Source organism: Haloferax sulfurifontis, assembly GCF_014635105.1.
GTDB classification, from domain to species: domain Archaea; phylum Halobacteriota; class Halobacteria; order Halobacteriales; family Haloferacaceae; genus Haloferax; species Haloferax denitrificans.
The window spans coordinates 1-113,600 of record NZ_BMCI01000006.1 but is presented as its reverse complement, the minus strand read 5'-3'; the positions used below and the strand labels follow the sequence as shown (position 1 = coordinate 113,600).

Sequence of the window (113,600 nt, the reverse complement as noted above, 5' to 3'; positions counted from 1 at the left end):
AGTTGGAGGACGATGCTCGCGGTGACGATGGGACCGATACCCAACTGGAGGATGGTACCTTGTCCCCCGCCGAGGATGGAGCGGAACTGCCCGAAGATGTCCTGACTTCCCGTCCCGACGCCGAACAGCGTGACGTTCGTCAGGAAGAAGTACAGGACGAGAATCCCGGCGGTCCAGCCGAGCTTTCGGCGGAACGGGACGTGGCCGTCCGGGCGGGCCACGGCGGGCATCCGACTCAGAACCGGTGCTGCGGTGTCTTTCCAACTCATGGTCGATTGCGAGTGGCTGTTGGCGATTGCATGGTCTGTCGCGCCGACCGGCGTCGTCACTACGCGAGCGGCGTCCGCACGGGATGCCGTCGCTGTGCTCGCGAATCGGCGTTTCAGTCAGTCGTGGCCAGTCGTCGCGTATAACTGTATCGATGCGGTGACTATCCGTCGGCCGGCGTCGGTGCCGACGGGGACGCCGCGGACCCGACCGTCGGAACCGGTTCGTCGAACGATTCGCGCGGCTCGGCGTCGACGACGCGGAGCGGACGCCGCCGGCCCGCCCGGTCGAACGCGGCCACGCAGTCGTCGTCCCACGGCGGGACCGCGACGAGGACGACTTCGCGGAGCGTGTCGCGCTTCGTCGCCGCCAGCGGTCCCCACGGGTGCGAGACGAACTGCCCCGGCGTCCGCCCCGGCGCGGTCGCGAGGTCGACGCCGAAGACGCCCCGGACCGCCGCGCCGGCGCTCGGGTGGACGAAGTGGCTGAACACCCGTCGGGTCTCGTCGAGCGACTCCGCCCCGTCTAACTCGCCCGCGGCGGCCGTGCCGAGCGACAGCGATTCGCGGCTCGGTTCGGCGCGCGCCGCCCGGTCCAACAGCGCGTCGAGTAGTCCGCGCGTGACGTACACCGCCTCGCGCTCCGCCCCGCCGCGTCGCCGAGCGCGACGCGGCCCGACGAGCCGGGTGGCGACGGCGACCCACCAGAGGCCGACGCCCAGCACTTCGGCGTCGCTCGCGGCCCGTAGCTCCCACGGGGGATGCGGCAGTCCGAGTCGAAGCGTCGTGACCTGCACGGCGAGTCCGAGGAGGACGAGGACGGCTCCGAGCGCGGTGACGAGACGAGTGAGGCGGGCGACGGAATCGCGGTTCATCGGTGTGCTGTGGTCGGTCAGTCGCGGTGTCGTTTTCGGTTTGGCAATCACTAAGTGGTTGTCAGATGTTTCAGGTGAACCATCCTTGAAAAAGACTATAAGCGTCCACGCGAAACCCCCGATTGCCGTGTTTCACGGCCACGAAGCGGCCAACCGCTACCCATCGTCTTCGATCTGATAGCCCCTTCGGTGATAGAGCCTGCCCGGTGTCGTCACCGTTGACCGCTTCGACACGCGACACCCCATCCGACGCAGTCCCCTTGTTTCGGCATCGCGTCGGCGGGTGCGCGCTCGACACCCATGACGAGTACACAGCCACGATTGCCGGTCGAACGCTCGCTCGCTCGAACGACGCTCGGCGTCGACCTCGCGTCGGCGGCGGCGCTCGCCGTCGCGGCCGTCGTGTTCCGCGGCCCCCCGGCGGAGGTCGGCGACGACGTCGTCGCCAGCGTCCTCCTGTTGGGCGTCGCCTGTGCCGGCCTGTTACAGCTCGCGGCGCGTGGCGACCTCTCCTACGCCACGAAGTCCGCGGGTACCCTCGTCGGCCTGTGGCTCGTCGGCGTGTCGTTCGACCTCGGCGCGGGTCACCTCCTGATGTGGGTCGGCGTCGTCGCGGGCGGCTGTGTCGTCGCGACGCACGCCGCGCTCGTGCGCGCCGCCCTCTGACCCGCCTCGCGGCCGCTCGCCGGTTCGGCGTTCGAAACGAAACTGACAAACGCCCCATCGAGCAAGAGTGACTCGGATGCCCCAAAACCCGAGTGACGAGTCTACCCTGCGCGCGCGGATTCGCAGGGCGATACGGACGGCGGAGGTCGAGCCGCGGTACGAAGATATCGCGATGAACGTGCTAGCGGTCGCCATCGGCGTCGTCGCCGGGCTCGGGGCCGTCGTCTTCCGGGTCGGCATCTGGGTCGTGCAGGAACTACTCTACGGCACCTCGCTCAATCCGGGCAACGTCTCGTTCGCGCTCGTGCCCGTGACCAACGCCTTCGACCTCCTGTCCCCGCTCGGGCCGCTCCGCTACGCGGCCATCCCCGCGCTGGGCGGCCTCCTCGTCGGCGTCGTCGTCCTGCTCACGACCGACGCGGTCAAGGGCCACGGCGTGCCGAGCGTCCTCGACGCGATGCTGAACCGCGGCGGCCGCATCAGCCCGAAAATCGCCCTCTACAAGACGCTCGCGTCGAGCGTCGCCATCGGGAGCGGGGCGTCGCTCGGCCGCGAGGGTCCCATCATCCAAATCGGGAGCGCCGCCGGGTCCTTTTTCGGCCGGTTCGTCCGCTCGCGGCACACGCGGACGCTCGTCGCGGCCGGGGCGGCCGCGGGCATCGCGGGCACGTTCAACACGCCCATCGGGGGCATCATGTTCGCGCTCGAAATCCTCCTCGCGGAGTACTACCTCGGCCACGTCATCACGGTGGTCCTCGCCGCGCTGACGGCGACGGCGGTCGCCCGCCCGATTCTGGAGTTCTCGCCGACCCCCGGCATCCGCGAGTTCCTCGTGCCGGCGTCCTACCAGCTGGTGACGCCGGCGGTCGAACTTCCCATCTACCTGCTTTTGGGGGCCGTCGTCGGCCTCGTCGGCGCGGGCCTCGTGAAACTGCTCTACGGCGTCGAGCACTTCTTCGAGCGCCTCGACGCGCCGGGCTATCTCAAGCCCGCGCTGGGCGGGCTCCTGCTCGGCGTGAGCGTCCTCGTCGGGACCGTCGTCCTCGGCGTCGCCCCGGGGGAGGCCGCTGGCCTCCTCCTCGGGGTCGGCTACGGCGTCGTCCACCGGAGCATCGACGGCGGCTTCCTCTTCGGCGCGCTCGTCGCCCTGGCGGTCCTCAAGGCGGTCGGATTCTCCCTGTCGGTCGGGAGCGGGAGCTCGGGCGGCGTGTTCTCGCCGTCGCTGTTCGTGGGGGCCACCGTCGGCGGCGCGTTCGGCCTCGCGGTCCACGCGCTCGTCCCCGGGACGGCCCCCTCGGGCGCGTACGCGTTGGTCGGGATGGGCGGCATCTTCGCCGCCACCGCGGGCGCGCCGCTCACCGCCATCATCATCATCTTCGAACTCACCGGCCAGTACACCATCATCCTCCCGCTTTTGATGGTCAGCGTCGTCGGGAGCGAAATCGCGAGCTACCTCCTCAACGGCAGTACCATCTACACCCAGAAGCTCCGAGACCTCGGCTACACGGTCCAAGAGCGCCGCATCGGGAGCATCGAGGACGTGCACGTCGCCGACGTGATGACGACCGCCGTCGACACCGTCAAAGTCGGAACGCCGCTTTCGGAGGCCGTCAACCGGCTCCGAGACACCGACCACGGCGGGCTTCCCATCGTCGAAGCGGACGAGTCGCTCGCCGGTATCGTCGTCCAGAGCGACGCCCAGGGGTACCTGACCGAGAACATCGAGGCCCTCGACGGCGACGACGATCCGGCGGCGGATCCGCCGGTCGAGGAAGTCGGCACGCGGACCGTCGTCACGACGACGCCGAACAGCAACCTCCTCCACGTCGTGGACGCGATGGAAGCCGCCGACGTGGGCCGCGTCCCGGTCGTCGACGGGGCGACGGTCGTCGGCATCGTCACGCGGAGCGACGTGCTCGACGCCTACGACGACATCCCCATCGAGTCGGCGGTCGAGCCGATGCGCTGTCGCCGAGGCGACGAGGGGGCGCAGTCGGAGTCGCGGGCGGCGCCCCCCACCGCGGCGGGAGACCGCTGAGCCGACCGCCGAGCCGGCGGAAAATCAGTTCGCGCCGACCTCGGGACCGATGAGGACCCAGTGGAGTCGGTCCTCGCCGCCGGGGTGGCGCTCCCACCGGACGTGGTAGACGGCGGGCCCGTGCGGGCACGACGCACAGCCCTCGGCGCACGGCGTCCGCTTGTGGATTTCGAGGTAGCCCGCGTGCGGCACGACTCGCGTGAGCACCTCGTCCGGCCCGCGGAACCGGGCGATTGCCGCCTCGCGGTCGAGCCCGTCACCGTCGCGGTCGCCGAACTCGCCGTCGCCGTTTCCATCGTCGCCGTCGGGGTACTCACCCACGCGACGGCGTCCGCTCAGCGCTCCGCGGTCGCGCCCGTTTCCGACGTACTCGACGAGCGCTTCGAGTTCGGCCTCGTCGAGTTCGGTCGTCGTCGCGGGCGAGTCGCTCGGCTCTCGCCGCTCGGGTTCGTCGCGGTCCATGTCGAACTCTCGTCGCGGCGTCGGTTTATACGAACCGGTTTGAAAACCACTAAGGGATTGTCACGGCCCCCCGCGACGCACGCTTCGAGGGGCGGTTTCGCGTCGCTCAGGACGAGGTCGTGGACTCCGAGTCCGAGCGAGCGGTCCCGGAGGGGTCGATTCCGAGGAACTTCTGACAGAGCTGTCTGGCGGCGAACGAACAGAGGAAGTACCAGACGATCCACGCGGGCATGGGGCCGAAGACGGCGTCCTGCCAGCCCACCCGGCCGACGAGCGGGAGGATTACGTGCGCGGAGCCGGCGGCGACGTGGCCGCCGCGGACCTTCCAGCGCATCCAGAGGAACGCCGGGATGGTGACGAGCATTATCCAGACCATCGGCTTGAACTGCGCTTTCATCACGCTCCACTGGTCGCCCATCGCCTCCATCTGCTCCGCCTCGATGCGTTCGAGCGCGTCGTCGTCGCCGCGCTCTTTCGCCGCCTCCCGGCGCGACTTCAGGTCGTCCATCCGGGCCTGGTGGCGTTCGAGGAGTTCCGTGTCCTTCAGCCGGTCCTGCATCACGGTCGTGTAGAGGCCGGTCGCCGCGGCGAGGACGATGACCACGGCGTAGAACGGTATCGAGTGCGCCAGCGCCCCGAGCACGACGTTGTCGATGCCGGCGACCGCGTTTCGGACGCCGGCGTTCCAGTAGCCGGCGAACAGGACGACGACGCCGAGCGCGCCGAGCTTGTCCCACCGAGACCACGACGACTCGGCGTCGTCGCTCTCGTCTCCGGCGCCGGGGTCGCGCGACTGCAGTTTCGAGGCGATTCGGTCCGGGTCGGACAGGACGAAGCCGCCGGCCGCGGCGTCGGTCAGGACGCCCCGCTCGATGAGGCGACCCCACTGACCGCTCGACAGCGCGTCGTTCACGTCGCGCCAGCGGAGCTCTTCGGTCCCCTGTTTCGACCGTTCGACGACGACCGAGAGCGCCTCCCGCATCGCCGGGTTGTCCAGTAACGTCTCTAGGGAGTCTGCGGGCATTCACTCGCCCCTATTCGAGCGGTCGTTATCAACGCTTCCCTCCGCCGGAACCCGGCCGCGGTGACGCTCGGTGGCTCGGTGTCGCCCCGCCGGGCCGTCGCGGTCGCCGCAACCACGTTGTTCTCGAATCTGAGACGCAGTTCGGCCCGAACTCGCCGGAACACCGTGTGATCGCACTCGATGCGTCAGCCTCCCATGGTCGGTTGGATATATACGTCACGGAAAAATAACTTCCTCACATGTCGAACGCTAGCGCACCGACTTCCGAACTCACGGGTCCGACCCGACTCACGCTCAAGGTCTGGCACCCGGACTGCTGGACGCTGGAGGTGACGGAGAGCGTCGACGCCGGCGTCACCGCCCACACCGTGTACAATACACCCGAAGACACCGTGAAGGGGCATTTCACGGTCTACGCCGACCGGGTCGAAGACATCGACGACTTCGTCCGCGCGACAGAGCGGTCGCGGCTGACTGACTCCGTCTCCGAGCTGAGTCCGCGCCACGAGTTCGACAACGGCGCGTCGAACGTCGGGAACACGACGCGGGAGTTGATGGTCGAGTACGACCCCGAAAACAGCATGACTGACTCGCTTCTGTCCCACGGCTTCGTCCACGACGCGCCCGTCCGCGTCGACGACGGCTGGGAGTACTGGCCGGTCATCGACACCGCCGACCGGGACGACCTCCGCGAGCGCCTCGACTCGTTGGAGGCGGCGAATCAGGCCGAAATCATCGTCACCAAGGTCACCTCCGTCGCCGGCGCGAAAAACCACGTCTCGCACCAACTGGACAAGCTCTCGAACCGCCAGCGCGAGGTGTTCGAACTGGCCTGCCGGCGCGACTACTACGCGTGGCCGCGGGAGACGACGACGCGGGAACTGGCCGACGAACTCGACATCTCGAAGACCACACTGCTCGAACATCTCCGAAAGGCCGAGGCGAAACTCCTCAACCAGTACGCGGACCCCGGTCCGTAACGCCGTCGGTGCGATTCGTTATCCGATTCGATAACTGTCTTGCCGGTTTACTCCGGACGCGGTGGTGTCCCCACCGGGTCGCGTCTGTGCTCGCGGCCGCGTCGTCTCGCTCAGTCAGCCCCCTGTGGCGCGCGCCACTCGCAGTCCGTACAGCGTTCGATTCCGTGTCTCACCCGCGTCTCCGAGTCGCACTCCGGGCACCGCCGGGCCGACAGTCGCTCCGTGACTGAGTTCGTCATAGCTGAGTTCTCGGCGGAGGGTGAGTTATACTCATGTCTGTCCATGGGAGGGTGGTCCTCTCGCGGGTCGCTCAACGCGCGCGTCGCCGCTCGCGGTCGTCGCTCGGGCGGTCGTACACGCCGCAACTCCGACTTCGGAGTTCGCCCGCGCGCTGGAGTCGGCTACAGGCGTGTTCTATCTCGATAGGATGGCCGTCCACCTCGGCGAGTATCTCGTCTATCGGCGTCGGGCCCCGGCGGTCGAGAAGCGCGAGTACCGCCCGCTCGACTTCGTCCGTCCGCTCGTCTCTCACGCGCACCGACGCGCTTCCGACTCGCGTTTCGTCCCACGCTCGTCTCCCGGTGTCCGGTCGCCTTCGGCTCGCTCGTCGCTGGTCGTGACCATACCGGTGGTGTCCGCTTTTCGGTTATATACACATCCCCGACTATGATACGGTTCGGTCGGCTGTCCGGGTCGAAATATTATCACTACCTGACACTCGGTGCCGAACTCTTAGACTCTGCTTCAGGTGTCTGAAACGTTCGGATTTGCGGTATCTACCGATAACTACCGAACCGTCCCAACAGCGTTTCCATACATCTTTCGTTGACGACCCCGACCATAGTAGAACATCCGTATAACTACCTTCTGTTCAAGCGTTTGGGTAGGATTATCATGTCAGACTCAGAGGCGAGAACGGCGCGAGAAGAGTGGGGAAGCCGGTTCGGTTTCCTCATGGCGATGCTCGGCGCGATGGTGGGCGCGGGCAACATCTGGCGCATGCCGTTTACGACGGGCGAAAACGGCGGCGGTGCCTTCCTCGTGGCCTACATTCTGTTGTTGTATCTCATCGCGGTCCCCGGGCTGATGGCCGAGACGATGATCGGTCGCTACACGAACCACGGGGTTATCGGAGCGTTCAGGAAGGTTCTCGGGAGCAAGCGGGCCCAGGGCCTCGGACTCGTGGTCCTCGTCGTCAACGTGGCGCTGATGTCGTACTACGCGCCCATCATCGGGTGGGCGCTCTACTACGCCGGCCACTCGGTGCTCATGACGTTCACCCAGCCGGGGTTCCTGCCGCAGGCGTTCTGGGAGGGCTTTATCAACAACTCGGCGCTCGTCGTCGGGATGCACACGGTGACGATGGCCGGTCTGGCCGGCGTTCTCGTGTTCGGTATCCGCCGGGGCATCGAGCGCGTCGTGAAGTGGATGATCCCGTTGCTCGTCGTCGCGCTCGTGGCGGTCTCGATTCGCGGCATCACGCTCCCCGGCGGCATGGAGGGCGTCGCGTTCGTCTTCACGCCCGATTGGGGGTACCTCACCCGCGGGAGCACGTGGGTCGCGGCGCTCAGTCAGGCGCTGTTCTCGACGGGCCTCGGGTGGGGCATCGCGCTGACCTACGGGAGCTATCTCAGTCGGTACGACGACGTGCCGCTCGGCGGCGGCCTGTTCACCGCCATCGGGAACACGAGCATCGGCCTGCTCGCGGTGTTCGCCACGTTCCCCGTCGTCTTCGCGTTCGGACTCGAACCGAGCGCCGGGTCGAACCTGCTTTTCATCTCGATGGCGCAGGTGTTCCCCGAACTCCCCGGCGGGAGTCTGTGGGCCATCGTGTTCTTCGTCTCCTTCTTCTTCGCGACGTTCACCTCCGGCCTCGGCATCACCGAAGTCGCCGTCACCACGGTCTCCGAGGAGACGCGCCTCTCGCGGACGGGGGCCGTGCTCGCGTCCTGCGGCGCGATTTGGCTGTTCGGTCTCCCGAGCGCCTACTCCTCTGCGTTCCTCGGGCAGATGGACTTCATGTTCGGGAGCTTCGGCCTCCCGCTGGCGACGCTGTCTATCATCGCGCTCGTCGCGTGGAAGTTCGGTCCCGAGCGCGCCCGCGTCATCGACCTCAACCGTAACGCCGGCGTCTACGTCGGCTCGTGGTGGAACCCGGTCGTAAAGTACGTCATTCCCGTCGTGATGGTGTTCATCCTCGGCTACGGCGTCTACTCCAGCATCGGCACCCCGAACCAGCGGCTGATGCTACTCGGCGTCGCGTTCATGGCCGCGCTCGTCGCCGCGAGCACGGCCGTGATGAGCGTCGTCGGCGACGAGCCACCGTCCGGTTCCGCGACGGTCCCGGGAGGTGACGACTGAGATGGCGCTTTCGACGCTCACGTGGGTCTCGATGGTCATCTCGCTCCTCCTGTTGCCCGGCGTCGCGGCCGCGGTCCTCGTCAGGTCGCTCCGCACCGAGGAGCGCAAACTCGCGCTCTTGCGGGAGCAGGACGACGTCGATAGCTACTCGCCGCGGGCGCTTTCCGACCTCCGCGAGTGGATTCGCGCGAACCCCGACGACCCCTACGCACCGATTGCCCGTCGGCGCCACAACGAGTGCGTGCGGACGCTCCGGGAGATTGACGAGTCGCACTACGACTGGTCCGACGAGCAAATCGCTCGGCTCGAACTGGTGGACGAATGAACTCGGACTCCGACGCAGGCTCCGAAACCGACGCCGACGCCGAGTTCGTCCGCGCGCGCGACGACCTCGCGTTCGACGAACTCACCACGGACGCGTCGTTCACGACCATCGACACGCACACCGAGGGCGAGCCGACCCGCATCGTCGTCGGCGGCATCGACCGCTCGGCGGTCACGGGCGACTCCGTCCGGGAGCGCCGCGACTCGTTCGCCGAGACTCACGACTGGGTGCGCGACCTGCTGATGCGAGAGCCCCGCGGCCACGACGACATGTTCGGGGCCGTCGTCGTCGATGCCGACCACTCCGAGGCGGACGTGGGCGTCTTCTTCATGGACAGCCGGGGCTACCTCGACATGTGCGGCCACGGGACCATCGGCGTCGTCTCCGCCCTCCTCGAACTGGGTCGACTCGACCGGCGCGAGACCGTCCGCGTCGAGACGCCGGCCGGACTCGTCGAGGCGACGCCCGAGTACGCGCCGGACGGGGGCGTCGAGCGCGTCACGATACAGAACGTTCGGTCCTTCGTCTACGACGAGGTGACTGTCCCGGTCCCGTTTCTCGACTCGCCGCTCCGCGTCGACGTCGTCTACGCGGGCAACTTCTTCGCGCTGGTCGACAGCGACCAACTCGACCGACCCGTCGAACCACAGCACGCGGCGACGTTCGTCGATTGGGGCCTCGAAATCCGCGACGCCGTCAACGAGCGCCTCGATATCGTCCACCCGCTCACCGGCGAGGAGGGGTCGGTCTCGATCACCGAGATATACAGCACGCCCGACGAGGTGGACCGAAGTATCGTCGTCTTCGGCGAGGGACAGGTCGACCGCTCGCCCTGTGGGACCGGGACGTGCGCGAAGATGGCGCTCCTCCACGACGCCGGCGCGCTCGATATCGGCGAGTCGTACCTCCACGAGAGCATCGTCGGTACGCGCTTCGAAGGCAGACTCGTCGCGGCCGACGAGCGTGACGGCGTGACGCTGACGACACCGCTCATCACCGGGTCGGCCCGCATCACGGGGAAACACACGTTCGTCAAAGACGCGAAGGACTCGCTTTCCGGGTTCAGCATCTCGGCGGAGTAGCGGGTTCGGACCGCTCTTTTTCCGGGTCAGTCCATCCCGCTCGATAGCTCCACGTCGTCGTTCTCCAACTCGCCGCCGGCCGGCGACCCGCGGACGTCGCCCTCGCGCCAGGTTCCTTGGCGGAACCAGAGCCACGCGATGGTCGCGCCCACGATGTTCGAGACGAAAAAGGCGATCCAGATGCCCCGAACGTCGGTGGTCCCGAGGAACCAGAAGTCCGTCGGGAGGAGTCCCTGCGACGCGACGAAGGCGACCGGAAGCCGGATGCCGGCGAGGGTGACGACCGATATCACCGCGGCGATGAGGGTCTTGCCCGCGCCCCGGAAGCCGCCGGAAAAGGCCCGCATGATGCCGATGAAGCCGAACGACAGCGAGACGTACCGCAGGAACTCCGCGCCCACTTCGAGCACCTCGGCGTCGGTCGTGAACACCGAGACGATGGGTTCGGGAACGAGGAAGATGGCGACGCCGAGCAGGCCGAGGACGAAGAACAGGCCCTTAGCGGCGACGTAGTTCGCCTGCTCCGCGCGGTCGTACTTCCCCGCGCCGATGTTCTGGCCGGACATCGTCTCGACGCCGCGGGCGACGGCGATAGCGGGGAGGAAGATGACCGAGAACACGCGGGTCCCGATGCCGAACGCCGCGACGACGGAGGTCGAAAACAGCCCGACGACGATGAGAAGCGCGTTGATAGAGAGCGCGCGACCCGTCCCCTCGATGCTGGCGGGGATGCCGATGCGGAGAATCTTCCGCAGGTACTCGAAGTCCGGCCGCATGTCCGCGAGGTGAATCTGGATGCCTCTGCTCCCCGACACCATGATGGCGATGCCGACGACCATCGCGAGGACCCGCGAGATGACGGTGGCGATGGCCGCGCCCTGAATCCCGAGCTGGGGGAACTGCACCGGTCCGAGCGCCCACCCGTTGATGAAAAACGGGTCGAGGACGACGTTGAGGACGACGGTCCCGAACATCACGAGCATCGGCGTGATGGTGTCGCCCGCCCCGCGCATCAGCGAGATGAACACGAAGAAGCCGAACATGAACGGGAGGCCGAGCGCGATGACCTGCATGTAGGCCGTCGCGCCCGGCAACACGTCCGGCGAGGCCCCGAGGAAGTCGAGGAACGGCCGGACGGCGGGGTAGCCGAGCCCGCCGAGTATCGCCGACCCGAGGAACGCGAACGTGACGGTCTGCGAGGCCGCGTACTCGGCTTTGTCCGTCTCCTCGGCCCCGGTGTGCTGGGCGACGAGGACGCTCCCGGCGACGGACAGTCCCATCCCGAGCGAGATGAGCAGGAACACCATCGGGAAGGCGAACGAGATGGCCGCGAGCGCCTCCGTCGAATACTGGCCGAGCCAGAACGTGTCCGCGAGGTTGTACGCCGTCTGGAGGAGGTTCGTGACGACGATGGGAAGCGACAGGTAGAGAAGCGGCCTGACGATGCCGCCCTCGGTGAGGTTGAGTTCCTCTTGTCCCTTGAACAGGCTCATTCGTCCGCCCCCTCACCCGGCGTCCAGCCGAGGTGGAGCTCCAGCGCGTCCTCGACGACCCGGCGGGTCTCCGCGGGGTGTTCGTCGAGTGCGACGGCGCGGGCGTGCGCGCCGTTGCTCATGGTCGTGATTAGCCGCGCAATCTCTTCGGGGTCGGCCTCGTCGAAGTGCCCGGCCGCCACGCCGTCGCGGACGATGTCGGCGACGACGCCGCGCATCACGCCGTCGAAGTCGAGGAAGCGCTCGCGGAACAGTTCGTGGTAGGGCGCTTGCGCCTTCAGCTCCATGATAGCCACGGGAAAGCCGTCCGAGTCGGGGTCCTTCGGACTGAAAACCGCGTCGAGAACCCCGTCGAGACGCGTTCGCGGGTCGGCCGCGCCGCACGGTAGCTTCGACTCGAACCGCTCGATGAGGTCGTCGAGAAACGCGTTCAGGAGCTCCTCTTTCGTGTCGAAGTGGTAGTGAATCGCGGCGCTCGTCATCGACGACTCGTCCGCGATTCGCTGTACCGTCAGGCCGGCGTACCCGTGTTCGCAGAGCGCCCGATTGGTCGCATCGAGTATCTCGGCTCTGGTCTCTCCGTCCATCTTCTGCCCCGACTTACTGACTGGTCAGTTAAGAGGCTTTGGACCGCGAACGGCTCTGTGGGGGCGTCTCACCCCGCCCGACTGCCGGTGTTTCTAAGTACCCGAATCGGGTACCCGAGTACACGTGTCTCTCTTGCCGTCACCGTACGTGGGCGCGCTCGTCCTCGCGACCGTGCTATCCGCCGGCGTCGCGAGCTACGGGTGGCGGTACCGAGACGAGCCGAGCGGACGCTGGTTCATCGCCCTCACCGTGAGTGCCGGCTGTTGGTCGCTTTTCGAGATGCTCTTCCTCCTCGCCGACTCGCCGGACGCCCGGTTCCTGTGGTTCGTTTTGGAGTCGGTTCCCGCGGAGTGGTCGGTGTTTTTCACCCTGCTTTTCGCCCTCGAAACCGCGGGCTACGAGCGGTGGGTCTCGCGGTGGACCGCCGCGCTTCTCGCCGTGTGGCCCGTGCTGGTTATCACGGGAGTGGCGACGAACGCCCTCGGAGTCCACGCGCTCCTGTGGGAGTCGCTGTCGTTTGCGACCGTCGGCGGAATCACCGCGACCGAGGTCGTTCCCGGGCCGCTGTTCTGGGTCGACGTGGCCTACAGCTACGTCGCAATCGGAGCCGCGCTCGTCGTCCTCGGCATCCACTGTCTCCGGAGCCGACAGATATACAGGAAACAGGCGCTCGTCCTGTTCGTCGCAATCCTCACTCCCGCCGTCGTCGGCTCGGCCTATCTCCTGAGCCCGTTTATGCCCGCCAACCCCATCGCCGTCTCGTTCGCCGTCACGTCGTCGCTCTTCGCGGTCGGCCTCTCGCGGTACCGCATCCTCGACATCAGCCCCATCGCGCGCGACCTCGTCATCGAACGGATGGCCGACCCCGTCGTCGTCGTCGACAGAAAGGGCAGACTGGCCGACAGCAACCCGGCGGCGAGGGCGCTTTTCGACGGCTCTCCCTCGTCGCTTGGCTCCCCCGTCGCCGACGTGTTCGGCGCCGAGACCGCGTCGGCGCTCGAAGCCGGCGGGGAACTGCGGGTCGTCGACGACAACGGCGAGGCGCGGCACTTCGAGGTCGACCGGTCGGCCGTGACCGACGGCCGAGACGCGGTGCGCGGACACCTGCACATCCTCCACGACATCACCGAGCGCCGCGTCCGCGAGCGGTGGTTTCGCGCGCTCACGGAGAACGCCTCCGACCTCATCTTCGTCCTCGACGCCGACGGCTCGGTCACCTACCTGAGCGACTCGGCCGCCCAGACGCTCGGGGCCGACGAGGACCCGAGCGAGGTGGGGTCGCTGGCGCGGTTCCTCCACCCGGACGACGAGGACGCCGCAGTCGAGACGTTCCGGGAGTCGATGAAGCGCCCCGACGAGGACGCCACCGCCGAACTCCGGTTCCGCAGTTCGACCCGCGGGTGGCGCGTCTTCAGCGTGCGGTGTCGGAACCTCCTCGACGACCCCGTCGTCGGCGGCGTCGTCGTCAACGCCCAGGACGTGACCGACCGACGGAAGCACGAACAACAGCTCGAAACGTTCGCCAACGTCGTCTCTCACGACCTGCGTAACCCGCTGAACGTGGCGGAGGGCTACCTCGAACTGGTGAAGGAGGCCGACCGACCGGACCCGGACCACGTCGAGCGAATCGAGGCGGCCCACGAGCGCATGGGCGAAATCATCGCCGACGTGCTCGCGCTCGCCCGCGGCGGGACGGTCGACGAGCGCGAGACGGTCTCGCTCGACGCCGTCGCGGCGGAGGCGTGGACGAACGTCGAAACCGGCACCGCCACGCTCGATACCGCGGGGAGCGCGTCGTTCGCCGCGGACCGGACCCGGCTCCTCCAACTGTTCGAGAACCTGTTTCGCAACTCGGTCGAACACGTCGGTGACGGCGTGACGGTCACGGTCGGCGCGACCCGCGACGGCTTTTTCGTCGCGGACGACGGCCCCGGCGTGCCGCCGGCCGACCGCCCGAAGCTCTTCGAGTCCGGCTTCACCACGGCCGACGACGGCACCGGCTTCGGCCTCGCCATCGTCGAGTCCATCGCCGAGGCCCACGGCTGGTCAGTCGGCTACGAGGACGCCCCGGACGCCGGCGCGCGGTTCGTGGTTCGCGGCGTCGGGCGCGCCGAGGATTCGGCACAGGAGGCGGACGCGGCGTCGTCGGACGACGCCTGACGACGGTCGACCACGCCGCGACTGGACCGCCGCCAGCTACCAAAACCGGTTCTCGTCGAGTCGTCGGAGCGCCTCCTCGACGGTCGCCTCGTTGCGGGAGAACGTAAAGCGGACCCAGTCGGCGGAGCCCTCGGTGTAGAAACTGCTCCCGGGGACGACGGCGACGCCGGCCTCGCGGACGAGCCTGTGGGCGAACTCGGTGTCGTCGGCGCCGCCCGGATAGCGCGTCAGCATGTAGTACGCACCGTCCGGTTTCACGGGGTCGAGGCCGACTTCGCGGAGGCCGTCGTACAGCAGTTCCCCGCGGCGCTCGTAGGAGTCCGAGAGGTCGTCGTAGTAGTCCGCCGGGAGCGACAGCGCCTCGACGCCCGCCCGCTGGAACGGCGTCGGCGCACAGATGCTCGTGTAGTCGTGGACCTTCCGCAACTCGGCCGAAAGCGGTTCGGGCGCGAGCGCGAACCCGACGCGCCAGCCCGTCACGGAGTACGTCTTCGACAGCCCCGTGCAGACGACGGTCCGCCCGGCGAGGCCGTCGATTTCGACCGGGCTGACGTAGTCGTCCGCGTAGACGATATGCTCGTATATCTCGTCGGTGACGACGACGAGGTCCTCCTCGGCGGCGACCTCCGCGACGAGTTCGAGTTCGGCGGGCGAAAAGACGGTGCCCGTCGGGTTGTGCGGGTGGTTGAGAATCAGCATGGACGCCTCTTCGGCGGCGTCCCACAGCGCGTCGGCGTCGAGTTCGAGGCCGTCTGTGATGTCGAGCGGCATCGGCTCGCCCCCGGCGAACTGGACGGCCGGGATGTAGCTCTCGTAGGTCGGCTCGAAGTAGATGACGCCGTCGCCGGGGTCGCAGAGCGCGAGGAGCGTCGAGACGACGGCCTCGCTCGTCCCGGTGGTGACGGTGACCTCAGTTTCGGGGTCGTAGCGGACGCCCTTCCACTCAGCGTAGCGCTCCGAGACCGCCTCGCGGAGTTCCGGCAGGCCCCACGTGATGGTGTACTGGCTCGACGTGTCGATGGCGTCTTTCGCCGCGCGCTTCACGCTCGCCGGGGTCTCGTCCTCGTCGGGAATCCCCTGCGAGAGGTTGATGGCGTCGTGTTCGTGCGCCTCGCGGGTCATCTCCCGGATGACGGACTCGCGGGTTCCCGCGACGCGCTCGCTCCCGATGCGTCGGGAAAAGGGGGACGGTGTCGGCATACGTGGGCTGGGACTGGCTGACACAAGAAGCTTGGCGGACGCGCTCGACGCGACGCCCCGGGTCGCCTCTCCCGACGAACGTTTTAATGCGATGAGGCCGACGTACCACCTGTATGTCGAACCGTCGCGGGCCGGACTTCGAAACGAGGATGGCCGGAGACGAGGAGATTCCGCCTCCGCCGCAGTTCGTCGACCAGGCCACCGTCACCGACGACTCGGTCTACGACGAGTTCGAGGCCGACTGGCCCGACTGCTGGGACCGAGCGGCGGCGACGCTCGACTGGTTCGACCCGTACGAGTCGGTCCTCCCGGACGACGAACCCCCGTTCGAGTGGTTCGCCGGCGGGACGCTGAACGCCTGTTACAACTGCGTGGACCGTCACGTCGAAGCCGGGGCGAAAAACCGCGTCGCCATCAAGTGGGAGAGCCACCTCGGCGAGACGCGGACGTACACGTATCAGGACCTCTACCGCGAGGTCAACGAGTTCGCGGCCGCGCTCCGCGCGCAGGGCGTCGAGGAGGACGACGTGGTCACGCTCTACATGCCGATGATTCCGGAGCTTCCCATCGCCATGCTCGCGTGCGCCCGCATCGGCGCGCCCCACAACGTCGTCTTCGCGGGGCTGTCGGCCGACGCGCTGGCGACGCGGCTGGAGAGCGCGGACTCCCGGTTCCTCGTCACCTGCGACGGCTACTACCGTCGAGGGAGCGCCATCTTCCTGAAGAGCAAGGCCGACGACGCCCGCCTCAAGGCCGCTCACGACCTCGAAGAGATGGTCGTCGTCGAGCACCTCGGCGAGACCGGACACCTCGGCGCGGGACAGCACACCTACGACGAACTGGTGGAGGCTCACGCCGGCGCGGAGGTCGCCCCGGTCGAGCGGGCGGCCGACGACGTGCTGTTTCTCATCCACACGTCGGGGACCACGGGCGAACCGAAGCGCGTCGAACACGTCACCGGCGGCTACCTCGCCCACATCACGTGGACGTCGCAGGCGGTGTTGGACCTCAAGCCGGAGGACACGTATCTCTGTACGGCGAACATCGGCTGGATTAGCGGCCACTCCTACGTGGTCTACGGGCCGCTGGCGCTCGGGACGACGGCGGTGATGTACGAGGGGACGCCGAACTACCCGGAGCGCGACCGCATCTGGGACCTCATCGAGGAGAACGCAGTCGACGTGTTCTACACCGCTCCGACGGCGATTCGGTCGTTCATGAAGTGGGACACGTCGCTCCCCGAGTCGCGGGACCTGTCGAGTCTCCGCCTGCTCGGGACGGTCGGCGAGCCCATCGACCCGCGGGCGTGGAAGTGGTACTACGAACACGTCGGCAACGGGGCCTGCCCGGTCGTGGACACGTGGTGGCAGACCGAGACCGGCGGGATGATGATAACGACCCTGCCGGGCGTCAAGAAGATGAAACCCGGTTCCGCCGGCCCGCCGCTCCCCGGCGTCGGCGCTCGGGTCGTCGACGGCCGCGGCGAGGAAGTGCCCGCGAACGAGGCCGGGTATCTCGTCCTCACGCGCCCGTGGCCCGGCATGCCGCTCGCACTGCGACGCGGCCACCGGTGGGGTGAGGACGCGGCGAAGTTCGACGTGGACGGGTGGCACTACTTCACCGGCGACGGCGCGAAAGTAGACGACGACGGCTACGTCACCGTGCTCGGGCGCGTCGACGACGTCATCAACGTCTCGGGCCACCGCCTCGGGACGATGGAAATCGAGTCGGCCATCGTCGGCGTCGAAGGCGTCGTCGAGGCCGCGGTCGTCAGCGTCGACGACGCCGACGCGGGCGGCATCCACGCCTACGTCACGCTGGAGACGGGCGTCTCCGGAGACGACGACCTCCGCGAGCGCATCGCCGCACACGTCCGCGAGCGCATCGGTCCGATTGCCACGCCGGACGCCGTCGTGTTCACGCCCGACCTCCCGAAGACGCGCTCCGGGAAGATAATGCGCCGGTTTCTCGAAAACATCACTAACGGCGAGGAGTTCGGCGACACGTCCGCGCTCCAGAACCCGGAAATCGTCGGCGAACTCGAATCTATCGTCCGAGACGACTGACGACGTTTCGGATATTTCTATCTCGACGAAACGAAGTTGAGGCCGTTGAAAGCGGTTCTCCCGTATTTTGCCATTTCAACCGTGTCGATTCGCTCCGTCTACCGGAAGATTTAGTTCGGTCTTAGACAGTGTTGCGAAACGAATGCGGGGCGAAAACTCCGACCCGACGCCGCTGTCGGCGGGTGGCTACGAGCGACTGCGACGGGCGACCGAGACGTACCGCGAGGACCTCGTGCTTCGCCTCGGCGCGGAAGTCGGCCTCACGCCGGCCGAGATGAGCCAGTTCGAACCCGCACACGTGACCCAGCGGCGACGCGGGGGAACGGAGCTCTACTTCCTCGCCGTCCCGACCGACGGGCGGGAGGCGTACCTGCCGAACGAGGTCGAACACGACCTGCGGAAGTACGTCACGACGACCGGCATCGACGAGACGGAGCGAGTGCTTCCGGTCACGCCCCGACGCCTACAGATGCTCGTGGCATCGGTCGGAACGCGGGCCGCCGAAACGACCGGCCGCGAGGGGTTGGCGGAGGTTTCGACCCGCGGCCTGCGTCGGCACTTCGCCCGAACGATGCTCGCCGACGGCGTCCCGCCGAGCGTCGTCATGCGGATCGGCGGATGGGACCGAATCGAGAGCCTCGCCCCGCTCCTCGACGACCCGAGCGACGGCGAGGTGTTCGATGCGCTCTCGCCGGCCCCCGTCGACGGCGGCGGGCGTGCCGGGGCCGGGAAATCCGACCGACTGCGTCGGGTCGTCGAGACCGCCCGAAGCGTCGGGTCGGCACTCTCGGCGGTGAACACCCGAAACGAGGTCGAACAGGCGGTCTGTGACGGACTCGCCGAGTCTGACCAGTACCGTTTCGCTTGGGTCGAGTCGGGCGAAACCGACGCGCGAGCGTCGCTCACCGCCGCCGGCGTCGACGAGGGGGCGCTCGAAGCGGTCCGTCAGTCACTCGCCGGTCGAGGCACGGATTTCACTCGACGCGCGTGCGACGCCCGTGCGGTCCAGACGGTGCGTCTCGACTCGTCATCGACGCCGGAGCACGGCCCGCTCGCCGTCGTTCCGCTGGTACACGGCGAAACCGCCTACGGCGCGCTCTACGTCGCCCTCGACGCCGAGGAGGTCGCCGACCCCGAGGCGGCCGTCCTGGTGACGCTGGGTCGCCACGTCGGGCAGGCAATCGCCGCCGCCGAGCGCCGGAAGCTACTCTTGGCCGACACGGTCGTTCAACTGGAGTTCGAATCCTCGGACGAGCGGGACGTGCTCGTTCGACTCTCCGCCGACCTCGGCTGTTCGGTTCGGCTCCGCGGCGTCGTCCCCATCGAAGGACGGTCTCTGCTGTGTTTCCTCACCGTCCGGGAGGCGACGACGGACGCGGTGTTCGACGAGTTGCAGACGGCGGCCGACGTCGAGCACATCCGCCTGATTCGGGACCGAGGGACGGAGTCGCTCCTCGAAGTCGCGCTCTCGGCGGGGTCGGCGATTACGTCGCTCACCTCCTACGACGGCACCGTCTCGCGGTTCGTCGCGGAGGACGGCGTCGCCCATTTCGTCGGCGAGTTCTCGAACGAAACGCCGCTCCGAGACGTGATGTCTGATCTGACCGACGCCTATCCCGCTACCGAACTCGTCGCGAAACAGGAGGTCGAACGGCCCACGCGAAACACCGCCGACTTCCGGGCGTCACTCGTTGCGCGGCTCACCGACAAGCAACAGTCCGTCCTGCGAGCGGCCTACCTCGCCGGCTATTTCGAGTGGCCCCGCGGCAGTACCGCCGAGGACCTCGCCGATTCGATAGATATCTCGTCGCCGACGCTCCACCAGCACCTCCGGACCGCACAGCAGAAGCTCATGACCGCGTTCTTCGACGACGACTCCGACGAACGCGCTTCGACCCTAGACCCTTAGGCGTGCGACACCTTAGCACACAATCGTTCATTATTGAATGAATACTTACTAAATAATCTCCACAGAAATTTATGGCGCTTATATCTCGGCCTGAAGGCTACAAACGCCCCTAATGACTATCGTGTATAATCGTTGTGTTATATTTCGATAATTAGTTACCCTACTTATGGCCCTTGTCGAGACTCGTTAGCACGTACTATGGCACAGGGTGACGCTGAACTGGAGGCACGGCTGGCAGAACAAGACGAGTTCGAACCCTCCGAGGAGTTCGTCGCGCAGGCGAACGTCTCGGACGCCGATATCTACGACGAGTTCGAGGAGAACTGGCCCGACTGCTGGGAGCGGGCCGCCGCGATGCTCGATTGGGACGAAGCGTACGACGAGGTGCTGGACGACTCGAACCCGCCGTTCTACGAGTGGTTCACGGGCGGCGAACTGAACGCCTGTTACAACTGCGTAGACCGCCACGTCGAAACCGGGGACAAGAACCGCGTCGCCATCAAGTGGGAGGGCGAACACGGCGAGACGCGGACGTACACGTATCAGGACCTCTACCGCGAAGTCAACGAGTTCGCGGCCGCGCTCCGCGCGCAGGGCGTCGAAGAAGACGACGTGGTCACGCTCTACATGCCGATGATTCCGGAACTGCCCATCGCCATGCTGGCCTGCGCCCGCATCGGCGCACCCCACAACGTCGTCTTCGCGGGCTTCTCGGCCGACGCGCTGGCGACGCGGATGAACGCCGCGGACTCGCGGTTCCTCGTCACCTGCGACGGCTACTACCGCCGCGGCGACCCGCTCGACCACCTCGACAAAGCTAACGAGGGTCTCGACGGCGTCGACCACGGCGTCGACGCGACCGTCGTCGTCGACCGCCTCGGCGACGACGGCTTCGGCCACGACCTGAAGGGCAACCAGCACGACTGGGACGACCTCCTCGAAGCCCAGAGCGGCGAGCGCGTCGCGCCGGTCGAACGCGACGCCGAGGACATGCTGTTCCTCATGTACACCTCGGGCACGACGGGCCAGCCGAAGGGTGTCAAACACACCACCGGCGGCTATCTCTCCTACGCGACGTGGACTTCCCACGCCGTTCTCGACATCGAGAAGGAAGACACCTACTGGTGTTCGGCCGACATCGGCTGGATTACGGGTCATTCGTACATCGTCTACGGGCCGCTCGCGCTCGGCTCGACGACGGTGATGTACGAGGGGACGCCCGACTTCCCCAACCGCGACCGGATGTGGGAACTCGTCGAGAAGTACGCGGTCGACATCTTCTACACCGCGCCGACGGCGATTCGCGCGTTCATGAAGTGGGGAAGCAAGTTCCCCGAATCGCGGGACCTGTCGAGCCTCCGCCTGCTCGGGACGGTCGGCGAGCCCATCAATCCGCGCGCGTGGAAGTGGTACTACGAACACATCGGTAACGAGGACTGCCCGGTCGTGGACACGTGGTGGCAGACCGAGACCGGCGGGATGATGATAACGACCCTACCGGGCGTGAAAAACATGAAGCCCGGCTCCGCCGGCCCGCCGCTCCCGGGCATCGACGCCCAAATCGTCGACACCGACGGCGACGAGGTAGAGCCCGGCCGCGCGGGCTATCTCACGGTGAACAAGCCGTGGCCGGGGATGCTCCGGACGCTCTACGACAACGACGAGCGCTACGTCTCCGAGTACTGGGCGGAGTACTCCGACACCGACAGCGACGACCCCGACGACTGGGTCTACTTCCCCGAGGACGGCGCGAAAGTGGACGACGACGGCTACGTCACCGTGCTCGGGCGCGTCGACGACGTCATCAACGTCTCGGGCCACCGCCTCGGGACGATGGAGATAGAGTCGGCCATCGTCGGCGTCGAGGGCGTCGCCGAGGCCGCCGTCGTCGGCGGGAACCACGAGGTGAAAGGCGAGGCCGTCTACGCCTACGTCATCACCGAAGACGGGTACGAGGAGGGCGAAGACCTCCGGGCGCGAATCATCGAGGGCGTCGAGGACGCCATCGGTCCCATCGCTCGCCCCGAACAGGTCGTGTTCACGCCCGAACTGCCGAAGACGCGGTCTGGCAAAATCATGCGCCGCCTGCTCGAAGACGTGGCGAACGGGGCGGAACTGGGTGACACCTCGACGCTCCGGAACCCGGCGGTCGTCGAGGAAATCGCGGCGAAGGTCCGCGCACAGAGCGACTGAACGGCCCTCACCGGCCGAGCGTATCGAGTGTAATCATCAGCCAGCAAATCTATGTCAAGCCAAACCACCGAGTCAGAAATCGACTCACACGCACCGAACGCCGACCGGAGCACAGCTTCCGACCACGAGGAGATAGACTACCTCTCGCGGGAGGTGAACCTGCTGAAACCGAGCACCCCGTTCATGCGAGACCACCTGAAAGTAATCTGGACCGGTTTCGTCGCGTGGGCGCTTCTCACGTTCGGCCCGCCGGTTCTCACCTACTTCGCACCGGCGACGATGACCGCGGAGCTTCCGGTCATCGGCTTCCCGGCGCACTACTTCCTCGTCGCCGTGTTGTCGCCGACCAGTTCGCTCGTGCTCGCGTTCGTCTACTCGCGCAAGCGCGACCAACTCGACAAGCGGTACGGCATCGACCACGCGGCGTCGACGTCGCGCTCGACGGGCGAGAGTGAGGCCGCCGTCGCCGACGGAGGGCGCGTCGAATGACGCCGAGCGTGTTCCTCCAGTCGGGCGACCTGCTTCCCGAGGCGCTCAACATCTCGTTCAAACTCGTGCCGGCCGTCATGGTCGTCGGGATGTTGGTCCTGTTTCTCGCCATCGGCTACGTGTTCAAAGTCGCCGACACCGAGGGAATGTGGGTCGCCGGCCGGTCGATTGGAAACGTCGAAAACGGGATGGCCATCGGCGCGAACTGGATGTCGGCGGCGTCGTATCTCGGACTGGCGGGGTTGGTCGCCCTCGCGGGCTTCTACGGGCTCGCGTTCATCATCGGCTGGACGGCTGGCTACTTCGTCCTCCTTATCTTCCTTGCCGCGCAGATGCGTCGGTTCGGGAAGTACACCGCACCCGACTTCGTCGGCGACCGGTTCAACTCCGACACGGCGCGGGCGATCGGCGCGCTGACGACCATCCTCATCGGGTTCGTCTACTCGGTCGGACAGGCCCGCGGGATGGGCCTCGTCGGACTGTACGTCTTCGGGACCGACTACGTCACGATGGTCGTCGTCATGATGGCGATTACGGTCGGCTACCTGACCATCTCCGGCATGATGGGCGCGACCAAGAACATGGCCGTCCAGTACGTCATCCTCATCGTCGCGTTCCTGACGGCCGTCTACGTCGTCGGGTTCACCGGCGGCTACTCGACCGTCCTCCCGCAGATCGAGTACGGCCGACTCATCGGCGAACTGTCCGCGGAGTTCTCCGAACCGTTCGCCAACGCGGGGTTCTACCTCTGGATTGCCACGGCGTTCTCGCTCATCTTCGGGACGTGCGGCCTCCCGCACGTGTTGGTGCGGTTCTACACGGTCGAAAACGAGAAGACGGCGCGGCAGTCGACCGTCTGGGGGCTGTTTTTCATCCTGCTCCTGTACTGGAGCGCCCCGGCGCTGGCGGCGTTCGGCGTCGACCTCTACGACGCCTCCCAGTACGGCCCGACGTTCGCGGCCAACGGCGGCATGAGCGGCGGCGAGGGCGACCTCATCGTGGTGCTCGCGGCACAGCTTTCGAACCTGCCGACGTGGTTCGTCGGCCTCGTGGCCGCCGGCGGCATCGCCGCCGCCATCGCGACGACGGCGGGGCTGTTCATCACCGCCTCGTCCGCCGTCTCCCACGACATCTACACGAACATCATCAACCCCGACGCGACCCAGCGCCAGCAGGTGTTCGTCGGTCGGGCGACCATTGTCGCGCTCGGTATCATCGTGACGGTGACCGCGTTCGACCCGCCGGCGCTCGTCGGCGAACTGGTCGCGCTCGCGTTCTCGCTCGCGGCCATCGTGCTGTTCCCGATGTTCTTCCTCGGTCTCTGGTGGGAGAACACCAACCGTCAGGGCGCGCTCGCGGGCATGAGCGTCGGCCTCACGCTCTGGGTCGCCGCGGTGGTCAACGACCTCATCTTCCACTTCAGCGACGCCTTCGCCGAGTTCGTGCCGGCCATCGGCGCGGCGCTCGTCGGCACGCCGCTCGTGTTCGTCGTCACCATCGCCGTCTCGATGGCGACGGACGAACCGCCCGAGCGAATCAAGAAGATGGTCAGGCAGTGTCACAGCCCGGAACCGATGGGCCAGCAACAGTCCGCAGAAGACGTCGTCATGAGCGCCGACGGGGGCCAGTCCCCCGCGGACGACTAACCAATGTACGAACACATCCTCGTTCCGACTGACGGAAGCGACGCGGCGGAGTACGCCGTCGAACAGGCGGTCGACCTCGCCTCGAAGTACGGCGCGACGGTCCACGCGCTGTACGTCGTCGACGTCGACGCCACCAGCTACTCGCTTGGGACAGAGCAGGTCGACCGCATCCGGCAGGGCCGCCTCGACGACATGCCCGAAGTGAAGCAGGCGGCCGACAAGGCCACGGGCTACGTCGCCGACGCCGCGGCCGAACACGGACTGGCCGTCCGCGAACACGTCGTCGCGGGCGAACCGGCGCGCGCCATCAGGAAGTTCGTCGACGACAACGACATCGACCTCGTCGTGATGGGCTCGCACGGTCGCTCCGGTCTCTCCCGGGTCGTCCTCGGGAGCGTGACCGAACGCGTCCTGCGGCGGACGCGGCTCCCGGTGCTCGTCGTCGACGTCCACGAAAAGGACGCGGAAACAGACGCGGAAGCAGAAGCGTAACCCATGTACGACACGACCCACGCGTGGACGAACGCGCCACTCGCGGCTCCCGACGGGGTGGACCGACGATGAGCCTCGCGGAGACGATTCGCACCCACGTGCGCGAACACCGCTCGGGTATGCTGACCGACCTGCTTTTCGCCCTCGTGTGGGTGACGGTCGTTTCGGTCCTGTTCGACGTTCTCGACGGGCCGCAGTGGGCCTTTTACCTCTGTATGGGTGCGGGCGTCGTCGCGTACTTCGGCTTCTTCGCGTCGGTCGAAGCCGCGCGCGAACAGCGCTGACGTCGGGTTCTTCTTTAGGTCGGCACCGCCTGCGCCCTCACTCGCTCGTCGCCGTCGGTGACGGCGGGTCGGACGCCGTCAACGCCGCGCCGACCTTCGCGCCCGCGCCGCCGAGGAGCGCCGACAGACCGAACCCGAGCAGGCCGACCGCGGCGACCCCGCCGAGCACCATCAGCCAGCCCGCGACGACGAACCACGTCGGGCCGGACAGCCCGCTTGCGAACGCGAGCACGTCGAACAGCACCCACAGGATGGGGAGGCCGCCGACGAGCCCCGTCTGGACGCCGACGCCGGTCGCCGTTCCGTGCCGTCGCTTCGCCACCGCGCCGACGACGAGGCCGGCGAAGAACACCGCGGTCAGCGACATCGCCGACCGCCCGTCCAGATAGCTCCACGAGACGAACGCCGCCGCGACGAACCCGCCGGCGAGGCTGTACCGCCGTCGCCACGAGAGGCCGGTCGGCGGGCGAAATCCGGTCATACGTCTGTTCGTGTCTCCCAGCTAATAGCTCTGTTCACGAGCCGCCGAAAAATCGGGACGCTTCGGGGCTACTCGTCGCGCTCTCGCCGCCGGTAGGCGATGCCCAGACCGGCGGCGAGTAGCACGGCGACGACGGCCAGCGTCCATCCGGTGGCGTTGCCGCCGTCGTCGCCGGTCTCGTCGCCGTCGGCCGCACCGCCATCGGTCTCGCCGCCGTCAGCCCCGGCGGTCGAGTCGTCGACCGACGCCGCCGTCTCGGTCTCGCCTGCGTCCTCGACGGTGACACTGCCGACGACCCGGTCGCCGACCGCGAGTTCGTACGTTCCGGCCTCGTCGAAGGCGTAGCTGAGCGTAGCCGTCCCGTTCTCGAACGCGCCGAGCTCCACGGTCTGGCCGGCGACGCGCTCGCCGTCGACCAGTAAGTCGAGTTCGTGGGACCCCCCCGCGCCGCCGCGGTTCGCCACGTCGACCGAGAGTTCGACTTCCTCTCCGACCGACACGGTCGTCTCGGTGATATCGGCGGCGGTCGTCTCGAAGACGGGGACGGTCGAGCCGATACTGAACCGCGACAGGCCGGGCGAGGTCGCCTCGAAGACGTAGCGCATCTCGGACTCATCGACGAGACTGGCGTCGAGTCTGCGCCACTGCGTCTGTTCGTCGCGGTAGAGCGCGACCGACTCCGGTCCGGTGTTCGTCTCCTCGAAGTAGCGCTTCCGCACGTTGAACGTGAACGTCACGTCCTCGATGTCGTCGTCGTGTATGGTGTGGCCGACAACGACGTAGCCCGCCGGCCTCGCTCCCGTCTCGCGCTGGAAGCGCTCGCTCGTGGCTTCGTCCTCGGACGCCTCGTACGTCGTGACGTCCAGCGAGAAGTCGTCCCCGTTTCTCACGTTCATCGAGAGCTGTGCGACCGAGACGGTCTCGTCGGTTGACGACGACGAGTCGCCGGCGGTCCCGGAGTCGTCGGTCTCGGCCCCGCCGGTTTCGGTGTCGCCCGCCGGCGGTTCGAGCGGGATGACGACGGGGCGGCTCGTGTCGATGTTCGTCACCGCCACGTCCGACCGCTTCGTCGTCCCTTCGCTCGCCGTCTCGACGACGACCTCCGCGTCGTCGCCCGTCTCCTCGGTCGTCCCCGACGAAGACGAGGACGAGGATGACGACGACGAGGAGGACGACGATGACGACGATTCTTCGGTCACGGTGACGGTCATCGTGTCCGAATCGACGTTGCCGGCGGCGTCAGTCACGTTCAGGGTGACGGTGTAGGTGCCGGTCGAGTCGTAGCTGTGCGTCTCGGTGGCGTTCGTCGCGTTCGCGCCGTCACCGAAGTCCCACTCGTAGCTGTCGAGGACGCCGTTGTCGGTCGACCCGCTGGCGTTGAACTCGACTGCGGTCCCCTCCGTGACCGACACGTTGTCGCCGGCGTCTGCGGTGGGTGCGGTCGTGTCGTTGACGGTCACGACCAGCGAGTCGGAATCGGCGTTGCCGCCGCCGTCGGTCACCGTCAGCACCACGTCGTACGTGCCGGGGTCGGCGAACGTGTGGTTCGGCGTCGCCCCGGTCGCGTTCGCGCTGTCGCCGAAGTCCCATTCGTAGCTGTCGATGGCACCGTTGTCGGTCGACTCGGAGCCGTCGAAGTCGACGTCGGTGTCCTCGTCGACGGTCTGGTTGATCCCGGCGTCGGCGGTCGGCGCGGTCGTGTCGTTGACCGTCGCGGTGAGCGTGTCGAACGCGCTGTTGCCGACGGTGTCGGTCACGTTCAGCGTGACGGTGTAGGTGCCGGGGTCGGCGAACGCGTGGGTGGCGTTCTCGCCGGTCGCGTTCGCGCTGTCGCCGAAGTCCCACTCGTAGGTCGCGACTCCCGAGGCGTCGGTCGCCGTCGCGTTGAACTCGGCGGTGGCGTCCTCGTCGACGGTCTGGTCCGCGCCCGCGTCTGCGGCCGGTGCGGTCGCGTCGTCGACCGTCACGACGAGCGTGTCGGCGTCGGCGTTACCGCCGCCGTCGGTCACGTTCAGCGTGACGTTGTAGGTACCGGGGTCGGCGAACGTGTGGCTCGGAGTCGCTCCGGTCGCGTTCGCGGAGCCGTCGTCGAAGTCCCACTCGTAGCTGTCGATGACGCCGTTGTCGGTCGAGGCGGAGCCGTCGAAGTCGACGGCGGTGTCCTCGTCGGCGGTTTGATTCGCGCCCGCGTCTGCGGTGGGTGCGGTCGTGTCGTTGACGGTCACGACCAGCGAGTCGGTTTCCTCGTTTCCCGCGGCGTCGGTGGCGGTGAACGTCGCCGTGTAGGTGCCGGGGTCGGCGAACGTGTGCGTGGCGTTTTTGCCGGTCGCGTTCGCGGAGCCGTCGCCGAAGTCCCACGAGGTGCTCGTGACGCCGACGGCGTCGGTCGCCGTCGCGTTGAAGTCGAGCGCGACGTCCTCGTCGACGGTCGCGTTCGCTCCCGCGTCGACGACGGGCGCGACCGTGTCGATAGTGACGCTGTCGGACTCGCTTGCGGCCCCGTCCTGCCCGTCGGCGTTCTTGGCGGTCTCGACCGTGACGGTGTAGGTACCGTCGCTCCCGGTCTCGTACGGCGACGCGAGCGCGTACGTGTACGGCCCGCTCCCCGATTCCGCGAAGTCGGCCTCGGTGAACGTCGTCGAACTCGGGCCGGAGACCGAGACGGAGACGTTCGTCAGGGCCTGCGACGAGTCGAACGACACGGAGAGGTTCTGCCCCGAGGGGCTCGTCGCGTTGACCGCGGAGACGGCGGGTGCCGGTTCCGCGAGCGCGTGGAACTGACTGCCGCTCCCGTAGTAGAGGTAGCCGTTCCACGCGAGCGGCGTGGGGTAGAGGGTGCTCGTCGGCGAGTCGTACGACCACAGCTCCGTCCCGTCGGTCGCGTTGAACGCGTGGACGGTCGAGTCACCGTAATCGGAGACGTAGAGCACGTCGCCCGCGACGACCGGCGCGCCGCGGAAGTCGCTCCCGGACGCGTTCCAGAGTCTGCTTCCGTCGGTGGCGTCGAGCGCGACGAGTTCGCCGCCTCGGCTCCCGGCGTAGACGACGCCGTCGGCGTACACCTGACTCGAATCCACGTCGCCCGCTATCGAGTAGTTCCAGCGCTCGGTGCCGTCGGTCGCGTTGATGGCGTACACGCTTCCGTTCTCGCCTGTTGGCGTGGTGTCGCTTCCGACGAACACCGTGTCGTTCGCGACCGTCGGGTCCGACTGGCTCCCGTCGAGGAGGGTGTAGTTCCAGATTTTCGTCCCGGTGGTGGCGTTCAGCGCGGTCAGGTTGTCGTCGTCGGCCGAGACGTAGACGACGCCGTCGACGACCGCGGGGTTCGACTCCACCAGAATCGGCTGGTACATCGTGTAGTACCAGAGCTCATCGCCGGTGTCGGCGTCGACCGCGGTCAGGTTCCCGTCGTTGCTTCCGAAGTAGACGACGCCGTCGACGACCGCGGGGGCCGACCGGACGTTCGTCTGCGTCGTGTAGTTCCAGAGTTCGGTGCCGTCGGTCGCGTTTATCGCGTGTAACTTGTAGTCGTTGCTTCCGAGGTAGAGGACGCCGTTGGCGTAGGCGGGCGTGGTCCACGTCGACCCGTCGTCATTATTGGGCGTACGAGTCCTCGATGGACCGACCGGTCCGTCGGATTCTCCCGGCTCTGACGGGCGAATTGTCCGTTTCGATGGACTGTGCCGTCGAACACCGGCGGGGTTCTCACTCACGTGTTTCGGGGTCGTGGTGCGCTCGAATTTGGTCCGCCGTGATTCAGTTACGTATCGCGCTATACGATTTATCGACTCCGATATCCTCTGAACGTCGAGACGCCTATCTCGATGAAACGGACCGCTTTCGAGTTTCGGGCCCTCGCGCGTCACCCGCGACTCGCTAAACCCCGCGTCACCATCAGCGGGATTCGGCACTCGTATGCATCGCATTACTTATGGAGACGATTGGCTCACTATCAGCCGATATACGTGATTTCGATGGGTTCATCAGTCTCGTGGGCCGGTTTTCATTCAAATGAGGCTCTGTCGCCGTCGTAGACCGTTCCGGACGCCACACCACCGGAGACCGCGTCGGGTGAGGTGAGCATGGCGTCAGTCCTGCTCGTGCTCTCGATTGCGCTCTTGGCGGCCCTATTCATGTCGTTCACCGTCGGAGCGAACAGTAACTCGGCCCCCGTCGCGCCCGCCGTCGGAGCCAACGCGCTGTCGGTTCTTCGAGCCGCCCTGCTCGTCGGCATCGTCGCCGGGCTCGGGGCGATTCTCCAGGGGGGAAGTATCTCCGAGACCATCGGTAAAGACCTCGTGACCGGCGTGGCAATCACGCCGATAGCGGCGGCGGCGGCCCTGTTGACCGCCGCGACCCTCATCACGATTGGGAACACCTACGGCTATCCGATACCGTCGGCGTTCACCGTCACTGGAGCGATGATCGGGTCCGGTATCGCCCTCGGCGGCGGCTTCGCCGTCGACGAGTACGTCGTCATCCTCGGATTCTGGTTCGCGATTCCCATCGTCGAGGCCGTCCTCGCGTACGGCCTCGCGCGCGGGCTTCGAAGCGACGCCATCCCCGAAACCGTCGGCATCCCCGTCCTCGGCGGCGCAGTCGGCTATGCGCTGGCCAACATCCAACTCACGGTCATCCCGACCGCGAGCGGCGCACAGGGGTCGGTCGCTCGATACCTCGCCACGACGTCCCAGCTTCTTCCGACGGTCGTCGGCGGCTCGTACACCCTCGGCATGGTGGTCGTGAGCGCGCTCTGCGGGCTCGTTGCGCTCGTCGGGACGCGCGGGTTGCTCCGACGCGACGAGACCGCGGGCATCAATCAGTTTCTGGTCGTGCTAGGACTCATCGTCGTGTTCACGAGCGGTGGCTCGCAGGTCGGGCTGGCGACCGGCCCACTGGAAGCGGTGTTCGAGACGGACCTCCAACTCCCGTCTATCTACCTGCTTGCGCTCGGCGGCGGCGGGATTCTCCTCGGCGCGTGGATTCGAGGGCCGCGACTCGTGCAAGCCGTCTCGAACGAGTACGCCTCGCTCGGCCCACGGCGGTCGATAGCCGCCCTGATTCCCGCCTTTCTCATCGCTCAGCTCGCAATCGTACTGGGAATCCCCATCTCGTTCAACAAAGTGATGATCGCGAGCATCGTCGGCAGTGGGCTCGCGGCGAGTTCGTCCGGCGAGAGCGGCGTCTCGCCGCGGAAAGTCGGCATTACCCTCGGTTCGTGGGTCGGCTCGATGCTCGGCGCGGGCCTCATCAGCTACGGCCTGTATCACGTCTTGACCGCGATTCCCACCGTCGGCTAGTCAGGGGACGATCTGGTCGATGAGCTCTTCTTCCGCGGCCCGGGTCTTCATCTGCTCCCACGTCTCGAAGTCGGTCGTCGCGTCGACGTATCCGTTGAGTCGGTCACGAGAGACGCCCTGCACGTCGCTGACGTCGTCGAGGGACCACGGGCTCTGTTCGCAGAACGCGGCAAACGAATCGAACTCGGTGTGGTCGCTCATGAACGGCTGTGAGAAGAACGCGTCCGACTGCACTCGCGTGCCCGCTTGCAGTTCGCCGAGTCGGTTCAACGCGCTCTCGACCCGTTCTTCGAGACCGTTCAGGCCGGTAACCTGAAGATCCATGCCCGACGGTCACTCCTCGACACGGGTAAAAGTCACGACGACCGATGTCGGAGACGCGCTCGCCTCGCGGAGCACGGACCGGGGCGACGCCGGCGGGTACAGTCACTGCGGCATCTGCGTCTCGACGGTCGCGGGCTCGTCGGCGGACTCGAACACCCCAGCCAGCGTCTCGCGCATCGCCTGCCGGCGGAACGACCGGCGGCGCTCCTCGGAGAGGTAGTTCGACATGACGACGCCGGCGCTTTTCGACCCTTGGTCGGCGGCGACGCCCTCCAACTGGGCGAGCATCTCGTCGACCGCTTCCTGATATGCGGTGTACCAGAAGCGCCGACAGAGCTTCGCGGTCGGGACCTCGCCGTCGACGGTCACGCCGGCCTCGTCGGCGAGGCGCTTGAACCGGCGGTTGACCGTCTCGCGGGCGATGTGGCCCGAGGCGGCCCGCGAGGAGGGAAACAGCGCGCCGTTCCAGTCGTCGTCCGCGGCGAGCGCGTCGATGCGCGCGGCGACGGCGTCGACGCCGTAGAGGAGCGCGACGGTCCCCGGCCCGTTTTTGCGCTCCTCGAACTCGATGTGGGGGTCGTCGCCGGTGAGGACGAGCTGGGAGGCGCGGAGCGACGCGAGCTCGTTCGGGCGGAGCCCCCACCCGGCGAGCCCGAGGACGAGAAGCCGGTCTTCGAGGTCGTCGGCGACGGCGTACACGTCTCCGACCTGGTCGGCCGTCATCGTGCGGTTGTCGGGTTGGCCCTGCTCCCAGCGGAACTGCTTTGCGGCGTTCTCGACGGGGTTGTACCGCGCGCGCCGGAAGTCGACGAGGTACTCGTAGAACGACCGGACCGTCTGGAGGTATTTGAGCTTCGTTCCGTCGGTGGCGAGTTCGGCGTCGAACTCGTCGAGGACCGCGAGACAGCGGTCTATCTCGTCGGGCTCGGCGTCGCGGTCGTCCAGCCGAGAGAGCAGGTCCGCCGACCCGTATCGGTCGCGGTAGATTCGGGCGAACCGAGCGAGGTGGGTCCGGCGGGTCGGCAGTGTCGAGTCCGCGAGGCCGCGCCGCGATTCGAGCATGTCGAGGTAGGACTCGAACGCCTCGACGGTGCGGTCGTCGTCGATGCCCCAGTCGTAGCCCCCGTCGGCGTCGTCGTCGCCGAGGCCGACGACCTCGACGAAGAACTGCCGCGGCGTGAGGCCGTGCTTCTCGCGGAGCGCGTAGGCGATGCCCGACCAGCCGCGTTCGGTCAGCCACGCGTAGGTCGGCACGTCCCGCGTCGGGTCCATCCCGTCGCGGTCCATCGCGGGCGCTATCGTCTCCCAGTAGAACGCTTCGAGCTCGTCGAGCGACTTCCGCGACCAGTTCACCGCGGCTCCCCCCGCCTGACCTGCCCGCCGCGTCGCGTTCCGTGCGCCATCGTTCCGTATGCAGGGCGTGCCGCGGACGGATTAACGCTTTCTCTCGTCGCCGGTGGTCGGTGGCGGGCCGCCGGGGGCGCGTCCACCGGCCGCCCCGGCACCCTCTATATGACGGGTGCTAGATATATCTGGGAGACGCGATAACAGGGCAGTACAATGGCAGACGGAAACGACGGCGGTTCGGTGCTCGGGGTCGACCCCCCCGGCGACGGGGCAGTGGTCGGCTCGTCGGATCCGGCGGTCGACGTCGGGGAGGCGGCCGACGAGGTGACGGTCCTCGAAAGCGGGACCGAGTTAGAGCGGACAATCGGCCTCCGCGGTGGGTTGGCAATCGGTATCGGGACGATGGTCGGCGCGGGTATCTTCGTCTTCCCCGGCCTCGCCGCCGGGCAGGCGGGCCCCGCGGCCGCGCTCTCGTTCGCGCTCGGTGCGGTCATCGCGCTGTTGGTCGCGCTCCCGACCTCCGAGTTGGCGACGGCGATGCCGAAAAGCGGCGGCGCGTACTACTTCATCTCCCGCGGGATGGGGTCGGCGTTCGGCGCGGTCGTCGGCATCGGGCTCTGGCTGGGGCTCGTCTTCGCCTCGGCGTTCTACCTCGTCGGCTTCGCGCAGTACGCCATCGCCGTGCTGGCGGAGTTGGGCGCGGCGTCGATGGTCGCCGACCTGCCGCTCGTGGCGACGCTCGGCGTCGGCTTCGGCCTCGCGTTGACGGCGCTCAGCATGTTCGGGACCGAGAACGCGACGAAGCTCCAGAACGGCATCGTGAGCCTTCTCCTCGGCATCCTCCTCGTCTTTCTCGTCTACGGCTCGCTCGACACGCTCGGGCTGTTCGGCCGCCAGACGGTCCCCAAGGAGTTCATGCCCTTCGGGACGCTCAGCATCTTCACCACGGCGGCGCTCGTGTTCACCTCGTATCTCGGGTTCGCGCAGGTGGCGACGGTCGCCGGCGAGATAACGAAACCCGGGCGGAACCTCCCGCTTGCGATGGTCGGCTCCGTGGTCGTCGTCGGCGTGCTGTACGTCGTGACGATTCTCGTCTCGACCGGCGCGTTCGGGAGCGCCCGACTCGCCTCCTTCGGCGAGACGGCAATCGTCGAGGTCGCCCGCTCGTACCTCGGCTTCCCCGGCGCGGTCGCCATCCTCGTCGCCGGGCTCTTCGCGACGGTGTCGAGCGCGAACGCCTCGATTCTCAGCTCGTCGCGCGCGCTCTACGCGCTCAGCCGCGACGCGCTGGTCCCGCCACAACTCGCGCGAATCAATCTCCGGTACGGGACGCCCCACGTCGCGCTCGCGCTCGTCGGCGGGCCGACGGTCGTCCTCGTCGCCGTCGGCCGGACGGAGGTGCTCGCCGAGGTCGCGTCGTTCCTGCACCTCGTCACCTACGGGCTCATCTGCGTGGCGCTCGTCGCGCTCCGCCGGTCGAACCCCGCGTGGTACGACCCGTCGTTCCGCGTCCCCGGTTACCCGGTCGTCCCGGTGCTCGGGGCGGTGGCGAGTTTCAGTCTCGTCGCGTTCATGCAACCGCTCTCGCAGGCTGTCGGCGTCGTCGTCGCGCTCGCGGCGCTGGCGTGGTACTTCGTCTACGCCAGAGACGTGCGCCTGAAGGGGGTGAGCTCTGATGCGTAATCCCGACGACGTTCGCGTGCTCGTCCCCGTCGCGGTGCTCGAAGGACAGGTGATACCCGACCAACTGACCCGCCTGCTCTCGGAGACGACGGTCGTCCTCCTCGCGTACCACGAGATACCCGAGCAGACGGCTCCCGAACAGGCCAGAGAACAGTTCGAACCGAAGGTCCGCGACGAACTCGACGAGCTCGTCTCGGCGTTCGAAGCCGCGGGCGCGGCAGTCGAGACGCGACTCGTGTTCACCCACGACGCCGACCAGACGACAGAGCGCATCGCCACCGAGGCGGACTGCGACGCGGTGTTGCTCTCGAATCCCGCGCCGACCATCGCCCGCGTCATCGTCCCGATAAAGGAGGACATCAACCTCGAAACGATTACCAAGGTCGCCGCGGCCGTCGGGAGACGCGAGGACATCGAACTCACGCTGTTTCACGCCGCCGAGGAGGACGACGCGGTCGCCGAGGGCGAACGACTCCTCGACGAGGTCGCCAACGAACTGGCCGTCCTCGGGGTCTGTCGCGAACACGTCTCGCGCGTCGTCGTCGTCGCCCAGAACCCGCTTCAGGCGCTCATCGAAGGCGCGGCCGACCACGACGTCGTCGTGATGGGGGAGGAGAAACCCACGCTCCGCGGCCGACTGTTCGGCGAGACCTCCGACCGCGTCGCCGAGCAGACGGTCGGCCCGGTGCTCGTGGTCCGGCGACCGCTCGACCCCGAGGCTGACGACGCCGACGCCGACACCGACGACTCCGGGTGAGGCCGCTTCGCCTTCGCCCCGCTCTATTGCGCCCGATATTATTGTGCATTTAGAACAACACAGGGGTGCGAACCTCGGACATAGCGTGACCGGCGACTTTCACACTTGACACACTTTCTACAAATTTTACAAATTGTAAACTGCTCAGCGCTGAAAAACCCGTATCACCACCAGTCTTGTGGATATCAGAGTCATTCGGTCTATTCGAAATTCCCGGATGCTATCGGCAACCAGTTCGAACCGAGACGATATTGCTTTTTAATCGCACTATTGGATAGCCTCGAAACCGCGTTTTCGGAGGGGGACACTCCCGTCTGGACTCGCCCAGTCAATCGGGTGTGTCCGCTCGTCGACGCGGTTTCGGTCCCAAGTCCCGCGTGACTGACGGTCGAACCGTGACAGCCAATTCAATTCGTGACCGCCAACCCAATTACACCAATAGCTGTGTAATGGAATCGACACCCGTCCGGGTCGCTGGCCGCAGTTGGTCAGACGTTCCGTCGACAGATTATGAACTAAATAGACTCGTCAGAATCTGTCGAATAGCTGGACGTTCGGCGGATGAAAATCGGTCAGTGTTCTTATTTAGTCAACCATCTGGGGTCGTCGCTGTCGTCTGTCGGCTCTCTGGTGGTCCGGTCTCACGCCGTCGCTGGGCGCGCGACGCCCCGACGTTCGGCTCGATTGGCGGACAGAATACGACCCGAAGGCGGCTTCGGAACCGCGATAACGACGTTTGGGGGATGTGGGTCGTTCGGTCGCGCGCTCGCGGCGATTGGGGCTCCGACTCGAAGCGGTCCGACCGAGACCGCCGGTTCTCCGTTTGTGAACCGAGTGGGTGCTGTCGACGTGACGACGATTCTGGCGTGATGCCCGGCGACGACGCGGCCGACTAGCTGAACGTCGGAAAGTCGTCGTCGGACTCCTCCATGTTGACGTTCACTTCGATGACGTTGGCGGTGTTGACGACGTTCTCGATGAGCTGTTCGTGGTACTCCGGCTGTTTCATCCGGCGGACGGGCCCGGAGACGCTGATGGAGCCGAGGACGCGGCCGTGCCGGTTCGTCACCGGCGCGCCGATGGCCTGCAGGCCCTTTATCTCCTCTTCGTCGTTGAGCGAGTAGCCCCGGTCGCGAATCGTCTCCAACTCCTCGAAGAGCTCCTCGCGGGTCGTGATGGTCGCCTCGGTCTTGCCCGGCAGGCCGTACTGGTCGATAATCCACTCGACGCGCTCTCTCGGGAGGTGCGCGAGAATCGCCTTCCCCGTCGCCGAGAAGTGGAGGTAGTCGGCGCGCTGGAGTTTGTTCACCTGGTAGTCGCTCCCGACGGCCTTCTCGCCGCTCACCTTGTAGAGGTTGACTCCCAGCCCGTGCTGTTCGGTCGCCAAATGGGCGTACTCGCCGGTCTTCTCCGCGAGTTCCTCGATTTCGGGCTTGCCGATGCGGTAGAGGATGTTCTGGTACCGGACGTACTCGCCCACGAGGAGGAACTGCAGTGACAGCTGGTAGGTGTCTCCTTCCTTCACGACGAACTTCTCGGCCCGAAGCGTGCTCAGGTAGTTGTAGACGACGCTCTTCGAGAGGTCGAGGTGGTTCGCCAGCTCCGTCACCCGCGCGCCGTCTAACTCTTCGAGCGCACGAACGACGTCGAACGCGCGCGACACCGTTTTCAGGGTCCGCGGCGAGCCGGTCGTGGGTTCGTCTGCCATAGTCCAGTTCGAAGCTCCCGCGGCATAGGTGTTTGTATTTGACAAACGCTCGGTTCTGAAACGGACCGGTAATCGCACGAATTGCCGCGACACTCCGTGGTCTGAGGGGTAGTTCTCCCGAATATTGTCTTCTGAAGTGGTGATACCGGTGGAATCTTCTGTGAGTGACTACGTTCTCATTGTACAAACGATTCGGCGTTTCGAGCGAGCGCATACGAACTGGACCGCGATAAACAACAGCTTCAGCGTCTCAAACCGGTGATCCGAGACCGGTGGTAGCGAGCGGTTCGACTACGCGGTCGTCGCGGTCGTCGCGGTCGTCGCGGTCGCCGCAGTGACGCGGGCGCTGGTCGGCTCGACCCACGAGAGAACGGCCCGGGTGCGGACGAAAACGAGAACGGCAGTCGTCAGTGCGACGGTCTGGTCAGTGTGTCGGTCTCGTCACTCGGTCGCGAGGTCGGCGAGCGCGCCGGCGAGCACGCGGGTCGCGTCGGCGCAGTCCGCCCAGTCGGTCCACTCGCGGGGGTTGTGCGAGATGCCGTCGCGGGAGGGGGCAAAGAGGAGCGCGGCGTCGGTGACGGCCGCGACGTGCATGGTGTCGTGGCCCGCCCCGGAGTGGAGGTCGAGGGTTTCGAGGTCGGCGTCGGCCCCGGCGTCGTGGAGCGCGGCGCGGCACCGCTCGCTCATCTCGACGGGTTTGCGGTCCCACGGGTGCGAGAGCGCGGTCTCGACCGGGCGCTCGGCCTCGATGCGGTCGAGGCTCGCTTCCGCCTCGTCGATGACGTACTCGATGGAGTCGTACGCCACGTCGCGGACGTCGACGGTCAGGTCCACTTTCCCTGCGATGACGTTGGGCGCGTTCGGCGAGACTTCGAGTTTGCCGACGGTGCCGACCGCGGTCTCCGAGACCTCGCCGCGCTCGTTCGTCGCTCGCTCCACGTCGAGGACGAACTCGCTGGCGGCGGCGAGCGCGTCCGAGCGGTCGTCCATGAGCGTCGACCCGGCGTGGTCGGCCTCACCCGTGATTTCGACGGCACAGCGCGAGAGACCGACGATGCTCGTGACGACGCCGGCCGGGACCGCCGCGTCTTCGAGGCGCTCTGACTGCTCGATGTGGAGCTCTATCCACGCGTTCCAGTCCGCGGCGTCGACGCGCCCGTCTCCTCGATAGCCGATGTCCGCGAGGGCGTCGCCGAGCGGAATCCCGTCGGCGTCCTCGATGTCGAGCGCCTCCGCGACGCCCAGTTCGCCGACGGCGACCGCCGACCCGATGAGGCCGCCGCCGAACCGCTGGCCCTCCTCTTCGGTGAAGTTCACGACCTCGACGGGGCGGACCGGTTCGACGCCGGCGTCCTGCATCGCGCGGACGCTCTCCAGCCCCGCGTAGACGCCGAGCGGGCCGTCGAAGATGCCGCCCTCGGGGACCGAATCGAGGTGGCTCCCCGTCGCGACCGGGGCCGCGTCTGGGTCCGCACTCTCTGGCTCCCATCGCCCGACGATGTTGCCGACCTCGTCGATGGTGATGGAGAGACCGGCGTCCCGGAGGCGCTCGCAGAAGAACTCTCTCGCCCGCCGGTCCGCCTCACTGCCGGTCAGGACCGTCCGCCCCCGACCCTCGTCCGTCGGGACGGCCCCGAACTCCGCGTTCGACTCGATGTCACTGCGGAGTCGCTGCTGGTTGACTCGCATGGTTCCCGGATTCGTGACTAACCCTATTTTATTGTTTGGAATCCGGTCACACGTGACAGTACTGGCTGACGGATGAAGCGAGAACGCGGGGGAGTTCGTCGCGCCGCGCTTCGCCGCCGACGCCGAGTCGGCCGGGAACGCCGACCGACCCGCGGTTGACATTCTCGAAGTAATTCCGATTCGATTGGCGTGAAAGTGGCCATCCGAAACTTCTCCCGCGCTCGGTGCCCGAACACGTAGCCAGTATGATATTTTCCCCGTCTCGATATGGTGATTGTACACACACAACCACAATTTTTATCACACAGTAGCGGATTTGAGGGTCTGTATGCAAGAGAATGGCAAGGAGAGCGACTCTCCCGATAGCACCGCCGACGGGACGCGTCGCGGTCGCTTCGACCGCCGCACGTTCCTCGGGGCGGCGGCGGCGACCGGCGCCGCGGCGTTCGCAGGGTGTACGGGTGGCGGCGGCGCAGACGACGGCACGACCGAAGCGTCGGGGTCCTCCGGCGGTAGTGACGGCACGGAGAGCACCGACACGACGACCGCAAGCGGCGGTAATCAGGGCGGCACACTCCAGTGGGGCGGCGCGGTGCCGGTGCAGGGTCTCGACCCGCATATCGACACCTCCGCGGCCTCCAAGCGCGTTCTGGAGAACATCTACGAGGAGGTCGTCGCACTGCAGGACGACTACTCCATCCAGCCGCATCTCGCGGAGTCGATGGAGCAGTCCGACGACAACACGCTCTTGACGTTCAACCTCCGGGAGGGCGTCACCTTCCACAACGGCGAGGAGATGACCTCCGAAGACGTGCTTGCGAGCTACGAGCGCGTCCAGAACGGCGACTACCTCGCCACCGGCTTTTTCGACTACGTCGAGGAGCTTCGCGCCCCCGACGACTACACCTTCGAAGTCCAGCTCACCGAGCCCTTCGCGCCGTTCCTCGCGAAGATGGCGACGGCGGAACTGTCGGTCATGCCCGCCGAGAACGCCGAGAAGGACATGGTCGAAGAACCCATCGGGACCGGCCCGTACGTGTTCGAGAGCCGCGAAATCGAGACCTCGTTCACGATGACGCGCAACGAGGACTACTGGGGCGCGTCCGACGAGGACGGCCCGTTCATCGACACCATCGTCAAGAGCGAGGTGCCCGACCCGAGCGTTCGCCTCCAGTCGTTCCTCGCCGACGAGTACGATTTCATCAACGGCATCGCGCCGAAGGACGTCTCCCGCGTCGAGCAGGCCCCCGACGTCCGGTTCGAAAAGCAGTTCCCGAAATCGCTCGTCTACCTCGGCCTGAACTGCGACGTGGCTCCCTTCGACAACAAGGACGCCCGCCTCGCGCTCGACTACACCATCGACAAGGAGAAGGTCGCCGAGGCGGCCCTCTACGGCACCGGCCAGACCACCGCAACCCCGGCGACGCCCGGCAGTCCGTGGGTCAACCCGGACGTCGAACCGCGCCCACGCGACCTCGAAAAGGCGCAGGAACACCTCGACGCCGCCGGCATGTCCGACGGCTTCACGGCGACGTTCAAGATTCCGCAGTCCTACCCGACGCAGGTGCAGGCCGCGGAGGTCATCGCCGCCGACGCCGCCGAGGTCGGCATCAACCTCGAAATCCAGCAGATCACGTGGAGCACGTGGCTCTCGGACGTCTACTCCAACCGCGACTTCCAGGCGACGACGAGCTCCTACCTCGCGCTCTGGTACCCCGACGTGTCGTTCTACAAGTTCCTGCACCCAAACGGGGCGTTCTTCTTCACCAACTGGGTGAACGAGGACTACAACGCGCTCGTCGAGGAGGCGCGCACCATCTACGACGAAGACGAGCGCGCCGACCTCTACCACCAGGCGACGGAGATTCTCCACGAGGACCGCGCCGGTCACCTCTTCCTGTGGTGGCAACCGAGCCTCTACGGGGCCGCCTCGCAGTACAAAGGCGACATCGGCGCGCCCGACGGGTCGACGCTCCAGTTCGCCGACAACTGGCTCGACCGCTAACACAGATTCCACACAATGTCGATGTACAACTACGTCTTTCGGCGCGTCGGGTTCATGGCGGTGACGCTGTTTTTCGTCACGCTCATCGCCTTCGCCGTCACCAACATCCTGCCCGGTGACGTGGCCCTGCTCATCTTGGGCCCCAACGCGACCGACCAATCGCTCGAAGCGCTCCAAACCCAACTGGGACTCAACCGCCCGCTGTACGTGCAGTACATCGACTGGGTCGTCGGGCTCCTCCAGGGGAACATGGGCGAATCGCTCCGGTTCGGCGAGCCCGTGGCACAGCTCATCGCCGAGCGGCTTCCCCGGTCGATGATGCTCGCGGTCGCCGCGACGCTCGTCGCCGTCGTGCTGTCGGTTCCGCTCGGCGTCTACGCCGCCATCAACCAGAACGAAGCGCCGGACGTGAGCGCCTCGATGTTCGCCTTCGTCGGCATCTCGATGCCCATCTTCCTGTGGGGACTGGTGTTCATTTTGGTGTTCGCCGTCTGGCTGAACCTCTTTCCGACCGGGGGGTACGTCTCCCCGAGCGAGGACCTCGTCGGGTCGCTCACGCGACTCGTCCTCCCCGCGGGGGCGATGGGCTTCGCGCTCACCGCCTACATCATGCGGATGACCCGGTCGTCGATGCTGGAGGTGCTCAGCGAGGAGTACATCAACCTCGCGCGTGCGAAGGGGATGAGCCAGCGGGTCATCGTCCTCAGACACGCGCTCAAGAACGCAATCATCCCCGTCATCACGGTCATCGCGTTCCAGTTCAGCTACGCGTTCGGCGGGGTCGTCGTGCTCGAAGAGGTGTTCTTCTGGCCCGGCATCGGTCGGCTGACGCTGACCGCGATTCAGAGCCGCGATATCCCCCTGATTCAGGGGTGCATCCTCGTGGTCGCACTCATCTACATGTTCTCGAACTTCGCCGCAGACCTGCTGTACGCGTACTTCGACCCCCGTATCCGCTACGGAGGTGACGACTGATGGCGACCGAACAGGAGACCGACCGCGGTCGGTTCACCATCACGCAGTCACAGCGCGACCGCATCGCCCGGTTCGTCCGGAAGTTCCGAAGCAACACGAAGGCGATGCTCGGCTTTTCCATCGTGGTGATGCTCGTGCTCGTCGCCGTCTTCGCGCCGCTCATCGCGCCGTACCCCATCGAGCAGACGAACATCGAAGACCGCTCGCAGGCCCCGTCGGTCGAACACCCGTTCGGCACCGACGACCTCGGCCGCGACATCTTCAGCCGCGTCGTCATGGGGAGCCGCATCTCGCTGTACGTCGGCTTCGGCGCTATCTCCGGCGCGCTCGCGGTCGGAGCCGTCGTCGGCGTCGTCGCCGGTTACGCCGGCGGCCTGACCGACGAGATACTGATGCGCGTCATGGACGCCGCGATGGCGTTCCCGCCGGTGTTGCTCGCGCTCACGCTTCTGGTCGTCCTCGGCCCGGACTTGAGTAACGTCATCATCGCGCTGGCGTTCGTCTACACGCCGTACATCGCCCGCGTCTCGCGGAGCGCGGCGCTGGCCGAACGCAACGAGGCGTACGTCGAGGCCGCCATCGCCCGCGGCGAGAGCGACTCGCGCATCGTCTTCAGCGAGGTGTTCCCGAACTGCATGGCTCCCATGCTGGTGCAGGGGTCGCTGAACGTCTCCTTTGCCATCCTCGCGGAGGCGAGCCTGTCGTTCCTCGGCCTCGGCGCGCAACCCCCGCGGCCGTCGTGGGGGCTGATGATTAACACCGGTCGCGGCTTCATGGAGACCGCGCCGTGGATGTTGCTGTTCCCCGCGCTGGCTATCGGCATCGCCGTCGTCGGGTTCAACATGCTCGGCGACGGACTGCGTGACGTGCTCGACCCCAAAGTGGAGGCGATAGAATGAGCGCATCCACCACCACGACCGACCGCGAGGCCGACGACGGCCCGCTCCTCGACGTTCGCGGACTCAGAACCGAGTTCCGCACCGAGGGCGGCCCCATCGTCGCCTCCAACGAGGTGTCGTTCTCGCTCGATCGCGGCGAGACCATGGGTCTCGTCGGCGAGTCGGGCGCGGGCAAGTCCGTGACGGCGCGGTCGCTCATGCGCCTCATCGACTCGCCCGGCGAAATCACGGGCGGGCAGGTCGTCTTCGACGGCGAAGACCTCCTGCAGAAGACGGAAGCCGAGATGCGCGACATCCGCGGCAACCGCATCGCCATGATTCCGCAGGACCCGATGTCGTCGCTCAACCCGGTGATGACCGTCGGCGAGCAGATTACGGAGACGATTCGTCGCCATCAGGACGTCTCGAAGTCGGAGGCCCGTCGGCTCGCCGTCGAGTCGATGGACGACGTCGGCATCCCGGACGCCGAAGAACGCATCGACGACTACCCCCACGAGTTCTCCGGCGGGATGCGCCAGCGCGTCCTCGTCGCCATCGGCTTCTCCTGCGAGCCGGACCTCATCATCGCCGACGAGCCGACCACCGCGCTCGACGTGACGACGCAGGCGAAGATTCTCGACCTGCTCAACGAGATGCAGGAGCGCGAGGGGACGGCCGTGCTGATGATCACCCACAACCTCGGCGTCGTCGCCCAGACGTGCGACCACGTCGGCGTCATGTACGCCGGCAACCTCGTGGAGACGGCCGAGCTCGGCGACCTGTTCGACCGCCCGCGACACCCCTACACCCGCTCTCTCATCGACTCCATCCCGGAGGTCGACACCGACTACGACGAACTGCCGACGCTCGACGGCGCGATGCCCGACCTCGGGGACCTCCCGAGCGGCTGTAACTTCGCGCCGCGGTGTCCCCACGCCACCGAGGCGTGTCGGACCGGCGGCGACCCGTCACTTGACGCCGTCGGCGACGGCTCCTCACGCGCGGCGTGTCTCCACGCCGACGACCTCGACCTCTCGGAGAGCACGGTCCCCGAAGCCGGGGCCGGTCGCCGCGACATCGACCGCACCGGCGAGCCGCTGTTCGAGGTGCGGAACCTGAAGAAGTACTTCAACGCCGGCGAGGGCGTCTTCGGTAACGTCCACCTCTCGTGGTCGGGCGGCGGCCTGCCGACCGTCGAGCGGCGGCACGTCAAGGCCGTCGACGACGTGAGCTTCGACGTCTACCCCGGCGAGACCGTCGGGCTCGTCGGCGAGTCCGGCTGTGGCAAGTCCACGGTCGCTCGCACCGCGCTCCGCCTCCTCGAACCGACCGACGGCGAGGTGTACTTCGAGGGTCAGCCGCTCCACGAGCTCGGCTCCTCGGAGATTCGGAGTCTGCGCCGCGAGATGCAGATGATATTCCAGGACCCCCAGAGCTCGCTCAACCCGCGGAAGACCGTCGGCCAAATCGTCGGGCGCGCGATGGAGAAACACGGCATCGCCACCGGCGAGGAAAAGCGCGAGCGCGTGGGCGACCTGCTCGAACGCGTCGGCCTCTCGCGGGCCGCCGCGAGCAAGTACCCCCACGAGTTCTCCGGGGGCCAACAACAGCGCGTCGCCATCGCGCACGCGCTCGCGGTCGAACCGAAGCTCATCGTCTGCGACGAGCCGGTGTCGGCGCTCGACGTGAGCGTGCAGGCGCAGATTCTCAACCTCCTGAACGAGATTCAGGACGACGAGAACATCTCGTTCCTGTTCATCTCGCACAACATCGGCGTCATCCGGCACATCTGCGACCGCGTGGCCGTGATGTACCTCGGCAAGATAGCGGAGTTCGGGAGCATCGAGCAGGTGTTCTCGCCGCCGTTCCACCCCTACACGGAGAGCCTCCTGTCGGCGGTCCCCCACGCGAACCCGGACCGCGAGACGGACCGCATCCTCCTGGAGGGGAGCGTCCCGAGTCCCATCAACCCGCCGTCGGGCTGTCCGTTCCAGACGCGCTGTCCGAAGAAAATCGGCGACGTCTGCGAGCAGGACCTCCCGGAACTCGAAGCGGTCGACGGCGGCGACCACTACATCTCCTGTCATCTCTCCGAGGAGGAGATGAGCCAGCGTGACTCCTTTATCACGCCGTCGAAGCGCGCGGAGACCAGTCCGGCCGACTCGGACTGACGCCGTCCGCGCGGTCTCTTTTTTTGACGCCGAAGCCGGTTCAGTACTTGACGCCGAAGTCGAGAATCTCGTCCGGATAGTCGCCGAACTGCGCGTCCGTCTCCCGTCGAATCTGTGCTTTCGCGCGCCGCGCCTCCGCGAGCAGGTCGCGCAGGTCGGCAACCGGCTCGTCGGAGAGGTCGACGCGGAGGTTGTGGTAGAACTCCGGCGTCGGCGCGTGGACGAGCACCGCGGCGCTCAGCTCGCCGCGGTCGTCGCCGCCCGCCGCCTCGCCGGCTTCGAGCGCCGAGACGAGCCGGTCGGCCATGTCGCCGTCGGTGGATTCGTAGGCCTCGGCGGTCGCCTTGACGACCCCCTCGCCGGCGAGCATGTTGCCCGCGACGGTGTAGTCGTCGCCGACGCGGTGGCCGGCCCACGAGACGCACTCGTCGCCGGTGAAGGCGAACTCGCCGCCCGCGCCGACGCCGTGGACCTGCCGGTAGGCGGCGTGATCGTCGGCGGCGAGAAGCGCCTCGAAAGCGTCGTCGATGCGCTCGCCGGCCTCCGCGCGGGCGACCGCGTCGCGGCCGTGTTCGGGCTTCGTGTACGACTGCGTGACCGCCGCGCCGCCGGCGCTCACGTAGGGACAGGTCGCGCCGACGGCGACGGTGCCGGTCGTCACCGCCGCGCCGTAGACGTTCGCCTCCGGGTCGCGCGCCGCTATCGAGAAGGTTCCTGGAACGTGTCGCATGGGTTCGTTACTGCGTTTTGGTCACGCTCGCACGGTAAATACTCTCCTCTCGCGGGCCGCGACGGGAGGTGTGACAGCTCAGCTCGTGGGGTTCTGCGTCCGCACTCGCCCCCGATCTCAATTCCCAACACTATTGTATATATGTGGCATTATTGTCTGCGATACTTTCTTATTTATCGAGCTGTCGTCTCTGCATGTTTTAGAATCAGTGTACAATCAGTTCATTGTCATCCTATATTCGACCTGAAGCCAAAACCTAACCCGTGCGGCGTTCTCCGACAGTATAGTATTCGAGATAGTGAGCAATACTGGTGCGTTCCGTCCGGCGGTAGTCGCCTCCAAGGCTTATGGTGTCGCGGTGGCAAAATCGAGATATGAGACTCGGTATCGGTCGAACCGGCGTGGCGATTCTCGTCGTGTTGTTCGTCATCCTCGGAGCGGAGGACGTGTACGTTTGGGCCGTCGCCGGGTCCGTCCCCGGCGTCGAGTTCTTCCTCGCGCTCGTGTTCGTCCTCGTCATCGCCGTCGTGGCGATTCGAGAGGCGCGGGCGCACCCGCCGAGTCGATAGTCCGTTTTGGCGCGGGCGCTCCCTTTCGCCCGCTATCCCTCCTGTTTTCGGCAGTCGAGCGGCGCTTCGCAACACGCGGAGCGATAGGCCGCCGACTCGCGAACCAGTTTGCACTCGCGGTACCGATAGGCCACGTCCGCGCCGCAGTCCTCGCAGGTGAGGACGTACTTCGGCTCTGCGAACCGACGGACGCGAACCGGCGCGTCGACCGCCTCGGCGCGGCGCTTGAACGCCGGCCCGTGGTCGGTCGCGCCGAACGCCTGAAACTGCTCGACGTGGACGAGCTCGTGTCGGAGCGTCGCCGCCCACTCCCCGCGGTCGAACGACCCGAACGCCCGCCACGACAGCGACATGGTGCACGTCGGCGGGCCGCCGAGCCGGTTCGAATGCGACGACGCGCTGTCCCACTGCTTCGGCTCGCCGACCGTCGCGTCGTCGACGGTCGGTGTCTTCACCGCGGCCGCTCGACGCTTCGCGCGGGTAGACACTTCCCACTCGACCCGGTGTAGGTCCACGTCGAAGTCGTAGTCGCTCGCCGCGCGGCGGCAGTACGCCCGCGACCAACTCACCAACTCGTCGCCGGTCTCGACGGCGTCGTACGCGCTCTGACTCCCGTCTTCGTGTCCCACGATTCCGAGCCGCGATTCGGAGCGAGTCGGTATGTGTGTTTTGCTCGTCCGCGGCGGGTCGCCGATTCGACGTCTGGGTGCGGTCAGGCGCGCTCAGGCGGCGAGCGTCGCGTTCTCCCGGCCACGAGCCCCCGCTTACAGCTGTTTCGCGCGTCCCTTCGACGGTCATACGAGGACGCGCACGACTGATGTCCGGGCAGGCCAGCGCCCAGCATACTCTCGCCTTCATCCAGTTCCGAAATTGTCTCCATTTCCGCCGAGATGAGTTCGAAGTCGAAGACATCGAAGTTCTCGGCGATGCGCTCATCGTGTACCGACTTCGGAATGGCGACGATTTCGCGCTGAATGAGCCATCGAAGCACCACCTGTGCAGCGGACTTGTCGTAGCGGTCTCCAATCGTGGTCAGCACGTCGTGCTCGAAGATGTTGTTCTGACCTTCGGCGAACGGCCCCCATGACTCGTGTTGAATATCGTGTTCATCGAGGAACGCTGCATCGTCGGTTCGCTGGTAGAAGGGGTGGGTCTCGATCTGATTCACTGCCGGGACGACATCGTTGTGGACCATGAGGTCCATCACGCGGTCTGGATGGAAGTTGCTGACCCCGATCGCTCTGATTTTGCCTTCCTCGTGGAGTTCCTCCATCGCCCGCCACGAGCCGTGGACATCGCCGTAAGGCTAATGCATCAGATATAGGTCCAGGTAGTCGAGACCCAGTCGATCCATCGACCGCTCGAACGCGTCTTTCGTGCTCTCGTAGCCAGCGTCCGTTACCCAGAGCTTCGTGGTGACGAACACCTCGTCTCTCGGCACATCGCTCTTCTCGATTGCCCTACCGACCGCCTCCTCGTTCCCGTACGCTGCCGCAGTATCGATCAGGCGATACCCTGTCCGGAGTGCTTCGGTGACGCTTCGCTCACATTCTTCGAGGTCGTCGATTTGATACGTGCCGAAGCCGAGAATCGGCATCTCCACGCCGTTGTTGAGTTCAACTGTCTTCGTGGGGGGGCTCTGTCTACCAAATCAGAGGGACTACAGCGAGATAGGGACGATGCTAATTGGAAACCGTGTTTAACTGCCCCCGTGAGCGGAGCGCCGAAGGGAGAAGTTGACGCTCACCTCGCCTGAGGAGTCTCGATAGCGAGGGTTGGGAGATACCAAGCTCCTCGGCAAGCTCCTCCGTCGATGTCTGGCGTGGGCTCTCGTAGTAGCCACGAGACAACGCGAGCGTCAACGCCTCATATTGCCGTTCAGTCAACCCAAACGGGAGAGCGTCGTCTGATGTACTGGAAGTGGAGGTCATAGAGATTCTCTCGACACTCGACGAGGCCTGAGGTCTCTCATCTGTGGTTCGGCTGTCGCGGTTTCGGTGAGGCCTCTTTGTCAGATGTATTTGGTCTATAACAGAGGGAGTCATGGAACGCTCTATGGGGTGTGTTTTCGCAGGCTCAGCGGTGAATACTTGGTACATTGTTCCTGCGGATTTATTGCCTGAATGTCGACGACCCCGCGGAATGGTCTCGATGATTTGAACTGGCCACTTCCCTTCTCTCCGATATGATGACCGACGAACTCGACTCCTTGCTCGAATGGTTCGAGTTGAAGGACGAACTTCGGACGGGATGGGTGCTTCGGAATATCGACTCGCCTGAATCGGTCGCAGCCCACACGTGGGGGACAGCGTCGCTTTGTCTGCTCTACGCCGAGCAGGAAGACGTTGACCCTCAGAAAGCAGTGACGATGGCACTCATTCACGACCTCGGCGAAGCTCGAACGGGCGATATCGCAACCCGTGCGGAGGACGGACGCCAGACCATCCCCACGTCCGAGAAGGAGGCGGCTGAACGGAGCGCAGTAACCGATCTCGTCGGACCGTTCACGGACACCGAACTGCTGTCGCTCTGGGAAGAGTACGAAGCCCGTGACACCCCGACGGCACAGTTCGTCAAAGACATGGATCTGATCGATAACTGTCTCCAGGCGCTCAAGTACGAGCGCCAAGGTCGGTACGACGAAGCCGAGGCGAACGACCACTTTGCCGAGTTCGAGAACCTGGACGAGTTCTTTGCTACCGCCGCGCCCCGCTTCCGGACAGAGCTCGGCCAGGACTTGTTCGAGCAAATTAAATCGCGGTACGAACGGGAACTCGGGCGACCCTGCCAACTCTGACTACGTCTTTCAGTCGCAACTCGCTTGGTCGGTGTAGCACCTGTATTGACTGCAGGACTATCAGGACAGAGCTGCTGAAAAGAATCCTACTTGAGTTCGTCTTACCTGTCACTCTGTTCGGCAGCGTAGTTTTTCATGCGCCGAAGGGGTGCGCGCAGTGCGCGCTAGCTATCATTACTCGAGTAATACTAGAGTCGGACCCATCTGCACGCGTCCTCAAGCGGGCGCAGTGCGAGTCGTTCGCGTTCGAATCCTCGACGGCGATGTCCGTGTTCGCAACGAGAGCTATGCCGACCCGACCGCGCACGAGTACCGCGTTCGAATTCGGAATGACGAGCCCGATTCGTGTTCGTGCCCCGCCGATGCGAGCGGTGACGGTCCGTGTAAACATCGGGTTGTGGTCGCGATTCGCCCACGAATACTCGAACTCGCCGTGCAGATGGGCTTGACGTGACGGGCCAGATTCGGCGACGAGCACGGTCGTTGGCTGAGGAATCAAGCGACGAGTGGGATCACCGTGGCGCGGATCCGCATGCAGTCGCTGCATCGCGTTTGTACACCGCTACGGCTGAGAGGGACTGGAAACTCACACAGTCGCGTGTTGCGGCCGCGAGTGATACCAGAAAGGCATGATGTAGTGAATGTCGATAGTTATTATACTATTAATTTTTCTTCATCTACTATAGTTAAATAATTACTAATATGTCAAAATTTTCTTGATATAACTAGAGGATTATGGGTATTATTTCAAATTATTGGTATATTCTGTATTTTCTGTTAGAGTGTGTTTTGACATTTAAATTATATCATCTCTATCTTATCGAATCGAATTCATATTCGTGGCGACGTCGTATGCGAGGAAGTCTCCCGAGAACTATCTGAGAATCACGGAACTATCTCTCTCGAACCCTCTCCCGTCTCAGCGTACCGAGGAACCCCTCTAATCGTGGTCTGTCCACTCTGGTAGACGTTGTTTTCGGACGGAAACGCTCGCTAACCGAACTATTATGCTCGTCACCCTCGTGGTTTGGAGACACATGACGACTTCTACTCACTCACAAGGGCGCCTTCTCCGGAAGTGTCTGTAATGCCGATGCCTCTCTCATCTGTGTCTGCGAGGTGGATCCTCGAGGCTGGGACGACGATGGACTTCGACCTCTCTGAGGCCGATGCCGAGCGATTCGCTCAGAGGATATCCGACGAGATCCATGGGTACGAGACGTTAGATACCCTCTCCCAACCCGACGCGGACGAATCACTCTCGATACGCGATGTCGACGAGCACGACGACCCACACAACGCCTACATCACCAGTTTCACCACCGAGGGTGGCGACGGCCCCCTACGAGGCGTAGACGTCGCCGTCAAGGACAACCTCGCCGTCGCTGGAGTGCCGATGACGTGCGGGTCACGAGTCTTCGAAGGCGTCGTCCCCCGTCGCAATGCGACCGTCGTCGCCCGTCTCGTAGATGCTGGTGCTCGACTCGTGGGCAAGACGAACATGGACGAACTCGCCTACGGCCCGACGAGCGAAACGAGCGCGTTTGGTGTCGTAACGAACCCGGCAGACGACGAACGGGTTGCGGGCGGGTCGTCTTCGGGGAGCGCTGCTGCCGTCGCCGAAGGCTCGGCAGACCTCGCCATCGGAAGCGACACCGGTGGGTCCGTCCGTATTCCCGCGTCGTTCTGTGGCGTGGTCGGCTTCAAACCTTCATGGGGGGCAGTTCCGCGAGACGGGTTCGTTGATTTAGCACCTACGCTCGACCACATCGGGACCCTCGCACCCGACGTCGAGACGACTGCTCTCGGGTTCGATGTAATCGGTGGCTACGACGCCCGGGACCCGTCTTCGGCACTCGCACGAGATATTCCAGTCGGCTCGTGTGCAGACGGACTGACCGACGTTCCCGACCCCGAGGAGCTCTCGTTCGGGGTGCCTGCCGAACTCCTGAGTACACACGTATCAGACCACGTCAGAGAACGATTCGAAGAGACGATTGCGACGCTGGAGAGCTCGGGTGCAACGGTCGAGTCAGTCCGATTGCCGACCGTCGACGATGCCGTGTTCGTCTGGAATGCTGTGACCAACGTCGAGTTTGCTGCGGCACTGCGCCGAACGGGACTCCCACTCGAACGGCCTGGGCCGTTCGACCTCTCTCGACTCGACGCAGCCGCTGGGAGACAAGCTACTGCTGGCGTCGGATTCGGCGACATCGTCCGAGAACGTGCACTGGTCGGTGCGGTCCTTCTCGACAGGTACGACGGCCGCCACTACATCCGCGCGCGGAACGTCTGTTCGACTCTCGCCGACGAGTTCGCTGACGCGCTCTACGGCCACGACGCTCTCGTCGCACCGACGATGCCGGTCGTCGCACCGAAAATCGGCGAACGCAAACCACATAGTTACGACTCGGACGACGGACTCGATGTCCCGCTCGCCTACAACACACGTCCAGCGAATCTCGCGGGCGTCCCGGCTGTGACGGTCCCAGACGGTTCCGATGGACTCCCGGTTGGTGTCCAGTTCCTGGCCGGACGGTACGAGGATGCTCACCTCCTCCGCGTCGCTCGTTCGTTCGAGAAGATACGAGACGCGTAAGCGGACGTCCCCATCCACTTTGGACGACGTGTGGTATGATTACGTTTCGATAGCCGTCACGAACTGCCCGTCGGCATCGAACTCGAGACGGAAGACCAACGACGTATCGACGAACTCGACCGGAAACAACCTGTCTACGACACACTCGAACGAGACTGGTCTCGGGAGGTGTATGGGATTCCAGAGTAACTGACTGGACTGGAGGTGAGGGTACAAAATCAAACAGTGGCAGTAATGTTACACTGTCTTCCGAGTGAGCTTCCGACTGGCTTCGGTGATTGGGAACCCCAACTCGGGTGGATCCATCGTCGAAACAGTAACATCGCGGAAGCGAAGAAACCGAGTCGCGGTTCGCTGCTTTAGTTTAGGTAGTCGGCAGATTCGTCGGTTCCGTCGAACAAGTGAACGTCGGATCCATCTACCGCGGACGATGGCTGGTCAGTCGACGATGGCGACGGCGCGGATAGGCGATCCGGAGCCATCCTCGATTTTGAGAGGAAGGGTAATCAACAGGGAAAACGGTGGCAGTGCGTCTAGGGCCGTGAGGTTTTCTACGATGTACGTCTCGTTCCCCAGTAGTTCGTAGTGTGCCGGGAACGACTCGTCGTGTGCCACGTCGATTGCGGCGGTATCACAGCCGACGAGGGCGACGCCAGTGTCAGTGAGATATTCCGCTGCTTCTCCGGAGAGTCCTGGCCAGTCGGCCATGTACTGGGTGCCGGCAGAGCCAGGAGCCCAGTGGCGGTCCCAGCTAAACCGGAAGAGGACGCGGTCACCCTCCCTGAGGTCCCCATGTTCTGCTTCCCATTGTTTGATGCGTTCGACAGGGACTGTGGTATTTCGCTCAATATCGGCGACGTCGATTGTGGCCGCTCGACCGATTAATTTTTCCAGTTCGATGGACGCGATATCGTAGTGTGCGTCGCCCTCTGCGATGAAGTGGAGCGGTGCGTCGATGTGCGTTCCGGTGTGTTCACCGAGTGTCAATCGGTAATGGCAGGCGACATCCCCCCGTTCGTAGGACTCATAGAGTGTGTGACTGTAACGCGCGTGGGTAGGAACGACGGGCATTCCTTCTTCGAGCGTTTGGGAGAGGTCAATGACTTCACCATCTGCAAGCGCGCTGAGCGCGTCCACCGGTCCGTCTTCGTAGCTCATCGTCGTCCCCCATTCGAGTGTACGGTTCGTTTTCTATTCGGTTCGGTGTGTTGTGTAAATAGCTGTGTCATTGGTTTCGTCCGGTTGTTAGTACGCTATCTCTGGTTCGAAGTGTCCCCGATTGGTCGGGCGTGCCACGTCCGACCGGTCGGGAGGATGCTTGATGGATTATTTCACGATGTCGATCTTGTCACGGTCCATCGACATCGCAACAGCGAGGATGACGACGAACCCGAGGATGATCTCCTGAACGAACGACTGGATACCAAGGAGGTTCATGCCGTTCGTCAGTACGCCGATGACGAGGACGCCGAGAATTGTCCTGTGCGGACCGCCGACGCCGCCGGTCAGCGCGGTACCGCCCATCACGATGGCCGCGATGGACTGTAGGAGCAGACCGCTGCCCATGCCCGGTGTCGCCGAGGAGATGCGTGCGGTCAGCAGGACACCAGCAAGGCCACAGAGCGTCCCGGAGACGACGAACGCGCCGATCTTGTACCGGTCGACATTCACGCCCGAGAAGTCAGCGACCCGTTCGTTCTCTCCGAGGGCGTACGTGTAGCGCCCGAATGTCGTCTTCCACGCCATCAGCGACACCAACACGTAAACGAGCAGGCCCCAGACGACGAGGTTCGGAACCTGTGGGATGGTGTTGCCGATGGCAATCTGCCGGATGCCGGACGCGTTAAATGGCACCGAGTAGCCGCCGGTCATCAACAGGGCCGACCCACTGAAGATGGATAGCGAACCGAGCGTTACGAGGAAAGAGGGAATCTTCCCCTTCGCGAACACGACGCCGTTCAGCACGCCGACGCCCGTGCCTGCGAGGACGCCAAGCAGGAGAGCGAGCATACCGAGTTGGTAGTCGTTGATAAGTATCGCCGTGATGACACCCGACAGCGAGACGATCGATTCGACCGACAGGTCGATGCTCTGCTGGAGGATGGGGAAGGTACCGGCCAAGGCGACGAACAGCAGAATCATGCTGTTCATCATCACGTTCCCGACCAGGTTGTCGTAGGTCAGAAACACTTCTGACGTGGCCGTGAAGATTGCTATCAATATCAATAGCATCAGGAACGGACCCAAGTCTACGAGGAGGTCTGTGGCCGAGCGGTTCTTTCGATACTCTCCGAGCCAATCGGCAACTGGATTGCCTGAGGTTTCTTCTGTCATTTTAGATCATTTTTCTGATTAGTTCCGACTCCATCGGTTTATCTCCGGGTGGTGAGTCGACGACGTCGACCAACTCGCCCTCGTGCATCACGCCAATGCGGTTGCTCATCCCGATGAGTTCGGGGAGTTCGTCCGCGATGAAGACCATCGAGACACCGTCGTCGGCGAGTTGGCGGAGTATGCGGTACACCTCCTCTTTGGCGCCGACGTCGATACCGCGTGTCACGTTGTCCATCACGAGGACCGAAACCTCGCGTTGGAGGTTCTTTCCGAGGACGACTTTCTGCTGGTTGCCGCCGCTGAGATTGATGAGCGGTGACTCAATGCTGGGCGTCTTGACGTTGAGCCGCTCAACGATGTCCTCTGCCATCTCATCTTCCTTCTCAAAGTCGATGAGCCAAGGGACAGTTCCCAACCCAGGCACGTGATCGGCGACGAGGTCAGTACCGATACTCGGCAACGAAACGTTGACTCGCAACGGCTGGTAGAGCAACGTTCCCTCAGACTGGCGTTCTTTAGGGACGTAGCCGATACCCTGGTTGACCATCCGGTGGACGGAACCCGTCTCGACGGTGGTACCGTCGATGGCGAGTTCGCCCGTGTCCGCGGCGTCTACCCCGCTGAGCACGCGGCCGAGGGCGCTCTTCCCGCTTCCCATCACGCCACAGATCCCGAATATCTCGCCCTCGCGGACGTCGAAAGAGACGTCCTCGAAGTGTCCCTCGTTGCCGAGATTCGACACTGTGAGGGCTACTTCGCTGTTCTCGACGTCGCGCTGGTCGGAGGCCTGGTAGTACTCTTCCGAAACCTCGCGGCCGACCATGCTCTGTTGGAGCTTGTCCTCAGTGGCGTTTTCCTGCTCGAAATGGTTGACGATTTTGCCGTCTCGAAGGACGTAGATGCGGTCGCTGATCTCGAGGACTTCGTCGAGTTCGTGAGATACGAACACGAACGAGGCCTGGTCTCGGAGGTCCTCGATACGGTCGAACAACAGGTCACGGCCGTCCTCCTCGAGGCCCGCAGTCGGCTCGTCAAGCAGTATTATCGGGTGGTCGGTGTGGACCGTCTCGGTGAACGCCTTCGCGATGCTCAGCATCTGCCGGTCGCTGAACGAGTAGTTCGCGACACGTTTCTCGAGGTCCAGATCGATACCGAGTGAGTTCAAAATCTCTGCACCCTCGCGTTTGAGGGTGTCAGAATCGAGGACGCCAGCGGTCGAGTAGTCCGGGAATTGCTCCAGGAACAGGTTCTCGTAGCCTGATAGGTTCGGGATGACGTTGTGTTCCTGGTGGACGATAGCGACGCCCTGATGGGATGCCATCCGAGGGTTCGTGATTGACACTCTGTCCCCGTCGACGTAGATGTGGCCCTGGTCTTGCTGGTAGATTCCACTGAGGATGTTCAGCAGGGTGCTTTTACCCGCGCCGTTCTCACCCACGAGTCCTACTACTTCACCGGTCCGTAACTCGAGGTTGACGTTGTCCAGTGCGACGACGTTGGTGAACTCTTTCCGGATGTTTTCGACTCGGAAACGGACCATCGAGTCCGAATTTTGCGCGGCGTGCTCGACTGAATCGACGTTTGAACTCATCGAATGACTCTGAGCGCCCCGGCTTTGGACGTTGATTGTGCGGTGTTCATTCTTTGTTCGATGTCACTGGTGACAGTAGGGTTATAGGTACGGATTTTTCCCATTCTGATTTCGTTGCTTGTAGTCCTCGTCAACTTGGTTGAAGAGGGCCTCGTCGTCGTAGGCATCCGGAATCTGCAGGTTGCTAGGCTTGTTGTCCTCCGTCCACTTGAGTTGCTCCCACTCGGACTTCCGAATGGGGACAATGCGGTGCTGGGGGTCCCAGTCGTCCCCACTTTCGTGGACGGACATCGCCTTCCAGTCGTACGGGGAGTGCCCGTCGCTGTAAGCGACGGACATGTACTTCTCCGGCGTGGCAAAGCGGGTGTCGAGGTCACTGAACTTCGACTGGTCCAGTTCCGGGTTGAGAACTGTCAATGTCCGCACCCACAGCATACGCTCCGGAACCTTGGGCCGCCAGCCGTGGAGCCAGTCCCACGCCTTGGCGACAGCCCAACCGCCCTGCCAGAACGGGGGTGCTGCTTGCTCTTGGACCTGGTATGGTTCACCGGAGTCCGGCCCGTTATTGCGGATGTACTCGATGTTCGAGAGCGCGCCATCGAACCCGGTGAACGGAATCGCCATGTCGTTCTCGGAGAGAATCGACGCCGCACCGAGACCGAGTGTGCCGTTGTTGCAGTAGACGCCGTCGATGTCGTCGCCGTAGTTCGAGACGAACGCTGACATCACTTCGCGTCCTTTCTTGCGGGTCCACCCACCGGAGTACTGGTGGGCGAGGACGTTGATATCGGGATATTCTTCTGCGGCCTGCTTGAACCCCTCGTAGCGATAGGACCCGATGTGTCCCTTCGGGCCGAGGATGACGACGACGTTCCCCGAGCCACCCATCTCCTCGAAAAGGATTTTGGCGGGAATCGCTCCGGCGTGGAACGTCTCCGGAATCTGGTACTGGACGAATTCCGGACCCACAGAAGATGGCACCAGCCATTTGCCCATCGACCAATACTCAAAGAATGGGACGCCGTTGTCCACAGCAGTCTCTGCGAGCGATCGAACACCCGAGTCACTCGGTGCGGTGGCGGCTATCATATCCGCGCCGCTGGTAATCGCTCCTTCAATCTGTGATATCTGCTTGCTCAGTTGACCACCATGGTCCTGTGCGCTCGCAGAAAGGCCGAAGTCCTCGGCCGCCTCCTTCATCCCGTTGAGGAATGCCTTCCAGAGGTCTATCTTGAGACTGTCAGGGGACATGAACGCCTTGTCTATCGTCTCACTGTAGCCGTTGTCGTCCCCACTTTCTGCCGTTGATTCTGTTGGTGTATCGGTTCCACCGTTACCTGCCCCGTTGTCAGAGCCGCCAGTACACCCAGCGAGAGAAGTTATCGTTGTCGCGCCAACCACCCCACCGACAGCCTTCAGGTATCGGCGACGTTGTTGGTTGGTTCCCTCGACTCTGCTATGGTTTACCATATGCAAGAATTCGGTTTGTATCCACCTCACAAAAGCCTTATGGTTGTTGATTATATTACACGATAGTGGGTGTGAGACATCTGATGAAGTGGGGCTATTCGCACACCGTTGCATTTGAGTAACGTTTTCGTCCCTCGTCGTCCACTACAACGTATGGTAGTTCCAGAAACGTTCTCGCACATCGGTCTCCGTACGGTTGATGTCGCTAACACAGTTGCTTCCCTAGAAGACCTCTTAGGGGTCAACGTCATGGACCAGGGCCGAATCAAAAAGGGTGACTGGGAACGTGACGTTCAGTACGCTGCTCTCGAACTCGCCGACAAGACAGTTTTCGTCGTTCACCCCACACCCTACGAGGCCGCAGGACTTGTCGAGCCTCTCGAACCCGGTATTGCTCACTACGGAGTCGAGGTCGACAACATAGATACCGCACTCGAGGACTGGAATGACGACGAGATTCTCATGGAGCCATTCGAACTCGATGAAACACGGTACGCCTTCTGCAGTGGTCCCGATAATACACGAATCGAACTCGTCGAGTCGCCCACGGGCTGAGCTTGGCAATAATTGATGCCACGTCCTCTCCATGACGTCTATAGTGGACGACAGTCTAGACGCCGTACTCAACTCTCGTATTCTTCACGCGTGCACGCAGGTTTGATTACTACCGTCCCGTCGGGTGTGGGGGGTCGTCTTGCTCTCGACCGATGTTAACATCGTTAGTACCCTGCACAGTTGGACGGAGTTCGAGTTATTAACCGCCGAATCCGTGCCTTTCGCCGAACTCGGCCGACCAGAAGCGAGTTGCCAGTTGTAATTTCAACGATGGGACGATGGTGGAACGACACCGGTTGAATCCAGATCGACACGGTCACCGATACGCACAATTTCGAGACTGCGGGGGTACTCGAAAGATGCCGCGTCTTCGTGTAGGGACTTCGGGTCGTCGAGCACGCCTTTCCACATATCGTAGTGAGAAGGCAGGAAGCGGTCAAGTTGGAGCGCGTTCGCCGCCTCGACAGACTCGCTCGTCGTCATGTACCACTTCGTGGAACGGGTTTCGTTTTCAGCCTCGTGGTAGACCCGCCCAACCGTACCAATCGCGAGAACGCCGAGGTCGATATCGAACTCGTCGCCGATAGCCTCGAATTCAGCAGCTGGTTTGCTATCACCGCCGTGGAAGAATGTTCCCGTGTCGTGCTCGATGACGTATGATACGGGTTCGATGGCGTCACTGTCGTTAGCACCACGGACGTGCACTTTAAAATCACCAACTGTGAATGAGTCACCCGCGGCAATAACCTCCCGCTGGTCTTCGTTGACACGCAGGTCACCATGGTAGTCGGCTGACTCGTAGCAAGCACTTGGCGCGTAGAGCATCCCGCCATCGTCGAGCAACGGGCCGTAAGATGGTGGGTGCATATGGTCGATGTGTTCATGTGTAGTGAGGACACCGTCACACTCCGTTGCGTCGATAGGGTTCATGGGTACCGGAATCATCCGAACGAGCCCCGGTGGGCTGGCATCAGCGAAATAAGGGTCGATGTAGAGTGTAGTCGTCGCAGAACGAACGACGAAGCCGTTGCAACCGAGGTACCATATCGAGACGCCATCTGGGGAAGTCTGTTCGATTTCGCTGACGAGCCAGTCGCCCCACGTCGAATGTATCGTGTCTTCTGTCATAGCTAGAATCGACTCGTTCGGATGAGATACCCCGTACGAGTTTGAATCTTTCGGGAGTATATAATGATTGATATGTTTGTATCCGGATACCAATAGGAACGCGTTTCGGTGAGCACGAAGGCGCGCCGTGGTAGTGACCGACCCTGAGTAGAGTTTCGTTTCTGTAAGACTATCCCAGAGATTATCGCACCAGAACGGGCGTCGATGGAGCGGCTCATTCTCTGCAAATCGTTTCGGAGTTTCTAAAGAATGACAATCCCTAAGTTAGTGTCATCACCGAATGAGTCGGAAGGTCGTGAGGGTGGATGCAGATTGGAGACAAGTCACCACCTCGTAGAACAACGGTCTCGAAGGACAGAGTGACGGATTTTCTGAACTGCAATCTGGCGAAGGCAGAAACGCTCCAAAAAACTCAGTGTGCGACACGAGTGAACGAGTTTGCGATAGTTCAGATTGTATCGAACATAGAATTACAAGCATAATTGTGTAATTCTAATTGAGCCGAATCGATTTTTGTGCAACGATAGTGAACAAACATGTATAGAGTTCTGGCCATGTGGAGATACCACAGTATCGGTTCGCTTCGGAATCCGGACAACAACGTCAACGTCCCGGTGTCTTCGTTGAGCTGTTTCACCGCATCCACGCTCTCGTACGCGAGGTCTAGCGTCGTGTCGCCGGGGGGTCCCTCGCGCTGGCCGAGGAGGGTCGCAATTTCGGCGAACCGGTCGGGTTCAGACGGAACGTCATACTCCATAACGTGAGGGAGGAGTACCGCATTTGCTAACCCGCGGCCGATACCGTGTTCGACGACGAGTGGATAGGTCAACGCGTGAACCGCGCCGAGGCCTGAATTTACGAACGCCTGACCCGCGAGCGTCGCCGCGGCGAAACACATATTGTAGCGTGCTTGGTCGTTGGCCGCGCCTTGGTGAACTGCCTGCCGGAGATTCGATCCAGTTAGCGTCTTTCGACGCTGTTAGGAATTGTGGGACACGTCCCAACTAAGCGGCTTCGTGAAGGCTGATTCTAAGGACTGGGTTGTTCGTAGTTAGCGCAGATATGAAACATTCCCTGAATTTTTGATTAGCTCGTTGTCGTGCATGGACAATGAGTTTAAGCGGCATCTGACGAAAACGGAGAATCAAACAGGCAAACCTTATGTCGCTATATAGAATCTTCGACACGGGTGGCTCCCGAGCATCGGAGGCTAGGCTAATTGCGAGTCGAATCCCCCCGTTCGAAGGCGAGACTCCGGCGAAGTGCTCGATTCCTCCCCAGTCCGAACGGTGGCGTCTCGACCGACGGCTACCCCGAGCCGTCACCGAGCCCCAGTTCGTCGTGGAATACCGACGTGAGGCGGTCGACCGTCCAGCCGTTTTCGTTTATCGCGGTTCGCTCGATCTCGGGCTCCGAGAGGACGCTGACGGAGTCGCCGACGGCGCGTATCGTCCGGCCGGTGATACCGGCCGCGTCGTCGCTCATCAGCGCGGCGACGACCGGCGCGATTTTCTCCGCCGACTTCGACTCGTCGTCGAGGAGACCCTCGGTCATCCGCGTGTACGCGATGGGCAACAGGGCGTTCACTCTGACGTTCGACGCGGCGAGTTCCCGTGCCGCCGTCCGCGTGAGTCCGAGGATGCCCGCCTTCGCCGCTCCGTAGTTCGCCTGTCCGACGTTTCCGAGCGCCGACGGACTCGTGACGCTCACGAAGGACCGCTCCGACGCGAGCCCGCCTTCGGTCTCCTCGTCGCGGTCGCGCCAGTGGCGAGCGAGGTTCCGGAGGAGCGAGAAGTGGCCGCGCAGATGAACGTGAATCACGGCGTCCCACTCCTCACCCGTCATGTTCGTGAGATACGAGTCGCGGAGGATGCCGGCGTAGTTGACCGCCCCGTCGATTCGCCCGTACGCTTCGAGGGTGTCCTCGATGAGGGTCTCCGTGTACTCCAGGCTGGTTATGTCGCCGACGTGCGCCATCGCCTCGCCGCCGTCGGCTTCGATTGCTTCGGCGGTCGTCGCGGCTGGGTCTTCCGCGGTGCCCTCGCCCGCGAGCGACGTTCCGAGGTCGGTGACGACGACTGTCGCACCGTTCGCGGCCAACTCCTCAGCAGTGGCTCGACCGAGGTCGCCGCCACCGCCGGCGACGACGTACACGTTTCCGTCGAGAAGGTTCGTCATTCGTACTGTTCTGTACTATCGACCCTTATAAGATATACGGGTGTCTCGCCCCGCTTTCGACCCGTCGTTGCCTCTCGGGCGTTGGGTGCGACCGCGAACGCGACTGGGTATCTCGCGTCTCGACCCAAACGAATATACATTGATGTATACATTATATAATTATTCAATATGAACCTTCGTGTATGTTCGTTACTGTCTATGTCCGTTACGTGCATAGAGTTGTAATGGTGTGTGTCAGAATCTGTCTGTTATTGCGACTGTATACGTTTGTGTATACTCACTCGATTCGCGGTGTTCCGGCTCAGTAGGGCAGGAAGCGGGCACCGAGAACAGTCTATGCGATGCTATCGGTCGGCACACACCAATTCCCACAGTCCTCGCCGACGGCGTGACGGCGGGACGGTGGAATGCGGGGCGGCCGTGAGTACGGCGGCGCTCCGTCAGAGGAGTTCGCGGGCGATGATGTTCTTCTGTATCTCGTTCGTGCCCTCGTATATCTTCGTGATGCGGGCGTCACGGTAGTACTTCTCGACTAAGTTGTCCTCGACGTACCCCGGTCCGCCGTGTACCTGAACGGCTTCGTCAGCGACCTCGACGGCCCGTTCGCTGGCGAACTGCTTCGCCATACTCGCGAGCTTCATCGCGTCGTCGTCCCCGCGGTCGCCCGCGGAGGCGGCGCGATAGGTCAGCGACCGAGCGGCCTCGACCGCAGAGCCCATCTCCGCAATCTTGTGTTGGATGGCTTGATACTCCTTAATCGGTTTTTCACCCTGCGTGCGCGAGTTCGCGTAGTCGGTCGCCGCATCGAGGGCCGCCTGCGCGACTCCGACCGCCTGTGCGGCCACGTTGACCCGCTCGGTCTCGAAGAACTCGAGCAGGTGATAGAAGCCCCGGTCGACCTCTCCGACGACGTTCTCCTTCGGAATCCGGACGTCGTCGAGCTCGATTCCCGCGACGTCCGCCGCGCGAATCCCCAACTTGCCGGTGATGGGTGTCGCCTCGAACCCGTCACGGTCCGTCGGCACGAGGAACGCGGTCAACCCCCGATGCTCGGCGTCTTGGGTCGTCCGAGCGATGATGATCGCGACGTCGGCGACGGACGCGCCGGTAATCCACTTTTTCTTCCCGGTGAGCGTCCACTCGTCGCCGTCGCGCTCGGCGCGGGTTTGAATGCCCGCCATGTCGGAGCCGTAGTCCGGTTCGGTAAGCGCCATGCACGTTCCGACTTCGCCGGCGGTTATCCGCGGGAGCCACGTTTCGCACAGCTGTTCGTCGGCTTGGTCCAACAGGAGCGTCGAGCCGAAGCTTCGCGCCTGAATCGCCAGTCCGATACCGGGGTCCGCCCGCCAGAGCTCCTCTGTGTAAATCGCCATCTCCAGCGGGTCGAGGCCGAGCCCGCCGTACTCCGAGGGGACGTTCGCCCCGACGAGTCCCGATTTGGCCGCCTCGGCGATGATGTCGTCCGGATACTCGGCGGTTCGGTCGTACTCCCGTGCGACGGGCGCAATCGCTTCTTCGCCGAACGCGCGCACGCGTTCTCGAATCTCGTCGTGCGACTCGGTCAATTCGTAAGCCATTATCTCAATTTTAGAATACAGTGGTAAGTATTCTTCGACAATTCTCTGACAACGTTAATACTTTCTGCCGCTGGACTGACCGGAGAGATTTTACCCGCCGCGTGCGACTGAGTGTCGTGTGAAGCACCATAACACGCCGATACACGTCGAACACGTGGGCATCGCCGTCGAATCGGTCCGAGACGCGGAACCGGTTCTCGTCGCGCTCGGCTGTCAGAAACTGCTCGACGACACCGTCGACGACCAGTTCCGGTGGGCGTACTACCGACTCGGGGACGGCTCCCGTCTCGAACTGATCGAACCGACCGGAGCGGACTCGTTTCTCACGAACTATCTCGACGCCAACGGTCCGGGCCTCCACCACGTGACCTTGGAAGTCGCGGACATCGGGGCCGTCGTCGAAGCGATGGAGGCGAACGGGTTCTCAGTCGTCGATTACGAGCGCCGCGACGAGTGGTCCGAGGCGTTCGTCTCGCCTCGGAACCCGACGGGAACTCTGTTCCAACTCATGGAGTACCACGACGCCTACGAGCGTAACCGTCCGCACCCCCCGGAAGAGCTGTTCGTTGCCGGCTCCCGACTCAGCGCTTCCGACGAAGACTGACCGACGCTCACTTCGCGGACCCAGTCGGCGAGACCACCGCGCCGGCGAGCGGTTTCGCTCACCGAATGGGACACACTGGTAACAACAACCGGAAGATTAATTTAAATTGTGTAGAATTACTATCTGTAGGCGTAACAAGAGATAGCACACACGAATTCGGACGTCCGCGGGCCACGGCCCTCTCGACGCCGCGTCGACCGCGTACGAACTCGCAATCGGTGCGCACCAGACATATGCAAAAACCACTACTCACTACGGACTTCTTGGAACGGGCTGTCAAACTATACGGGGACGAGGTCGGTGTGGTCGCCGACGACGGGACAGAGTTCACGTACGCCGAACTCGGTGAGCGCATCAACCGCCTCTCGAACGCGCTTCGGGAGTGGGGCGTCGAGAAAGGCGACCGCGTCGCCCTCCTGTCGCCGAACTCCCACTACTTCATCGAGACGCTCTACGCGTCGATGCAGTTGGGGGCGCTGTACGTCCCGTTGAACTTCCGACTCCAGCCCGAGGAGTACGACTACCTCGTCAATGACTGCGAACCGACCGTCCTCATCGCCGATTACGACTACGCCGAGAAACTCCAACACCTGAAAGAGGCCGGCGACACCAGCGTCGAGCAGTGGGTGGCGTACGACGCCGACAGCGTCGAAGGCGAGTGGCACGACTACGAGACGGTTCTCGACGGGGCGTCCGCCGAACAGCCCCCGACCCCGGACCTCCGCGAGGACGACGACGCGACGATTCTCTACACGAGCGGCACGACCGGTGACCCGAAAGGCGTCGTTCACACGCACCGAATACAGCACTATCACGCGCTCATCCACGCCCACCACACGGAACTCGAAGACAACGACACGATGCTGTGGACCTCGCCGATGTTCCACATCAACGGCTGGGGTCACATCTACGGGCTGACCGGCATCGGCGGGAAGCACGTCATCCTCCGCGACTTCGACCCCGCCAAAGTCTTCGACCGAATCGAAGAATACGACGTCTCGTTCCTCGGTGGGGCACCGACCGTGCTCAACATGCTGTTGGAGTACTACGAAGACGCCGACGTGCCCACGCGCGGCGACCTCCCCGTCCGCGTGGAGACCGCGGCGAGCCCCCCGCCGAAAAAGACGATTCGACGAACGGAGGACGAACTCGGCTGGCGTATCATCCACGCCTACGGTGCCACGGAGACGGGCCCCATCATCACGACCAGCAACTCGAAACGCAAGATTGCGAAGGGCGACAAATACAGCATCATCAACAAGCCCGGCTTCGCCACGCTCAACACCGATATTCGGGTCGTCGACACGGACGGCCAAGACGTCCCGCTCGACGACCGGACGAAAGGTGAGGTCGTCGTTCGCGGCAATCAGGTGCTGGACCGGTACTGGAACAAGCCCGACGCCACCGACGAGGCGTTCAACGACCGCGTCGAGGGCTGGTTCCACACCGGCGACATCGCGACGATGGACGAAAACCGCATGATTACGATCGTCGACCGGAAGAAAGACATCATCATCTCCGGCGGCGAGAACATCTCCAGCATCGAAGTGCAGGACACCATCTACGACCACCCGGACGTGTCTCGCGCCGCGGTCATCGCGGTTCCGCACGAGAAGTGGGGCGAGACGCCGAAGGCGCTCGTCGTCACGCGCGAGGGGTCGGACCTGACCGAAGAGGGCCTCATCGAGTTCTGTCGCGAGCGACTGGCGCACTACAAGTGCCCGACCGTCGTGGAGTTCAGAGACAACCTTCCGGAGACGTCGACGGGCAAGATTCAGAAGTTCGAGCTTCGACAGGAACACTGGCAGGAGGAGGAACGAGGCGTGAACTGACGTGCCGCTCGTCTCGACGCCGGACGCGCGGTTCGACGGCCTTCCGGGGTACGACTACCCGGTCCGGCGCGTCTCGGTCGGCGACCCCGAGATGGCCTACGTCGACGTCGCCGGCGACGGGGCGGAGACGTTTCTCTGCCTCCACGGCGAGCCGACGTGGGGATATCTGTACCGCGGGCTGGTCGACCGCCTCGCGGACCGCGGGCGAGTCATCGTTCCGGACGCCATCGGCTTCGGCCGGTCGGACAAGTACACCGAACGCGACGAGTACGATTTTCGGCTCCACTACGACGCGCTCGTGTCGTTTCTCGAAGCGCTCGACCTCACCGACGTCACCCTCCTCTGTCAGGACTGGGGCGGCGCCATCGGGCTGACCGCCGCGGCGAACCACCCCGAGCGCTTCGCCCGCCTCGTTCCGATGAACACCGACCTCCCGTCGGGTGACCAGACGATGTCTCCGGAGTGGCACCGCTTTCACGAGTTCGTCGAATCGACCGACGAACTCGACGTCGGACGACTCGTTCGGAACGGCACGAAACGCGGTCTCTCAGACGCCGAGGCGGCCGCGTACGACGCCCCCTATCGAAGCGATTCCGAGAAGGCGGGTGCCTGTGGCCGGACCTCGTCCCTCGTCGCGGGGGCGGTGACGGCTCGGCGCTGACCGCCGCCGCCCGCGACGCCCTGAGCGAGTGGCGGAAGCCGGCGTTTGTCCTCTTTTCGGACGGCGACCCGATTACTCACTACGCGCGGGACGAACTCCGCGACCTGCTTCCAACGGCCGGTCGCCAGCCCGACGTTTGGCTCTCCGACGCCGGACACTACCTTCAGGAAGACGCCCCCGAGGAACTCGCCGACGCCGTCGTCGCGTTCGTCGACCGAACGTAGACTGGACTGCACGGAGACCGACCCGGCGGGGACGCTTCGAGTCGAACTCGGCGTTAAAACAAGCCTCGTGACCTTCGTCGCCCCGACTGCCCCGACCGTCCCGACCGACGACCGGGAGATTCGACCGCCCGCTAGACGGGCGTGAACCGATAGAAGACCCGGTCTTGGTCGGTCGGGCCGTCTATCTCGACGATTTTGAGCCGGACCGCGCTCCCGATTTCGAGGTCCTCGTACGACGCGTCGTCGACCCGCGCCGAGAGTCGAATCGGGCCGAGGTCGACGACGCCGGCGACGAACGGCGTGTCCCCGTTCATCCCGATTGCGGACGTTCCGCGCACCTCGGTAAAGGAGTACATCTCGCCTTCGTGCGGGAGGTCGACGTATTCGAGGTCGTCGCTCGTACACTCGGGACAGACGATACGCGGCGGGAAGTGTAGCTCGCCGCACTCCCGACACTCCGTGGTCGTGAACCGGCCGTCGCGGAGGTTCTCGTAGAACTCGTGAATCTGCGTGTGTTCGGGGTCCTGTAGCTCGTAGAAATCGAGGAGTCGCGGCAGTTCGATTTCGGTCGGAATCGAGACGGTCTCCCGCGGCACGTCGCCGCCGTCTGGCAGTACGGTCTCGTCGTTCGATTGGTGGTCGCTCATTGTGGGTCCCTCGCGAGCGTCATGACGCTGTGCACTGAGCCGCTCCCGCTGAGGTTGTGAATCAGCCCCGTCTCCGGGTCGCCCGCGACGGCGCGGGCGGACGGCACCGCGCCGGCGAACTGGCGGTAGATTTCCAGTGCCTGCGAGACGCCGGTCGCACCGAGCGGGTGTCCACAGCCGAGCAGTCCGCCGCGGGGGTTGACCGCGACGTCGCCGTCCAGTTGACTCCGCCCGTCTTCGACGAACTGCCCGCCCTCTCCGGGCTCGCAGAAGCCGAGTTGTTCGTACTCGATTATCTCGCTAATCGAAAAGCAGTCGTGGACTTCCGCGACGTCGATGTCCCGAAGCGGGTCGTCGATGCCGGCCTGTTCGTAGGCCTCCTGCGAGGCCTCGCGGGCCTGCGGCCACGTCGTCATCGACGGGAGGTTGTTGATGGAGTTCCCCGCCATACAGGACTGGCCGCTTCCAGTGATGTACGCGGCGGTCTCGGCCCCGAGTTCGTCGGCCTTCTCCTCGCTGACGAGCAGGAGTCCGGTCGCGCCGTCGGTAATCCCACTGCAGTCGAGCAGGTTCAGCGGGGGCGCAATCGGATACGAATCGAGCACGTCGTCGACATCGACCCTCTTTCTGTACTGCGCGAAGTCGGTCTCGGCGGCGTGGTTTTTGTTCTTGACGCTCACCATCGCGAGCTGTTCGCGCGTCGTCCCGTGTTCGTGCATGTGCCGCTGTGCGAACTGCGCGAAGTGGGACGGCCCGTTGAGCCCGTTGACGCCGTCGAACTCCCTGTCGAGGACGTTCGTCATGTTCGACTGCATCTCGGGCATGTACTCCTTTCCGAGGTTCATCTTCTCGACGCCGAGGACGAGCGCGACGTCCAGTTGCCCCGCGGCAATCGCCAGCCACGCGTATCGGAGCGCGGCCTGCCCGCTGGCGCACGCCAGCTCCGTCCGCGCAATCATCTTGTTGGCGTTGATGCCCAGCAGTTCCGCGGTGAGCGGGGCGACGTGGCTCTGGAACGCGAATCGCTCGGGCTGGACGGCGCCGACGAACAGTCCCTCGACGTCGTCCGGTTCGATGCCGTCGACATCGTCGAAAGTCGCCTTGCCGGCCTCCTGCGCGAGGTCTTTCCACGTCGCGTCGCGTGCGCCCCACTCGGTCGTGCCACCGCCGACGATGGCCGCGTTCTGCGGCATCGTCAGTCCTCGAAGTTCGGCTGGCGGTCGTTTCGGAACGCCTGGACGCCCTCTACGACGTCGTCGGTGCTGGTGAGGAGTCCGAACCCTTGGCTCTCCAACTTCAGTCCGGCGTCGAGGCTGGCGTCCTGTCCCTCGTTTATGACCTGCTTTGCGACCTTGAGCGCCGTCTTCGGCCCGGCCGCGATGTCGTCGACGAACGCGTCGACGGTGTCGTCGAACTCGTCGGGCGAGACGGCTCGGTTGACAATCCCCCAGTCGGCGGCCTGCTCGGCCGGGATGTGGTTCCCGCGGAAGACCAGTTCCTTCGCGCGCGGCTCCCCGACGAGCCGGGTGAGTCGCTGGGTGCCGCCGCCGCCGGGAATCAACCCGAGGTCGATTTCCGGGCTCCCGAACGTCGAGTTCTCGGTCGCAATCCGAATGTCGCACGCCAGCATGAGTTCGAGGCCGGCGCCGAGACAGAAGCCGTCGATTGCCGCGACCGTCGGTCGGTCGAAGTTGTAGATGCGCTCGATGGACTGCTCGACGTCCATAATCTCGGTCGGGGCGTTGGTGAGAAAGCCCGTGATGTCCGCGCCGGCCGAGAACGCGCGGTCGCCGGCCCCGGTGAACACCACGCACGAGACCTCGTCGGTGTCCGCGGTCGACAGCGCGCGGTCGACCTCGGCGAACATCTCTTCGGAGAACGAGTTCAGGCGCTCGGTGCGGTCGAACTCGATGGAGAGCACGCCCCGTTCGTCGAGGTCGACGTTGAGGAACTGATACGGCCACTCCCCCGTGTAGTCGTAGAACCCCTTGCCGGCGACCTCGCCGGTGTCGCCGTTTTCGACGAGCTCTCGGAGGTGCTCGGCGGGCCGATACCGCTCCGCTCCGGTCGCTTCGTGAAGCGATTCGAGCTTTTCGAGCACGGCGTCGAGACCGATTTTGTCGCCGACACGGCAGGTCCCGAGCGGGAACCGTCCACCGAGGCGGACGCCGAGGTCGATGTCCTCCGGCGTGGCGACGCCGCCCCCGACCAACTTGGCGGCTTCGTTTATCATCCGCGCTTCGATGCGGAGGGTGTCGAACTCGCCGGCGTCGTCGGGACCGTACGTCGGTCCGTCGCCGTCGTCGTACTCGTAGAAGCCCGACCCCGTCTTCCGGCCGAGCGTCTCACCTTCGACCATCTCCGCAATCGGCGGGGGCACGTCGAACGCGGAACTGTCGATGAAGTCGTACCCGATGTCGATACCGCTGTAATCGTTGAGTTCGAACGGACCCATCGGATAGCCGCGCTGGAAGACCATCGCCGCGTCCGCCTGTTCGACCGTACACGCGCCCTCGTCGAGCATCCACGCCGCCTCTCCCATGAACGGGACGAGCACGTTGTTCACGACGAATCCGTGGACGTCTTTCCTGACGTCTATCGGCGTCTTCCCGATGGACTCGACGTAGGTGTGCATCGCTTCGACCGTCTCCTCGCTCGTCTGTTCGCCGTGGACGACCTCGACGAGCGACATCTTCACCGGCGGGTTGAAGTAGTGCGTCCCGACGACCTGTTCGGGTCGGTCGGTGGAGTTCGCCATCTCCGTTATCGAGAGCCCCGACGTGTTGCTCGCGAGAATCGCGTGGTCGGGCGCGTACCGGTCGACTTCCGAGAACGTCTCGCGCTTCAGTTCCATCTTCTCCGGAACCGCCTCGACGACGAGATCCGCGTCCTCGACCGCGCGTTCGAGGTCCACGAACCCGCTGACGCGGGAGAAGACGTCCTCCGCCGATTCGTCGATCTGTCGCTTCTCGGCGAGCTTTTCGAGACTCCACTCGATGCTCTCGAGTCCGTTGTCCACGAACTCCTGTTCGATGTCTCGGAGTGAGACCTCGTACCCGGCAATCGCGGCCACCTCTGCGATGCCGTGGCCCATACTGCCGGCTCCGAGGACTGCGACTCGCTCTATGTCGTTCTCGTGCATCATCTATACTGTACTTAACCCGCCTATTCAATGTTGCGGGAAGAATACATACTGTTAGCTCTACTCCGATTCGATAGTACGATAGATGCGGATATGCGATGTATAACACACATTGGAAATCACGCTACCGAAACCGGGGACACTCGCCGCGGGCCATCCCACCGAAACCGTCGGTATCTCGGACTGTCGTGCGACGGTCGGTCCTCGACGTGCTCAACCTTCCCGACCCCGATGCGACACCGCGTCCGCGCGAGAGCGACTGTACAGTCTACGCCGAGGAGGCTTTCAACTGTTAACCTCGTCCGAATATTCCTAACCATCGAAAAGGATATAACTCCGTGATTCAAGTACTGATTGGACCATGAGATCATTTAGCAGACGGGAGTTCGTCAAAGTAGCCGGGGCAGGAGCGGCCGTCGCGTCTTCGGGGCTCGCAGGGTGTACCGGCACCGGCGGTTCGGGCGGCGGCGGTGGCGGCATCGGCGAGGAGATTACGATTGCGTGTCCGACGGCGCTGAGCGGGGCGTTTGCCCCGTATGGGGAGGCGGAACGAGACGGGGGGATGCTCGCCGCCCGACATCTGGAAGAGGAGTTCGACGTCTCCATCGAGATCATCACCGGCGACTCCGCCGCCGACCCGAACGAGGCGGTGAGTCAAATCGAGGGGATGGTCGTCGACGACGGCGCACACATGGCGTTCGGCGGCGTCAGTTCCGCGGTCGGCATCGCCGTCGGGGCGTGGGGGTCGGAGAACCAGGTCCCCGTCTGCGTGCACGGCGGGTCCGACGATATCACGGGCTCGCAGTGTGCGCCGTATATGTTCAGCACGTACATGTCGAATACAATGCAGTTGGGGCCGGTCGCGCCGGCGATGGCCGACCTCGAAGACGACTGGTACATCCTGTACTCGGACTACACCTGGGGGCAGACGGCCTTCGAGGCCTACTCCGAGGCGCTCGAAGCCGAGGGGGCCAACGTCGTCGGCAGTCAGGCGGTCCCGTTCCCCACACAGGAGTACAACCCTTACCTCAACAGCGCGGCGAACTCCGACGCCGGCGGCATCGCGTTACTCGTCGCGGGGTTAGACCAGCGGGCCTCGACCAGTCAGATACTCAGCCGCGAGATGCAGGACGACTACTCGTTTATGATGCACCAGACCGAAGACGTCGGGCTCTGGGGCATCGACCCGGAGGCCGCGGCGCTCTTGGACGTGAACAGTCAGGGCTGGAGCCCGTCGCTCGACGTCCCGGAAGACTGGCTCCAAGAGGTCGGCGAGATTTCGGACCACGACCCGTTCGTCCGTCACTACATGGGGTACGTCTCCGTGGACCAACTCGTCCGCGCCGCGGTTCGCGCGGACTCTCTCGAAGGCGCGGCCATCCGAGACGAACTCTCCGGACACGAGGTCGAAAACCAGACCATTTACGACCTCCAGCCCTCCGCTGACACCATCTACTGGCGCGAGGGCGACCACCAGTTGGTCCAGCCGACCCACATGACGTCCGGTCGTCCGGTCGAAGAACAGCAGAACGACCCGAACAAGGTCTGGTTCGACGTCGCGGACACGATGAGCGGAGACGACGCGTCGCCCGAACCGAGCGACGAGTGTGAGCTCTAACTGAGATGGCTACCTCTACACTCAGGCGACTCGGAGCCGGGTCGCGCTCGACGCCCGCCGTCGGTGTCGTTATCGCGTCGGCCCTGCTGTTCTTGCTCACCTTCGCCGTGTTCCCCGACCTGTTCGTCCAGAACCTCATCGGGGGCGTCGCCTACGGCATGGTCTTGGCGATTATCGCGCTCGGGCTGGCGCTCATCCTCGGTCTCCTCGGCGTCGTGAACTTCGCTCACGGCGGACTGTTCATGTTGGGCGCGTACGGTGCCTACGAAATCGTCGTCACTCAGGGGCTGTCGTTCTGGGCCGCGCTCGTCGTCGTTCCGATTGCCGTCGGCGTACTCGGCGTCGCGATGGAGGTGAGCGTCCTCCGACGACTCTACGGGAAAAACCCCGTTATCGGCCTGCTGGCAACGTTCGGCGTCTTCTTGATGATAGAGGAGGCGACGAGGGCACGGTGGGGCGGAACGCCGCTCACGTTCGAAATCCCGCCGGCGCTACAGGGCGCGATTCCCCTCGGCGTGGGGCAGATTGCGACGATACGACTGCTGACTGTCGTCGTCGCGGCGTTCATCATCGTCGGCATCTACAGCCTCATGTACCGAACCGACTTCGGGCTCACGATTCGAGCCGGGCTTCAGGACAGGGAGATGGCCGAGTTCATCGGCATCAACATCCCGATGCGGTTCACCATCGTCTTCTTTCTCGGCTCCGCCATCGCCGGGCTGGCCGGCGTCCTCCGGGGCGCCGAGACGGGCATGGACCTCTCGCTGGGATTCGAGTTCGTCCTCCTCGCGTTCGTCATCGTCATCATCGGCGGCGTCGGGAGCATCTTCGGGAGCGTCGTAAGCGGCCTTCTGGTCGGCGTCAGCGTGTTTATCCTCCCGGTCACGGCTCGGGCGCTCGCAAGCGTGACCGGCGTTGACGCGCTCAACGTCGCCGGAATCGGCGGCGTCGTCCCGTACATCGTGATGCTCGTCGTCCTCTTGGTCCGACCGCGCGGGCTGTTCGGCGAGGAGGGGTTACTCGAATGAGTTACACGGCTCGGCTCAAGCGACTGACGAGCGACGTGGGTTTGGACACGGTCCGCGACCTCAAGATTCCACTCGGAATCGTGTTGGTCGCGTTCCTGCTTCGCCCGGTTCTCGGCTCCGAACTCGTTCTCGGCACGCCGCACATCGCGACGACCGTCCTCATCTGGATGCTGTTCGCCGCGGCGTTCAACCTCCTGTTCGGCTACGTCGGACTCCTCTCGTTCGGGCACGCGATTTTCCTCGGAACGGGAGTCTACGTGACCGCCATCGGCCTCTCCGAGTTCGGACTCCCGTTTTCGCTGATGACGGTCGTCGCCATCGTGGCTTCGGGTGCAATCGCCTACGGAATCTGCCGGATAATCGTCCAGTACGGGGAGATTTACTTCGCGATGCTCACGCTGGCGTTCGCGATGGGCGTTCACTTCATCGTGAACTCCAACCCGTACGGGCTGACCGGCGGGTCCGACGGGCTCCGTTCGGGCACGACGCCCGAATGGATCGGCAGTTTCAGAGGTCAGCGCGTCATCGACGTTCAGTGGTTCGCAGACCTGCTCGGTGCGTTCGGGCTCCAACCCAACTACTACTACTTCGTGGCCGTGGTGTTCGTCGTCGCGATGGTCCTGCTTTGGCAACTCATCCGCTCGCCTTTCGGACAGACGCTCGTAGCGATTCGAGACAACGAGGAACTCGCCCGGGCGATGGGCATCTCGGTGAACCGGTACAAGGTCTGGGCGTTCACCATCTCCGGCGCGTTCTCGGCGCTGGCCGGCGCGTTGCTCATGCTCAGTAACTACGGGGCCGCAATCGAGAACTTCAGCCCGGAGACCAGCGCGGAGGTGCTCTTGATGACCATCTTCGGCGGCGCGAACTTCTTCTTCGGGCCGCTGGTCGGCGCGCTCAGCTGGTTCGGCGTGCAGGAGTATCTCCAGTCGTTCGAGGTGCTGGGCCTCCCGGTCGTCGGCGCTATCGAAGTGAGCGGCGTCCTCGGCTACTGGCGGTTTTTCTTCGGGTTGGCCTTCGTCGTCGTCATCCTCCTCTCGCCTCGCAACGGCGTCTGGGGCTACGTCCGGAACGGCGTACAGAACGGCATCGACGCGCTCCGACAGCGGGGTTCCAATGACTGAGTCGCATTCCGAAACACCGCCGGAGAGACAGTAACTATGCAGACAGATACCGATCCGAAAGAAGCGGCGTTAGGCACAGACGGCCTCACCCGACGGTTCGGCGGCCACGTCGCGGTCGACCGTGTCGATTTGGCCGTCTCGAAGGGCGAACTTCGGTCGATAATCGGGCCGAACGGCGCGGGGAAGACGACGCTTTTCAACGTCCTCACGAACGCGCTCGCGCCCTCGGAAGGGCGGGTGTACTACGACGGGACCGACATCACGGACGTCCCCCAGTACGAACGCCCCCACATGGGGCTGGTCCGGTCGTTCCAGTCGAATCAGCTCTTCGAGTCGAAGACGACGCTCGAAAACGTGCGGATAGTCGCACAGACCATCGAACAGGGGTCGTTCGCGTTCGATTTCTTCCGCGACGGCCGACGCGTGGCCGAAGAGCGGGCCTACCGGATACTCGACCAGGTCGGCCTCACATCGCTTGCCGAAGAGACGGCGACGAACCTCTCGCACGGCGACCAGCGGCGACTCAGCATCGCGATGGCGCTCGCAACGGACCCGTCCGTGCTTCTTCTCGACGAACCGACCAGCGGGATGGGGCCCACCGAAACGGAAGAGACCGCTGAGATGATACAGTCTATCCAGTCCGAGTTGGGACTCACGTTACTGCTTATCGAACACGATATGAGCATCGTGCTCTCGATGAGCGACCGCATCTCCGTCCTCGACCGTGGCAAGATAATCGCGACGGGCGAACCGGACGCGATTCGTGACGACGACGCGGTACAGAAAGCGTACCTCGGCGGTATGCGGGAGGAGCTATGACGCTTTTGAGCGTCGACGGACTCGAAGCCGGGTACGAGACCGGACAGGTGCTGTTCGGCATCGACATGGAGATTTCCGAGGGCGAGACGGTCTCGCTGTTAGGGCGAAACGGCGCCGGGAAGACGACCACTATTCGCTCGATTGTCGGCGCTGAGACGCCCCGCATAATCGACGGGTCGATAACGTTCCGGGGGACGGACCTCCTCGCCTGCCCGACACACGAAATCGCCGACCTCGGCCTCGGCTACGTTCCGGAGGAACGGCGGTGTTTCCCGCGATTGACCGTCGCGGAGAACATCCACGTGGCGGCGACGTCCGTCGACGACCCCCTCCCCGAGTCCGAGATGTTCGAGTTCTTCCCCGAACTCGACCAGATACGCGACCGCGACGCGAAGAACCTAAGCGGCGGGCAACAGCAGATGGTCTCCATCGCTCGCGCGCTCGTCGCGAACCCGGAGTTGATGCTACTCGACGAGCCGTGCGAGGGCCTCGCGCCGACGATCGTCCGGCAGGTCGAAGAGGGCATTCGGCGGATAAACGAAGAGCGCGGCGTGACGGTGCTCATGGTCGAACAGAACGTCGCCGCGGCCATGGCAATCGCCGACCGACATTACATACTGGAGGAGGGCGACCTCGTCAACGAGGTGACGACAGCGCGGCTCAGAGAAGACGAAGAGCTCCGACAGGAGTATCTCGGCGTCTGACGCGTTCGGCTCGCGTTGGGCCGACCGACCGTGTCGATGCGAGACTGGACTCGGTGCGGCTTTCGCATCGGGACGGGTCTCCTCGGCGGGACACAAACCGCAGACGGCTCCGAAAACCTATCATACCTCGCCGCCGAAAATCGAGTCGATATGACCAACAAACGACCCGACTGGGAATTCAAAGACCGCGATGTCATCATTCTCCGCGAACTCGGCCGCGACCCACAGCTCTCCGCTCGGGAGCTGACGACCGTGCTCAAAGAGGAGTACGACATCGACGTCTCGCACGTGACGGTCAGCAAATCGATTCGCGACATGCGGAGCGCGGGCGTGTTTCGGGAGGCCATCATCCCGAACGAAGACTACTTCACGTTCTCGCTGATGGAGTTCAAGTTCAACCCGGAGAACTTCGCGGACCATTGGCGGGAGACGATGGAGTTCCTCCGCGACAGTCAGTACACGCTCTTTTATTTCCTCTCCGACGGCGAGTACCAGTGGAAGGCGGTCATGATGTTCCCGAGTCGAGAGGTGCAGTCCCGCTGGCTCCACGACTTCTACAAGGACCACGGGAAGATGGTGCACAACGTCCGCAGTTCGGTGATGACCAACGTGCTGAAGTTCGGGACCGAGCCGCAACTGTTCGACCATCTCAAAGAGGACGCCGACGACTGACCGACGGTCGGAATCGCGCTCGGTTCGGTGGTACCTACCCGGCCTGGCGGTATCCGCCGAGGCGCGAACAGAGTGGTCCGGAACTGGACCCCGCGCGCCTACGGTTCGGCCTCGGCGTAGAAGTTGAACGCCTCGAACACCGGGCGGTCGGTCATTCCGAGGAGAATCGCTTCGCCGTCGGGGTCGTGGTGGTGAATCTCGTCCGGCGGAATCACGAAGATGTCGCGTTCGCTCCATTCGAGCACGTCGTCGCCGACGTGCGTCGCGCCCTCGCCCTCGATGACGAAGTACGCGTCGACAGCGTTGTGGAAGTGCGGGTCGGTCTCTTCTTGAAGCAACTGCGCGCGGAACGACATCGTCGGAAACAGCGGCGGCTGGCCGGTCGCGGGGTTGACGTACGAGAGACTGTAGCCGTCGTGCGGGTCCGGGTCGTCGTTTTCGGCTCGCTGTCGGAGGGTCTGGAGGGTGTCTTTCCAGCTGAATCGGTACGGCGGCGTCGCGGCGCAGTTCCCCTCGAAGGGTCCGGGAATCCCGTCTTCCTTCGTGTCCTCGAACGGGCGGGCGCGTCCGTACTGCGACTCCCAGTAGCCCTGCGACTTCGTCACGGGCTGGCGGTCGAGTTCGTGGTTCTCGAAGGTGTTGCGCGCGTTGAGCGAGTCGAGGACGAGCGGGAGGTCGAGCACGTCGAGCCACGCCGCCGTCTCGTCGCCGTCGTTGACGTGGTCGTGCCACTCCCACTGCGGCGTCGTGATGAGGTCGTTGTCCCGCATCGGGAACTCCTCGCCCGCGACCACCGTCTTCATGTCCTCGCTCCCGTCGATAGTGAACCGAAGCGCGTTCGCCCCGTGTCGGTGTGCCGGCGCGGTCTCGCCGGGCGAGACGGTCTGGACGCCGACGTAAATCGTGTTCGAGATGGCGTTTCGGTATCCCGTGTTGACGGGCACGGCGACGCGTCGCTGGAACCCCGGCGGGAGGTCCGCGATGGGGACGTCCCGCTCGATGGCGTCGATCGACGCCTGGATGTCTTCCCACTTCCAGATGTCCGCCTCAAACCCGCCGAATTGGTTTCCGAAGTCCTTTTCGACTTCCCAGAGAGGTCGCAGGTCGTTCTCCTCGAGGAGACGCTCCGTGTCGGTACTCATCTCTAGGAGTTCCTTCGGCTCTTGTTCAGCCATGGTGTAAAGTTCCCGAGGATTCTTCATAAATGTATGGGTCTATTCTCGTCGCGTGGCGCCGCTACGGGCGGACACCGTCACCCGTCACCCGTCACCCGGGTCGCTACTGGCTCACCTGCGCGTCGAATATCTCCTTCGAGGGGTACAGCTCGCGGCAGTCCTCGCAGACCATCTGCCCCTGAATGGCGTACTCCCAGAGCTTTCCGCCGCAGTTCGGGCAGTCGAAATGGGCCCGAACGAACGGGTTCGATTTGGCGTAGATGTTTTCGAACTCGGCCATACGGCCACACGGTTCGGACGTCACAAAAACATGTCGTCGGTCGCCTCGACCGCGGCGACGCCGGCGTGAGTCACCCCTCGGTGTACGGTTCGATGGCCTCCCGGAGTTCGGCCGGGAGGTCGCGCGAACTGACGTCGTCCGTGCTCGCACAGACGCGCGTCTCGTGGCCGGTGAACGTCACCTCGCCGTCTTGGTTGCGCGCGACGTAATCGAAGCGGAGGCTCCGGGTGCCGAGCGTCGGCGTGATGGTTATCTCGATTTTGTCGCCGGCCTCCATCGGGCGCTCGAACTCGAAGTCGATTTCGACGAGCGGGAGCCCGAAGTCGTATTCCAGAGAGATTTCCCAGAGCGGAAAGCCGACCTCCTCCATGAACATGTCCGAACTCTCGTGGAGCGTGTCGACGATGCGGGGGTAGTGCGCGATGCCGAAGGGGTCCGTGTCGGAGAACCGGACCGTCCACGTGCGCGTGAAGCCGGTCATTCTTCGAGCACCACGAGCGCGTCGAGGGCGGTCGCACCGCTCGGCGTCACCAACACCGGGTTCACGTCGATTTCGGCGATCTCCTCCCGCTCGACGAGCAGGTCGCCGACGCGCTTGACGACCCCCGCGAGCGCGTCGGTGTCCGCTGGGTCGCTCCCGCGATAGCCTTCGAGAAGCGGTGCCGACCGCAACTCCTGTACCGCCGCCCGCGCGGTCGCCTGCGTGACGGGGGCCAGCCGATGGGCGGTGTCTTCGAATATCTCGGTGAAGACGCCGCCGAGTCCGGTGAGCACGACGGGACCGAACGAGGGGTCCCGAAGCCCGCCGACGATGACCTCGGTGCCGGCGTCGACGTCGGCGGCGGCTTCGACCAGCACGTCGGCGTCGATACCGCTGTCGGCGGCGGCGTCGAAGACGTCCGCCGCGACGGCCGCGGCCTCGTCGGCGTCCGCGACGCCGACAGTCACGCCCAGTCCGCCCATCCACTCGCTTTTGTGGGTCACCGCCGGCGAGGAGACTTTGAGCACGACCGGGAAGCCGATTCGCTCGGCCGCCGCGGCGGCGTCCTCGGGCGTCGAGGCGACCTCGAACGCGGGGGTCTCGATGCCCGCGTCGGCGAGAAGCCCCTTCGCCTCGGCCTCGGTGAGCGTCGTCCGGCCGTCGGCGCGAGCCCGTTCGATGGGGTCCGACTCACGCATTGTCGACCACCTCCGCGGGCGCGGCGTCCGCAGTGACGCGCGCGTATTCGGCGAGCGCGGCGACGGTATCGGCGGCCCGCTCGGGCGACTCGAAGACGGGGACGCCGACGGATTCGAGCTCCTCGCGGTCCGGTTCGAGGAGCGATTCCGGGCCGGCCGTCGCGAACACGACCGGCTTTCCGACGGACTCAGCGAGCCCGTCGAGGTCCTCGGTGGGGAACCCGAGCGCGGCCTCGTGAAGCTCGTACACGAGGACGGCGTCGACGTTCTCGTCGGCCGCGACCGCGCGGACGACCTCGCCGAACTCCGGCATCGGCCGCCCCGTGTCGACGGGGTTCGCCGAGTAGGTGATGCCGGGGAGAATCTCGTTCACCGTCGCCGTCGTCTCGTCTTCGAGCGGCGGGAGCGAGACGCCGGCCCGTTTCAGGCGGTCCGCGATGATGATACCGGGGCCGGCCTGCGCCGTCACGACGCCGACGTTCGTCCCGTCCGGAAGGGGTGCGGTCGCCGCCACGTGCCCGGCGTCGAGGAGTTGACTCGTCGAATCGACCGTCGGAACCCCGTACTGTGCGAATCCGGCCTGATAGAGCGCGTGGTCGCCGGTGAGCGCGCCGGTGTGCGACTCGGCGAAGTCGCCGACGTCCGCCTCGCCGACCTTGTAGGCGAAGATGGGTGTCTCCGCGTCGTAGCAGGTTTCGAGGAGCGAACGCGCGTCGTCGGTTCCCTCGACGTGGAGCACGATTGCGCCGGTGTCGGGGTCGCCGTCGAGATACTCGATGACCTCCTCGAAGCCGACGTTCGCGCGGTTGCCCAGCCCGACCATCGCGGAGAGCCCGCGTCGCTCGCGGGTCGCCTGAAACGCGATGGAGTGGGCGACGCCGCCGCTCTGGGCGACGATTGCGAGGTCGCCCGCCGGGAAGCTCTCGACGCCGGTGGCGAACGAGCCGTACAACCCCGTCCGCGGGATGACGAAGCCGCTCGTGTTCGGGCCGAGCAGGGCGATGCCGTGTTCGTTTGCCGTCTCGGTGAGTCGGCGCTGTATCTCCGCGCCGTCGTCGCCGGCCTCGGCGAAGCCGCCGGAGTAGATGACCGCGGCACCCACGCCCGCCGCGCCGCACTCCTCGATGACCTCCGGCACGACCGGCGCGGGCACACAGAGCAACGCGAGGTCGACGTCGTCGTCGATGTCGGTCACCGACGCGACGAACGGCTCGCCGAACGCGGTGCCGTCTGCGGACGGGTTGACTGGATAGACCCGCCCGCCGAAGTCGTGGACGTTCTCCATCGCCTCGTACCCGATTTTCCCCTCTTTCGTCGACGCCCCGACGACCGCGATAGAAGACGGGTCGAAGAGTCTGTCGAGTTCGAATTGGTGAGTCACGTCAGCACGTATTCGGAACAGGAGCATAGTGCTTTCGCCCCGACTGAACTTCGCGGCCGCGGCGGGGACCGGGCCGACGCTCAGACCGGCTTCTGCGGGGGTCGAACGGTCCGGTCTACCGTTCGGTTCGGACGGCCCGCTCTACCTGTTCGATTGGTGTCGGGGGGCGTTCCGCGTCGTCGTTGCGGTCTCCGAGTTGGGTCCGGCACGACGCGCCCGGTGCGACGACCCGCTGTCCGTCGCTCGCCGCCACCTGGTCGAACAGAATCTCCCCGACGGCGTCGCTCATCGACCGATGTTCGGCCTCGTAGCCGAAGCTCCCGGCCATCCCGCAACAGCCGGAGTCGAGCGGGTCGACCGCGTAGCCGGCGCGCCTGAGCACGCCGACCGCGTGGTGGTCTTTCTTCACGGACTTCTGGTGGCAGTGGCCGTGGTAGGCGAGCGACTCGCTCGGCGCGTCGAACGCCAGTCGCTCGTCGAGGCGGAACGAATCGAGGTACTCCATCACGCCGTAGGTGTTGCGAGCGACCCGCTCGACGGCGGGGCCCGACAGGAGGTCGAGGTAGTCGGACTGGAGCATCACCGCGTCCGAGGGCTCGACCAACACCACGTCGCGTCCCGATTCGACCTTCGGGGCGAGTTCCGCGACGTTCTCGCGCGCCGTGTCCCGCGAGACGTCGAGAAAGCCCTTCGAATGCGCGGGCCGGCCGCTGTCGGTGTGGTCTGCGAGTTCGACGCGAACGCCCGCCGCTTCGAGGACGCGCACGGCCGCTTTTCCGGGTTCCGGGTGACTGTAGTTCGTGTACGTGTCGACGAAGAAGACGGCCGTCCGCTCGGCGTCCGCCGGGGCGACCCGCGACCCGCCGCGGGCCTCGAACCAGTCGTGGAGCGTCTCGCGCTCGAACGACGGGAGCGTCGCCTCGGACGTGATACCGACCGCGGACTCCAACAGCGACCGCGCGCCCGGGAGCTTCGTCGCCCAGTTCGAGACGGGCGCGAACGCGCTTCCCACCCTCGAGAGCGTGTCGACGTTGGCGAACAGCTTATCGCGGAGGCTCGCCCCCTCGCGGCGGTGGTACTCGTGGGTCATCTCGGCTTTCAGCTTCGCCATGTCGACCTCGCTCGGACAGTCGTTCGAACAGCCCTTACAGCCGATACAGAGGTCGAGCACCTCGTGCATGAACTCGACGTCGAACTGCTCGTCCGCCGAGAGGTCGCCGCTCATCGCCTGCCGGAGGAGGTTCGCGCGGCCACGCGTCGACTGTATCTCCTCGCCGCTCGCCCGGTAGGTCGGACACATCACCCCGCCGGTCGTGTCTTGGTCGCCGCGACAGCCGGCACAGCCGTGACAGAGTTCGGCCATCCCTTCGAACCCGTTGTCGTTCGTCCACTCCAAGGCGGGGTCGAAGCCGGCGTCGAACTCGTAGTCGGGGTCGTATCGCAGGTCGTCGGTCATCGAGACGCGCCGAGCGCGCTCGGGCGCGTCGTCCGGGAGCGGCTCGTCCGGTTCGTAGCCGCAGACCTGCCCCGGATTGAGGAGCCAGTCGGGGTCGTACGCCGTCTTCAGCTCTCGGAACGTCTGCCACAGCGAGTCCCCGTAGAGCCTGCGGTTCCACTGGGTCCGCGCCCGGCCGTCACCGTGCTCGCCTGAGACGGAACCGCCGAGGTCGACGACGAGTTCGGTCACGCGGTCGGAAATCTCCTCGTACGCCGCGAGGCCCTCTGCGGTCTTCGTGGTGACGAGCGGGCGGACGTGCAGGACGCCCGGCCCCGCGTGGCCGTAGAACGCCGCGAACGTCCCGAGGTCGTCGAGCACGTCGCGGAACCCGCCGACGAACTCGGGCAGGTGCTCGGCCGGGACGGCGCAGTCCTCGATGAACGAGAGGTGTTTCTCGTCGGTCGTCCGCGAGAGCAGAATCGGATTGCCGGCCTTCCTGAGCTTCCAGACTCGACCGCGCGCCGCCTCGTCGTGGGCCTCGATGGCGTCGACGGCGCTCTCGCCGACGCGGTCCGCGACGAGCGCGTCGACTTTCTCGCGGCCGGTCTCGTCGTCTTCGGCGTAGAACTCCACGAGGAGCGCGGCCCGCGTGCCGTCGGGGAGCATCCCCACGACGTCTTCGAACTCCGAGGTGTCGCCGGCGAGGTCGATGAGCGTGTCGTCGATGAACTCGACCGCCGCCGGGTCGTGTTCGAGGACCGCCACGACGTCTCGCACCGCCGTCATCAGCTCGTCGTAGGTGAGAAGCGCGACCGCTTTGGTCTCCGGGACGGGTTCGAGCGAGACGGTGACCTCGGTGATGAGCGCGAGCGTCCCCTCGGAGCCGGCGAGCAGGCGAGCGAGGTTCACCGACCCCGACTCGGCCTCGTCGACGAGCCAATCGAGGTTGTAGCCCGAGACGTTGCGCTTCAGGTCGGGGTAGCGCTCGCGGACGAGGTCCGACTCCGATTCGAGGATGCGGTGGACTTCGGCGTAGACGCGCTCTCGGATGCTCCCGTCGGGGTCCGCACCGGCGGCGAGTTCGTCGAGCGTGACCTCGCCGAACGTCGTCACCGTCCCGTCGGCGAGGACGGCCTCGACCTCCTCGACGTAGGCGTCCGTCTTGCCGTACTTCAGCGAGTGCGACCCCGTCGAGTTGTTCCCGATTGCGCCGCCGATGACGCTCCGGTTCCCGGCGGCGGGGTCGGGCGCGAACTTCAGGTCGTGCGGCGCGAGCCTCTCGTTGAGCTTCGACAGCGTGACGCCCGGCTGGACGCGCGCCGTCCGCGCCTCGGGGTCGACCGACAGCGGCGCGTCCATGTATCTCGTGAAGTCGAGGACGACCGCCTCGTTCACCGTCTGTCCGGCGAGGCTCGTCCCGCCGCCGCGCGGGAGCACGGGGACGTCCTCCCGTGCGCAGTATTCGACGACCGCCGCGACGTCCGCGGTGTCCGCCGGGAAGACGACCCCGATGGGCGTCACCTCGTAGGCGCTGGCGTCGGTCGCATAGAGCTGGCGGGAGTAGGAGTCGAAGCGAACGTCGCCGCTGGCGCGCCGTTCGAGCGCGGCGACGAGGTCCGGCCGTTCGATATCGTCGCTCACGTAGTCGTAGTTCGTGTCCGATGCGTCTGCCGGGTCGGTGGCGGCTGTCTGTCGCGTCGTCATGCGGTGGTCTCGGATAGTAATCGCAACGTCTTGGTCGGTGGTCGCGTCGGCGAACTCGGTGCCGGGTCGGTTCCGCTCGTCCGCGATGAGGCTGTCGTCTCGGAGAGCCCCGAACCGACACCGGCGGCGGTCGCCGTTGACTCTCGTACACGCGAACGGACGAAGGCATCGTATTAGTGGCTTACGCTACCACACGTCATCCGGTCGCTCGTCGCACCGGTGGCTGGCTGAGCCACCGGGCGACCGGAACGCCACAGGACCGTCGGGCGACCGAAACGACAGGACTGCCGACGACCGGAGCGACTGACGCGTGGGCGGTCAGTCGGCCCGCAGAAAAACCGCGGAGCGGGTTAGTTCTGGCCGTGCTTCTGGACGTCCACGTCGGCGAACGACACGTCGCGTTCTTCGACGCCGACGGTCATCGAACCGATGTTCTCGATTGTCGCGTCGACGGTGTCGCCGTCCGCGAGGGGGCCGACGCCTTCCGGCGTCCCGGTCGTGATGACGTCGCCGACCTCTATCGTCGCGCCGATGGAGGCGTACTGGACGACGTCCGCGCACGTGTACACCATCTCACTGGTGTTCTCGGACTGACGGACCTCGCCGTTCACGGCGAGTTCGAGGTCGAGAGACTGCGGGTCGCCGACCTCGTCGGGCGTGACGACGCAGGGGCCGACGACGGTGAAGGTGTCGTAGGACTTGCGGTTCGAGCGGTCCTGGTCGCCGCGGACGGAGATGTCGAGGAGAATCGTGTAGCCGAAGATGTTCTCCCACGCCTCGTCGTTGGAGACGTCTTTCGACTCCTCGCCCATGACGAACGCGAGTTCGATTTCGTGGTCGATTCGGCGGTCGGAAAACGGGATGACGATGTTCTCCGAGGGGCCGATGACGCTCGACGGGGCCTTCAGGAAGTAGCCCTTGTCCTTGATGGAGAACCACTCGTCGGTCGTGATGTCTTTGTCCGCGATGGCCTCCGCGATGTGGTTCTCGTAGTTGAGCGGCGCGGCGATGACCTTCCCGGGGCGTTCGACCGGCGCTTCGAGCGTGACGTCCGACACGTCGACATCGGCGTCGGCGTCGATATACTCGCTCGCGTCGTAGTCCCCTTCCATGTACTCGACGAGCGGCTCGTCGCTCGTGAGTCCGAGGCGGTCGGTCAAATCGACGATACCCTCGCCGTCGTCGGTCAACAGACCGAGTTGGCTCTGGTTGAATCGAACGAACTTCATTACACTCGTTGATTTACCCGCAGGTGTTTAAATTACACCGGTTCAGGTAGACTGGAAACGCCGCCCCGTCGCCGTGACACGAACCACTATACCGGTCGGCGTCGCATCGTGGGGTAATGCAACACACGTTCGACGGGATGGAACCGGTGATAGACGAGCGCGCGTCCGTCTCGGAGATGGCCTACCTCGTGGGAGACGTCGCAGTCGGACCCCGCGCGAGCCTCTGGCCGTTCGTCTGCCTCCGCGGCGACCGGGGGGCCGTGACGGTCGGCGCGGACACCAACGTACAGGAGTTCACGATGCTCCACGGCGCGACGGTCGGAGACGGCGTGAGCATCGGCCACGGCGCGGTCATCGATTTCGCGACCGTCGAGGACGACGCGCTCGTCGGGATGGGAAGCCGCGTCCTCGGCGGGGCGACCGTCGAGTCCCACAGCATCGTCGCCGCGAACGCCGTCGTCACCCACGACCAGACCGTGCCGCCGGGCCATCTCGCGTACGGCGTCCCCGCGGAAACCCGACCGCTTTCGGACGCGCAACTGGCCGAAATCGACGACACGCGCGACCACTACGTCGAACTCGGCTGGGAGTTCGTCGAAGCCGGGCCGCATCGCTACGTGGAGTGACCGCCACCGCGACCGCCACCCCGGTGGGGCCACGCAGTCGACAGCTCACCGGTTTTCAGACAATACCGTAGACGGACCGGCGTGACGTGCCGACCGCAGTGGGGGTTCGATGCGAACCCGACCGTGCGGTTCGGCGGGTATCGCTCCGCCGAACCGGTGTTCGACGCGTTTTCATATCTCGAATAATCGTGTACGATTGACGGTATACTGTCGAGTATACCTGTGAAGTATTCTACGCCCTCAGACCGGATAGCCGCCGGTATCGGCACGATGACTTTATGCACCAGCAGTACGAGCGTGTCACCAATGGTGCTGGAAATCAGAGAAGGGGAGTGTGTCGGATGAGTCCGCAGTACATCACGTCCGAGGACCACCTGCCGGCAGACACGGGGGGAGAAGTGACGGTTCAGGTGACGAATCAGGAGACGAAGGAGATATTTCAGACGCGTGCGCGCCTCTCGCGGGACAGTCACGACCTCGACGACCCAGAGCCGCTGACGGTGCTCCGCGGCCCCCACGAGAACGTCGAAGAGCAGTGGTATATCGAGATAATCGAGGCCGACCTCGACGGGGCCCCGGTCGACGACCAGGTCCTCGACCGATGCATCGAGCAGAGTCGAACGCAGTCCGACGTGGTCACGGTGCGAAGCGAGGACGTCCGCGCCCTCGTCACGTACCTCGTCGAGACCGGAGAGTACGACTCCGTCTCCGAGGCGGTCCGAACGTTCGTGACCCAACACCTCGCCGAGACCCGGCCGTTGCTCCTCGACCGCTACGTCGAGCGGCGCGTCCGCCTCGAACAGGACGACCTCTCGCGGCGGCTCACCGGCGGTGACGAGACGTGAACGCCGACCATCCCACAGAGAGTCTCCGCGAGTACGTCTCGCGTCTCGAACGCCGGGGCGACGTCGCTCGAATCGACCGGTCGGTCTCGTGGGATCTCGAAGCGAGCGCGATAACGATGCTCGCGAACCAGCGCGACGACCGGATTCCGCTCTTCGAGTCGGTCGCGGACACGGACATCGACGCGCGACTCGTCGGCGACCCGTACCGCGGCAGTCGGCGGCGGCCGTGGGACCGAATCGCCCTCGCGCTCGGACTGGACCCGGGGCTTTCCGCCGACGAGTACTACGAGACGGTCATCGACCGGCTCAAGCGACCCATCGCTCCCGAAACCGTCGACGGCGGCGACGCGCCCTGCAAGGAGGTCGTTCGGCGCGGCGAGGACGCCAACCTGCTGTCGCTCCCGTGGCCGTACATCCACGCCGGCGACGGCGGACGGTACTCCAACCTCCACACGATGGTCGTCAAGGACCCCGACTCGGAGTGGATAGACTGGTCGGTCCACCGGGCGATGGTGCAGGACGGCGAGCGCGCGAGCCTGCTTCTCCTCGCGGGCGAGCAGACGCCGAACATCTACTACTACAAGTACGAACGACGGGGCGAGCCGATGCCGGTCGCGCTCGTCATCGGGGGGGAGCCCGCGACGCAGGTGACCTCCTCGATGTGGATACCCACGGGGCGCGACGAGGCCGGGTTCGCCGGCGGGCTGAAGCGCGAGCCGGTCGAACTCGTCGAGTGCGAGACCAACGACCTGCTGGTGCCGGCGAACGCCGAAATCGTCGTCGAGGGGCACGTCGTGCCGAACGAGCGATTGGACGAGGGACCGTTCGGGGACTACTTCGGCTACATGCACGGCCCCCGTCGCTCGATGCCGGTCCTCCAGGTGGACGCGATTACCCACCGACGACGGCCCGTGATACCGTTCTGCGTCGAGGGCTCGGGCGTCGGCCACACGCTGAACACGAGCGCGACGCTCGAAGTGGCGTGCGTCGGACCCGACGCCACGCTCGGTCTGCGAACGGCGGGCTACGACGTCGAGAAGTGCGTTCCGTGGCGGTTCACCTCCCGGACTGTCTACGTCGTTTCGACCGACGTGTCCCGCCCCGGCTACCTCCACGAACTGGCGAACTTCATCTTCACCACGTGGGGGATGCTCCACGTCGACTTCTTCGTGTTCGTCGACTCGGACGTGAACCCGCTGTCGATTCGGGAGGTGCTCGAATCGCTCGCGCTCCACGCCGACCCGGAGTCGGACTTCCACCAGTTCGGCACGGTCGCGATGCCGAAAGTCCCCCTGAACATCTACCAGACGCCGGAGGAGAAGGGAGACGGCGAGACCGGCACGTCCAAGACCAAGACGACGAAGGCGTACATCGACGCCACCTCGGGCGACGATGACGGGAACCGGGTCGATGCCGGTCTCGACGACGACTTCGTCCGGGAACGCGCCCGAGAAATCCTCTCTGCGGCCGGTGTCACCGTCGACGGCACCGAGGGAGGGAGCCTGTGATGCTCGGCGTTCGCGACCTGCTCGACCGGCTCGACGACGCCGACGACCTTGCCCGAATCGACGAGCGGACGCACTGGGCGGACACCGCGTTCGCGGTGAGCGCCGAGGCGGCGCGGGCCAACGGGCCGGCCGTGCTCCTCACGGACGCCGGCGGCCACGCGCGACTCCTCGCCGGAGGACTCGGCGGGCCCGACCGGCTCGCAGTGCGTTCGCGCGACCCCTGGTCGCGTCTCGGCGCGGCGCTGGGACTCGGCTTCGACGCGGGCTACCTCGACGTGCTCGACGCGCTGGTCGCCGCCCGCCACGGCGGTCCCGTGCCCGCGGTGGAACCCGCGGCCGCCACCGAGACGGTGTCCGACCTTCGGTCGCTGGGACTCCCGGCGGTCTCGGACACCGGCGTCCCGGCGGTCACCCTCGGCCTCGGCGCACACTCGAAAACGGCCGACGACGGGGGCGATGCCGACAGCGAACGGGCGTCCGACGCGGTCGATACCGACGCAGTCGAGTGGTTCCCGGTTCGGGGGTCCGTCCGCGGGAGCAACGGGCTCAGGCTCTCGGTCCCGGCGGACCTCGCCGCCGACGTCGCCCCAGGGACGACCGTCTCGTTCGCGCTCGGAACGCCGCCGGCGGCGCTCGTGGGCGCAATCATGCGCTGGGTCGGCGAGACGCAGGTCGCCGGCGCGCCGGCCATCGCGAACGCGTTCGGGTCGGTTCCGGTGGCCTCGACGGCCGCGGGAGCCGTCCCGGCGGAAAGCGAGGTGCTCGTGGACGCGACGATTACGGGTCGCGCCGACGGCGACGATGCGGGTCGAGCGCCAGAGACACGTCGGGAGCCGTGGGAGGACGCGATGGCGACCGCGACCGTCGAGGCCCGCGCCGAACGGGTGACCGTCCGCGAGAACCCGGTCGTCCCGTTCTCGCCGACCGGCGCGCCGATGGCCGACGGCCGCGCGCTCCTCTCCGTCATCGAGTCCGCCCGCCTGTACGGCCGCGTGAACAACTACTGGGGCGTCGCGCCGGTCGAGTGGCTCGCGTTGCCCGCGGAGACCGGACTCGGCATCTGCCTCGTCGCCAGCGAAATCCTGTACGCGGGCTTCGAGTGGCAACTCGCCAACACGCTGTTTTCGTTCTCGCGGCTCTTCGACAAAATCGTCGTGCTCGACACCGAGACCCGCCCGATGGACCTCGCGCGGGCGTTCGACGACATCTGGGTGAAGGCGCACCCGGCGAACGACTGGGAGTTCTCCGACTCCGCCGCGCCGGCGGCGAGCGCGCCGTACTACCGACAGGACGGCGCGACGGGCGCGAACGTCTACGTCAACGCCGCGTGGGACCCCCGGTGGGACGAGGAGTTCATCGCCCCGCGGGTCACCTTCGAGACCATGTATCCCGAGGCGCTCCGCGAGGCCGTCCGGGCCGACTGGGCCGACATGGGGTTCGACCACGGCGACGAACACGAACCGCGGGGACAGCGAGGCGACGCGACGGACGGTGGTGACGAGTGAGGCCCGCCGGGACGACGGAACGCATCGCGCACACCGCCGCGAGCCCCGAAGGCGAAAACAGCACGTACGTGCTCCCGGACCGCGGCGTCGTCGTCGACCCGGGGCCGCCGGGAGACGCGTCGTGGGAGGTTCTGCGGTCGGGGTTGTCGGCGGCGGGGCTCCCCGTCGAGCGGGTCGAGACGGTCGTCGTCACCCACTGGCACGCCGACCACGCCGGGTTGGCACCCAGACTCGCGGCGGCCGCCGACGCGACGCTCGCCCTGCACGAAGCCGACGCGCCGTTAGTCGCGGCGTACGCCGCCGAGCGGAACCGCCGACTGGACCGAGACGCCCGCCGCCTCCGCGAGTGGGGGGTTCCCGACGCCCTCGTTTCGGAGCTTCGGGACGCCGACGAGCCGTCTCCGATGCCCCACGAGTACCCCGTCGTCACGCTCACCGACGGCGCGGCGGTGGGGGGTATCGAGGTCGTTCACGCGCCGGGACACACCGCGGGACACGTCGTGCTCGACGCCGGAGACGCCCTGTTTCTCGGTGACGCGGTCCTCCCGACGTACACGCCGAACGTCGGCGGCACCGACACCAGACTGACCGACGCGCTCGCGACGTACCTCGACACGCTCGACCGCATTCGAGAGCGCGCCCGCGAGGCCGACGCCCAGCCGGTCGCGTTCCCCGGCCACGGCTCGTCGGTCGAGCTCCTCGACCGAATCGACGCGATTCGCGCCCACCACACCGAGCGGGTCCGCACCGCCGTCGCGGAGCTTTCAGACCGGGACGGTGACGGGGTGACTCCGTGGGCCGTCGCGCGCTCGCTGTTCGGCGAGATGCGCGGTATCCACGCGAAGATGGGGGCCGGCGAGGCCGCCGCGCATCTGGCGTTCGCCGCCGACCGCGGGCTGGCCGAACGAGTCGGTGTCGGGCCGGACAGATACGTCAGGGGCGACGCTCGGTCGTTCGACGGCGTCGACTGCTGACCGAGCGGTCGCCGCTTCGCGTTACAGATAAGGTCCTCGACACACGAGGAGAGGGTATGACGTTACTGGAGCGTGCTCTCTCCGAGGAGCACCACGACGTGCTGGACCGCGCGGAAACGTTTGCGACGGAGTCGGTCGCCCCCCGCGCCGAAGAAATCGAGCGAAGTCGGGAGTTCCCCCGCGACGTCGTCGAGGCCGCGGGCGACGCCGGGCTGTTGGGGATTCTCGTTCCCGAGGAGTACGGCGGCCTCGGCGGCGACTTCCTCTCGTACTGCCTCGCAATAGAGCGCATCGCCGAGGAGAGCGGCGCGGTGGCGGAGACGATTCAGGGCCACACGTTCGCGATGCTCCCCGTGTTGAACTTCGGCACCGACGCACAGCGCGAGCGACTGCTTCCCGACATGGTCGCCGGCGACGCCGTCGGGTCGATGCTGTTGACCGAGCCCGGCGCGGGGTCGTCGCCGACGGAACTCGGGACGGTCGCCGAGGCGACCGACACCGGCTACCGAATCTCCGGAGAGAAGTCGTTCGGGACGAACGCGGGCGTCGCCGACGTCCATCTCGTCGTCGCGCGGAAACGGCCACAGCCCGAGGACTCCCACGGTGTGAGCGTCTTTCTCGTCTCCAGTCCCGACGAGGTCGACGGGTTCTCGTTCGAGCGAGGGGAGTACCTCGGCATGCACGGGCACGTCACCGGCGATTCGACGTTCGATGACGTCGCGGTCGACGCGGACGCGCTCTTGGGAGCCGTCGGTCAGGGCTTCCGCATCGCGATGGGCACTATCGACATGGCCCGGACGGGACTCGGGGCCATCGGTTGTGGAATCGGCCGCGCCGCGTTCGACGAGGCGGTCGCGTACGCCGGCGACCGGCGACAGGGCGGCAAGGCCGTCGGCGAGTATCAGGCCGTGCAGGTGCTCGTCGCGGAGATGGACTCCCGACTCGAATCGGCCCGCGGTCTCGTCTACGACTCCGCGGTCCGCATCGCCGACGGAGAGGGGGACACCCGCGTGTCGTCGCGGGCGAAGTTCACGGCGAGCGAGGCCGCGGAGTTCTGTGCCCGAAACGCCATGCAGGTGTACGGCGGGAAGGGCTACCGGACGGACTACCCCCTCGAACGGTACTACCGCGACGCCCGCATCCTCGCGATTATCGGCGGCACCACCGAGATTCAAAAGACCACGGTGGCGAGCGCGGCGCTGGGGCTCTGAGCGTCGCCCATGGTTCGGAACTACGACAGAATCGCTCTCTCCCGGGCGGAGCAGGTAGCGCTCATCGAGGAGGCGCCGGTCGCCCGCGTCGCCACCGTCGGCCCGGACGGCCTGCCGCACGTCGTGCCGGTCGCCGCCGCGGTCGTCGACGGTCGCCTCTGTTTCGAGACCGACGCGGACTCGGTCAAGGTCGAAAACATCAGGTCGACGGGCGTCGCCGCGGCGGTCGTCGACGCCGGGGAATCGGAATACGCCGAGCATCGCGGCGTTCAGTGGCGCGGCCCGGCGGCCGTCGTCGACGACCCAGAACAGGTGGCGGACATCGAGCGCGCGCTGTTCGGCACCGTGAAGTCCATCCCGGACGCGAGCGGCCACGAGCGCGTCAAAATCGCGCTGACGCCCGAGCGAACCGTCTCGTGGGACTTTCGAAAACTCGGATAAGTCGGATAGGACGAGGGCGAACGGGCGCGCTCCGGCTCAGCGCGTGCCGTCTCGGTCGCGGCCGGTCGACGGAATCGCGCCGTCGTACTTGATGCGCTCGAAGACGGTTCGACAGCCGTTGCAGTAGTACTGGCTCTTCGAGACTTCGCCGCCGAATCTCGACTCTCGTTCGGTGTCGCCGGAGCCGCAGAACGGGCAGACGGCCTCTGGGGGGTTGCCGTCACCGTCGCCGTCGTCCGTGTCGGCTCCGCGGTCCGATGCGCCGCCGCTTCCGCCGCGGAACGACTCAGTGGAACTCATTCGATGACGTACTCCCTGTTCGTGACGCCCTGCAGTTGGTCGGCGACGCGCTGGTCGATGTGACCGTCGCCGCTCCGGCGTCGTTTCTCGTCCCACTCGTCGGGGTCCGGCACGTCGTCGGTCAGCGCGGGGACGGCGACGTCGGTCCCCGCGAACAGGTCCACGTAGTGCTCGCGGAACGCGCCGCGAATCTCGGCGACCGCGCGGTCGGTGAAGCCCGCCTCGACGAGCGGGTCCGCGCCCGCGCCGTGGGTCGCGGGACCGATGAACGCGAGGATGCCCGGGAAGTAGCGTTCGAGAGCGGCTTCGACCGCCTCGGGCTGGTCGACCGCCAGCGTCTCGAGGCGAGCGTCGTGGTGTTCGAGATGGAAGTACTCGTCTTCGCCCATCTTCTGGACCATGCCGGTGAAGTCCTCGTGTCGGATGGCGTCGAGCAGGAGCCACGCGGCCCGGTCGGAGAGGGCCACCTGAACCATGAACGTCGGCCACGCCTCGGCTTCCTCGTCCAGTGGTTGCGCGTTCGCGTACTCCGCCGGCTCGCGGTCGGTTTCGAGCCAGTCGCGGTCGACGCCCTGCTTTTCGAGCAGGCGGAACAGCTGTCGGACCTGCCCGATTTCGTCCTGACCGTTGGACGCGCCGGAGATGTCGTCTTCGAGGTTCGGACCCTTCAGCATCCACTCCCCGTAGCGCTGGCCGAGGAGCAACTTCGTGTCGGCGATGGCCTGCACGTAGTCGCGGGCGACCTCGGGCCAGCGGCTCTCGGCGTCTGCACTCATGCGACCCTCCGACTGCTGATGGGTTCTTCGTCGACTTCGAGCAGGTCCTCCTCGCGGACGACGCCCATGAAGTCCCAGTCTTCCTCGTCGTACGTTCGGTGGGCGTAGATTCGCGCGAGGCGGTCCGAGTCCGCCTGAACGGTTCCTGCGTGTATCATGTCGTCTCCGGATCTGTTGCGGGTGAATACGTGGTACTTCATAAGCCGATTCCTGCGTCTCGAAGTTCTTCTCGCGCGCGGTCGGTGAGCATGTCTTTCGACCAGACGGGGTCCCACGTCACCTCGATGGTGACGTCGGTGACGCCGCGGACGGTCCGAAGGACGGCGCGGACGTCGTCCTGAATCATGTCGTAGGCCGGACAGCCCATACAGGGGTAGGTCATCGTGACGGTGACCTCGCCGGCGTCGACCTCGATGTCGTAAATCATCGCCATGTCGACCAGACTGACCGGGATGTGCGGGTCGGGCACCTCGTCGACGGTCGCCCAGAGCTCCTGTTCGAACTCGTCGGCGTCCTCTTCGGGTCCGACGCTGAATCCGGCCGTTCCGATACCTGCGGTGTTCGCGCTCATACTACACTTCCACCTCTAACTTGCCGGACTGGAGCATGTTGACGTACTTCTCGTTGGCGGGGCCGCGCGAGCGCCATCGGTCGAGGACGTCGTCCCAGCCGATCGGCTCGTCGAAGCGCCACTCCTTGTTGTCGGCGTCGAACGCGACCGGCATGTCGTATTCGAGGACGTACTCCTCGGCCTCGTCGTCGAAGTGCGCGGGCACGTCGAGGTCCAGTTCGTTCGCGAGGGGAACGGTGTGGCTCATCCACTCCTGTCGGAGCTCGTCGTTGGTCTTCCCCTTGATGCGGTAGTCGAGTTGGTCGGTGTTGTGCTTCTTGCCGTCCGGCATGCCGAACCACTCGATTCCCATCGGGAACATCCAGTCGACCGCGTCCTGCACGCGCTGTTTCGTCTTCTCGGAGTTGTTGACCAGCCGGCGCATCCACGTTTCGCCGTGGCGGAGGTGGAACTGCTCTTCCTTTCCGACCTTCCGGAGCGCGCGTTTCCACGGGGCGTACGAGGTATTCGCCTCGATGTCGCTCAGGAGCACCATCCCGGCGCGGTCGAAGAGACCGTGCCCGCAGACGAGTTCCGCGAACGTCTCGAGGTGCTGGTCGAAGCCGTAGGTGTTGCGGAACTCGTGCGGCTCGCGCTCGTAGATGAGCTCTTCGCGGTCCTCGCCGAGGTCTTCGAGCAGTCGGTAGGCGATGTGACCGTGGCCGAGTTCGTCTTGGATGACGCTGATACACGACGCACGCGAGTCGAGCGTCGGCGCGTTCATCGACATCTCGTAGTACGCGGGCGCACTCATGAGTTCGGTGTCCGCCGAGACCTTGAGGGTCGCCTTCAACGCCTTCTTGTACCCCTCGGTCATCTCCGACTCGTCTTCGATCATCCGACCGTTCTGTAGCTGGTTCTTAAATTGTTTTTCCGTTGGCATGGCTTGTCTAATCGAACTCATCAAACAATTAGAGTCGAGCGTTATGAATGTTTCTCTGTCCCACCCCCGACGCTCGACGACGCGCCGGCCGTAATGTAACTCCACATATAGTTCGATACGAATATTTTAGGCAGTCGGGTCCAGTATCGGTTGTATGGGTATTCAGACACGTCACGCTGAAAACGAAGATGGAAGCGACATACTGGAGCTCTGGCACGGGTTCACGGACCACCTCTCGCGGTTCGACGACCGATACGGCCACAGCGACCAGGCCGACGAACGCTGGCTCCGCTACTTCGAGAACCAGCTCGTCGATTCGAAGTACGGCACCGTGCTCTTGGCCGAGGTCGACGGCGAGGACGACCCCGTCGGCGTCCTCGAAGCCCGCGTGATGGGCGACCATCCGATTTTTCGACTCGCGAACCACGGATACGTCCACGGCCTCTTCGTGCGCGAGGAACACCGCGGCGCAGGCGTCGCCGGCGAGTTACTCGACGCGGCGGCCGTGTGGTTCAAAGAAGAGCCGCGGGCGGTCGACTACTATCGAATCGACGTGTTAGCGGACGACGACACCGCCGCGAAGATGCTGGAGTCCCACGGGCTGGACCCCGTCGAACTCGTCTACGAAGAACGCCTCTAACATGGTCGAATACTACGAAGTCGAGTTCGTCGACGAAGGGCGCACCATCCAGGTTCCCGACGACCGGCCGGTGTTGGAGGCCGCCGAAGAGGTCGGAGTCGACCTCCCGTACCAGTGCCGAATGGGCGTCTGCGGCGTCTGTTCGGCCCTCCGGGTCGTCGAGGGCGAGGTCGACCAAGTGGAGGCGATGTTCCTCTCGGAGTCCGAAAAAGAGGAAGGCTACGTCCTGACCTGCGTCGCAAAAGCGCGGTCGGACCTGAAGCTTCGGTCGAACTGCGGCCCCTGAAACCCATTCTTTCGTCCGTTTTTGGCTGGCGATACCGACCTTCGAGCAGTCGCGTCTCGAACGCCACGACGAGATTACCGTCCCATCGAGTCCCCACCGTGGCGCTCGAACGACGGCAGTGTATACGTACCTGTATACAGTTCTAGACCGGGATTCATCACGGTCGTTCGAGAAAGTACCTCTGAGGGAGGTTACAACCATATGACTGTAATTGGTGGTGTTCCCGGTTCGGTCCGAAGCCGATTCGGTCGAACTCGGTGACGGTCTCTACGAGAAGACATTACAGCCATATGCCTGTAATATTTGGACGCCACAGCCGGCGTCACGCGGCGTGGCGCGTCAACCGACGATCCGTATACGGTTCTGTATACAGGCCGGCTGTGAACGCGGGGGTGCGCGTCGTTAAGTATTAATAGCCCGCTATGGAAATGACAGTCGATGTCAGACACCGACTTCGAGACCATCGACTGGTCGTTCGACGAGGAGACCGGACTGGGGCGTATCACGCTCGACCGCCCGAAGGCGATGAACGCGATTAACATCCAGATGCAACACGACCTCATCGACGCCTTCGACGCCTTCCAGGCGCTGGACGACGAGGCCGATGGCATCGCAGTCAGGGCCGTCATCGTGGATTCCGCGGGCGACAAGGCGTTCTGTTCGGGGTTAGACGTCGGCGAGATGAGCGACTTCTCGACGTACCACCAGAAAAAACGCGTCCCCGACCTCTTCTGTGAGATGTGTGCGGCCTTCGAAGAGTACGATGCGCCCGTCGTCGCCGCCGTCGACGGGCTCTGTCTCGGCGGCGGGTTCGAAATCGTGATGTCGTCGGACTTCCGGTTCGCCGTCGAGGCCGCCTCGTTCGGCCAGCCCGAAGTGAACTTCGGCGTCCTCCCCGGCGGTGCCGCGGCGCAACGGCTGACCACGATGGTCGGTGCCAGCCGAGCCAAGGAAATCACCATGACCGGCGACCGACTCAGCGCCGCCGAAGCCGCCGAGAGCGGTATCCTGACGGACGTCGTCGCCGACACCGACGAACTCGACGAACGCGTCGACGAGCTGGTGTCGAAGCTCGCGAGCAAACCGCCGCTCGCGGTCCGCTCTATCAAACAGGCGGTCAACATCACGCGCAACGTCGGCTACGACGCCGGCATCGAGTACGCCAGCCACGCGTGGCCCGCTCTCGCGCAGTCCGACGACTACGCGAAGGCGATCGACGCCTTCGGAAGCGACGAGCAACCGGAATTCGAGGGGAAGTAAAGCCGTGACGACCGACTCGCCGGACATCAGAGACAGCTTCGACTTCGAGGGGCGAACCGCCTGCGTGACCGGCGCCGCACAGGGCATCGGCGAGGCCGTCGCCGAGGCCTTCGCCGCCCTCGGAGCGAACGTCGTCGTCGCCGACATCGACGGCGCGGGCGCGGAGGCGGTCGCGGAGCGGGTCGCGGACGCGCACGGCGTCCGCGCGGTCGGCCTCGAAACCGACGTCTCGGAGTACGACGCGGCGGTGGCGATGGTCGAAGCGACCGTCGAGGAGTTCGGCTCGCTCGACGTCCTCGTCAACAACGCCGGGGTGGCGGGCGTCGAGAAGTTCCTCGACTCGGAGCCGGCCGACTGGGACGAGAAGCTCGGCGTCTCGCTGTACGGGACGCTCAACTGCACGCACGCGGCGCTCCCCGGGATGGTCGAGCGCGGCGACGGCGTCGTCGTCAACTACGCGAGTTCGTCCTACCGGGGGAACGACCCCGGACTGGCGGTGTACGGCGCGGCGAAGGCCGCGAACCGCTCGTTTACGAAGACGATGTCCAAGGAGGTCGGCGGGTCCGGCGTCCGCGTCAACTGCGTCTGTCCGGGCACCGTCGAGACGCCGTCCACCAAGGCGTTCGTCGAGAAGTACCGCGAGAAACTGGGACAGTCGTACGCGCTCGAACGGGTCGGCCGCCCCCAAGAGGTCGCCAACGCGGTGGTGTTCCTCGCCAGCGACGCCGCGAGCTGGATCACCGGCGAGACGGTTCACGTCGACGGCGGCTACGTCCGGCGGTAGTCGTTCGACTTCGACCGAATTCTCCCGGGGCGAAACCGCCCCGACGACTCACCGTCCCACCGTCAGATCGTCCGATTCTCAGGCTTCCTGCCGCTGGCGCTCGCGTTCCCGGAGCTTCACGCGCTGAATCTTACCGGTCTCGGTCCGCGGAAGCTCGTCGACGTACTCGACGCGACGCGGATACTTGTACGGCGCGAGCGTGTTCTTGACGTGGTTCTGGAGCGACTCGGTCAGCTCGTCGCTCGCGTCGAATCCGTCTGCGAGGATAACGAAGGCCTTGACCACCTGGCCGCGTTCCTCGTCGGGCGCGCCGACGACGGCGACCTCGGACACCTCGTCGAGCTCTTGTAGCACTGCCTCGACTTCCGGGCCGGGGATGTTGTAGCCGCTGGAGATGATGAGGTCGTCCTCTCGGGCCTTGTATTCGAGGCGGCCGTCCTCGCGGTGGATGTAGATGTCGCCGGGGAGGCTCCAGCCGTCGACGAGCGCGTTCTCCTGTTTCTCCGGGCGGTTCCAGTACGAGATGCCGGTCGGCCCGCGAACCGCGAGCAGACCCGCCTCGCCGCGCGGAAGCTCCTCGCCGGTGTCGGGGTCGATGACCTTACACTCGTAGCCGGGGACCGGGTAGCCCGTCGCTCCGGGGTCGATGTCCTGGCCCTCCCGGTGGCTCACGAAGATGTGGAGCATCTCCGTGGTGCCGATACCGTCGTAAATCTCCACGCCGTAGCTGTCTTTGAACTTGTTGAACGTGCTCGGCGTCAGGGGTTCGCCGGCGCTGATTGCCATCCGGAGCGACGAGGTGTCGTACTCCTCGGGACCGTCGGGGTACTTCTGAAGAATCTGGTTGTACGCGGTCGGTATCGAGCAGATAATCGTGATTCCGTGGTCTTCGACGGCCTGAAGCAGATCGCCGGGAGACGCGTTCTCGACGAGGCTCGTGGTCGCGCCGAACCGGAGCGGCATCGTCACCAAGTCGCCGTAGCCGTAGGCGAAGGGGAGCGGCGGATTCCCGCCGAACACGTCGTCTTCGGTGGGGTTGAGACAGTACCGGGCGTAGCTGTCCGCGGTCGCCAGCACCTGTCTGTGCGTGTGTGTCGCCCCCTTGGGTTCGCCCGTCGTCCCGGAGGTGTAGAGCATGAGCGCGAGGTCGTCGCGGGTCGTCTGGTGGGCGTCGAGGTCGTCGTCGGTTCCGGCAGTCAGCTCGTCGTAGTCCGTGTGGTCGTGTTCGACGCCGTTTCGCTCGACGACGACGACGTTCTCGACCGTGTCGGTCCGCGGGAGCGCCTCGTCGATTTCGTCGAGAAGCGCGTCGTAGACGACGACCGTCGAGGCCTCGGCGTTGTTGATGATGTGGACGAGCTCGGCCGCGCGGAGCAGTTTCATCGAGGGGAGCGCCACCGCACCGATCTTCTGGGCGGCGAGACAGGAGACGATTGCCTCGGGGCGGTTCGTGAACCGAACGACCACGCGGTCACCGGGCTCGACGCCCAGATTCACGAGGCCGTTCCCGAGGCGGTTGACCTGTCGTTGCAGTTCGGCGTACGTCATCTCCTCGTCTTCGAACCGGATGGCGACGTTGTCCCCTCGACCCTCCGAAACGTGACGGTCGACCAGTTCGGTAACTACGTTGACGTGCTCCGGGTAGTGGAGCTCCGGTAGCGCGTGAACGAGGTTCGGTCCCACGTCTGGTAGGTACGACTCGGGTATCTTCTCTTGCATGGGCTGGCTGTATAATCAATATTAATCACGAAATATCTTGCGGTGTGTTCAGTAATAACCACCTGTATGCTGAGGGGACCCGCCGTCGGAGCGATTGACGCGAAGATACCGACGAACGGCACAGCGACGGGTGATTTCGCTAGCCTTCGAAGGGAGCCTGCATCTCGGGAGTGAACGTCGTGGGGTTCCCCGCTCGGTCGAAACACCCGTACTCGGTGACGCCGGATATCCGAACGGTTCCCTCGGTTCGGAACGCGTGTTCGACTCGAATCGCGTCGTCGTCGACCGCCCGAACGTCGCTTTCGACCGCGAGTTCCGAGTTGAATCGGACGGGCGATTTGAACTCCCAGTGCCAGTCGCGGATGCGGTACGGCTGTCGGTCGCCCGATATCGCGGCCAGGCTCACTCCGTCCGCCGCGAGAAACGACTCCAGCGCGACGTCGGCGAACCGCGGGTACTCCTCGAAGTACGCGAGCTCGGACGACTCGATGTGCGGCGCGTTCACGCTGAACGACTCCTCGAACGTGGGATACCGATTCGGGTCGCTCTCGGGGTCGTCACCGGGACCGACGTCGACCGTCCGGTCGACCCGGTGGTCGGCCAGCGTTTGTTTGACGTCTGCCGGGAGCGAGAGCGCACCCCCTTCCGGGGCAATCGTCACGTGGGTCATCCGGGCCGTCGAGAGCGGTTCGCCGTCGCCGTCGGTCGTCTCGTAGACCAGTTCCAGACTGGAGTCGCCGACGTGAGTCGCCTCGACGTCGACCGAGACCGTTTCGCCGAAGGCGGGATACCGATACACGGTCGTATCGACGCCGACGGGCGCGTAGGGGATCGCCCCGTCGGAGACCAAGTCCTCGAACGAGTAGCCGACCTCGCGGGCGAACACCTGCGTCGATATCAGTTGCCAGTCGAAGAACTTCGCGCCGTGGACGAGCGGGCCGGCCATCTCGCCGAAGCGAAGTTGGTGGCCGTCAATGACACGCATAGAGTGTCATTTACTATCGTTCTATAATACGGTTCAGATGTCGGCAAGGACGTGGCGTATCACCGGGGCGCGTCGGTCGGCCGCTTCAGGAAGATGTTCGTCGCCCGCCAGTAGATGACCTCGTCGGCGGCCTCGTTCGTCGCTTCGACTTCGGTCGTGATGTAGCCTCTGTCGTCTCGACTGCTCGACTCGGTTTTTTCGAGCGTTTGGGCCTCCACGCGGATGGTGTCGCCCGGATAGACGGGCGTCTTCCAGCGGAGTTCGTCGAGTCCGAACGACCCCAGCGTCGCCGTCTCTGCGAGGAATCCGTCTACCAGCAAGCGCATGCACGACCCCGCGGTGTGCCAGCCGCTGGCGATGATGCCGCCGTACATCGTCTCCTCTGCGACCTCCGGGTCGGCGTGAATCGGCTGTGGGTCGTAGCGCTCGGCGAATCGCAGGAGTTCGGTTCGGTCGGCCGTGTAGGTGCCGAGGTCGAGAACCTCTCCGACCGGGATGTCTTCGTAGTAGCGTTGTGACATCGAACAGTAAGTCGCGCAAACGAAGTAATAAGTGCTCGTGTCCGACTCCCCGCTCTCTCGCGGGCGCGCGATCAGACCGCGGCTCGCGCGCGTCCCGAACACGGGAACCTGTCCACCATCATCGACCGACACACATCTACCGCGTCTCCCGCCAAACCCACCGTTCGCTGGCAAGCGACCGCAGAGGTGTCAGCCAGTCTAGGCGGACGACAACACACCACAAAGTTATTTAACCCCACTAATCGATGATGACATTCATGGTCGGGAAAAACCCAATTCGCAGACGGAACTTCGTGAAACTGAGCGGTGTTGCGGGCGTCGGACTGCTGGCGGGATGTGCCGGTGGTGGGTCCGGCACGGAATCTGGGTCGGGAACCACCGAGAGCGAAACCGGAGGCGGCGGGACGACGGGACAGACCGACAGCTCCGGAGGCGGCTCCGGCGAGCCCATCGTCATCGGCTCGCTCCAGCCGCTTTCGGGGTCGTTCACCCCGTGGGGGAACGCCCACCGCGCCGGGCTCGCGTTCGCGGTCCAGGAAGTCAACGAGGCCGGCGGCGTCCTGGGCCGGCAGTTGGAAATCGTCGAGTCGGACACACAGAGCGACGCCGGACAGGCGGACACCATCTTCCGCCGGTTCGTCGAACAGGAGAACGCGGTGGCGACGGTCGGTCCCGTCTCGTCAGACGTCGGTATCCGAACCGCACGCACCGCACAGGAACTCGAAGTCCCGATGCTCCTCCACATGTCCGGGACGAACCAGGCAATCACCCCGGAGACGACCTACACGTTCCGAGTCGGGTTGCTTCCGGCGGCCACGACGATGCAGGCCCAGGCGAGTCTCGTCGCCGAGGCCGGCTACTCGAACGTCGGCGCAATCATCGGTGACTACGCGTGGGGCCGCTCCGTCGAGGCGGGGATTCAACAGCACTTCGACGTGGACGTGAACGTGCAGGCCGCGCCGGTCGGCGCGAGCGACTTCAGGTCGTTCATCCGGAGATATCCGCAGGACCTCGAGATGATGGTCGCGACGGGCCACCCGCCGGGGTCGCTCAGCATCGCGGGCCAGCTGAACGAACTCGGCTACTCGCCGGAGGTCGTCACCGGCCCGAGCTTCCCGCCGGGTGTCATCGCGGGCGCGCTCGGCGACCTCGCCTTCGAAGGCGGGTTCACTCACGTCCACAACACCGACGTGTACAGCGACGAGTTCGCGGAGGTGGCGCGGCGCTTCGGCGAGGCGACGGGGAACCAGTTCGACACCCACACCGCGTACGGCTACGTCTCGGGGAAGATGCTGGCACAGGCCATCGAAGACGCCGGGTCGGCGGACTCGACGGCCATCGCCGACGCCATTCGGAACATCAAGTTCGACACCCTGTTCGCGAACCCCATCGAGTACACGGAGAACGGCGAGCTGAAAAACCAGGTGCAGATATACAGCCAACTGACGTCGGAAGCGCCGTCGTACTTCCCCGAGGGGAACTTCGGCTTCGAAGAGCAGTTCCGGACCGACGCACTGCCCGCACTCCCCGCCGACCAATGATGGCGCGATTCGGTCGGGGTACCGCCGTCGCCCGATTCGCCGCTCGGAGCGGAGCGACGACGACTCGGGACGGGAGGTGTCCCGTATGGTGACGGCGAGCACGCTCCTCGGCGTCGCCATGGACGGCCTCGCCTTCGGCGTGTTCCTCGCCCTGCTCGGCGTGGGCATCACCCTCGTGTTCGGACTCGGCGAGGTTCTCAACCTCGCTATCGGCACGTTCGCCGTCCTCGCGGTGCTCGTCGCGACGCTCGTCGTCAACAGCGGGATGGGGCTCGTCGTCGCCGGCGCGGTCGCGCTCGTCGCGGTCGCGCTGTTCGGACTGGTCGTCGACCGGACGATTCTCTCGCTCGTCTACCGGTCGGACGGCGAGGAACGCATCCTCCTCGGCATCTTCACGACGCTCGGGTTGACCGTCTTCCTCGACGGCGTCCTCATCAACTACTTCCCGTCGCGGTACACGCTCCCGTTAGACGTGGGCACCGTCTCCGTCGGCGGCGCGGCGCTCACCGGGAGTTCGCTCATCATCGTCGCCATCGGCACCGTCGTCCTCGCGGTCCTGTTCGGGTTCTTACGCGGCACGTTCCTGGGGAAGGCCACCCGGACCGTGTTTCAGGACGAACGCGGCGCGCGTCTCGTCGGGGTCAACCCGCGGCGCATTCGGACGCTCATCTTCGTCCTCTCGGCCGCGGTGGCCGGGCTCGGCGGGCTGGTGTTCGCCGCCGGCTCCGCGGTCGCGGTGTCGAACGGGTTCGAGTTCACGACGTTCGCGCTCATCATCTCCATCGTCGGCGGCGTCCGGAGTCTCGTCGGCGCGATTAGCGCCGGCGTCTTCCTCGGGCTCGTCAACCAGTTCGCCAACTTCTTCGTCGGGTCGTACGTCGCGACCATCATCCTGTTCGCGACCGCCATTGTCGTGCTCCTCGCCCGACCGGAGGCGATATCATGAGCTCCAGACCGTCGCTCGGCACCGAGGTGCGAAACGTCGCCATCGTGGCGGTCGTGTTCGCGCTCGCACCGCTCGCGGTCCTCGGGAGCAGTTACTACGAGAGCGTCCTCGCCCACCTCCTGCTCATCGCGCTGTTCGCGGTCGCGCTCAACATCGTCTTCGGACACACGGACCAACTGTTCCTGTTCATGGGCGGGCTGGCGGGGTTCGGCGCCTACACGACGGCGATTTTGGCCGACGCGTTGGCCATCTCCGCGTGGGTCACGCTCCCCGTGGCGGCGCTGGCGTGCGGCCTCGTCGGCCTCCTCGTCAGTTACGTCTCCGCCAAACGCAACTTCACCGTCGTCCTCATCTCCATTCTCACGCTGAACCTCCAACTCGTGTTCAGCGAGATATTCGTCGGCGCGCGGGGCATCACCGGCGGGTCGACCGGATTCCCGTACGAGTACTTCGGCCTCGAGGTCGTCGCCGACGCGGTCGGCATCGAGACGAAGCTCGTGCTCTACTACCTCGTGTTGCTCCTGCTCGTGGCGACGCTCGGGTTTTACCTCCGGCTCGTCCACTCGAAGTACGGCATCGCGTTCGACGCCATCAGGGAAGACGAGGTCGCGGCCGAATCCATCGGCATCGACGTCGTCCGGTACAAGACCATCGCGGGGTTCGTCGCCGCGTTCCTCATCGGCTTGGTCGGCGCGTTCTTCGCCCGCGAGTCGGGGTACATCCTCCCGGGTGGCTTCACCTTCATCGCCGTCGACGTCATCGTCCTCATCGTCCTCGTCGTCGGCGGCCTGCGGACCACGATGGGGCCCATCGTCGGCGCGACCATCATCGTCGGTATCGAGGAGTTCCTGAGTTCGGCCCAGAGCCTCCAGACGTGGCGGTCCGCCATCTTCGGCGCGCTCCTCATCGTGCTGTTCCTCTACTTCCGACAGGGCGTCGTTCGCTCCGCCCGAGACGTGCTGAGCGACCTCGGTCTCACTGACGAACCTGAGGGGGGTGGCACGGACGTCGAAAGCCGCTGACTCGGTTCGTTCGGATTCGGATTCCTTCCTGTCTTCATTCTAACGCGGGCCGTCGGTTCTCACACCACTACAGCGACGGCTCACCTCTCCAACGACCGAGAGTGACAGCCCGACAGCCCGCAGAAAAGCGACCGTCCCGTGAGAACCAGAACCGCGTCGGCGCTACACGTCAGCGCTACAGGTACGCCTCTTTGATGTGGTCGGACTCCAAGAGCGACGGTCCCGTGTCTTCCGTGATTATCTCGCCGTTCTCCAGGAGGTACGCCCGGTCGGCCAGCCCCAGCGCCTTGTGGACGTGCTGTTCGACGAGGAGCACGGTCACGTTATCGCTGATTTCCTCGATTTTCTCGAACACCCGGTTCGTTATCTTCGGCGCGAGCCCCTCCGAGGGTTCGTCGAGCGCCAGAATCTTCGGCCTCGCCATCAGTCCGCGACCGATAGCGAGCATCTGCTGTTGGCCCCCGCTCATCGAGGCCGCACGTTGGTCCTGTCGCTCTTCGAGAATCGGGAAGAGCTCGAACACCTCCTGCATCGTCTCGTCGAGCGACCCCCGCTGGGTGTACGCGCCCATCTCAAGGTTCTCGCGGACGCTCATGTCGCCGAACAGGTTCCGCTCCTCGGAGACGTGGACGAACCCGCGCTTGACGATATCGGAGGGCTCCAGGCCCGCCACGTCGTCGCCCCACGCGGTCACGCGGCCGTCGTCGACCGGGTGGAGACCCGACATGACCCGAAGGAGCGTCGATTTCCCCGCGCCGTTCGGCCCGACGATGGACACGACGCGGTCGTCTTCGGAGACGGTGAACGACAGGTCCCACAGCACCTGAATGTTGCCGTAGGACACGTCAATCTCGTCGACTTCGATCATGCTTCGTCCCCCAGGTAGGCCTCGACGACGGCCTGATTGTCCCTGATTTCGGCGGGCGTCCCCTCCGCGAGCTTCCGCCCGCTGTTCAGGACGATAATGCGGTCTGCGACGCCCATGATGGCGTCCATGATGTGTTCAATCCAGAAGACGGAGATACCGCGTTCGTCGCGGAGTCGCCGTATCGTGTCGGTGAGGTCGGCAATCTCGCCGGGCGTGAGCCCGCTCGCGATTTCGTCTAAGAGCAGTAAGTTCGGCCGAGAGGCGAGCGCGCGCGCCAGTTCAAGTTGCTTTTTCTGCGCGATTGGGAGGTTGCCGGTCGTCAGCTCCGCTTTCTCCGTGAGGCCGATGAACGCCAGCGCGTCGTGGGCGCGTTCTTCGGCCTCTTCCTGTGAAATCGACTCGTCGGTGCCGAACAGCGCCCCCGTCATCACGTTCTCGAAGACGGTCATCTCGTCGAAGACGCGGACGATTTGGAACGTCCGAACCAGGCCCCGCCGTGCGATGTCGTGGGTCTCCAGCGCCACGATGTCGGTCCCGTCGAACGTGACTTGCGACCCGTTTTCCGGCTGGAGAACGCCCGTGATGCTGTTGAACAACGTGGTCTTGCCGGCCCCGTTCGGACCGATGAGCCCGACGATTTCCCCGGAGCCGATTTCGAAGTTCACATCGTCGACCGCGACTAATCCACCGAATTCCTTGCGGAGATCGGCCACTGTTAACATAGTTCATTAAGATTGGGCAACCGTTATAACGTTTTCTCGTGCGCGCGGAACCGCCAACGACCACAAGACGAGTCGGTGACCGGTCTCGTGACGAGCGGTCAGTTGAACGCGACGTGCGACCCGGTCAGTACGCCGTCGGACCACCCGTCCGACGACGGGGATGACTGCGCTGACCACAACGTATATGCCAGTCGTATCGTGATATCATATTATCTATGACGAACGATGACACGGAATCATCAGTGTTAGTCGCGGGAGCCGGCCCCGTCGGCATGACCACGGCGCTCGCGCTACACGCCCGCGGGGTGCCCGTCACGATTGTCGAAGCGGAGTCCGAAGACCGCGACCGCTCGGGGAGTCGGGCGATTTACGTGCACGGTGCGACGCTCCGAACCCTCGAACGCGTGCATCCCGGACTCGGGACGGACCTCGTCGAGGAGGGCCTCGTCTGGCCGACTCGGCGGACGCTCTATCACGGCAGGGAGGTGTTCTCGCGGACGTACGACAGCCCCGGCGGGTCGGGCGACATCCCTCATTTCACGAGCATTCCGCAGGTGACGACCGAGGCGTACATGCACGAGGCGCTCGCCGAAGCCGGCATCGACATCCACTGGGACGCGGCGGTCGAGACCGTCGAATCGAGTCCCGACGGCGTCCGCGTCGAGACGGCGGACGGACAGACGTGGGAGACGCCGTATCTCGTCGGAGCCGACGGCGGGGGGTCGACCGTCCGGTCGGAAATCGGCGCACAGTTCGAAGGCGACCAGTCGGAGAACTCCTTTATCATCGCCGACGTCGACGAGGTCGAAGACGACCCGCTTCCGTTCGAACGGCTGTTTCACTACGCTGACCCGGCCGTCGGCGACCGGAACGTCCTCCTCGTCCCGTTTACCGGCGGCTGGCGGCTCGACATCCAGTGCATCGAGGGAGACGACCCCGAAGAGCTCACCAGCGACGAGCGGATGCGGGAATTCGTCGCGGCGGTCATGGGTGAGAAGTACGCGGACAACATCGAGTGGGTGTCCACCTATCGGTTCCTGCAGGTGATGGCCGACAGCTTCGTCGACGAGCATCGCCGCGTTCTCTTGGTGGGCGAGGCGGCGCACCTGCTCGCACCGTTCGGCGCGCGGGGAATGAACTCCGGGGTCGCCGACGCGGACGAGGCGGCGTCCGCTATCGCGGTCGGCTACCGGGCGCACAGCGACGCAGTCGCCCGCGACGAGGTGGAGCTGTTCGCCGCTCGCCGCGAGAAGGCGGCGGAGTACAACCTCGACGCCGCGGGTCAGGCCCTCGACTATCTGCAGGGTGACGACCCGGTGACGGTGCTCCGAAAAGAGGCCGCGGCGTCGCTCGCCGCGTACTTCGAGCCGGCCGGCGAGTATCTCGACGACGCGCCGTACGGTCCCCACACGCCGCCGCCGATTGTCACGACCGGGAACTACTGACTGGACAGCGACTCGTCGAGCCCGAGTTGTTCTGCGACCCAGTGGTCGCGGACCGCGAACACCATCTCCTTTTCGTCGTCGAACACCGTCGTCTCGGCGACGAACTCGTCCCACGTCCCGTCCGGAACCAACGACAGGTCGTCGGCGGTGGTCGCGTCCGACGGACTGGCCTCGACCATCTCGTCGAAGCTGTCGAAGTCGGTGTGGGCGGTCATGAACGCCGCATCGAACAGTTCCTGAATCGGAATCTCGTCGCGGTCCTGTACGATGTCCTCCGCATCGGGGAGGTCGTCTGCGGCCTCGGCAGTCGCTTCAAGGTCGGATTCGAACGACATACCGAACGCTCGTTCCAGAGGTACCTAAAACCACCCGCTCGTGCGTGTTCGCGCGAGTGTGGTGGCCCGAAGTGCGGGTCTGGTTCGACAACCCGAGACCGACATCTGGTTTCGAGGTCGGTCGTCCGCGCGAGGTGTCCCGCGTAGCGGTTCGTCGTTGCGAACACATTCAAATGACATTTCGCCACGTACGATTGGCAGACTGTACAACTGTCCGGTCGCGGAGGGATACTTTCAGGGGCAGGTCAGCGCGCTCTGGGCACCGATGATGGCCGCCACGACACCGACGCGGATTCCGATGGTCGTGCCGTTCGTCTCGGTGCAACAGTACGACGTCCGCGGGTTCGTCCTCAACGGCCTGAAGGGGGTAGTCTTCCCCTCCCTCGGTCCGCGGAATCGGGCGTGAACTCACGCATCTTTTTGTAGTCGCCTCGACCTTATTCGTGGCAGACATGAACGACATCACCGTCTACGAGGGCGTCACCTACGCGGAGCGTCCCGAGGGAGCGATGAAGCTCGACCTCTACGTGCCGGAGCGCGAGGACCCGCCGCTCGTCGTCTACGTCCACGGCGGCGGATGGGTAGCGGAGACGCGCGCGAACGTCCCGACGCCGGAGCGGTACCCCGCCGAGTGGGACTGCGCTATCGCCAGCGTCAGTTACCGGCTCCAAGAGGTCCCCGCCGGGTCGAGTCTCGAAGGATGTACGACCCGTCGAATCCGACGCCAAGAGGGAGTTTCCCCGACCACATCCCCGACGACGAGGTCCAAAAGAACGTCAAAGACTACGTCGGCACGATGGACGCGCTCGCGCCCGAAGACATCGCGCGGACGATCACGTTCGTCGTCACCCAGCCCGCGCGCGTCGATATCAACGAAGTTCTCATCCGTCCCCTCGACCAGGTCCAGCCCTAATCGGCTTCGAACAGCTCCCCCTCGGGGCCGCGTTTCGACGGCTCGGCGACACTGCGGGGATGCTCGACACGCCCGGACGTCTCTTTTCTCGGGCCTGAATAGAGCCTCCGTTCGGTTCGAACGCGTCGTCGACCGGCCACGTTAATCGCCCGCGGAGGTCCATCACGCCGCGTGTTCGACGAGCGAAGTGAGACTTCCGGAACCGGGGCTGGAATCGACTACCAAAACAGAAACAATACCAGTATCTACCCACACAGATGTACGATATTACACAGATCTCTCTGTAATTCAGTGACTTTCGAGTCCCGAACGGAGGGCGGTCGAGGGTGGCGACGACGTCACGGCGGTCGAAGCCAACAGCATCGATGGCGCGTCCGCGGACGAAGCGGCGGTCCGGTCCGACGTGGTCGGTCCACCGACAGAGTAGTATCTGAACTGTTATATTAGTATTGTGTGTTTAAAGCAATAATATCTGAGCAGAGTTATCTCCATCAAAAGATACGCTCGATACGAAAAACACAGGTAGAATCACTCTCTCACCGAATTTTCTGAGCTCTCGTCTGTCAAGAGTCGTGTCGCTCGTCGGTGACAGTGATAGGCACTCTGTCGCGGTCGAGAGCGTCCCGATCAGACAGAATCGTCCGATATTCGACCGTGGGGCGGCTTATTCCCCAAGATATCACGAAGCGTTAGCCCCCCGGTTCGCGTGTATGGAACGTCAGTCGATGGTTCGTAGAACGAATTAGGTATACAATACTATATAAAATATATCAGAATGATGTCGTTGAAGGGCGCGCAGAGTGCCGGACGAACTACGGTCGCGGAAGTGGCACCCCGAGAGTACCGCGGGGATTATACCAGCGCGCGCAATCCGATGACGAGTGAGCGATTCCAACGAGACCGAACCCGAGATAGCGTGGACCGCGGACGTGAGCGGACTGCGGGGTCTCCCGATGCGAATCGCGTTCAACGGCGTCGACTTCGGCCGCGTGTTGTGGTGGAGCGTGTTCGCCGTTGCTCCCCTCGCGTTGTTGATTTTCGGGGCGCTCGCCGGTGACCGCGACCCGTTCGTGTACAGTATGTACTGTGCGGTGATACTGACGGCGGTCCTCCAGAGTTCGGAGCGGTTCGTCCGCACGAGCGTCACGGTCGACGGGGACGCCGGTGAGCTCGAAAGCACCTACCACATGGGCGACCCCTCGCTGTTTCGGAGCGACGAGGACGTGACCACGTCGCTCGCGGACGTCGAAGCCGCCAGGTTCGTGACGCTCGGCAACCGGACTGCGGCCCGGTTGTACTACGAGAAGTCGTTCGTCAACAAGCCCTCGATGTTTCTCGTTCCGGACGGGGTCGAATCCCGGTTCCGCGAAACGCTCCGACGACACGACGTGTCGATTCGGTCGGATTCGACGCCGAAATCGGCCGACTGGGTGTGGGTTCGGTTCGCCGTGACCGCGCTCTTTTTCGGTGCGATTCCGCTCGGCACGGTCGTCGTCTGGCCCGCCGGTTCGGTTCCCTTCCTGCTGGCCGTGTTCGGGCACGCCGCCTTCGTACTGCGGCAGGGCTGGTGACGCCGTGGGTCGTTCAGAGTCGGTCGAGTCGGGGGCGGTCTCAGGGCAGAAGCGACAGCAAATCGAGGAGCACCTGTTTCACCCGCTCGTTGGAGACCGCGTAGCCGACCGCGAACATGAGACTGACCACGCCCCCGACGGCCACCGACGCGGGGACGCCAGCGTCGGCCGGGCCGAACACGTAGACCACTCCCGCCGCGACGATGCCGCTCAGCACGACGAACAGCCAGCTTTGCCGTGGCGTCAACCGACTCGTCTCCATGTCGACTACCCTGTCGGTTGTCACGAACAAAACCGTTGTCACTGAGCGGTCGATGCGGAACCGGACCCTCGCCATCTCGTGAGTTCCGCCGACTCGCGGCCGGGCATTCGGCAACGGTCCCGATTCCCGAGCCCAGTGACACCGATGTCACCTGCTTTCGGTCACGTCGCCGAGAAGGTATATAGATTCGACGCGTAGGTGCGTGCGTAATGAAAGTCGGCTCCGAGACGAAGCTCTACAAGGCGGAGCGAACCGACGTCTCCCAGAATCAGGGGAAGTTCCGGACCCACTTCAACTTCCCCGGGCGCGCCCTCCCGGACCACGCGGACCACGGCTACGGCCCGCTCGCGACCATCGTCGAGTCGTTCATGGACCCCGACACCCACATCGCGATGCACCCCCACCGCGACGAGGAAATCATCTCGTGGGTGCCAGCCGGCGTGATGCGCCACGGCGACCAAGACGGCAACGACCTCGTCACCGACGCCGACCACCTGATGGTGATGAACGCGGGCGAGACGTTCTGGCACGAGGAGTTCACCCGCGCTGACGACTCGCCGCTCCGCATGCTCCAGATGTTCGTCCGGCCCCACAGCCTCGGGCTGGAGCCGAACGTCCAACACGAACCCATCGACGCCCCCGTCGAGGGCGAGTGGCGGCATCTGTTCGGCCCCGAGGAGTCCGACGCGCCGCTTTTCGTCCGCAACGAAGTGGACCTCTTCGACCTCCGCCTCGACGCCGGGTCGAGCGCCGACCTCCCCGAAATCGAGGGTCGAGACGCGTACTTCTACGTGTTCGACGGCGCGGTCGAGGCCGCGGGCACGCGCTTCGGGAAGACCGAAAGCGGCCTGCTCGTCGACGACGTCGGACTGACGCTCACCGCCGACGAGGACGCCACCGTCGTCGCCTTCCTCGTCGACCCCGACGCGCCCGTCACTCGACAGGGGACTATCAGTCGCTGACGCGGCATCGCCGCCACCGACACGTCTCCGCCGCCGAACCGTCCCCGCCACACCCGCCCATCGTGCAAACCGACTCACCCAACTCGATGCTCACAGACACCGCCGGAATCCACCACGTCACGGGAATCGTCCGCGACGCGCAGGCGAACGTCGACTTCTACGCGACGACGCTCGGCCTGCGCCTCGTCAAGCAGACGGTGAACTTCAACGAGAAGTTCACGCGCCACCTGTTTTACGGCGACGAGACGGGGTCGCCCGGGACGGCCCTGACGTTCTTCCCGTACCCCGCCGAGGAGCCAGGGCGGCCCGGCACGCCGCAGATTCGGACCGCGTCGCTGGTGATTCCCCCCGAGGCCGTCGACTACTGGGCGGACCGCCTCACCGACCGAGGTGTCGAAGTCGACGGCCCGGTCGAGCGCTTCGACGAGACCGTTCTCCGGTTTTCGGACCCCGACGGGACCGACCTCGAACTCGTCACCGGCGAGACGTCGGTCGACCCGTGGGCCGACGGCCCGGTCCCCGCAGAGCGCGCGATTCGCGGCATCCACGGCGTCACGCTCCACTCGACGAACCCCTTCGTGACCGCCAGCGTGCTCGACACGCTCGGGTTCGACCTCGTCGCACAGGAGGGCGACCGGGTCCGTTACCGAGCGCCGGGCGACCGGGCGACCGTCGTCGACCTCCTCGACCGGGACGGCGAGTTCGGCCGCGAGGGCACGGGGAGCATCCACCACGTCGCGGTCCGGGTCGAGGATGAAGCCCAGTTGTACGAGTGGCACGACCTGTTCCGCGAGCGCGGCTACGACGTGTCGCGGGTGAAAGACAGACACGTCTTTCACTCGCTGTACGTCCGCGAACCCGGCGGTATCCTGTTCGAACTGGCGACCGACGGTCCCGGGCTCACCTTCGACGTGGACGTGGAAACGCTCGGGGAGTCGCTGTACCTGCCGCCGTGGCTGGAGGAGGACCGCGAGATGATACAGAGCCAACTGCGTCCGCTGGACCTGCCGGCAGGCGGCGAGAATGGGAACGGGGACGAAGAGAGCGAAGCCGACGAAAGAAGCGGGGCCGACGGGCCGAACTGATGTCTCCCCGCCCGACCACGCCCCGTTCCGCGACCGACCCCCACGAGGGACAGGAGATTGCGACCGCCGGGGCGCCGCCGCAGGTCGCCGACGCGGCCGTCGTCGTGCTCCACGGCCGCGGGTCGAAGGCGCGGCACGCCCTCACGCTCGTCGACGAGTTCCTCCACCGCGGCGTGATGTACCTCGCGCCGCAGGCCGCCGGGAGTTCGTGGTATCCGGCCCCGGCCGCCGGTCCCATCGACCGAAACGAGCCGTGGCTCTCCTCGGCGCTCGGCCGGGTGTCGGCCGCACTCGACATCGCCGCCGACGCCGGGATTCCGCCCGAGCGAGTCGTCTGCTTCGGGTTCTCGCAGGGCGCGTGCCTCGCCGCCGAGTTCGCGGTTCGGAACCCCCGGCGGTACGGCGGCCTCGTCGCGCTCTCGGGGAGCCTCCTCGGACCCGACATCGGAAGTCGAATCCGCGGCGGCGACGGCGACCGTGACGACGACCGCGACAGCGACCACGACCGCGACGGTTACGTCGGCGACGCCGACCTCGACGGCACGCCGGTCTTCTTCGGAAGCGGCCGCGACGACCCCCGCGTGGACCCCGACCGCGTCGAGGCGTCGGCCCGAGCCTTCTCGGCGCTCGGGGCCGACGCGACGAGTCGGCTGTACGAGGGACTTGGCCACGCTATCAACGACGACGAAATCCGGGTTATCGACTCGTTCATCGAGCGACTCGACTGACCGGACAGACGGGTCTCGGGGGGTCGGCGAAGAAAAAACGAGCGTGCGTGGTCGCGGTCGAGCCGCGACCGGGTGCGTGGATTAGACCTCGTCGACGAGGGAGCCGAAGGTTGACTCGGCGTCGGCGGGCACGTCGAAGTCGTGGTAGTGTTCGCCCTTCTCGTTCGAGAGGATGTTGAGGGCGGCGGCCGCGCCGTCGCCGGCGGAGATGACGGCCTGCCACTCCTCGGCGCGGACCATCGCGCCCGTGGCGTAGGCGCCCTCGACGCTCGTCTCCATCGTCACGTCCACGTCGACGAGGTCGTCGTCGAACGCACAGCCAAGCGCCTCGGCGAGATCGCGGTTCGCGCCCGTGGCGAGCACGACGTAGTCGGCCTCGTACTCGTCGTCGTCGGTCGTGACCACGAACCCGTCGTCGCTCTCGCTCACGTCGGTGACTTCCTCGCCCTGATGGCGTTCCGCGGCGAAATGATCGACCTGCGTGCGGAGCGTCTCCATGAAGTCCGTACCGTCGATGGAGCCGATTCCGGGGTAGTTGAACAGATGCGCCTTGTGCATCCACGTCTTGTCGGTGTCGAAGACCGTCGTGGAGAGCCCGTTCTTCGCGGTGAAGAGGGCGGTTGTCAGACCAGCGGGACCGCCGCCGATGACGATTACGTCTGCCATGTTCCATGTACTAGCGCACTCGATAAAGAACCTCGGCAAAGCGGATATTTTGTATTCCTCTGGATTACGTGCGGCCGTGGGGTACGACGCTCGGCGCGCCCCGCGGCGTCGCCTCGCCGCAGTCGATTCCGGATTCCCCTCGCTCTTAGTGTCTCGGTTCGTGTGCCTCGGCTATGGACCGCGACCGACTCCTCGCCGCCGCTCCCCTCCTCGCGGCGGGCATCTGGGGTGGAATGTACGTCGTCAGCAAGTGGGGATTCCGGTCGATTCCGCCGCTGACGCTCGCCTTCCTGCGCGTCGCGCTCGGCGCGGGCGTCCTCTACGTCGCCGTGCGAGCGACGACGCCCGCCCGGTCGTTCGACCGCGGCGAGTGGCGGCGCTTCGCCGCGCTCGCCGTCTGGCTGACCGCGGCGCTTTCGACCCAGTTCGTGGGCACCGACCTGACGAACGCGAGTCAGGGCTCGCTGTTGACCGTCCTGACGCCGGTGTTCATGCTCGCGCTGGGGGTGACGGCGCTCGGCGAACCCCTCACGCGCCGGAAGTCGGTCGGGACGGCGCTGGCGACGGTCGGCACGCTCGTCGTCCTCTCGGGGCAGTACGACGTGACCGCACTCGCCGGCGGGAACCCCTCCGGCGCCGCGTTGCTCCTGTTGTCGTCGCTCTGTTTCGCCGCCTTTTCGGTGTTCGCGAAGCCGCTCATCCGGCGGTACTCGGCGCTCGAAACCGCGACCTACGCGACGGTGCTGTCGGTGCCCCTGTTCGGGGCGCTGGTCCCGGTGGAGTTCTATCTCGACCCGGCGGCGTTCGACTCGATTTCGCCCTCGCTTCCGGTCGTGGGCGCGGTGCTCTACCTCGGTCTCCTGAGCACCGCGGCCGCGTGGTACTGCTGGTACAAAGGCATGGAGTACGCGGACGCGAGCGCCGTCGGCGTCTTCTTTTTCGCCCAGCCGGTCGTCGGCATCCTGCTCGGCGCCGTCGTCTTGAGCGAGCCGGTCGGCCTCGAACTCCTCGGCGGGGGCGCTGTTCTCGCTGTCGGCGTCTTCCTCGTGAACGCCGACTGACGTGGTGGGCGTCGTCGCGTCGACCGGGCCCGGAACCGACCGACGTGACGGCGTTCGACGTCTACTCCTCCAGTTTCGACTCGGCGAACGAGACGGCGAACTGGTCGCGCATCTCGCGGCGGAGCATCTCGCTCATCACCTCGTAGACGACCGGCTGTGGATATTCCTCCAGTAGCGAGGCGAGTTCGACGGCGCATTCGGACTTCAGCGCGGCGAATTCGGCGGTCCACGGTGGGGTGCTCATAACCCGAACATTCGCTTCCGAGTAGTTATGAACTTTGATTGAAACAAAGTGCGTTTTCGAGCGCGCCCGGTCACGCCCGGTCGCACCGCTCGCCGGGAGATACGTCGGACGTTCGGCAGAAGGGTGCCGGTCTGGCGGGATGAACTCACCCCGCCGGATACCCTCGGTCGGGCACCCGTTCACGGTAACCTGTGGTGGTCGCGCGGGAAGCGCGCCGGGTCGGCGATGCGGCGTTACTCGAAGAGTTCGACGGCCTGCTCGTAGCGAGCGGCGGGTTCGTCCCAGTCGACGACTTCGAAGAACGCAGAGACGAAGTCGCCGCGGGCCGGGCCGTAGTCGTGGTAGTACGAGTGCTCCCAGACGTCTAGCGCGAGAATCGGGTGACTACCCCAGAGCGCGCCCTGGTCGTGCTTGTCGACGACGACGTTCCGAAGCTGGTTCGAGAACGA

At 65.1% G+C, this 113,600-nt stretch carries 104 protein-coding genes and 7 pseudogenes (1 of these 111 running past the window's edge); 59 read left to right on the top strand and 52 right to left on the bottom strand.

Going from position 1 to position 113,600, the window contains the following annotated elements:
* Both secY and IEV64_RS15950 read right to left on the bottom strand, forming a co-directional pair.
* Positions 1-269: the 5' end (the start) of a preprotein translocase subunit SecY gene (gene secY / locus IEV64_RS15955; protein WP_188424406.1), read on the bottom strand. Its footprint begins 1,198 nt before the window's first position; the window shows 269 of its 1,467 coding nt (coding positions 1-269); the start codon lies at positions 267-269; the stop codon falls past the left edge of the window.
* A gap of 161 nt (positions 270-430) precedes the next feature.
* Complete coding sequence (locus tag IEV64_RS15950; RefSeq protein WP_188424404.1) at positions 431-1,141, bottom strand: JAB/MPN domain protein-containing protein; 711 nt, start codon at positions 1,139-1,141, stop codon at positions 431-433.
* Between the two features lie 300 nt (positions 1,142-1,441).
* On the opposite strand from IEV64_RS15950, the gene IEV64_RS15945 reads away from it, so the two are divergent.
* Together IEV64_RS15945 and IEV64_RS15940 are read left to right on the top strand one after the other, a co-directional pair.
* On the top strand, positions 1,442-1,807 hold the full coding sequence (locus tag IEV64_RS15945) for a hypothetical protein (RefSeq protein WP_229722706.1): 366 nt from the start codon (positions 1,442-1,444) through the stop codon (positions 1,805-1,807).
* Between the two features lie 76 nt (positions 1,808-1,883).
* Complete coding sequence (locus tag IEV64_RS15940; protein ID WP_188424402.1) at positions 1,884-3,845, top strand: chloride channel protein; 1,962 nt, start codon at positions 1,884-1,886, stop codon at positions 3,843-3,845.
* Between the two features lie 24 nt (positions 3,846-3,869).
* Here IEV64_RS15940 and IEV64_RS15935 read toward each other — a convergent pair whose 3' ends face one another.
* Together IEV64_RS15935 and IEV64_RS15930 are read right to left on the bottom strand one after the other, a co-directional pair.
* On the bottom strand, positions 3,870-4,307 hold the full coding sequence (locus IEV64_RS15935) for a hypothetical protein (RefSeq protein WP_007276426.1): 438 nt from the start codon (positions 4,305-4,307) through the stop codon (positions 3,870-3,872).
* 106 nt (positions 4,308-4,413) lie between these two features.
* Positions 4,414-5,331: a DUF106 domain-containing protein gene (locus IEV64_RS15930; RefSeq protein WP_188424401.1), complete on the bottom strand. Its 918-nt coding sequence runs from the start codon at positions 5,329-5,331 to the stop codon at positions 4,414-4,416.
* A 239-nt stretch (positions 5,332-5,570) separates the two neighbouring features.
* Here IEV64_RS15930 and IEV64_RS15925 point away from each other — a divergent pair, with 239 nt between their 5' ends.
* Positions 5,571-6,311, top strand: coding sequence for a helix-turn-helix domain-containing protein (locus tag IEV64_RS15925; RefSeq protein ID WP_007276424.1), 741 nt, complete (start codon positions 5,571-5,573; stop codon positions 6,309-6,311).
* 310 nt (positions 6,312-6,621) lie between these two features.
* On the opposite strand, the gene IEV64_RS15920 is transcribed toward IEV64_RS15925, so the two are convergent.
* Entirely contained in the window at positions 6,622-6,843 is a 222-nt protein-coding gene (locus tag IEV64_RS15920; RefSeq protein WP_007276423.1) for a hypothetical protein, read from the bottom strand.
* Between the two features lie 362 nt (positions 6,844-7,205).
* On the opposite strand from IEV64_RS15920, the gene IEV64_RS15915 reads away from it, so the two are divergent.
* Genes IEV64_RS15915 through IEV64_RS15905 form a run of 3 tightly spaced genes read left to right on the top strand, consistent with a single transcriptional unit; the run spans position 7,206 to position 10,079 of the window.
* Positions 7,206-8,672 carry a sodium-dependent transporter gene (locus IEV64_RS15915; protein ID WP_083874956.1) on the top strand — a complete coding sequence of 489 codons (1,467 nt, stop codon included), beginning with the start codon at positions 7,206-7,208 and terminating at the stop codon, positions 8,670-8,672.
* Position 8,673: 1 nt separating this feature from the next.
* Positions 8,674-8,997 carry a DUF8026 family protein gene (locus tag IEV64_RS15910; RefSeq protein WP_007276421.1) on the top strand — a complete coding sequence of 108 codons (324 nt, stop codon included), beginning with the start codon at positions 8,674-8,676 and terminating at the stop codon, positions 8,995-8,997.
* Positions 8,994-10,079, top strand: coding sequence for a proline racemase family protein (locus IEV64_RS15905; protein WP_188424399.1), 1,086 nt, complete (start codon positions 8,994-8,996; stop codon positions 10,077-10,079). Before IEV64_RS15910 ends, IEV64_RS15905 begins: the two co-directional genes overlap by 4 nt.
* A gap of 26 nt (positions 10,080-10,105) precedes the next feature.
* Here the strand turns inward: IEV64_RS15905 and IEV64_RS15900 are convergent, their stop codons facing one another.
* Together IEV64_RS15900 and IEV64_RS15895 are read right to left on the bottom strand one after the other, a co-directional pair.
* Positions 10,106-11,572, bottom strand: coding sequence for an MATE family efflux transporter (locus IEV64_RS15900; protein ID WP_007276419.1), 1,467 nt, complete (start codon positions 11,570-11,572; stop codon positions 10,106-10,108).
* Positions 11,569-12,159 (bottom strand): TetR/AcrR family transcriptional regulator, encoded by a 591-nt coding sequence (locus tag IEV64_RS15895; protein ID WP_007276418.1) that lies wholly within the window; start codon positions 12,157-12,159, stop codon positions 11,569-11,571. The genes IEV64_RS15900 and IEV64_RS15895 overlap by 4 nt, the downstream gene beginning before the upstream one ends.
* Positions 12,160-12,307: 148 nt before the next feature.
* Here IEV64_RS15895 and IEV64_RS15890 point away from each other — a divergent pair, with 148 nt between their 5' ends.
* Entirely contained in the window at positions 12,308-14,320 is a 2,013-nt protein-coding gene (locus IEV64_RS15890; protein ID WP_007276417.1) for a sensor histidine kinase, read from the top strand.
* 36 nt (positions 14,321-14,356) lie between these two features.
* On the opposite strand, the gene IEV64_RS15885 is transcribed toward IEV64_RS15890, so the two are convergent.
* Positions 14,357-15,520, bottom strand: coding sequence for a pyridoxal phosphate-dependent aminotransferase (locus IEV64_RS15885; protein ID WP_188424397.1), 1,164 nt, complete (start codon positions 15,518-15,520; stop codon positions 14,357-14,359).
* A gap of 149 nt (positions 15,521-15,669) precedes the next feature.
* On the opposite strand from IEV64_RS15885, the gene acs (IEV64_RS15880) reads away from it, so the two are divergent.
* The 7 genes from acs (IEV64_RS15880) to IEV64_RS15850 all read left to right on the top strand — a co-directional run bounded on the left by acs (IEV64_RS15880) (position 15,670) and on the right by IEV64_RS15850 (position 24,599).
* On the top strand, positions 15,670-17,586 hold the full coding sequence (gene acs, locus IEV64_RS15880) for an acetate--CoA ligase (RefSeq protein ID WP_188424608.1): 1,917 nt from the start codon (positions 15,670-15,672) through the stop codon (positions 17,584-17,586).
* A gap of 142 nt (positions 17,587-17,728) precedes the next feature.
* A complete protein-coding gene (locus IEV64_RS15875; protein ID WP_188424395.1) occupies positions 17,729-19,495 on the top strand; it encodes a bacterio-opsin activator domain-containing protein in 1,767 nt (588 codons plus the stop codon).
* A gap of 198 nt (positions 19,496-19,693) precedes the next feature.
* A complete protein-coding gene (gene acs, locus IEV64_RS15870) occupies positions 19,694-21,688 on the top strand; it encodes an acetate--CoA ligase (protein ID WP_188424393.1) in 1,995 nt (664 codons plus the stop codon).
* 51 nt (positions 21,689-21,739) lie between these two features.
* Entirely contained in the window at positions 21,740-22,177 is a 438-nt protein-coding gene (locus IEV64_RS15865) for a DUF4212 domain-containing protein (protein WP_188424391.1), read from the top strand.
* Positions 22,174-23,823 carry a VC_2705 family sodium/solute symporter gene (locus tag IEV64_RS15860; protein ID WP_188424389.1) on the top strand — a complete coding sequence of 550 codons (1,650 nt, stop codon included), beginning with the start codon at positions 22,174-22,176 and terminating at the stop codon, positions 23,821-23,823. The genes IEV64_RS15865 and IEV64_RS15860 overlap by 4 nt, the downstream gene beginning before the upstream one ends.
* Positions 23,824-23,826: 3 nt before the next feature.
* Positions 23,827-24,315, top strand: a complete 489-nt coding sequence (locus IEV64_RS15855) for a universal stress protein (RefSeq protein WP_007276412.1) — start codon at positions 23,827-23,829, stop codon at positions 24,313-24,315.
* Positions 24,316-24,383: 68 nt separating this feature from the next.
* Positions 24,384-24,599, top strand: coding sequence for a DUF8119 family protein (locus tag IEV64_RS15850; RefSeq protein WP_007276411.1), 216 nt, complete (start codon positions 24,384-24,386; stop codon positions 24,597-24,599).
* A 37-nt stretch (positions 24,600-24,636) separates the two neighbouring features.
* Here IEV64_RS15850 and IEV64_RS15845 read toward each other — a convergent pair whose 3' ends face one another.
* Both IEV64_RS15845 and IEV64_RS15840 read right to left on the bottom strand, forming a co-directional pair.
* Positions 24,637-25,080: a DUF5518 domain-containing protein gene (locus IEV64_RS15845; protein ID WP_188424387.1), complete on the bottom strand. Its 444-nt coding sequence runs from the start codon at positions 25,078-25,080 to the stop codon at positions 24,637-24,639.
* A 68-nt stretch (positions 25,081-25,148) separates the two neighbouring features.
* Positions 25,149-28,793, bottom strand: a complete 3,645-nt coding sequence (locus IEV64_RS15840) for a PKD domain-containing protein (RefSeq protein ID WP_229722700.1) — start codon at positions 28,791-28,793, stop codon at positions 25,149-25,151.
* Positions 28,794-29,162: 369 nt separating this feature from the next.
* Between IEV64_RS15840 and IEV64_RS15835 the strand changes: the two genes are divergently transcribed.
* Positions 29,163-30,380 carry an inorganic phosphate transporter gene (locus IEV64_RS15835; RefSeq protein WP_007276401.1) on the top strand — a complete coding sequence of 406 codons (1,218 nt, stop codon included), beginning with the start codon at positions 29,163-29,165 and terminating at the stop codon, positions 30,378-30,380.
* Here IEV64_RS15835 and IEV64_RS15830 read toward each other — a convergent pair whose 3' ends face one another.
* Positions 30,381-30,704: a hypothetical protein gene (locus tag IEV64_RS15830; RefSeq protein ID WP_007276400.1), complete on the bottom strand. Its 324-nt coding sequence runs from the start codon at positions 30,702-30,704 to the stop codon at positions 30,381-30,383.
* Positions 30,705-30,806: 102 nt separating this feature from the next.
* On the bottom strand, positions 30,807-32,057 hold the full coding sequence (locus IEV64_RS15825) for a tyrosine-type recombinase/integrase (RefSeq protein ID WP_007276399.1): 1,251 nt from the start codon (positions 32,055-32,057) through the stop codon (positions 30,807-30,809).
* Between the two features lie 207 nt (positions 32,058-32,264).
* On the opposite strand from IEV64_RS15825, the gene IEV64_RS15820 reads away from it, so the two are divergent.
* A complete protein-coding gene (locus tag IEV64_RS15820) occupies positions 32,265-33,734 on the top strand; it encodes an APC family permease (protein WP_188424385.1) in 1,470 nt (489 codons plus the stop codon).
* The gene (locus tag IEV64_RS15815) at positions 33,727-34,491 is read left to right on the top strand and encodes a universal stress protein (protein ID WP_188424383.1); all 765 of its coding nucleotides are present in this window, start codon (positions 33,727-33,729) and stop codon (positions 34,489-34,491) included. Before IEV64_RS15820 ends, IEV64_RS15815 begins: the two co-directional genes overlap by 8 nt.
* Positions 34,492-35,383: 892 nt before the next feature.
* On the opposite strand, the gene IEV64_RS15810 is transcribed toward IEV64_RS15815, so the two are convergent.
* Both IEV64_RS15810 and IEV64_RS15805 read right to left on the bottom strand, forming a co-directional pair.
* Complete coding sequence (locus tag IEV64_RS15810) at positions 35,384-36,199, bottom strand: IclR family transcriptional regulator (RefSeq protein ID WP_007276396.1); 816 nt, start codon at positions 36,197-36,199, stop codon at positions 35,384-35,386.
* 441 nt (positions 36,200-36,640) lie between these two features.
* Positions 36,641-37,888 (bottom strand): Zn-dependent hydrolase, encoded by a 1,248-nt coding sequence (locus IEV64_RS15805; RefSeq protein WP_188424382.1) that lies wholly within the window; start codon positions 37,886-37,888, stop codon positions 36,641-36,643.
* 328 nt (positions 37,889-38,216) lie between these two features.
* On the opposite strand from IEV64_RS15805, the gene IEV64_RS15800 reads away from it, so the two are divergent.
* The 4 genes from IEV64_RS15800 to IEV64_RS15785 are packed head-to-tail and all read left to right on the top strand — an operon-like array spanning position 38,217 to position 43,917.
* Positions 38,217-39,893, top strand: a complete 1,677-nt coding sequence (locus tag IEV64_RS15800; RefSeq protein ID WP_188424379.1) for an ABC transporter substrate-binding protein — start codon at positions 38,217-38,219, stop codon at positions 39,891-39,893.
* Positions 39,894-39,908: 15 nt separating this feature from the next.
* Entirely contained in the window at positions 39,909-40,868 is a 960-nt protein-coding gene (locus IEV64_RS15795) for an ABC transporter permease (protein WP_188424377.1), read from the top strand.
* A complete protein-coding gene (locus IEV64_RS15790; protein WP_007276392.1) occupies positions 40,868-41,767 on the top strand; it encodes an ABC transporter permease in 900 nt (299 codons plus the stop codon). The genes IEV64_RS15795 and IEV64_RS15790 overlap by 1 nt, the downstream gene beginning before the upstream one ends.
* On the top strand, positions 41,764-43,917 hold the full coding sequence (locus tag IEV64_RS15785; protein ID WP_188424375.1) for a dipeptide ABC transporter ATP-binding protein: 2,154 nt from the start codon (positions 41,764-41,766) through the stop codon (positions 43,915-43,917). The genes IEV64_RS15790 and IEV64_RS15785 overlap by 4 nt, the downstream gene beginning before the upstream one ends.
* A gap of 40 nt (positions 43,918-43,957) precedes the next feature.
* Here the strand turns inward: IEV64_RS15785 and IEV64_RS15780 are convergent, their stop codons facing one another.
* The gene (locus IEV64_RS15780; protein WP_188424374.1) at positions 43,958-44,647 is read right to left on the bottom strand and encodes a DUF1028 domain-containing protein; all 690 of its coding nucleotides are present in this window, start codon (positions 44,645-44,647) and stop codon (positions 43,958-43,960) included.
* Between the two features lie 374 nt (positions 44,648-45,021).
* On the opposite strand from IEV64_RS15780, the gene IEV64_RS15775 reads away from it, so the two are divergent.
* On the top strand, positions 45,022-45,216 hold the full coding sequence (locus tag IEV64_RS15775) for a hypothetical protein (RefSeq protein WP_007276389.1): 195 nt from the start codon (positions 45,022-45,024) through the stop codon (positions 45,214-45,216).
* Positions 45,217-45,248: 32 nt separating this feature from the next.
* Here IEV64_RS15775 and IEV64_RS15770 read toward each other — a convergent pair whose 3' ends face one another.
* The 3 genes and pseudogenes from IEV64_RS15770 to IEV64_RS15760 all read right to left on the bottom strand — a co-directional run.
* A complete protein-coding gene (locus tag IEV64_RS15770; protein WP_188424373.1) occupies positions 45,249-45,845 on the bottom strand; it encodes a SprT-like domain-containing protein in 597 nt (198 codons plus the stop codon).
* Positions 45,846-45,928: 83 nt separating this feature from the next.
* Positions 45,929-46,813, bottom strand: a pseudogene (locus tag IEV64_RS15765) (aldo/keto reductase).
* Positions 46,814-46,898: 85 nt separating this feature from the next.
* Positions 46,899-47,165: pseudogene (locus IEV64_RS15760) on the bottom strand (helix-turn-helix domain-containing protein); the annotation flags it as partial.
* A gap of 236 nt (positions 47,166-47,401) precedes the next feature.
* Here IEV64_RS15760 and IEV64_RS15755 point away from each other — a divergent pair.
* The 4 genes and pseudogenes from IEV64_RS15755 (at position 47,402) to IEV64_RS15740 (ending at position 50,612) form a co-directional block, all read left to right on the top strand.
* Positions 47,402-48,013 carry an HD domain-containing protein gene (locus IEV64_RS15755; protein ID WP_188424372.1) on the top strand — a complete coding sequence of 204 codons (612 nt, stop codon included), beginning with the start codon at positions 47,402-47,404 and terminating at the stop codon, positions 48,011-48,013.
* 148 nt (positions 48,014-48,161) lie between these two features.
* Complete coding sequence (locus IEV64_RS15750; protein ID WP_306452318.1) at positions 48,162-48,467, top strand: SWIM zinc finger family protein; 306 nt, start codon at positions 48,162-48,164, stop codon at positions 48,465-48,467.
* A pseudogene (locus tag IEV64_RS15745) lies at positions 48,443-48,646 on the top strand (transcription initiation factor IIB family protein); the annotation flags it as partial. The gene IEV64_RS15750 and the pseudogene IEV64_RS15745, both read left to right, overlap by 25 nt.
* Positions 48,647-49,157: 511 nt before the next feature.
* The gene (locus tag IEV64_RS15740; protein ID WP_188424370.1) at positions 49,158-50,612 is read left to right on the top strand and encodes an amidase; all 1,455 of its coding nucleotides are present in this window, start codon (positions 49,158-49,160) and stop codon (positions 50,610-50,612) included.
* A gap of 438 nt (positions 50,613-51,050) precedes the next feature.
* On the opposite strand, the gene IEV64_RS15735 is transcribed toward IEV64_RS15740, so the two are convergent.
* The 4 genes from IEV64_RS15735 to IEV64_RS15720 all read right to left on the bottom strand — a co-directional run bounded on the left by IEV64_RS15735 (position 51,051) and on the right by IEV64_RS15720 (position 56,007).
* The gene (locus IEV64_RS15735) at positions 51,051-51,770 is read right to left on the bottom strand and encodes a cyclase family protein (protein WP_188424369.1); all 720 of its coding nucleotides are present in this window, start codon (positions 51,768-51,770) and stop codon (positions 51,051-51,053) included.
* A gap of 168 nt (positions 51,771-51,938) precedes the next feature.
* Positions 51,939-52,844 (bottom strand): ABC transporter permease, encoded by a 906-nt coding sequence (locus IEV64_RS15730; protein WP_007276382.1) that lies wholly within the window; start codon positions 52,842-52,844, stop codon positions 51,939-51,941.
* Between the two features lie 103 nt (positions 52,845-52,947).
* Complete coding sequence (locus IEV64_RS15725) at positions 52,948-54,486, bottom strand: sugar ABC transporter ATP-binding protein (protein ID WP_007276381.1); 1,539 nt, start codon at positions 54,484-54,486, stop codon at positions 52,948-52,950.
* Positions 54,487-54,618: 132 nt separating this feature from the next.
* Positions 54,619-56,007 carry a sugar ABC transporter substrate-binding protein gene (locus IEV64_RS15720; protein ID WP_229722693.1) on the bottom strand — a complete coding sequence of 463 codons (1,389 nt, stop codon included), beginning with the start codon at positions 56,005-56,007 and terminating at the stop codon, positions 54,619-54,621.
* A 153-nt stretch (positions 56,008-56,160) separates the two neighbouring features.
* Between IEV64_RS15720 and IEV64_RS15715 the strand changes: the two genes are divergently transcribed.
* A complete protein-coding gene (locus tag IEV64_RS15715) occupies positions 56,161-56,562 on the top strand; it encodes a VOC family protein (protein WP_007276379.1) in 402 nt (133 codons plus the stop codon).
* Positions 56,563-56,826: 264 nt separating this feature from the next.
* Here IEV64_RS15715 and IEV64_RS15710 read toward each other — a convergent pair whose 3' ends face one another.
* From IEV64_RS15710 to IEV64_RS15695, 4 genes and pseudogenes are all read right to left on the bottom strand, one after another.
* On the bottom strand, positions 56,827-57,690 hold the full coding sequence (locus IEV64_RS15710) for an MBL fold metallo-hydrolase (RefSeq protein ID WP_007276378.1): 864 nt from the start codon (positions 57,688-57,690) through the stop codon (positions 56,827-56,829).
* A gap of 448 nt (positions 57,691-58,138) precedes the next feature.
* Positions 58,139-58,636 (bottom strand): annotated as a pseudogene (locus IEV64_RS15705) (hypothetical protein); the annotation flags it as partial.
* Positions 58,637-58,998: 362 nt separating this feature from the next.
* Entirely contained in the window at positions 58,999-59,868 is an 870-nt protein-coding gene (locus IEV64_RS15700; RefSeq protein ID WP_007276376.1) for an SDR family oxidoreductase, read from the bottom strand.
* A 440-nt stretch (positions 59,869-60,308) separates the two neighbouring features.
* Positions 60,309-61,445, bottom strand: a complete 1,137-nt coding sequence (locus IEV64_RS15695) for an acyl-CoA dehydrogenase family protein (protein WP_188424368.1) — start codon at positions 61,443-61,445, stop codon at positions 60,309-60,311.
* 118 nt (positions 61,446-61,563) lie between these two features.
* On the opposite strand from IEV64_RS15695, the gene IEV64_RS15690 reads away from it, so the two are divergent.
* The 3 genes from IEV64_RS15690 to IEV64_RS15680 all read left to right on the top strand — a co-directional run bounded on the left by IEV64_RS15690 (position 61,564) and on the right by IEV64_RS15680 (position 64,542).
* On the top strand, positions 61,564-62,049 hold the full coding sequence (locus IEV64_RS15690) for a VOC family protein (protein ID WP_188424367.1): 486 nt from the start codon (positions 61,564-61,566) through the stop codon (positions 62,047-62,049).
* A 233-nt stretch (positions 62,050-62,282) separates the two neighbouring features.
* A complete protein-coding gene (locus IEV64_RS15685) occupies positions 62,283-63,881 on the top strand; it encodes a long-chain-fatty-acid--CoA ligase (RefSeq protein WP_188424366.1) in 1,599 nt (532 codons plus the stop codon).
* A gap of 1 nt (position 63,882) precedes the next feature.
* The gene (locus IEV64_RS15680; protein WP_229722692.1) at positions 63,883-64,542 is read left to right on the top strand and encodes an alpha/beta fold hydrolase; all 660 of its coding nucleotides are present in this window, start codon (positions 63,883-63,885) and stop codon (positions 64,540-64,542) included.
* A gap of 355 nt (positions 64,543-64,897) precedes the next feature.
* Here IEV64_RS15680 and IEV64_RS15675 read toward each other — a convergent pair whose 3' ends face one another.
* From IEV64_RS15675 to IEV64_RS15665, 3 genes are read right to left on the bottom strand one after another with little or no spacing between them, the layout of a single operon-like run.
* On the bottom strand, positions 64,898-65,413 hold the full coding sequence (locus tag IEV64_RS15675; protein WP_188424365.1) for a Zn-ribbon domain-containing OB-fold protein: 516 nt from the start codon (positions 65,411-65,413) through the stop codon (positions 64,898-64,900).
* Positions 65,410-66,606: a thiolase family protein gene (locus IEV64_RS15670; RefSeq protein WP_007276370.1), complete on the bottom strand. Its 1,197-nt coding sequence runs from the start codon at positions 66,604-66,606 to the stop codon at positions 65,410-65,412. The genes IEV64_RS15675 and IEV64_RS15670 overlap by 4 nt, the downstream gene beginning before the upstream one ends.
* A gap of 2 nt (positions 66,607-66,608) precedes the next feature.
* A complete protein-coding gene (locus IEV64_RS15665) occupies positions 66,609-68,555 on the bottom strand; it encodes a 3-hydroxyacyl-CoA dehydrogenase/enoyl-CoA hydratase family protein (RefSeq protein ID WP_188424364.1) in 1,947 nt (648 codons plus the stop codon).
* A 361-nt stretch (positions 68,556-68,916) separates the two neighbouring features.
* On the opposite strand from IEV64_RS15665, the gene IEV64_RS15660 reads away from it, so the two are divergent.
* The 6 genes from IEV64_RS15660 to IEV64_RS15635 all read left to right on the top strand — a co-directional run bounded on the left by IEV64_RS15660 (position 68,917) and on the right by IEV64_RS15635 (position 74,520).
* On the top strand, positions 68,917-70,173 hold the full coding sequence (locus IEV64_RS15660) for an ABC transporter substrate-binding protein (RefSeq protein WP_188424363.1): 1,257 nt from the start codon (positions 68,917-68,919) through the stop codon (positions 70,171-70,173).
* A gap of 5 nt (positions 70,174-70,178) precedes the next feature.
* On the top strand, positions 70,179-71,201 hold the full coding sequence (locus tag IEV64_RS15655) for a branched-chain amino acid ABC transporter permease (protein WP_188424362.1): 1,023 nt from the start codon (positions 70,179-70,181) through the stop codon (positions 71,199-71,201).
* Positions 71,198-72,325 (top strand): branched-chain amino acid ABC transporter permease, encoded by a 1,128-nt coding sequence (locus IEV64_RS15650; protein WP_007276366.1) that lies wholly within the window; start codon positions 71,198-71,200, stop codon positions 72,323-72,325. The genes IEV64_RS15655 and IEV64_RS15650 overlap by 4 nt, the downstream gene beginning before the upstream one ends.
* Positions 72,326-72,361: 36 nt before the next feature.
* Positions 72,362-73,144, top strand: coding sequence for an ABC transporter ATP-binding protein (locus tag IEV64_RS15645; RefSeq protein ID WP_188424361.1), 783 nt, complete (start codon positions 72,362-72,364; stop codon positions 73,142-73,144).
* Positions 73,141-73,848 (top strand): ABC transporter ATP-binding protein, encoded by a 708-nt coding sequence (locus IEV64_RS15640; protein ID WP_188424360.1) that lies wholly within the window; start codon positions 73,141-73,143, stop codon positions 73,846-73,848. Before IEV64_RS15645 ends, IEV64_RS15640 begins: the two co-directional genes overlap by 4 nt.
* A gap of 150 nt (positions 73,849-73,998) precedes the next feature.
* Positions 73,999-74,520 (top strand): helix-turn-helix domain-containing protein, encoded by a 522-nt coding sequence (locus tag IEV64_RS15635; protein ID WP_049920684.1) that lies wholly within the window; start codon positions 73,999-74,001, stop codon positions 74,518-74,520.
* Positions 74,521-74,618: 98 nt separating this feature from the next.
* Here the strand turns inward: IEV64_RS15635 and gdoA are convergent, their stop codons facing one another.
* The 7 genes from gdoA to IEV64_RS15600 form a co-directional block, all read right to left on the bottom strand.
* Positions 74,619-75,695, bottom strand: a complete 1,077-nt coding sequence (gene gdoA / locus IEV64_RS15630; protein WP_188424359.1) for a gentisate 1,2-dioxygenase — start codon at positions 75,693-75,695, stop codon at positions 74,619-74,621.
* 103 nt (positions 75,696-75,798) lie between these two features.
* Positions 75,799-75,975 carry a Trm112 family protein gene (locus IEV64_RS15625; RefSeq protein ID WP_007276361.1) on the bottom strand — a complete coding sequence of 59 codons (177 nt, stop codon included), beginning with the start codon at positions 75,973-75,975 and terminating at the stop codon, positions 75,799-75,801.
* Positions 75,976-76,045: 70 nt separating this feature from the next.
* Positions 76,046-76,456, bottom strand: coding sequence for an acyl-CoA thioesterase (locus IEV64_RS15620; RefSeq protein ID WP_007276360.1), 411 nt, complete (start codon positions 76,454-76,456; stop codon positions 76,046-76,048).
* On the bottom strand, positions 76,453-77,154 hold the full coding sequence (locus IEV64_RS15615; protein WP_188424358.1) for an acetate--CoA ligase family protein: 702 nt from the start codon (positions 77,152-77,154) through the stop codon (positions 76,453-76,455). Before IEV64_RS15615 ends, IEV64_RS15620 begins: the two co-directional genes overlap by 4 nt.
* A complete protein-coding gene (locus IEV64_RS15610; protein ID WP_007276358.1) occupies positions 77,147-78,562 on the bottom strand; it encodes an acetate--CoA ligase family protein in 1,416 nt (471 codons plus the stop codon). Before IEV64_RS15610 ends, IEV64_RS15615 begins: the two co-directional genes overlap by 8 nt.
* Before the next feature lie 88 nt (positions 78,563-78,650).
* The gene (locus IEV64_RS15605; RefSeq protein ID WP_188424357.1) at positions 78,651-81,677 is read right to left on the bottom strand and encodes an FAD-binding and (Fe-S)-binding domain-containing protein; all 3,027 of its coding nucleotides are present in this window, start codon (positions 81,675-81,677) and stop codon (positions 78,651-78,653) included.
* Between the two features lie 350 nt (positions 81,678-82,027).
* Positions 82,028-82,906, bottom strand: a complete 879-nt coding sequence (locus IEV64_RS15600; RefSeq protein ID WP_007276355.1) for a fumarylacetoacetate hydrolase family protein — start codon at positions 82,904-82,906, stop codon at positions 82,028-82,030.
* A gap of 116 nt (positions 82,907-83,022) precedes the next feature.
* Here IEV64_RS15600 and IEV64_RS20005 point away from each other — a divergent pair, with 116 nt between their 5' ends.
* The 7 genes from IEV64_RS20005 to IEV64_RS15565 all read left to right on the top strand — a co-directional run bounded on the left by IEV64_RS20005 (position 83,023) and on the right by IEV64_RS15565 (position 90,016).
* Positions 83,023-83,532, top strand: coding sequence for a gamma carbonic anhydrase family protein (locus IEV64_RS20005; protein ID WP_188424356.1), 510 nt, complete (start codon positions 83,023-83,025; stop codon positions 83,530-83,532).
* A gap of 341 nt (positions 83,533-83,873) precedes the next feature.
* Positions 83,874-84,377, top strand: coding sequence for a hypothetical protein (locus IEV64_RS15590; RefSeq protein WP_007276353.1), 504 nt, complete (start codon positions 83,874-83,876; stop codon positions 84,375-84,377).
* The gene (locus tag IEV64_RS15585) at positions 84,374-85,885 is read left to right on the top strand and encodes a UbiD family decarboxylase (protein WP_188424355.1); all 1,512 of its coding nucleotides are present in this window, start codon (positions 84,374-84,376) and stop codon (positions 85,883-85,885) included. Before IEV64_RS15590 ends, IEV64_RS15585 begins: the two co-directional genes overlap by 4 nt.
* Positions 85,885-87,390, top strand: a complete 1,506-nt coding sequence (locus tag IEV64_RS15580) for a UbiD family decarboxylase (RefSeq protein WP_188424354.1) — start codon at positions 85,885-85,887, stop codon at positions 87,388-87,390. Before IEV64_RS15585 ends, IEV64_RS15580 begins: the two co-directional genes overlap by 1 nt.
* A complete protein-coding gene (locus tag IEV64_RS15575; protein ID WP_188424353.1) occupies positions 87,387-88,364 on the top strand; it encodes an MBL fold metallo-hydrolase in 978 nt (325 codons plus the stop codon). Before IEV64_RS15580 ends, IEV64_RS15575 begins: the two co-directional genes overlap by 4 nt.
* A gap of 56 nt (positions 88,365-88,420) precedes the next feature.
* The gene (locus IEV64_RS15570; RefSeq protein WP_188424352.1) at positions 88,421-89,575 is read left to right on the top strand and encodes an acyl-CoA dehydrogenase family protein; all 1,155 of its coding nucleotides are present in this window, start codon (positions 88,421-88,423) and stop codon (positions 89,573-89,575) included.
* 9 nt (positions 89,576-89,584) lie between these two features.
* On the top strand, positions 89,585-90,016 hold the full coding sequence (locus IEV64_RS15565) for a pyridoxamine 5'-phosphate oxidase family protein (protein WP_004967931.1): 432 nt from the start codon (positions 89,585-89,587) through the stop codon (positions 90,014-90,016).
* A gap of 36 nt (positions 90,017-90,052) precedes the next feature.
* On the opposite strand, the gene IEV64_RS15560 is transcribed toward IEV64_RS15565, so the two are convergent.
* From IEV64_RS15560 to IEV64_RS15540, 5 genes are read right to left on the bottom strand one after another with little or no spacing between them, the layout of a single operon-like run.
* Complete coding sequence (locus IEV64_RS15560) at positions 90,053-90,316, bottom strand: PaaD-like zinc ribbon domain-containing protein (protein ID WP_188424351.1); 264 nt, start codon at positions 90,314-90,316, stop codon at positions 90,053-90,055.
* Positions 90,313-91,092 (bottom strand): Phenylacetic acid catabolic protein, encoded by a 780-nt coding sequence (locus IEV64_RS15555; protein WP_007276347.1) that lies wholly within the window; start codon positions 91,090-91,092, stop codon positions 90,313-90,315. The genes IEV64_RS15560 and IEV64_RS15555 overlap by 4 nt, the downstream gene beginning before the upstream one ends.
* Positions 91,089-91,250 carry a phenylacetic acid degradation PaaB family protein gene (locus IEV64_RS15550; RefSeq protein ID WP_229722690.1) on the bottom strand — a complete coding sequence of 54 codons (162 nt, stop codon included), beginning with the start codon at positions 91,248-91,250 and terminating at the stop codon, positions 91,089-91,091. Before IEV64_RS15550 ends, IEV64_RS15555 begins: the two co-directional genes overlap by 4 nt.
* Before the next feature lie 38 nt (positions 91,251-91,288).
* Positions 91,289-91,663, bottom strand: coding sequence for a metal-sulfur cluster assembly factor (locus IEV64_RS15545; RefSeq protein WP_007276345.1), 375 nt, complete (start codon positions 91,661-91,663; stop codon positions 91,289-91,291).
* Between the two features lies 1 nt (position 91,664).
* Positions 91,665-92,540: a Phenylacetic acid catabolic protein gene (locus tag IEV64_RS15540; protein WP_007276344.1), complete on the bottom strand. Its 876-nt coding sequence runs from the start codon at positions 92,538-92,540 to the stop codon at positions 91,665-91,667.
* Between the two features lie 199 nt (positions 92,541-92,739).
* Here IEV64_RS15540 and IEV64_RS15535 point away from each other — a divergent pair, with 199 nt between their 5' ends.
* The 4 genes from IEV64_RS15535 (at position 92,740) to IEV64_RS15520 (ending at position 95,555) form a co-directional block, all read left to right on the top strand.
* A complete protein-coding gene (locus IEV64_RS15535) occupies positions 92,740-93,225 on the top strand; it encodes a GNAT family N-acetyltransferase (protein WP_007276343.1) in 486 nt (161 codons plus the stop codon).
* 1 nt (position 93,226) lies between these two features.
* Positions 93,227-93,511 (top strand): 2Fe-2S iron-sulfur cluster-binding protein, encoded by a 285-nt coding sequence (locus IEV64_RS15530; RefSeq protein ID WP_007276342.1) that lies wholly within the window; start codon positions 93,227-93,229, stop codon positions 93,509-93,511.
* A gap of 438 nt (positions 93,512-93,949) precedes the next feature.
* Positions 93,950-94,771: an enoyl-CoA hydratase/isomerase family protein gene (locus IEV64_RS15525; RefSeq protein WP_188424350.1), complete on the top strand. Its 822-nt coding sequence runs from the start codon at positions 93,950-93,952 to the stop codon at positions 94,769-94,771.
* Positions 94,772-94,775: 4 nt separating this feature from the next.
* Positions 94,776-95,555 carry an SDR family NAD(P)-dependent oxidoreductase gene (locus tag IEV64_RS15520; RefSeq protein WP_007276340.1) on the top strand — a complete coding sequence of 260 codons (780 nt, stop codon included), beginning with the start codon at positions 94,776-94,778 and terminating at the stop codon, positions 95,553-95,555.
* A 78-nt stretch (positions 95,556-95,633) separates the two neighbouring features.
* Here IEV64_RS15520 and IEV64_RS15515 read toward each other — a convergent pair whose 3' ends face one another.
* The 3 genes from IEV64_RS15515 to IEV64_RS15505 all read right to left on the bottom strand — a co-directional run bounded on the left by IEV64_RS15515 (position 95,634) and on the right by IEV64_RS15505 (position 98,780).
* Positions 95,634-97,274 carry an acetate--CoA ligase gene (locus IEV64_RS15515; protein ID WP_188424349.1) on the bottom strand — a complete coding sequence of 547 codons (1,641 nt, stop codon included), beginning with the start codon at positions 97,272-97,274 and terminating at the stop codon, positions 95,634-95,636.
* A gap of 139 nt (positions 97,275-97,413) precedes the next feature.
* The gene (locus IEV64_RS15510; RefSeq protein WP_007276338.1) at positions 97,414-98,259 is read right to left on the bottom strand and encodes a thioesterase family protein; all 846 of its coding nucleotides are present in this window, start codon (positions 98,257-98,259) and stop codon (positions 97,414-97,416) included.
* 59 nt (positions 98,260-98,318) lie between these two features.
* Positions 98,319-98,780 (bottom strand): MaoC family dehydratase, encoded by a 462-nt coding sequence (locus IEV64_RS15505; RefSeq protein WP_007276337.1) that lies wholly within the window; start codon positions 98,778-98,780, stop codon positions 98,319-98,321.
* A gap of 257 nt (positions 98,781-99,037) precedes the next feature.
* On the opposite strand from IEV64_RS15505, the gene IEV64_RS15500 reads away from it, so the two are divergent.
* The 3 genes from IEV64_RS15500 (at position 99,038) to IEV64_RS15490 (ending at position 102,289) form a co-directional block, all read left to right on the top strand.
* Positions 99,038-100,321, top strand: coding sequence for an ABC transporter substrate-binding protein (locus IEV64_RS15500; protein WP_188424348.1), 1,284 nt, complete (start codon positions 99,038-99,040; stop codon positions 100,319-100,321).
* Between the two features lie 85 nt (positions 100,322-100,406).
* Positions 100,407-101,267 carry a branched-chain amino acid ABC transporter permease gene (locus IEV64_RS15495; RefSeq protein ID WP_007276335.1) on the top strand — a complete coding sequence of 287 codons (861 nt, stop codon included), beginning with the start codon at positions 100,407-100,409 and terminating at the stop codon, positions 101,265-101,267.
* Entirely contained in the window at positions 101,264-102,289 is a 1,026-nt protein-coding gene (locus IEV64_RS15490) for a branched-chain amino acid ABC transporter permease (protein WP_007276334.1), read from the top strand. Before IEV64_RS15495 ends, IEV64_RS15490 begins: the two co-directional genes overlap by 4 nt.
* A gap of 175 nt (positions 102,290-102,464) precedes the next feature.
* Here the strand turns inward: IEV64_RS15490 and IEV64_RS15485 are convergent, their stop codons facing one another.
* Together IEV64_RS15485 and IEV64_RS15480 are read right to left on the bottom strand one after the other, a co-directional pair.
* Positions 102,465-103,157: an ABC transporter ATP-binding protein gene (locus tag IEV64_RS15485; protein ID WP_004967914.1), complete on the bottom strand. Its 693-nt coding sequence runs from the start codon at positions 103,155-103,157 to the stop codon at positions 102,465-102,467.
* A complete protein-coding gene (locus IEV64_RS15480) occupies positions 103,154-103,879 on the bottom strand; it encodes an ABC transporter ATP-binding protein (RefSeq protein WP_083874953.1) in 726 nt (241 codons plus the stop codon). The genes IEV64_RS15485 and IEV64_RS15480 overlap by 4 nt, the downstream gene beginning before the upstream one ends.
* A gap of 215 nt (positions 103,880-104,094) precedes the next feature.
* Between IEV64_RS15480 and IEV64_RS15475 the strand changes: the two genes are divergently transcribed.
* Positions 104,095-105,324, top strand: a complete 1,230-nt coding sequence (locus IEV64_RS15475) for an FAD-dependent monooxygenase (protein WP_188424347.1) — start codon at positions 104,095-104,097, stop codon at positions 105,322-105,324.
* Here IEV64_RS15475 and IEV64_RS15470 read toward each other — a convergent pair.
* Positions 105,318-105,659, bottom strand: coding sequence for a hypothetical protein (locus tag IEV64_RS15470; protein ID WP_188424346.1), 342 nt, complete (start codon positions 105,657-105,659; stop codon positions 105,318-105,320). The genes IEV64_RS15475 and IEV64_RS15470 overlap by 7 nt on opposite strands.
* A gap of 268 nt (positions 105,660-105,927) precedes the next feature.
* Here IEV64_RS15470 and IEV64_RS15465 point away from each other — a divergent pair, with 268 nt between their 5' ends.
* Positions 105,928-106,065 carry a hypothetical protein gene (locus IEV64_RS15465; protein WP_161618828.1) on the top strand — a complete coding sequence of 46 codons (138 nt, stop codon included), beginning with the start codon at positions 105,928-105,930 and terminating at the stop codon, positions 106,063-106,065.
* Positions 106,066-106,096: 31 nt separating this feature from the next.
* Here the strand turns inward: IEV64_RS15465 and IEV64_RS20000 are convergent, their stop codons facing one another.
* Positions 106,097-106,228, bottom strand: coding sequence for a hypothetical protein (locus IEV64_RS20000; RefSeq protein ID WP_268237545.1), 132 nt, complete (start codon positions 106,226-106,228; stop codon positions 106,097-106,099).
* Between IEV64_RS20000 and IEV64_RS20130 the strand changes: the two are divergent.
* The 3 genes and pseudogenes from IEV64_RS20130 to IEV64_RS15450 all read left to right on the top strand — a co-directional run.
* Positions 106,169-106,416, top strand: a pseudogene (locus IEV64_RS20130) (alpha/beta hydrolase); the annotation flags it as partial. The gene IEV64_RS20000 and the pseudogene IEV64_RS20130 sit on opposite strands and share 60 nt — an antisense overlap.
* A pseudogene (locus IEV64_RS15455) lies at positions 106,402-106,572 on the top strand (oxidoreductase); the annotation flags it as partial. The pseudogenes IEV64_RS20130 and IEV64_RS15455, both read left to right, overlap by 15 nt.
* An 881-nt stretch (positions 106,573-107,453) precedes the next feature.
* Entirely contained in the window at positions 107,454-108,143 is a 690-nt protein-coding gene (locus IEV64_RS15450; RefSeq protein ID WP_229722686.1) for a hypothetical protein, read from the top strand.
* Positions 108,144-108,183: 40 nt separating this feature from the next.
* Here the strand turns inward: IEV64_RS15450 and IEV64_RS15445 are convergent, their stop codons facing one another.
* Positions 108,184-108,405 (bottom strand): hypothetical protein, encoded by a 222-nt coding sequence (locus IEV64_RS15445; protein ID WP_007276329.1) that lies wholly within the window; start codon positions 108,403-108,405, stop codon positions 108,184-108,186.
* Positions 108,406-108,614: 209 nt separating this feature from the next.
* On the opposite strand from IEV64_RS15445, the gene IEV64_RS15440 reads away from it, so the two are divergent.
* From IEV64_RS15440 to IEV64_RS15430, 3 genes are all read left to right on the top strand, one after another.
* Positions 108,615-109,367, top strand: a complete 753-nt coding sequence (locus IEV64_RS15440) for a pirin family protein (RefSeq protein ID WP_188424345.1) — start codon at positions 108,615-108,617, stop codon at positions 109,365-109,367.
* An 86-nt stretch (positions 109,368-109,453) separates the two neighbouring features.
* Complete coding sequence (locus IEV64_RS15435; protein ID WP_188424344.1) at positions 109,454-110,452, top strand: ring-cleaving dioxygenase; 999 nt, start codon at positions 109,454-109,456, stop codon at positions 110,450-110,452.
* A complete protein-coding gene (locus tag IEV64_RS15430) occupies positions 110,452-111,180 on the top strand; it encodes an alpha/beta hydrolase (RefSeq protein WP_007276326.1) in 729 nt (242 codons plus the stop codon). Before IEV64_RS15435 ends, IEV64_RS15430 begins: the two co-directional genes overlap by 1 nt.
* Positions 111,181-111,261: 81 nt before the next feature.
* On the opposite strand, the gene IEV64_RS15425 is transcribed toward IEV64_RS15430, so the two are convergent.
* Entirely contained in the window at positions 111,262-111,846 is a 585-nt protein-coding gene (locus IEV64_RS15425; protein ID WP_188424343.1) for an NAD(P)/FAD-dependent oxidoreductase, read from the bottom strand.
* 173 nt (positions 111,847-112,019) lie between these two features.
* On the opposite strand from IEV64_RS15425, the gene IEV64_RS15420 reads away from it, so the two are divergent.
* On the top strand, positions 112,020-112,907 hold the full coding sequence (locus IEV64_RS15420) for a DMT family transporter (RefSeq protein ID WP_188424342.1): 888 nt from the start codon (positions 112,020-112,022) through the stop codon (positions 112,905-112,907).
* A 61-nt stretch (positions 112,908-112,968) separates the two neighbouring features.
* Here the strand turns inward: IEV64_RS15420 and IEV64_RS15415 are convergent, their stop codons facing one another.
* Positions 112,969-113,151 (bottom strand): hypothetical protein, encoded by a 183-nt coding sequence (locus IEV64_RS15415; protein WP_188424341.1) that lies wholly within the window; start codon positions 113,149-113,151, stop codon positions 112,969-112,971.
* 233 nt (positions 113,152-113,384) lie between these two features.
* Positions 113,385-113,600: pseudogene (sod, locus tag IEV64_RS15410) on the bottom strand (superoxide dismutase [Mn]); the annotation flags it as partial.

Coding starts and splice junctions, on each gene's coding strand:
- IEV64_RS15950 (WP_188424404.1), bottom strand. CDS start 1,141: ATGAACCGCGATTCCGTCGCCCGCCTCACTCGTCTCGTCACCGCGCTC.
- IEV64_RS15945 (WP_229722706.1), top strand. CDS start 1,442: ATGACGAGTACACAGCCACGATTGCCGGTCGAACGCTCGCTCGCTCGA.
- IEV64_RS15940 (WP_188424402.1), top strand. CDS start 1,884: ATGCCCCAAAACCCGAGTGACGAGTCTACCCTGCGCGCGCGGATTCGC.
- IEV64_RS15935 (WP_007276426.1), bottom strand. CDS start 4,307: ATGGACCGCGACGAACCCGAGCGGCGAGAGCCGAGCGACTCGCCCGCG.
- IEV64_RS15930 (WP_188424401.1), bottom strand. CDS start 5,331: ATGCCCGCAGACTCCCTAGAGACGTTACTGGACAACCCGGCGATGCGG.
- IEV64_RS15925 (WP_007276424.1), top strand. CDS start 5,571: ATGTCGAACGCTAGCGCACCGACTTCCGAACTCACGGGTCCGACCCGA.
- IEV64_RS15915 (WP_083874956.1), top strand. CDS start 7,206: ATGTCAGACTCAGAGGCGAGAACGGCGCGAGAAGAGTGGGGAAGCCGG.
- IEV64_RS15910 (WP_007276421.1), top strand. CDS start 8,674: ATGGCGCTTTCGACGCTCACGTGGGTCTCGATGGTCATCTCGCTCCTC.
- IEV64_RS15905 (WP_188424399.1), top strand. CDS start 8,994: ATGAACTCGGACTCCGACGCAGGCTCCGAAACCGACGCCGACGCCGAG.
- IEV64_RS15900 (WP_007276419.1), bottom strand. CDS start 11,572: ATGAGCCTGTTCAAGGGACAAGAGGAACTCAACCTCACCGAGGGCGGC.
- IEV64_RS15895 (WP_007276418.1), bottom strand. CDS start 12,159: ATGGACGGAGAGACCAGAGCCGAGATACTCGATGCGACCAATCGGGCG.
- IEV64_RS15885 (WP_188424397.1), bottom strand. CDS start 15,520: ATGCCGACACCGTCCCCCTTTTCCCGACGCATCGGGAGCGAGCGCGTC.
- acs (WP_188424608.1), top strand. CDS start 15,670: ATGGCCGGAGACGAGGAGATTCCGCCTCCGCCGCAGTTCGTCGACCAG.
- IEV64_RS15875 (WP_188424395.1), top strand. CDS start 17,729: ATGCGGGGCGAAAACTCCGACCCGACGCCGCTGTCGGCGGGTGGCTAC.
- acs (WP_188424393.1), top strand. CDS start 19,694: ATGGCACAGGGTGACGCTGAACTGGAGGCACGGCTGGCAGAACAAGAC.
- IEV64_RS15865 (WP_188424391.1), top strand. CDS start 21,740: ATGTCAAGCCAAACCACCGAGTCAGAAATCGACTCACACGCACCGAAC.
- IEV64_RS15860 (WP_188424389.1), top strand. CDS start 22,174: ATGACGCCGAGCGTGTTCCTCCAGTCGGGCGACCTGCTTCCCGAGGCG.
- IEV64_RS15855 (WP_007276412.1), top strand. CDS start 23,827: ATGTACGAACACATCCTCGTTCCGACTGACGGAAGCGACGCGGCGGAG.
- IEV64_RS15850 (WP_007276411.1), top strand. CDS start 24,384: ATGAGCCTCGCGGAGACGATTCGCACCCACGTGCGCGAACACCGCTCG.
- IEV64_RS15845 (WP_188424387.1), bottom strand. CDS start 25,080: ATGACCGGATTTCGCCCGCCGACCGGCCTCTCGTGGCGACGGCGGTAC.
- IEV64_RS15835 (WP_007276401.1), top strand. CDS start 29,163: ATGGCGTCAGTCCTGCTCGTGCTCTCGATTGCGCTCTTGGCGGCCCTA.
- IEV64_RS15830 (WP_007276400.1), bottom strand. CDS start 30,704: ATGGATCTTCAGGTTACCGGCCTGAACGGTCTCGAAGAACGGGTCGAG.
- IEV64_RS15820 (WP_188424385.1), top strand. CDS start 32,265: ATGGCAGACGGAAACGACGGCGGTTCGGTGCTCGGGGTCGACCCCCCC.
- IEV64_RS15815 (WP_188424383.1), top strand. CDS start 33,727: ATGCGTAATCCCGACGACGTTCGCGTGCTCGTCCCCGTCGCGGTGCTC.
- IEV64_RS15810 (WP_007276396.1), bottom strand. CDS start 36,199: ATGGCAGACGAACCCACGACCGGCTCGCCGCGGACCCTGAAAACGGTG.
- IEV64_RS15805 (WP_188424382.1), bottom strand. CDS start 37,888: ATGCGAGTCAACCAGCAGCGACTCCGCAGTGACATCGAGTCGAACGCG.
- IEV64_RS15800 (WP_188424379.1), top strand. CDS start 38,217: ATGCAAGAGAATGGCAAGGAGAGCGACTCTCCCGATAGCACCGCCGAC.
- IEV64_RS15795 (WP_188424377.1), top strand. CDS start 39,909: ATGTCGATGTACAACTACGTCTTTCGGCGCGTCGGGTTCATGGCGGTG.
- IEV64_RS15790 (WP_007276392.1), top strand. CDS start 40,868: ATGGCGACCGAACAGGAGACCGACCGCGGTCGGTTCACCATCACGCAG.
- IEV64_RS15785 (WP_188424375.1), top strand. CDS start 41,764: ATGAGCGCATCCACCACCACGACCGACCGCGAGGCCGACGACGGCCCG.
- IEV64_RS15780 (WP_188424374.1), bottom strand. CDS start 44,647: ATGCGACACGTTCCAGGAACCTTCTCGATAGCGGCGCGCGACCCGGAG.
- IEV64_RS15775 (WP_007276389.1), top strand. CDS start 45,022: ATGAGACTCGGTATCGGTCGAACCGGCGTGGCGATTCTCGTCGTGTTG.
- IEV64_RS15755 (WP_188424372.1), top strand. CDS start 47,402: ATGATGACCGACGAACTCGACTCCTTGCTCGAATGGTTCGAGTTGAAG.
- IEV64_RS15740 (WP_188424370.1), top strand. CDS start 49,158: ATGGACTTCGACCTCTCTGAGGCCGATGCCGAGCGATTCGCTCAGAGG.
- IEV64_RS15735 (WP_188424369.1), bottom strand. CDS start 51,770: ATGAGCTACGAAGACGGACCGGTGGACGCGCTCAGCGCGCTTGCAGAT.
- IEV64_RS15730 (WP_007276382.1), bottom strand. CDS start 52,844: ATGCTATTGATATTGATAGCAATCTTCACGGCCACGTCAGAAGTGTTT.
- IEV64_RS15725 (WP_007276381.1), bottom strand. CDS start 54,486: ATGGTCCGTTTCCGAGTCGAAAACATCCGGAAAGAGTTCACCAACGTC.
- IEV64_RS15720 (WP_229722693.1), bottom strand. CDS start 56,007: ATGGTAAACCATAGCAGAGTCGAGGGAACCAACCAACAACGTCGCCGA.
- IEV64_RS15715 (WP_007276379.1), top strand. CDS start 56,161: ATGGTAGTTCCAGAAACGTTCTCGCACATCGGTCTCCGTACGGTTGAT.
- IEV64_RS15710 (WP_007276378.1), bottom strand. CDS start 57,690: ATGACAGAAGACACGATACATTCGACGTGGGGCGACTGGCTCGTCAGC.
- IEV64_RS15700 (WP_007276376.1), bottom strand. CDS start 59,868: ATGACGAACCTTCTCGACGGAAACGTGTACGTCGTCGCCGGCGGTGGC.
- IEV64_RS15695 (WP_188424368.1), bottom strand. CDS start 61,445: ATGGCTTACGAATTGACCGAGTCGCACGACGAGATTCGAGAACGCGTG.
- IEV64_RS15685 (WP_188424366.1), top strand. CDS start 62,283: ATGCAAAAACCACTACTCACTACGGACTTCTTGGAACGGGCTGTCAAA.
- IEV64_RS15675 (WP_188424365.1), bottom strand. CDS start 65,413: ATGAGCGACCACCAATCGAACGACGAGACCGTACTGCCAGACGGCGGC.
- IEV64_RS15670 (WP_007276370.1), bottom strand. CDS start 66,606: ATGCCGCAGAACGCGGCCATCGTCGGCGGTGGCACGACCGAGTGGGGC.
- IEV64_RS15665 (WP_188424364.1), bottom strand. CDS start 68,555: ATGCACGAGAACGACATAGAGCGAGTCGCAGTCCTCGGAGCCGGCAGT.
- IEV64_RS15660 (WP_188424363.1), top strand. CDS start 68,917: ATGAGATCATTTAGCAGACGGGAGTTCGTCAAAGTAGCCGGGGCAGGA.
- IEV64_RS15655 (WP_188424362.1), top strand. CDS start 70,179: ATGGCTACCTCTACACTCAGGCGACTCGGAGCCGGGTCGCGCTCGACG.
- IEV64_RS15650 (WP_007276366.1), top strand. CDS start 71,198: ATGAGTTACACGGCTCGGCTCAAGCGACTGACGAGCGACGTGGGTTTG.
- IEV64_RS15645 (WP_188424361.1), top strand. CDS start 72,362: ATGCAGACAGATACCGATCCGAAAGAAGCGGCGTTAGGCACAGACGGC.
- IEV64_RS15640 (WP_188424360.1), top strand. CDS start 73,141: ATGACGCTTTTGAGCGTCGACGGACTCGAAGCCGGGTACGAGACCGGA.
- IEV64_RS15635 (WP_049920684.1), top strand. CDS start 73,999: ATGACCAACAAACGACCCGACTGGGAATTCAAAGACCGCGATGTCATC.
- gdoA (WP_188424359.1), bottom strand. CDS start 75,695: ATGGCTGAACAAGAGCCGAAGGAACTCCTAGAGATGAGTACCGACACG.
- IEV64_RS15625 (WP_007276361.1), bottom strand. CDS start 75,975: ATGGCCGAGTTCGAAAACATCTACGCCAAATCGAACCCGTTCGTTCGG.
- IEV64_RS15620 (WP_007276360.1), bottom strand. CDS start 76,456: ATGACCGGCTTCACGCGCACGTGGACGGTCCGGTTCTCCGACACGGAC.
- IEV64_RS15615 (WP_188424358.1), bottom strand. CDS start 77,154: ATGCGTGAGTCGGACCCCATCGAACGGGCTCGCGCCGACGGCCGGACG.
- IEV64_RS15610 (WP_007276358.1), bottom strand. CDS start 78,562: ATGCTCCTGTTCCGAATACGTGCTGACGTGACTCACCAATTCGAACTC.
- IEV64_RS15605 (WP_188424357.1), bottom strand. CDS start 81,677: ATGACGACGCGACAGACAGCCGCCACCGACCCGGCAGACGCATCGGAC.
- IEV64_RS15600 (WP_007276355.1), bottom strand. CDS start 82,906: ATGAAGTTCGTTCGATTCAACCAGAGCCAACTCGGTCTGTTGACCGAC.
- IEV64_RS20005 (WP_188424356.1), top strand. CDS start 83,023: ATGCAACACACGTTCGACGGGATGGAACCGGTGATAGACGAGCGCGCG.
- IEV64_RS15590 (WP_007276353.1), top strand. CDS start 83,874: ATGAGTCCGCAGTACATCACGTCCGAGGACCACCTGCCGGCAGACACG.
- IEV64_RS15580 (WP_188424354.1), top strand. CDS start 85,885: ATGCTCGGCGTTCGCGACCTGCTCGACCGGCTCGACGACGCCGACGAC.
- IEV64_RS15570 (WP_188424352.1), top strand. CDS start 88,421: ATGACGTTACTGGAGCGTGCTCTCTCCGAGGAGCACCACGACGTGCTG.
- IEV64_RS15565 (WP_004967931.1), top strand. CDS start 89,585: ATGGTTCGGAACTACGACAGAATCGCTCTCTCCCGGGCGGAGCAGGTA.
- IEV64_RS15560 (WP_188424351.1), bottom strand. CDS start 90,316: ATGAGTTCCACTGAGTCGTTCCGCGGCGGAAGCGGCGGCGCATCGGAC.
- IEV64_RS15555 (WP_007276347.1), bottom strand. CDS start 91,092: ATGAGTGCAGACGCCGAGAGCCGCTGGCCCGAGGTCGCCCGCGACTAC.
- IEV64_RS15550 (WP_229722690.1), bottom strand. CDS start 91,250: ATGATACACGCAGGAACCGTTCAGGCGGACTCGGACCGCCTCGCGCGA.
- IEV64_RS15545 (WP_007276345.1), bottom strand. CDS start 91,663: ATGAGCGCGAACACCGCAGGTATCGGAACGGCCGGATTCAGCGTCGGA.
- IEV64_RS15540 (WP_007276344.1), bottom strand. CDS start 92,540: ATGATCGAAGACGAGTCGGAGATGACCGAGGGGTACAAGAAGGCGTTG.
- IEV64_RS15535 (WP_007276343.1), top strand. CDS start 92,740: ATGGGTATTCAGACACGTCACGCTGAAAACGAAGATGGAAGCGACATA.
- IEV64_RS15530 (WP_007276342.1), top strand. CDS start 93,227: ATGGTCGAATACTACGAAGTCGAGTTCGTCGACGAAGGGCGCACCATC.
- IEV64_RS15525 (WP_188424350.1), top strand. CDS start 93,950: ATGTCAGACACCGACTTCGAGACCATCGACTGGTCGTTCGACGAGGAG.
- IEV64_RS15515 (WP_188424349.1), bottom strand. CDS start 97,274: ATGCAAGAGAAGATACCCGAGTCGTACCTACCAGACGTGGGACCGAAC.
- IEV64_RS15510 (WP_007276338.1), bottom strand. CDS start 98,259: ATGCGTGTCATTGACGGCCACCAACTTCGCTTCGGCGAGATGGCCGGC.
- IEV64_RS15505 (WP_007276337.1), bottom strand. CDS start 98,780: ATGTCACAACGCTACTACGAAGACATCCCGGTCGGAGAGGTTCTCGAC.
- IEV64_RS15500 (WP_188424348.1), top strand. CDS start 99,038: ATGGTCGGGAAAAACCCAATTCGCAGACGGAACTTCGTGAAACTGAGC.
- IEV64_RS15495 (WP_007276335.1), top strand. CDS start 100,407: ATGGTGACGGCGAGCACGCTCCTCGGCGTCGCCATGGACGGCCTCGCC.
- IEV64_RS15490 (WP_007276334.1), top strand. CDS start 101,264: ATGAGCTCCAGACCGTCGCTCGGCACCGAGGTGCGAAACGTCGCCATC.
- IEV64_RS15485 (WP_004967914.1), bottom strand. CDS start 103,157: ATGATCGAAGTCGACGAGATTGACGTGTCCTACGGCAACATTCAGGTG.
- IEV64_RS15480 (WP_083874953.1), bottom strand. CDS start 103,879: ATGTTAACAGTGGCCGATCTCCGCAAGGAATTCGGTGGATTAGTCGCG.
- IEV64_RS15475 (WP_188424347.1), top strand. CDS start 104,095: ATGACGAACGATGACACGGAATCATCAGTGTTAGTCGCGGGAGCCGGC.
- IEV64_RS15470 (WP_188424346.1), bottom strand. CDS start 105,659: ATGTCGTTCGAATCCGACCTTGAAGCGACTGCCGAGGCCGCAGACGAC.
- IEV64_RS15465 (WP_161618828.1), top strand. CDS start 105,928: ATGGCCGCCACGACACCGACGCGGATTCCGATGGTCGTGCCGTTCGTC.
- IEV64_RS15445 (WP_007276329.1), bottom strand. CDS start 108,405: ATGGAGACGAGTCGGTTGACGCCACGGCAAAGCTGGCTGTTCGTCGTG.
- IEV64_RS15440 (WP_188424345.1), top strand. CDS start 108,615: ATGAAAGTCGGCTCCGAGACGAAGCTCTACAAGGCGGAGCGAACCGAC.
- IEV64_RS15435 (WP_188424344.1), top strand. CDS start 109,454: ATGCTCACAGACACCGCCGGAATCCACCACGTCACGGGAATCGTCCGC.
- IEV64_RS15430 (WP_007276326.1), top strand. CDS start 110,452: ATGTCTCCCCGCCCGACCACGCCCCGTTCCGCGACCGACCCCCACGAG.
- IEV64_RS15425 (WP_188424343.1), bottom strand. CDS start 111,846: ATGGCAGACGTAATCGTCATCGGCGGCGGTCCCGCTGGTCTGACAACC.
- IEV64_RS15420 (WP_188424342.1), top strand. CDS start 112,020: ATGGACCGCGACCGACTCCTCGCCGCCGCTCCCCTCCTCGCGGCGGGC.
- IEV64_RS15415 (WP_188424341.1), bottom strand. CDS start 113,151: ATGAGCACCCCACCGTGGACCGCCGAATTCGCCGCGCTGAAGTCCGAA.